94 protein-coding genes, 3 tRNA genes and 3 pseudogenes (1 of these 100 running past the window's edge) are annotated in these 115343 nt (G+C 72.3%); 61 read left to right on the forward strand and 39 right to left on the reverse strand.

Annotated features, from left to right (window positions below; translation table 11 throughout):
• Window positions 1-209 precede the first annotated feature (209 nt).
• Window positions 210-518 (reverse strand): small hydrophobic protein, encoded by a 309-nt coding sequence (locus tag QC283_RS00005; protein ID WP_279559189.1) that lies wholly within the window; start codon window positions 516-518, stop codon window positions 210-212.
• A 270-nt stretch (window positions 519-788) separates the two neighbouring features.
• Window positions 789-2413: pseudogene (locus QC283_RS00010) on the reverse strand (MFS transporter).
• 156 nt (window positions 2414-2569) lie between these two features.
• On the opposite strand from QC283_RS00010, the gene QC283_RS00015 reads away from it, so the two are divergent.
• From QC283_RS00015 to QC283_RS00025, 3 genes are all read left to right on the forward strand, one after another.
• Window positions 2570-3253, forward strand: coding sequence for a TetR family transcriptional regulator (locus tag QC283_RS00015; RefSeq protein WP_279559190.1), 684 nt, complete (start codon window positions 2570-2572; stop codon window positions 3251-3253).
• Between the two features lie 72 nt (window positions 3254-3325).
• Window positions 3326-4543, forward strand: a complete 1218-nt coding sequence (locus tag QC283_RS00020; RefSeq protein ID WP_279559191.1) for an alpha/beta hydrolase family protein — start codon at window positions 3326-3328, stop codon at window positions 4541-4543.
• A gap of 66 nt (window positions 4544-4609) precedes the next feature.
• Window positions 4610-5458 (forward strand): DUF4429 domain-containing protein, encoded by an 849-nt coding sequence (locus QC283_RS00025; protein WP_279559192.1) that lies wholly within the window; start codon window positions 4610-4612, stop codon window positions 5456-5458.
• A gap of 112 nt (window positions 5459-5570) precedes the next feature.
• Here QC283_RS00025 and QC283_RS00030 read toward each other — a convergent pair whose 3' ends face one another.
• Both QC283_RS00030 and QC283_RS00035 read right to left on the reverse strand, forming a co-directional pair.
• Window positions 5571-6587 carry an aldo/keto reductase gene (locus QC283_RS00030; protein WP_279559193.1) on the reverse strand — a complete coding sequence of 339 codons (1017 nt, stop codon included), beginning with the start codon at window positions 6585-6587 and terminating at the stop codon, window positions 5571-5573.
• Window positions 6584-7069 carry a MerR family transcriptional regulator gene (locus QC283_RS00035; RefSeq protein ID WP_279559194.1) on the reverse strand — a complete coding sequence of 162 codons (486 nt, stop codon included), beginning with the start codon at window positions 7067-7069 and terminating at the stop codon, window positions 6584-6586. Before QC283_RS00035 ends, QC283_RS00030 begins: the two co-directional genes overlap by 4 nt.
• A gap of 97 nt (window positions 7070-7166) precedes the next feature.
• Here QC283_RS00035 and QC283_RS00040 point away from each other — a divergent pair, with 97 nt between their 5' ends.
• The 4 genes and pseudogenes from QC283_RS00040 (at window position 7167) to QC283_RS00060 (ending at window position 9374) form a co-directional block, all read left to right on the forward strand.
• On the forward strand, window positions 7167-7637 hold the full coding sequence (locus QC283_RS00040) for a GNAT family N-acetyltransferase (protein WP_279559195.1): 471 nt from the start codon (window positions 7167-7169) through the stop codon (window positions 7635-7637).
• 18 nt (window positions 7638-7655) lie between these two features.
• Entirely contained in the window at window positions 7656-8477 is an 822-nt protein-coding gene (locus QC283_RS00045; protein WP_279559196.1) for a serine hydrolase domain-containing protein, read from the forward strand.
• Between the two features lie 145 nt (window positions 8478-8622).
• Window positions 8623-9205: pseudogene (locus tag QC283_RS00055) on the forward strand (DUF5753 domain-containing protein); the annotation flags it as partial.
• A complete protein-coding gene (locus QC283_RS00060; RefSeq protein WP_279559197.1) occupies window positions 9174-9374 on the forward strand; it encodes a DUF397 domain-containing protein in 201 nt (66 codons plus the stop codon). The pseudogene QC283_RS00055 and the gene QC283_RS00060, both read left to right, overlap by 32 nt.
• 153 nt (window positions 9375-9527) lie before the next feature.
• Here QC283_RS00060 and QC283_RS00065 read toward each other — a convergent pair whose 3' ends face one another.
• Window positions 9528-11003, reverse strand: coding sequence for a COG1470 family protein (locus tag QC283_RS00065; protein WP_279559198.1), 1476 nt, complete (start codon window positions 11001-11003; stop codon window positions 9528-9530).
• A 139-nt stretch (window positions 11004-11142) separates the two neighbouring features.
• Complete coding sequence (locus QC283_RS00070) at window positions 11143-11799, reverse strand: pirin family protein (RefSeq protein WP_279559746.1); 657 nt, start codon at window positions 11797-11799, stop codon at window positions 11143-11145.
• 107 nt (window positions 11800-11906) lie between these two features.
• On the opposite strand from QC283_RS00070, the gene fasR reads away from it, so the two are divergent.
• From fasR to QC283_RS00095, 5 genes are all read left to right on the forward strand, one after another.
• Window positions 11907-13112 (forward strand): fatty acid biosynthesis transcriptional regulator FasR, encoded by a 1206-nt coding sequence (gene fasR, locus QC283_RS00075; RefSeq protein WP_279559199.1) that lies wholly within the window; start codon window positions 11907-11909, stop codon window positions 13110-13112.
• An 89-nt stretch (window positions 13113-13201) separates the two neighbouring features.
• Window positions 13202-14158 carry an ACP S-malonyltransferase gene (locus QC283_RS00080; RefSeq protein ID WP_279559200.1) on the forward strand — a complete coding sequence of 319 codons (957 nt, stop codon included), beginning with the start codon at window positions 13202-13204 and terminating at the stop codon, window positions 14156-14158.
• A gap of 16 nt (window positions 14159-14174) precedes the next feature.
• Window positions 14175-15206 (forward strand): ketoacyl-ACP synthase III, encoded by a 1032-nt coding sequence (locus QC283_RS00085; RefSeq protein WP_279559201.1) that lies wholly within the window; start codon window positions 14175-14177, stop codon window positions 15204-15206.
• Between the two features lie 103 nt (window positions 15207-15309).
• Window positions 15310-15558: an acyl carrier protein gene (locus QC283_RS00090; RefSeq protein ID WP_121746777.1), complete on the forward strand. Its 249-nt coding sequence runs from the start codon at window positions 15310-15312 to the stop codon at window positions 15556-15558.
• 87 nt (window positions 15559-15645) lie between these two features.
• On the forward strand, window positions 15646-16926 hold the full coding sequence (locus QC283_RS00095) for a beta-ketoacyl-[acyl-carrier-protein] synthase family protein (RefSeq protein ID WP_279559202.1): 1281 nt from the start codon (window positions 15646-15648) through the stop codon (window positions 16924-16926).
• 102 nt (window positions 16927-17028) lie between these two features.
• On the opposite strand, the gene QC283_RS00100 is transcribed toward QC283_RS00095, so the two are convergent.
• Window positions 17029-17523, reverse strand: a complete 495-nt coding sequence (locus QC283_RS00100; protein WP_279559203.1) for a DUF3145 domain-containing protein — start codon at window positions 17521-17523, stop codon at window positions 17029-17031.
• Window positions 17524-17779: 256 nt separating this feature from the next.
• Here QC283_RS00100 and QC283_RS00105 point away from each other — a divergent pair, with 256 nt between their 5' ends.
• The 6 genes from QC283_RS00105 (at window position 17780) to QC283_RS00130 (ending at window position 23555) form a co-directional block, all read left to right on the forward strand.
• Entirely contained in the window at window positions 17780-18700 is a 921-nt protein-coding gene (locus QC283_RS00105; protein ID WP_279559204.1) for an SGNH/GDSL hydrolase family protein, read from the forward strand.
• 52 nt (window positions 18701-18752) lie between these two features.
• The gene (locus QC283_RS00110) at window positions 18753-19742 is read left to right on the forward strand and encodes an aldose epimerase family protein (protein ID WP_279559205.1); all 990 of its coding nucleotides are present in this window, start codon (window positions 18753-18755) and stop codon (window positions 19740-19742) included.
• Window positions 19743-20047: 305 nt separating this feature from the next.
• Window positions 20048-20677, forward strand: coding sequence for a hypothetical protein (locus QC283_RS00115; RefSeq protein ID WP_279559206.1), 630 nt, complete (start codon window positions 20048-20050; stop codon window positions 20675-20677).
• A gap of 100 nt (window positions 20678-20777) precedes the next feature.
• A complete protein-coding gene (locus QC283_RS00120; RefSeq protein WP_279559207.1) occupies window positions 20778-21317 on the forward strand; it encodes a SigE family RNA polymerase sigma factor in 540 nt (179 codons plus the stop codon).
• Window positions 21314-22030 (forward strand): hypothetical protein, encoded by a 717-nt coding sequence (locus tag QC283_RS00125; protein ID WP_279559208.1) that lies wholly within the window; start codon window positions 21314-21316, stop codon window positions 22028-22030. Before QC283_RS00120 ends, QC283_RS00125 begins: the two co-directional genes overlap by 4 nt.
• 115 nt (window positions 22031-22145) lie before the next feature.
• The gene (locus QC283_RS00130; protein WP_279559209.1) at window positions 22146-23555 is read left to right on the forward strand and encodes a pyroglutamyl peptidase; all 1410 of its coding nucleotides are present in this window, start codon (window positions 22146-22148) and stop codon (window positions 23553-23555) included.
• Here the strand turns inward: QC283_RS00130 and QC283_RS00135 are convergent.
• The 3 genes from QC283_RS00135 to QC283_RS00145 form a co-directional block, all read right to left on the reverse strand.
• On the reverse strand, window positions 23437-24351 hold the full coding sequence (locus tag QC283_RS00135) for an EI24 domain-containing protein (RefSeq protein WP_279559210.1): 915 nt from the start codon (window positions 24349-24351) through the stop codon (window positions 23437-23439). The two genes, QC283_RS00130 and QC283_RS00135, sit on opposite strands and share 119 nt — an antisense overlap.
• 69 nt (window positions 24352-24420) lie before the next feature.
• On the reverse strand, window positions 24421-24840 hold the full coding sequence (locus QC283_RS00140) for an organic hydroperoxide resistance protein (protein WP_279559211.1): 420 nt from the start codon (window positions 24838-24840) through the stop codon (window positions 24421-24423).
• Window positions 24841-24954: 114 nt separating this feature from the next.
• Window positions 24955-25977: an NADP-dependent oxidoreductase gene (locus QC283_RS00145; protein WP_279559212.1), complete on the reverse strand. Its 1023-nt coding sequence runs from the start codon at window positions 25975-25977 to the stop codon at window positions 24955-24957.
• Between the two features lie 117 nt (window positions 25978-26094).
• Between QC283_RS00145 and QC283_RS00150 the strand changes: the two genes are divergently transcribed.
• Window positions 26095-26535, forward strand: a complete 441-nt coding sequence (locus QC283_RS00150; protein WP_279559213.1) for a MarR family winged helix-turn-helix transcriptional regulator — start codon at window positions 26095-26097, stop codon at window positions 26533-26535.
• A 48-nt stretch (window positions 26536-26583) separates the two neighbouring features.
• On the opposite strand, the gene QC283_RS00155 is transcribed toward QC283_RS00150, so the two are convergent.
• Window positions 26584-27303, reverse strand: a complete 720-nt coding sequence (locus QC283_RS00155; RefSeq protein ID WP_279559214.1) for an SCO2400 family protein — start codon at window positions 27301-27303, stop codon at window positions 26584-26586.
• A gap of 214 nt (window positions 27304-27517) precedes the next feature.
• On the opposite strand from QC283_RS00155, the gene QC283_RS00160 reads away from it, so the two are divergent.
• The 8 genes from QC283_RS00160 to QC283_RS00195 all read left to right on the forward strand — a co-directional run bounded on the left by QC283_RS00160 (window position 27518) and on the right by QC283_RS00195 (window position 37944).
• On the forward strand, window positions 27518-28684 hold the full coding sequence (locus QC283_RS00160) for a mandelate racemase/muconate lactonizing enzyme family protein (RefSeq protein ID WP_279559215.1): 1167 nt from the start codon (window positions 27518-27520) through the stop codon (window positions 28682-28684).
• Window positions 28681-29685, forward strand: a complete 1005-nt coding sequence (locus QC283_RS00165; protein WP_279559216.1) for a zinc-dependent alcohol dehydrogenase — start codon at window positions 28681-28683, stop codon at window positions 29683-29685. Before QC283_RS00160 ends, QC283_RS00165 begins: the two co-directional genes overlap by 4 nt.
• 158 nt (window positions 29686-29843) lie before the next feature.
• Window positions 29844-30818, forward strand: a complete 975-nt coding sequence (locus tag QC283_RS00170) for a hypothetical protein (RefSeq protein WP_279559217.1) — start codon at window positions 29844-29846, stop codon at window positions 30816-30818.
• A 176-nt stretch (window positions 30819-30994) separates the two neighbouring features.
• Window positions 30995-32104, forward strand: a complete 1110-nt coding sequence (gene chvE, locus QC283_RS00175; protein ID WP_279559218.1) for a multiple monosaccharide ABC transporter substrate-binding protein — start codon at window positions 30995-30997, stop codon at window positions 32102-32104.
• 31 nt (window positions 32105-32135) lie between these two features.
• Complete coding sequence (mmsA, locus tag QC283_RS00180; protein ID WP_279559219.1) at window positions 32136-33695, forward strand: multiple monosaccharide ABC transporter ATP-binding protein; 1560 nt, start codon at window positions 32136-32138, stop codon at window positions 33693-33695.
• The gene (mmsB, locus tag QC283_RS00185; RefSeq protein ID WP_279559220.1) at window positions 33692-34936 is read left to right on the forward strand and encodes a multiple monosaccharide ABC transporter permease; all 1245 of its coding nucleotides are present in this window, start codon (window positions 33692-33694) and stop codon (window positions 34934-34936) included. Before mmsA ends, mmsB begins: the two co-directional genes overlap by 4 nt.
• 68 nt (window positions 34937-35004) lie before the next feature.
• The gene (locus QC283_RS00190; RefSeq protein ID WP_279559221.1) at window positions 35005-36153 is read left to right on the forward strand and encodes an aldose epimerase family protein; all 1149 of its coding nucleotides are present in this window, start codon (window positions 35005-35007) and stop codon (window positions 36151-36153) included.
• Between the two features lie 102 nt (window positions 36154-36255).
• Window positions 36256-37944, forward strand: coding sequence for a pyridoxal phosphate-dependent aminotransferase (locus QC283_RS00195; protein ID WP_279559222.1), 1689 nt, complete (start codon window positions 36256-36258; stop codon window positions 37942-37944).
• Between the two features lie 22 nt (window positions 37945-37966).
• On the opposite strand, the gene QC283_RS00200 is transcribed toward QC283_RS00195, so the two are convergent.
• Together QC283_RS00200 and QC283_RS00205 are read right to left on the reverse strand one after the other, a co-directional pair.
• Window positions 37967-39400, reverse strand: coding sequence for a family 43 glycosylhydrolase (locus QC283_RS00200; protein ID WP_279559223.1), 1434 nt, complete (start codon window positions 39398-39400; stop codon window positions 37967-37969).
• The gene (locus QC283_RS00205; RefSeq protein WP_279559224.1) at window positions 39382-40350 is read right to left on the reverse strand and encodes an arabinan endo-1,5-alpha-L-arabinosidase; all 969 of its coding nucleotides are present in this window, start codon (window positions 40348-40350) and stop codon (window positions 39382-39384) included. Before QC283_RS00205 ends, QC283_RS00200 begins: the two co-directional genes overlap by 19 nt.
• A gap of 242 nt (window positions 40351-40592) precedes the next feature.
• Between QC283_RS00205 and QC283_RS00210 the strand changes: the two genes are divergently transcribed.
• On the forward strand, window positions 40593-42158 hold the full coding sequence (locus QC283_RS00210; RefSeq protein ID WP_279559225.1) for a substrate-binding domain-containing protein: 1566 nt from the start codon (window positions 40593-40595) through the stop codon (window positions 42156-42158).
• Here the strand turns inward: QC283_RS00210 and QC283_RS00215 are convergent.
• A complete protein-coding gene (locus QC283_RS00215) occupies window positions 42085-42891 on the reverse strand; it encodes a hypothetical protein (RefSeq protein ID WP_279559226.1) in 807 nt (268 codons plus the stop codon). The two genes, QC283_RS00210 and QC283_RS00215, sit on opposite strands and share 74 nt — an antisense overlap.
• A 187-nt stretch (window positions 42892-43078) precedes the next feature.
• The gene (locus QC283_RS00220; protein ID WP_279559227.1) at window positions 43079-43732 is read right to left on the reverse strand and encodes a DUF4360 domain-containing protein; all 654 of its coding nucleotides are present in this window, start codon (window positions 43730-43732) and stop codon (window positions 43079-43081) included.
• Between the two features lie 160 nt (window positions 43733-43892).
• Between QC283_RS00220 and QC283_RS00225 the strand changes: the two genes are divergently transcribed.
• On the forward strand, window positions 43893-46730 hold the full coding sequence (locus tag QC283_RS00225) for a beta-galactosidase (protein ID WP_443032523.1): 2838 nt from the start codon (window positions 43893-43895) through the stop codon (window positions 46728-46730).
• A gap of 48 nt (window positions 46731-46778) precedes the next feature.
• Here QC283_RS00225 and arfA read toward each other — a convergent pair whose 3' ends face one another.
• The 5 genes from arfA to QC283_RS00250 form a co-directional block, all read right to left on the reverse strand.
• Window positions 46779-48284, reverse strand: coding sequence for an arabinosylfuranosidase ArfA (gene arfA / locus QC283_RS00230; RefSeq protein ID WP_279559229.1), 1506 nt, complete (start codon window positions 48282-48284; stop codon window positions 46779-46781).
• A 72-nt stretch (window positions 48285-48356) separates the two neighbouring features.
• Complete coding sequence (locus tag QC283_RS00235; protein WP_279559747.1) at window positions 48357-49283, reverse strand: arabinan endo-1,5-alpha-L-arabinosidase; 927 nt, start codon at window positions 49281-49283, stop codon at window positions 48357-48359.
• Window positions 49284-49333: 50 nt separating this feature from the next.
• Complete coding sequence (locus tag QC283_RS00240) at window positions 49334-50194, reverse strand: carbohydrate ABC transporter permease (RefSeq protein WP_279559230.1); 861 nt, start codon at window positions 50192-50194, stop codon at window positions 49334-49336.
• Window positions 50191-51132, reverse strand: a complete 942-nt coding sequence (locus QC283_RS00245; RefSeq protein ID WP_279559231.1) for a carbohydrate ABC transporter permease — start codon at window positions 51130-51132, stop codon at window positions 50191-50193. Before QC283_RS00245 ends, QC283_RS00240 begins: the two co-directional genes overlap by 4 nt.
• Window positions 51129-52487, reverse strand: coding sequence for an extracellular solute-binding protein (locus QC283_RS00250; RefSeq protein ID WP_279559232.1), 1359 nt, complete (start codon window positions 52485-52487; stop codon window positions 51129-51131). Before QC283_RS00250 ends, QC283_RS00245 begins: the two co-directional genes overlap by 4 nt.
• A 287-nt stretch (window positions 52488-52774) precedes the next feature.
• On the opposite strand from QC283_RS00250, the gene QC283_RS00255 reads away from it, so the two are divergent.
• Genes QC283_RS00255 through QC283_RS00265 form a run of 3 tightly spaced genes read left to right on the forward strand, consistent with a single transcriptional unit; the run spans window position 52775 to window position 56030 of the window.
• Window positions 52775-53377, forward strand: a complete 603-nt coding sequence (locus tag QC283_RS00255) for a toxin-antitoxin system, toxin component family protein (protein ID WP_279559233.1) — start codon at window positions 52775-52777, stop codon at window positions 53375-53377.
• A gap of 56 nt (window positions 53378-53433) precedes the next feature.
• A complete protein-coding gene (locus QC283_RS00260) occupies window positions 53434-54627 on the forward strand; it encodes an MAB_1171c family putative transporter (RefSeq protein ID WP_279559748.1) in 1194 nt (397 codons plus the stop codon).
• Window positions 54624-56030, forward strand: a complete 1407-nt coding sequence (locus tag QC283_RS00265) for an NAD(P)/FAD-dependent oxidoreductase (protein ID WP_279559234.1) — start codon at window positions 54624-54626, stop codon at window positions 56028-56030. The genes QC283_RS00260 and QC283_RS00265 overlap by 4 nt, the downstream gene beginning before the upstream one ends.
• Window positions 56031-56046: 16 nt before the next feature.
• On the opposite strand, the gene QC283_RS00270 is transcribed toward QC283_RS00265, so the two are convergent.
• A complete protein-coding gene (locus QC283_RS00270) occupies window positions 56047-56949 on the reverse strand; it encodes an SMP-30/gluconolactonase/LRE family protein (protein ID WP_279559235.1) in 903 nt (300 codons plus the stop codon).
• Window positions 56946-57719 (reverse strand): IclR family transcriptional regulator, encoded by a 774-nt coding sequence (locus QC283_RS00275; RefSeq protein ID WP_279559236.1) that lies wholly within the window; start codon window positions 57717-57719, stop codon window positions 56946-56948. Before QC283_RS00275 ends, QC283_RS00270 begins: the two co-directional genes overlap by 4 nt.
• Before the next feature lie 124 nt (window positions 57720-57843).
• Between QC283_RS00275 and QC283_RS00280 the strand changes: the two genes are divergently transcribed.
• Complete coding sequence (locus QC283_RS00280; protein ID WP_279559749.1) at window positions 57844-58446, forward strand: hypothetical protein; 603 nt, start codon at window positions 57844-57846, stop codon at window positions 58444-58446.
• On the opposite strand, the gene QC283_RS00285 is transcribed toward QC283_RS00280, so the two are convergent.
• Both QC283_RS00285 and QC283_RS00290 read right to left on the reverse strand, forming a co-directional pair.
• Window positions 58443-59312: an ATP-grasp domain-containing protein gene (locus tag QC283_RS00285; protein ID WP_279559750.1), complete on the reverse strand. Its 870-nt coding sequence runs from the start codon at window positions 59310-59312 to the stop codon at window positions 58443-58445. The two genes, QC283_RS00280 and QC283_RS00285, sit on opposite strands and share 4 nt — an antisense overlap.
• Before the next feature lie 20 nt (window positions 59313-59332).
• Window positions 59333-60046, reverse strand: coding sequence for a FadR/GntR family transcriptional regulator (locus QC283_RS00290; RefSeq protein WP_279559237.1), 714 nt, complete (start codon window positions 60044-60046; stop codon window positions 59333-59335).
• Between the two features lie 176 nt (window positions 60047-60222).
• On the opposite strand from QC283_RS00290, the gene QC283_RS00295 reads away from it, so the two are divergent.
• From QC283_RS00295 to QC283_RS00305, 3 genes are read left to right on the forward strand one after another with little or no spacing between them, the layout of a single operon-like run.
• On the forward strand, window positions 60223-61611 hold the full coding sequence (locus tag QC283_RS00295; protein ID WP_279559238.1) for an SLC13 family permease: 1389 nt from the start codon (window positions 60223-60225) through the stop codon (window positions 61609-61611).
• Window positions 61612-61662: 51 nt separating this feature from the next.
• On the forward strand, window positions 61663-63135 hold the full coding sequence (locus tag QC283_RS00300) for an acyl-CoA synthetase (RefSeq protein ID WP_279559239.1): 1473 nt from the start codon (window positions 61663-61665) through the stop codon (window positions 63133-63135).
• On the forward strand, window positions 63128-64498 hold the full coding sequence (locus tag QC283_RS00305; protein ID WP_279559240.1) for a carboxyl transferase domain-containing protein: 1371 nt from the start codon (window positions 63128-63130) through the stop codon (window positions 64496-64498). The genes QC283_RS00300 and QC283_RS00305 overlap by 8 nt, the downstream gene beginning before the upstream one ends.
• A 230-nt stretch (window positions 64499-64728) precedes the next feature.
• On the opposite strand, the gene QC283_RS00310 is transcribed toward QC283_RS00305, so the two are convergent.
• Window positions 64729-68409 (reverse strand): S8 family serine peptidase, encoded by a 3681-nt coding sequence (locus QC283_RS00310; RefSeq protein ID WP_279559241.1) that lies wholly within the window; start codon window positions 68407-68409, stop codon window positions 64729-64731.
• Between the two features lie 225 nt (window positions 68410-68634).
• Here QC283_RS00310 and QC283_RS00315 point away from each other — a divergent pair, with 225 nt between their 5' ends.
• The 8 genes from QC283_RS00315 to QC283_RS00350 all read left to right on the forward strand — a co-directional run bounded on the left by QC283_RS00315 (window position 68635) and on the right by QC283_RS00350 (window position 80333).
• Window positions 68635-69018 (forward strand): CU044_2847 family protein, encoded by a 384-nt coding sequence (locus tag QC283_RS00315; protein WP_279559242.1) that lies wholly within the window; start codon window positions 68635-68637, stop codon window positions 69016-69018.
• Entirely contained in the window at window positions 69015-70706 is a 1692-nt protein-coding gene (locus QC283_RS00320) for a VMAP-C domain-containing protein (protein ID WP_279559243.1), read from the forward strand. The genes QC283_RS00315 and QC283_RS00320 overlap by 4 nt, the downstream gene beginning before the upstream one ends.
• Before the next feature lie 28 nt (window positions 70707-70734).
• Entirely contained in the window at window positions 70735-71787 is a 1053-nt protein-coding gene (locus QC283_RS00325) for an AAA family ATPase (protein WP_279559244.1), read from the forward strand.
• On the forward strand, window positions 71777-76525 hold the full coding sequence (locus QC283_RS00330; RefSeq protein WP_279559245.1) for an SAV_2336 N-terminal domain-related protein: 4749 nt from the start codon (window positions 71777-71779) through the stop codon (window positions 76523-76525). Before QC283_RS00325 ends, QC283_RS00330 begins: the two co-directional genes overlap by 11 nt.
• 180 nt (window positions 76526-76705) lie before the next feature.
• A complete protein-coding gene (locus QC283_RS00335; protein WP_279559246.1) occupies window positions 76706-77755 on the forward strand; it encodes a rod shape-determining protein in 1050 nt (349 codons plus the stop codon).
• Complete coding sequence (locus tag QC283_RS00340) at window positions 77746-79176, forward strand: GAF domain-containing protein (RefSeq protein WP_443032527.1); 1431 nt, start codon at window positions 77746-77748, stop codon at window positions 79174-79176. Before QC283_RS00335 ends, QC283_RS00340 begins: the two co-directional genes overlap by 10 nt.
• A 177-nt stretch (window positions 79177-79353) precedes the next feature.
• The gene (locus QC283_RS00345; RefSeq protein ID WP_279559247.1) at window positions 79354-80091 is read left to right on the forward strand and encodes an ANTAR domain-containing protein; all 738 of its coding nucleotides are present in this window, start codon (window positions 79354-79356) and stop codon (window positions 80089-80091) included.
• Between the two features lie 95 nt (window positions 80092-80186).
• The gene (locus QC283_RS00350; RefSeq protein ID WP_279559248.1) at window positions 80187-80333 is read left to right on the forward strand and encodes a hypothetical protein; all 147 of its coding nucleotides are present in this window, start codon (window positions 80187-80189) and stop codon (window positions 80331-80333) included.
• A 22-nt stretch (window positions 80334-80355) separates the two neighbouring features.
• Here the strand turns inward: QC283_RS00350 and QC283_RS00355 are convergent, their stop codons facing one another.
• From QC283_RS00355 to QC283_RS00370, 4 genes are all read right to left on the reverse strand, one after another.
• Complete coding sequence (locus QC283_RS00355) at window positions 80356-81129, reverse strand: SDR family NAD(P)-dependent oxidoreductase (protein WP_279559249.1); 774 nt, start codon at window positions 81127-81129, stop codon at window positions 80356-80358.
• 296 nt (window positions 81130-81425) lie between these two features.
• Window positions 81426-81499, reverse strand: a tRNA-Ile gene (locus tag QC283_RS00360).
• Window positions 81500-81699: 200 nt separating this feature from the next.
• Window positions 81700-81772 (reverse strand) — tRNA-Asn (locus QC283_RS00365).
• A gap of 5 nt (window positions 81773-81777) precedes the next feature.
• Window positions 81778-81850 (reverse strand) — tRNA-Asn (locus QC283_RS00370).
• A 149-nt stretch (window positions 81851-81999) separates the two neighbouring features.
• Between QC283_RS00370 and QC283_RS00375 the strand changes: the two genes are divergently transcribed.
• The 4 genes from QC283_RS00375 (at window position 82000) to QC283_RS00390 (ending at window position 87667) form a co-directional block, all read left to right on the forward strand.
• Window positions 82000-82305: a YtxH domain-containing protein gene (locus tag QC283_RS00375; protein ID WP_279559250.1), complete on the forward strand. Its 306-nt coding sequence runs from the start codon at window positions 82000-82002 to the stop codon at window positions 82303-82305.
• 72 nt (window positions 82306-82377) lie between these two features.
• On the forward strand, window positions 82378-83832 hold the full coding sequence (locus QC283_RS00380) for a xylulokinase (protein ID WP_279559251.1): 1455 nt from the start codon (window positions 82378-82380) through the stop codon (window positions 83830-83832).
• A gap of 173 nt (window positions 83833-84005) precedes the next feature.
• Complete coding sequence (locus QC283_RS00385) at window positions 84006-85739, forward strand: ABC transporter ATP-binding protein (RefSeq protein ID WP_279559252.1); 1734 nt, start codon at window positions 84006-84008, stop codon at window positions 85737-85739.
• Window positions 85739-87667 (forward strand): ABC transporter ATP-binding protein, encoded by a 1929-nt coding sequence (locus QC283_RS00390; RefSeq protein ID WP_279559253.1) that lies wholly within the window; start codon window positions 85739-85741, stop codon window positions 87665-87667. Before QC283_RS00385 ends, QC283_RS00390 begins: the two co-directional genes overlap by 1 nt.
• Window positions 87668-87688: 21 nt before the next feature.
• On the opposite strand, the pseudogene QC283_RS00395 reads toward QC283_RS00390, so the two are convergent.
• From QC283_RS00395 to QC283_RS00415, 5 genes and pseudogenes are all read right to left on the reverse strand, one after another.
• Window positions 87689-88965, reverse strand: a pseudogene (locus QC283_RS00395) (RNA polymerase sigma factor).
• Window positions 88966-89370: 405 nt separating this feature from the next.
• Window positions 89371-91305, reverse strand: coding sequence for a DNA primase (dnaG, locus tag QC283_RS00400; protein ID WP_279559255.1), 1935 nt, complete (start codon window positions 91303-91305; stop codon window positions 89371-89373).
• A 103-nt stretch (window positions 91306-91408) separates the two neighbouring features.
• Entirely contained in the window at window positions 91409-92674 is a 1266-nt protein-coding gene (locus QC283_RS00405; protein WP_279559256.1) for an NAD(P)/FAD-dependent oxidoreductase, read from the reverse strand.
• A 143-nt stretch (window positions 92675-92817) separates the two neighbouring features.
• Entirely contained in the window at window positions 92818-94092 is a 1275-nt protein-coding gene (locus QC283_RS00410) for a deoxyguanosinetriphosphate triphosphohydrolase (RefSeq protein ID WP_279559257.1), read from the reverse strand.
• 570 nt (window positions 94093-94662) lie between these two features.
• The gene (locus tag QC283_RS00415) at window positions 94663-95562 is read right to left on the reverse strand and encodes a sirohydrochlorin chelatase (protein ID WP_443032528.1); all 900 of its coding nucleotides are present in this window, start codon (window positions 95560-95562) and stop codon (window positions 94663-94665) included.
• A gap of 173 nt (window positions 95563-95735) precedes the next feature.
• On the opposite strand from QC283_RS00415, the gene QC283_RS00420 reads away from it, so the two are divergent.
• The gene (locus QC283_RS00420; RefSeq protein ID WP_279559259.1) at window positions 95736-96422 is read left to right on the forward strand and encodes a SanA/YdcF family protein; all 687 of its coding nucleotides are present in this window, start codon (window positions 95736-95738) and stop codon (window positions 96420-96422) included.
• Between the two features lie 118 nt (window positions 96423-96540).
• The gene (locus QC283_RS00425; protein ID WP_279559752.1) at window positions 96541-98646 is read left to right on the forward strand and encodes a molybdopterin oxidoreductase family protein; all 2106 of its coding nucleotides are present in this window, start codon (window positions 96541-96543) and stop codon (window positions 98644-98646) included.
• Window positions 98647-98968: 322 nt separating this feature from the next.
• Here the strand turns inward: QC283_RS00425 and QC283_RS00430 are convergent, their stop codons facing one another.
• Window positions 98969-99556, reverse strand: a complete 588-nt coding sequence (locus QC283_RS00430) for an NADPH-dependent FMN reductase (RefSeq protein WP_279559260.1) — start codon at window positions 99554-99556, stop codon at window positions 98969-98971.
• A gap of 302 nt (window positions 99557-99858) precedes the next feature.
• Between QC283_RS00430 and QC283_RS00435 the strand changes: the two genes are divergently transcribed.
• Together QC283_RS00435 and QC283_RS00440 are read left to right on the forward strand one after the other, a co-directional pair.
• Complete coding sequence (locus tag QC283_RS00435) at window positions 99859-100407, forward strand: hypothetical protein (RefSeq protein ID WP_279559261.1); 549 nt, start codon at window positions 99859-99861, stop codon at window positions 100405-100407.
• A 121-nt stretch (window positions 100408-100528) separates the two neighbouring features.
• A complete protein-coding gene (locus QC283_RS00440) occupies window positions 100529-101149 on the forward strand; it encodes a class F sortase (protein WP_279559262.1) in 621 nt (206 codons plus the stop codon).
• On the opposite strand, the gene QC283_RS00445 is transcribed toward QC283_RS00440, so the two are convergent.
• Window positions 101087-101476: a winged helix-turn-helix transcriptional regulator gene (locus tag QC283_RS00445; protein ID WP_279559263.1), complete on the reverse strand. Its 390-nt coding sequence runs from the start codon at window positions 101474-101476 to the stop codon at window positions 101087-101089. The two genes, QC283_RS00440 and QC283_RS00445, sit on opposite strands and share 63 nt — an antisense overlap.
• Before the next feature lie 108 nt (window positions 101477-101584).
• Here QC283_RS00445 and QC283_RS00450 point away from each other — a divergent pair, with 108 nt between their 5' ends.
• Both QC283_RS00450 and QC283_RS00455 read left to right on the forward strand, forming a co-directional pair.
• Window positions 101585-102490, forward strand: a complete 906-nt coding sequence (locus QC283_RS00450; RefSeq protein WP_279559264.1) for an NAD(P)-dependent oxidoreductase — start codon at window positions 101585-101587, stop codon at window positions 102488-102490.
• A 221-nt stretch (window positions 102491-102711) separates the two neighbouring features.
• On the forward strand, window positions 102712-104538 hold the full coding sequence (locus QC283_RS00455; protein WP_279559265.1) for a glycoside hydrolase family 3 protein: 1827 nt from the start codon (window positions 102712-102714) through the stop codon (window positions 104536-104538).
• 109 nt (window positions 104539-104647) lie between these two features.
• Here the strand turns inward: QC283_RS00455 and QC283_RS00460 are convergent, their stop codons facing one another.
• Window positions 104648-105430: a sulfite exporter TauE/SafE family protein gene (locus tag QC283_RS00460; RefSeq protein WP_279559266.1), complete on the reverse strand. Its 783-nt coding sequence runs from the start codon at window positions 105428-105430 to the stop codon at window positions 104648-104650.
• A 187-nt stretch (window positions 105431-105617) separates the two neighbouring features.
• Here QC283_RS00460 and QC283_RS00465 point away from each other — a divergent pair, with 187 nt between their 5' ends.
• The 6 genes from QC283_RS00465 to QC283_RS00490 all read left to right on the forward strand — a co-directional run bounded on the left by QC283_RS00465 (window position 105618) and on the right by QC283_RS00490 (window position 112597).
• Entirely contained in the window at window positions 105618-107060 is a 1443-nt protein-coding gene (locus QC283_RS00465; RefSeq protein WP_336620613.1) for an NAD(P)/FAD-dependent oxidoreductase, read from the forward strand.
• Entirely contained in the window at window positions 107060-109687 is a 2628-nt protein-coding gene (gene nirB, locus QC283_RS00470; protein WP_279559267.1) for a nitrite reductase large subunit NirB, read from the forward strand. The genes QC283_RS00465 and nirB overlap by 1 nt, the downstream gene beginning before the upstream one ends.
• Entirely contained in the window at window positions 109684-110049 is a 366-nt protein-coding gene (gene nirD / locus QC283_RS00475; RefSeq protein ID WP_279559268.1) for a nitrite reductase small subunit NirD, read from the forward strand. Before nirB ends, nirD begins: the two co-directional genes overlap by 4 nt.
• 48 nt (window positions 110050-110097) lie before the next feature.
• Window positions 110098-110682, forward strand: coding sequence for a TetR/AcrR family transcriptional regulator (locus QC283_RS00480; RefSeq protein WP_279559269.1), 585 nt, complete (start codon window positions 110098-110100; stop codon window positions 110680-110682).
• Window positions 110683-110768: 86 nt separating this feature from the next.
• Window positions 110769-111536, forward strand: a complete 768-nt coding sequence (locus tag QC283_RS00485) for an SDR family NAD(P)-dependent oxidoreductase (protein WP_279559270.1) — start codon at window positions 110769-110771, stop codon at window positions 111534-111536.
• 110 nt (window positions 111537-111646) lie between these two features.
• A complete protein-coding gene (locus QC283_RS00490; protein WP_279559271.1) occupies window positions 111647-112597 on the forward strand; it encodes an SMP-30/gluconolactonase/LRE family protein in 951 nt (316 codons plus the stop codon).
• Between the two features lie 87 nt (window positions 112598-112684).
• On the opposite strand, the gene QC283_RS00495 is transcribed toward QC283_RS00490, so the two are convergent.
• Entirely contained in the window at window positions 112685-113617 is a 933-nt protein-coding gene (locus QC283_RS00495) for an oxidoreductase (RefSeq protein ID WP_279559272.1), read from the reverse strand.
• Window positions 113618-113799: 182 nt separating this feature from the next.
• Here QC283_RS00495 and QC283_RS00500 point away from each other — a divergent pair, with 182 nt between their 5' ends.
• Window positions 113800-114270, forward strand: coding sequence for an excalibur calcium-binding domain-containing protein (locus tag QC283_RS00500; protein ID WP_279559273.1), 471 nt, complete (start codon window positions 113800-113802; stop codon window positions 114268-114270).
• 116 nt (window positions 114271-114386) lie between these two features.
• Here QC283_RS00500 and QC283_RS00505 read toward each other — a convergent pair whose 3' ends face one another.
• Window positions 114387-115343, reverse strand: the 3' portion of a protein-coding gene (locus tag QC283_RS00505) for a tyrosine-type recombinase/integrase (protein ID WP_279559274.1). The gene runs 279 nt beyond the window's last position; 957 of the gene's 1236 nt are visible here — the last part of the coding sequence; its start codon lies off the right edge, out of view; the stop codon is at window positions 114387-114389.

Raw genomic sequence — 115343 nt, forward strand, 5'->3', positions numbered from 1 at the left:
CCTCCATGATCGAGTGCCCCTCGGCGCATTCCAGCACGATCCGCGAGCGCAAGGCCAGAGCCTGGGCCGTCGAACGACGCCGCATCCAGCCCTCCAGCACCACCCGCTGGGCATCGGTCACCGACAACGGCGGAATCTTCGGACCCGGACGACTCATGCCCAACCAACGACAAATCTCCGACTCAGGTCACTAGGGGGCACGGGAGGTCTCAGAGCATGCCGTAGCCCGCGGTCGTCGCTCCGAGGAGCCCGACGACCGCCAGGACCGTGTCGATGATGCCCAGGACCACGGCGACCACGGCCGGTACCGGGCGGGATCCCGCCCAGCTTCGGCCCATGGCGAGCCAGCCGCAGATGATCGCGACGGGGCCGAGGACGATCCCCAGCACGAAGAACCCGGCGACCGCGCAGATGACTCCGACGATTGCGAGCGTCGCGCGATCCGGCCCGGTCCGTGACCACGTCCGGCCACGTGAGCGGGGGTGCCTGCGCGATCCTTGTCCGAAGCTCGCCATCATCAACTCCCTGAACTCTTCGTGGAGTTCGGGTACCCCTCTGCGACGCCTTATGCCTGCCGCGAACGGCTGCCTGCGCGCTGCCCCCCTCCAGCAGCGCGCCGCAGCCTCTCGCCCTCCGTGCCCTGCGGAGGACTTGACCCACTGTGACCTGCGAGGTCCGTCGGAGGGGAGGGTTCTCCGGCCCTGTCACCCGGATAGGCGAACAGGGCCGGAAAAGGAAGGACGGAGTGCCGGGCCCGGCGGGTCCGGCACTCCGTATCCCTCTCTTCGTCAGATGTGCCCCACTCCCGCGCCGGCCTCCGCGTTCTCACCGCGCTTGGTGAGCAGCGCGACCAGCACGGCCACGGCCGCGACGCCGGCGGCGACGAGCGACGCCAGGCTCATGCCGGAGAGGAAGGTGTCGTGCGCGACCTCCGTGACCTTGGCGGCCAGCGGCTCCGGCATGCCCTCGGTCACCGGCGGCACGCCGACCTGGACCGCCTCGGAGGCCTGGCCCAGTTGTTCCGGCTTCAGCTCCGGAAGGCCCGCGTCCGCCCAGTTGCCCGCCAGGTCGCTGTCGACCTTGGAGGCCATCACGGCGCCCAGCACGGCCGTACCGAGGCTGCCGCCGATCTGCATCGCCGCCTGCTGGAGGCCGCCGGCGACACCGGACAGCTCCATCGGGGCGTTGCCGACGATGACCTCGGTGGCACCGACCATCACGGGTGCGAGGCCCAGGCCCAGCAGGGCGAACCAGAGCGACATGAGACCGCTGCCGGTGCCCGTCTCCAGGGTGGACATGCCGTACATGGCGAGCGCGGTGAACGCCATGCCTCCCGCGAGCGGGATGCGCGGACCGACCTTGGTGATCATCGCGCCCGCCAGCGGCGAGCCGACGATCATCATGCCGGTGAGCGGCAGCAGGTGCAGGCCGGCGTCGACCGGGCTCATGCCGTGCACGTTCTGGAGGTAGAACGTCACGAAGAAAAGGCCGCCCATGAAGGCGATGGCCATCATGACCATCAGCACCACACCCGCCGACAGCGGCACCGAACGGAACAGCGCCATCGGGATCAGCGGTTCCTCGACCCTGGTCTCCCAGAAGGCGAAGAGTCCGAAGCCCGCGACGGCGACGGCGAGGAACAGCCAGGTCATGCCGTCGCCCCAGCCCCACTCGGGAGCCTTGATGAGCGCCCAGACCAGGCAGAACATCGCGGTGGAGAGCAGCGCGATGCCCAGGATGTCGAAGGAGCGCGGGGCGTTCTCCGCGCGGTGGTCCAGCAGGATCATGACACCGAGGACGACGGCGAGGACGCCCACCGGCACGTTGATGAAGAACACGGACTGCCAGTTGACGTGCTCGACCAGCACGCCGCCGAGGATCGGGCCGCCCGCGGTGGAGGCGCCGATGACCATGCCCCAGATGCCGATGGCCATGTTGAGCTTCTCGGCCGGGAAGGTGGCCCGCAGCAGGCCGAGCGCGGCCGGCATCAGCAGCGCGCCGAACAGGCCCTGGAGCACACGGAAGACGACGACCAGCGGGATGGTGTCGGACAGGCCGATGGCACCGGAGGCGGCGGCGAAGCCGACCACGCCGATGAGGAGAAGGTCTGCCGGTGTCCGAAGCGGTCACCGAGCTTGCCCGCGGTGATCAGGGAGACCGCGAGGGCGAGGAAGTAGGCGTTGGTGATCCACTGGACGTCGGCGAAGCTGGCCTTCAGGTCGCTCTGGATGGCCGGGTTGGCGATGGCGACGATGGTGCCGTCGAGGGCCACCATCATGACCCCTACAGCGACGGTGAAGAGCGTGAGCCACGGGTGACCGCGCAGTCCGCTGGCGGGTGCCGGGCCCGACGGACCGGACGACGCTCCCCCGCCCCCCGATCCCGTCTTGTCGATGGTGGTCTGACTAGTCATACATTCGAGGCTAATGACAGTCACTGACAGTTGACAAACCATTTCACTGGTCGGTAACTGACATGACATCTACCTTTAGCCTGAACTGCGGAAACACAGCGAAAACGGCAGCGCGGCGACACGCCGTGGCCTCTCCGAGGAGCGAACCTCTTGAACATGGCGGACACGGCCGGCCCACCGGGACTGCGCGAACGCAAGAAGCAGCGCACCCGGGACACGCTGCTGCGGTCCGCCCTCGAGCTGTTCACCGAGCGGGGCTACGAGGAGACGACCGTCGACGACATCGCCGAGACGGCCGATGTCTCCCAGCGCACCTTCTTCCGCTACTTCGCCAGCAAGGAGGAGGCGGCCTTCTTCGTGTCGCGGCTCGCGGAGGCGCACTTCGTCGACGCCGTACGCCGCCGCCCGCCCGGCGAGGCGCCGCTGGACTCGATGCGCCAAGCCCTCGTGGAGAGCTGGAGCACCATCGGCGAGGCCGTCGAGCAGCTGGTCCCGCTCGATCTGCACATGCGCTTCTACCGGGTGATCGAGTCGACGCCCGCACTCCTCGCCGCCCATCTGCGGCGCGCGACGGAACTGGAGGAGGAGATCGCCCGCGTCATCGCCGACCGCGAGGACCTCGACGTGGAGACGGACCCGCGGCCCCGTGTGGTCGTGGCCGTCTTCGGAGCGGTGATGCGGGTCACCGAGCGGATCTGGTCGGCGCGGGACGACGCCGGTCTCGCGGCGCTGCGCGACCTGACCGCCGCCTATCTCGACCAGGTGGGACCCGCGCTCACCGTCGACTGGCGGAGCGGTCGGGGGGCCGAGCGGGCCGGACGAGTGGAACCAACCCCGTAGCACATGATCGAAACGTGATCCGCGTCACTGGATTCACGCGAGACCGTCCCGTTCTCCTAGTGTGTCCTCCCAGTGACTTCCTTCGACACCTCCCCGCAACTGAACGCCTGGCGCGCACTGCTCGCTCTGGCCGTGGTGTTCGTGATGCTGGCGACCACCGGGTGGACCGCCCTGCGCAACCAGCGGGGGCCCACGGCCCTCGAAGCGTCGGTCACGGCCTGGGAGCACGGCCGGATCGACGGGCGCGGGCTGCCGGACGCGCAGGCGGCTCCGACCCGGCTGGCCCGCTTCTTCGCCTCGCTCGCCCAGTGGCAGCGCGAGAGCCTGGCCCGCCGCTACCCCCTCGCCGTCGGCAACATGAACGGCGCCCCCGTCGAGCTCCGCTACCTCGCCAACCGCGCGGCGCTGCGCAAGGCACGCGCGGTGGAGCGACTACGCATGCACGACAAGCGGCTGTCCCTGTCCGGGCAGCGCGAGGCGGGCCGGCGCGCGCACCACTACGAGTCGCTGCTGAACCCCGACCGCCACGTCCTCGCCTTCGACCCGGCGGGCTCGGGCAAGGTCGCCGAGGTGTTCGGGAACCTGGACCGCGCCGAGCGCGTGTCCGTCGTCGTGCCCGGCGTGGACACCGAGCTCCTCACCTTCCAGCGCACCGACCGCAAGTACGCGGCGCCCGTCGGCATGGCCGAGTCGCTGCACGCCGCCGAGCGCAGGGTGAGCCCGGACACGCGTACGGCCGTGATCGCCTGGGCCGACTACACCTCCCCCGACGGCCTCGGCATGGAGGCGGCCACGGCGAACCGCGCCGAGCACGGGGCCGTCCGGCTGAACGCACTGCTGCGGGCGCTGCCCGGCCGGGCACCCGTCTCGCTGTTCTGCCACAGCTACGGCTCGGTGGTGTGCGGCCTCGCCGCCGACACGCTGCCCGGCCGGGTGACCGACATAGCGGTGGCCGGCAGCCCCGGCATGCGCGTCGAGAGGGCCACCCAGCTGCGCACCACCGCCCATGTGTGGGCGATGCGGGACGCCGACGACTGGATCCAGGACGTGCCGTACCTGGAGGTCGGCGGCCTCGGACACGGCGCCGACCCGGTCTCCGCGGCGTTCGGGGCGCGGGTGCTGTCCGCGCGGGGCGCCGAGGGGCACAGCGGCTACTTCGTACCGGGTACGGAGAGCCTGCGGAACTTCGCGGAGATCGGCGTTGGCGCATACCGCACGGTCGCCTGCGCCGCAGAAGATGACACATGCCGGGCGGGTTTGTCCGCGGCGGCGTCGGCCGGACGCGCGTAGAGGCGCAGAAACTCCGGTTTGCACGGGGAGGGGACGGAAGAGCTCGTGCCGCATACGATGAGCCGTATGGGTGACGTACTGGCCGGATTTCATGCCGCCTGGGAGTTCGAGTCCGACTCCGTGCTCATCCGCTACGAACGGGGGATTCGAACACCCAAGCTTTTCCAGGCCCTGGGGGAACGCCGCGTCCCCCTGGAGGCGATCGCCGGGGTGACGCTCACGCCCGGCAGGCGGGGCACCGTCGTGCTGCGCGTCGAGCCGCGTCCGGGCGCCGATCCGCTGATGGAGGCGGCGGCCGGACAGTTGAAGGAGGGGTGCGACCCGTACCGGCTGGTGCTGCCCGCCGAGCGGGAGACGCTCGCGGAGTACTACGCCGACGAGCTGCGGGCGCTGCTGACCGAGTCCGGCAAGACCGAGCGGTACCTGGTGGCGGCGCCCGAGGCGCCGCTGCACTTCAAGGCGTACGACGGAAAGGCGTCCTTCGACGGGACGTCGGTGGCGTTCCGGTGGTTCTGGACGGGCGCGTCGTCGGCGAAGTGGAAGGCCGGCGACCAGAGCTTCCCGGTCGCCGGCCTCGGTGGAGTGGAGTGGCGCTCCCCCGAGGTGTTCGACGGGTATCTGCGGCTGCTGCCACGGGACGGGACACCGACCGTTCCACAGGCCGACCAGGATCCGGCGGCGGTCGTGTTCGGGCTCGGCTACGGGCCCGTGCACGAGTCACTGCCGTTCGCCGCGGCGGTGCTGGCGGCGGTGCGGGAGCGTGGCTCCGCCGTGCCGGTGCCGGTTCCGGCGCCTCGGCGTGACCCCGCGGACATCGCCGAGCGGATCCGGCACCTCGGGGAGCTGCACCAGGCGGGGCTGGTCACGGACGAGGAGTTCTCCTCGAAGAAGGCGGAGTTGCTGGCGGAGCTGTGACGCGTCCGCGTCCGCCGCACTCGGTCCCGTCGCCGGGCGCGGGCGGGTCGTGGCCGGTCGCGCCCCTGCGGCGGGGCCGCGGTGACGCGGCCCCGCGCTGCCCTGAGCAGCCTCACTCACGTCCGGCGGAAGTGAACGCCATGTCCGCGTAGCGGTTGCCCGCGACCTTCCCCGCGATCGGCTCCAGGAGTGTCAGCTCCTGCTCCGTCAGGACGATCCTCGTCGCCGCCGTGTTCTCCTCCACCCGGCCCGGCTTCCGGGTCCCCGGGATCGGGATCACCGCGAGGTCGTGCACCCGCGCCCGCTGCTGTGCCCAGGCCAGGGCGATCTGGCCGAGGGTGGCGTCGTGGGCGTCGGCGACCGCACGGACCGGGTCGAGGAGGGCCGCGTTGGCCGCCGCGTTGTCACCGGTGAAACGGGGCTGCTGGCGGCGGAAGTCGCCGGCCGTGAGGTCCTGGTCGGCGTTGGTGAAGGCGCCCGTGAGGAAGCCCCGGCCGAGCGGGGAGTACGGGACGAGGGCCACGCCCAGTTCGCGGGCGGCCGGCACCACGCCCGTCTCGATGTCCCGGCTGAACAGCGACCACTCCGACTGCACGGCGGCGATCGGATGCACCGCCCGGGCGGCCCGCAGCTCCCCGCCCGTCACCTCGCTCAGCCCGAGGTGCTTGACCTTGCCCTCGCGGACGAGGTCGGCCATGACGGCGACGGTCTCCTCGATCGGCACGTTCACGTCGCGCCGGTGCATGTAGTAGAGGTCGATCACGTCGACGTCCAGGCGGCGCAGGCTCGCCTCGACCGCCTGGCGGATGTACGGCGGGTCGTTGCGGATGATCCGCTTCGTCGGCTCGTCCGGCGGGATGGCAAGGGCGAACTTGGTCGCGATGACGACCTCGTCGCGGTGGGCCCTGAAGAACGGCGACAGGAACCGCTCGTTCTCGCCGGCGCCGTACGCGTCGGCCGTGTCGTAGAGCGTGACGCCCAGCTCCAGCGCCCGCTCCAGCGTCGCCCGTGACGCGTCGGCGTCCGAGGGGCCGTACCCGAAGCTCATGCCCATGCAGCCCAGTCCCTGGACGCCCACCTCGGGGCCGTCGTCGCCGAGCCGTACCGTCGGGATCGTGCTGTCGGTCATCGGGTCCTCTCCCCTTCACGGGCGCGTCCGGCGTCCCCGTAGAAGCTGATCTTCCGGTCGAGTACGGCGAGGGTGTCCTGGAGCTCGCCGATCCTCGTCAGCACGTCGCGGCGTGTGGACTCCAGGAGTTCCCGCCGGTCGAGGTAGGTACCCTCGCCCTCGCGCACGAGTTCCGCGTACCGGACCATGTCGGCGACCGGCATGCCGGTCAGGCGGAGCTTGCCGACGAAGTCGAGCCAGTCCAGGTCGCGGTTGGTGTAGCGGCGCTGCCCGGTGTGCGAGCGGTCGATGTGGGACATCAGGCCGATCCGCTCGTACCAGCGCAGCGTGTGGGCCGTCAGTCCGGTGAAGGCGACGACCTCGCTGATGGTGTAGTGGTCCTGCCCGTCGGGGCGCGGGTGGCGCCGGGGCGGGGCGGAGCAGATGTCTGTTCTGGTGGCGTTCGGCGCGATGGTCTCGGCCGCGGTCTGCATCACCGTCATACGCTCCACGCTATGGCCTTGGAGTGCACTCCAGGCAAGCGCGCCCGGCGGGAAGACGACGGGATCGCGGGCGCCCCGGCTGGTTAGCATGCCCGGCATGACCCTCGTACGCCGTGCGCTGCCCGAGGACGCGGAGGAAGTACTGCGTCTGCGTCAGGTGATGATCGATTCGGTGGCCCGGTCGGACCCCTCCACGGAGTGGCACGCCGAGTCCCTGCCCGTGCTGCGCGGCAGGCTGGCCGATCCGGACGGCACCTTCGCGGCGTTCGTCGTGGACCATCCGGAGCGTCCGGGGGCTCTCGCGGCACTGGTGGCCGGCACGCTCGACTACCGCATCGGCGGTGCGCGCAATCCGCTCGGCGTCGACGGCTACGTGTTCAGCGTCGCCACCGACCCGGACGCGCGCCGTCGCGGATACGCGCGCGCCTGCGTGGAGGCTCTGCTGGAGTGGTTCCGCGACCGCGGAGCCCGGCGCGTGCGCCTCACCTCCTCCTCACAGGCCGAGCCGTTGTACGCGTCGCTGGGCTTCCACCACCGGACGGACCCTCTGCTGGAGCTGACGCTCTGAGCGCTTAGGCTCGGTGGCATGTCCTTGAAGAGCCTCGCGTTGATCGAGAACTGGCCGGTTCCCACCGCCGCCGCGGGTGTCATCCGCGCCGACGGCACGATCCTGGGAACCCACGGCCCCGTCGGGCAGCCGTTCCCCCTCGCCTCGGTCACCAAGCCGCTCGCGGCGTACGCCGCACTCGTCGCGTACGAGGAGGGCGCGGTCGAACTGGACGAGCCCGCCGGGCCGCCCGGGGCGACCGTCCGCCACCTGCTGGCGCACACCTCGGGCCTGGCCTTCGACGAGCACCGGGTGACCGCCCCTCCCGGGGAGCGCCGGCTGTACTCCAACGCCGGTTTCGAGCAGCTCGGCGACCACATCGCGAAGGCGGCGGACATCCCGTTCGCCGAGTACGCCCGGCAGGCGGTGCTGGAACCGCTGGGCATGACGAACACCACCCTCGACGGCTCCCCGGCCAAGGACGGGGTCTCGACGGTCGAGGACCTGCTGCGGTTCGCCGCCGAGGTTCAGGCGCCGCGCCTGCTGGACCCGCGCACGGTCGCCGAGGCGATGACGGTCCAGTACCCGGGCACGAAGGGCGTACTGCCGGGCTACGGGCACCAGAACCCCAACGACTGGGGCCTCGGTTTCGAGATCCGCGACTCCAAGTCCCCGCACTGGACGGGCGCCGCGTCCTCGCCGCGCACCTTCGGGCACTTCGGCCAGTCCGGTACGTTCCTGTGGATCGACCCGGATGCCCAGCTCGCCTGCGTGGCGCTCACCGACCGGGACTTCGGGCCCTGGGCGGCCGAGGTCTGGCCGGCCTTCACGGACGCGGTGGTGGCGGAGCCGCGCGGCTGAGGCGGCACTCGAACCACACCGTCTTGCCCGGTCCGTCGGGACGCGGCGTGACGCCCCACCGGTCGGTCACCGCCGCCACGATCACCAGCCCGCGCGCCCGCTGTCGCCGAGAGGATCGCCGGCGGTCCGGGCAGGCAGCCCCGCACAGCGGGTCCCGACCCGGGACTTCTCCGAGCGCGTGGACGCCGCGCTCGGCACGGACGGCCTGTTCTCCCGCCTGATCGGCCTGGTGCTGCGCAGCCAACTCCCCACCTGGTTCCAGCCGTACGCGGAGATGGAGGCGAAGGCGGCGTACATCTCGACGTACCAGGCGCAGTTGGTGTACGGGCTCTTGCAGACGGAGGATTACGCGCGGGCCGTCCTCGAAGTGGAGCACCGCGACGACGTGGACGAGATGGTGGCAGCTCGGTTGAAACGTCAACGCATCCTCCAGTGCGACCAACCACCCGCGCTGTGGGTCGTCCTGGACGAGACCGCTTGCCGCAGGCCAACACGCGGGCATGATCGGCACGTTCACTCTGCTGAGGTTCGACGGCGACCCCGATCTCTTCTACATGGACGGTTACGACCGAGGGCACATGACCGCCAGTCCGGGCGTGATCAAGGAACGTTCATTCGGCTACGCTCGACTGCAAGCCTCAGCCCTCTCCCCCGAGGACTCGGCGAGTCTGATCACCCGCGTGATGGAGGAACGCTATGCGGCCCAGCACAGCACTGAGCAACGTTGAGTGGCGTAAGTCCAGTTACAGCGGAAGCAACGGCGGCGAATGCGTCGAGGTCGCCGTCGGCCGCCCCGCCGGTGCCGCCGTCCCCGTGCGTGACAGCAAGAAGCCGGACGGTCCCGTCGTGACCGTGAGCGCGGGGGCGTGGAGCGCGTTCGTCGACGGTCTGCGGTAGTAGCCGAACCTCTGCTGAAAAGCGTGAACAGAGGCACGGAAACGTCCTTGAAGCGCTCAGATGAGCACCTCAAGGACAGTTGCAGTCAAAAGTTCACGCTTTTCAGGTAGGTAGGCCCTCCCCCGGACCGCACCTGCTGATGGACGGTTCGGATCACACCGTGAGTGTGATCGCCTCGATCCACAGGTTGTTGTCGTGGGTGCCGACATAGGTGAAGTTCAGCTGGTCCCCGGGCTTGTCGCAGGCCAGGCCGGTCCAGGTGTCGTTGTGGACGTAGGAGGTGTGGCAGATGTTGCCGCCGCCACCGTCGACGCTCACGGCGAACCCCAGCATGTGCGGGGCGTCCTCCTCGGTGCTGCCGGCGTAGGCGTCGAGGCCGTCGGTGACGTTCTGCCAGGGATCGCGGTACTGCCCCGTGCCGTCGGTCGACGCGGGGTTGTGGATGAAGGCGCCGCTGGATGTGCCCTTGGTTCCGGACGAGGCGGTGTTGACGGCCGTGATCGGCTTCCCCCCGCCTTCGGTGCCCGCTGTCTCACCGTCGCAGGCGACACCGGACCAGCCCTGGCCCGCGGTGAAGACCCGGTAGCAGATGTGCCGTCCGGTCGGGTCCTTGGCGGCCAGTTGCCGGACGGCGGTCGCCGCGGTCCTCTCCGGTGCCTCGGTCTCCTTCTCCTCGGAGCCGGCACCCCCCGCGTCGGCGTCGGCTCCCTCTCCGTCCCCGGCCGGCGCCCCGGCCTCGGCTCCGGCTCCGTCGGGCTGCTGGGTCCCGGCCGCGGCCGGGGGTGCCGGGATGTCGGCGGACGGAGCCTTCGGTGCCTCGGAGGCCGGGGAGGGAATGGGCGGCAGGTTGCTGACGCCGGCTTCCTGGAGCTGTTCGGTGGCGGCGCTGCGGACCTGGGGCTTGTAGCCGATCCACAGCATCACGCACGTGATCGCCAGCGCCATGGAGACACTGAGACAGACCGCCAGCCAGCGCGGCAGAAAGCCCCGCTGCACATAGGTGCCCTCCACGTTCAGCGGCGTCACACCCGACCGCTGCACCGCCAGGGTGTAGGGCCGCTGCTCCGCCGACCCGAACCAGATGATCTGCCGCGGCTTCAGTGTCGTCTCCACGAACGCCGCACGACCCGGTTCGATCTGCACATTGCTCGGATGGATGTCGTACGACAACTGGTCACCGTTGTCGCTGCCGCTGACCGACGCCGTCACCTTCGTGTTGCCCAGGTTGTCCACGGCCAGTCGCGGACGGCCACGGAGCCGGCCCTTCACCGTCGACGGCACCAACTCCGCCCGCACTTCCGTGAACGGGGTGATGGTGAGGTTCCCCTCCGGGACCGTCGTCGCCTCCGGGTGCGCCGTCGGTGTGATCCGCACCGCGTACGGGTTCGGCCCCGCCGTGGCGTCCGGAGTGCGCGGCGGCGCGAACGTCAGCTCCACCGACCCGGTCGTCCCCGGGTACAACCGCAGCGACTCCGGCTCCACGGCGGTCCAGGGGGCGAGAGAGCCCACCGCCTCGAAGCGGTACTCGTCCACCACGTCACCGGTGTTGCGCAGCCGCAGCCGCACAGTCGTACTACCACCCGGGTCCACGGTCGCGGAGGCGGGCTCGAGGGAAGTCCAGAGGCTCACTCCCGGACGTTAAACGCGTCGATGACACCGAGTCAGCAAGCCACGGGGCACCGGGAGTGCCCGAAGAGGCGGGATCGGCTGCCCCCGCTCCCGGCGAGGGTCGAGGCCGTATCTGGTAGAGGCCCCGTCCGGGTCAGGATCAGCTCCCGGACATCTCCCAGACCAGCAGTTCCGCCCGCGTCACCGCCACCGCGTCCGCCGCCACGGCGTCCGTGAGGCGCGCCGTGTCCCCCGCGCCCAGCGTCTGGCCGCTCAGCAGCACTTCGCCGCGCACGACGTGCACGTACACGTACGCACCGTCCGGCACCGCCGTCCGCTCCCCCGCCGCCAGACGGCGTACGTGGAGCATGGCGCCCGCCTCCGGGACGGCGTACGGGGTGGAGTCGGCGATGCCGCGGACGATCTCGTAGGCGGGCTCGCCGCCGGGGTCGCGGGGAGCCAGCCACATCTGGACGAAGGTCAGGGGGACGGGGCCGTCGTTGCGCTCGACGTGGCGGACGCCGGCCGCCGCACTCAGGCGTTGCACGTCCCCGGCGCGGACGACCGTCTCGTGACCCGCGGTGTCACGGTGGGTGAGCTCACCCTCCACCACCCACGTGACGATCTCGGTGTGACTGTGCGGGTGCTCGTCGAAGCCGGCGCCGGGGGCGAGGCGCTCCTCGTTGCAGGCGATCAGCGAACCGAAGCGAAGATTGTCGGGGTCGTAGTGGGGTCCGAAGGAGAAGGCGTGCCGCGACTCGATGCCCGCCGTCGCGTCGCCTCCCGGATAGCGCTCGTCGGCGCGCCGTACGTCCATCACACCGTCCACCGTAGTCCCGGCGGCCGGCGCTCCGGATGTGCTCCCGCCGTCGAGCTTGGCCCCGGCGACACGCCCGCCCGTCCCGATAAGGCACTCTTGTCCCCGTGCCCGAACCCGAAACCAGCAAGCCCGAGCCCGCGGCGCACGCCGTCCACCCGCATACCGCGACCCTGAAGCGGCTGGAGCAGTCCTCCGGATCGCTCGCCGCGCAGGCCATCGCGCGCATGGACGAGACACTGCCGTGGTACCGGGCCATGCCACCGGAGAACCGCTCCTGGATCGGGCTGGTCGCCCAGGCGGGCATCGCGGCCTTCACCGAGTGGTTCCGGCGCCCGGACGCGCCGCAGGCCATCTCCACCGACGTCTTCGGCACCGCACCGCGCGAGCTGACCCGGGCGATCACGCTGCGGCAGACCGTCGAGATGGTGCGGACCACGATCGAGGTCATGGAGTCCGCGATCGACGAGGTCGCCGCTCCCGGGGACGAGTCGGTGCTGCGCGAGGCGCTGCTCGTGTACGCCCGGGAGATCGCCTTCGCGACCGCCCAGGTGTACGCGCAGGCCGCCGAGGCCCGCGGCGCCTGGGACGCGCGGCTGGAGTCGCTGGTGGTGAACGCCGTGCTGAGCGGCGAGGCCGACGAGGGAGCCGTGTCCCGGGCCGCCGCTCTCGGATGGAACTCGCCCGAGCATGTGTGTGTCGTGCTCGGCACCGCCCCCGACGGTGACTCCGAGCTGACCGTGGAGGCCATCCGCCGCGCGGCCCGGCACGCCAAGCTCCAGGTGCTGACCGGGGTGCTCGGGGACCGGCTGGTAGTGATCGCCGGTGGCAGCGACAACCCGCTGGCGGTCGCCAAGTCGCTGATCGGACCGTTCGCGCAGGGCGCGGTCGTCGCCGGCCCGGTGGTGCCCGACCTCCAGGCCGCGACGAGGTCCGCGCAGGCCGCCGGTGCCGGGCTGAAGGCCTCCACGGCCTGGCAGGACGCCCCGCGCCCGGTACTGGCGGACGATCTGCTGCCGGAGCGCGCGATCGCCTCCGACCCCTCGGCCCGTGAACAGTTGGTGGAGGAGATCTACAGACCACTGCAGGAGGCCGGGGCCGCGCTGCTGGAGACGCTCAGCGTCTATCTCGAACAGGCGAGCAGTCTCGAAGGCGCCGCCCGGATGCTCTTCGTTCACCCGAACACCGTGCGCTACCGGCTCCGACGTGTGACTGACGTCACCGGATGGTCACCCTCTGATGTACGGTCTGCGTTCACACTGCGGATCGCGCTCATCCTGGGGCGTCTGGCCGATGGAGATCCGCAACTCTAGCTTTTTGTCGAGGGTCCACAAAACCCCCTCGTGTTCTTCGTCCCTGTCCTCACGGGCGGTCGCGGCCGTCCTCAAGAGAGAGTGTGAGAGTGCTCGTACTCGTCGCTCCCGGCCAGGGCGCCCAGACGCCCGGCTTCCTGACTGACTGGCTCGCCCTTCCCGGTGCCGCGGACCGCGTCGCCGGGTGGTCCGACGCCATTGGACTCGATCTCGCCCACTTCGGCACGAAGGCCGACGCGGACGAGATCCGTGACACCTCCGTGGCCCAGCCGCTGCTCGTCGCCGCCGGACTTCTCTCCGCCGCGGCGCTCGGTACGTACTCCTTCGCCGATGACACGGTGGGTACGGAGATCGTGCCGGGCGCGGTCGCGGGTCACAGCGTCGGTGAGATCACCGCCGCCGCGTTCGCGGGGGTCCTCGACGACACCGCCGCGCTGTCCCTCGTACGCCGTCGGGGCCTGGCCATGGCCGAGGCCGCCGCGGTGACCGAGACGGGCATGTCGGCGCTGCTCGGCGGCGACCCCGAGGTGAGCGTCGCTCACCTGGAGAAGCTCGGCCTGACCGCGGCCAACGTGAACGGCGCCGGTCAGATCGTGGCGGCCGGCACCATGGAGCAGCTGGCCGCGCTGAACGAGGACAAGCCCGAGGGCGTGCGCAAGGTCGTCCCGCTGAAGGTGGCCGGCGCGTTCCACACGGAGCACATGGCGCCCGCGGTGGACAGGCTCGCCGAGGCGGCGAAGGCGCTCACGCCGGCCGACCCCAAGGTGACGTACATCTCCAACCGGGACGGGCAGGCCGTCGCCGGCGGCGCCGAGGTGCTGGAGCGTCTGGTCGGCCAGGTCGCCAATCCGGTCCGCTGGGACCGGTGCATGGAGACGTTCAAGGAACTCGGCGTCACCGCGCTGATCGAGATGTGCCCGGGCGGCACGCTGACCGGTCTGGCCAAGCGGGCGCTGCCGGGTGTGAAGACCCTGGCCCTGAAGACCCCCGCCGACCTCGACGCGGCCCGCGAGCTCGTGGCCGAGCACGCCGCCGAGCAGGCCTGACAAGGAGCGCGAGAGCATGTCGAAGATCAAGCCCAGCAAGGGCGCCCCGTACGCGCGCATCCTCGGCGTCGGCGGCTACCGCCCGACCCGGGTCGTGCCGAACGAGGTGATCCTCGAGACGATCGACTCGTCCGACGAGTGGATCCGCTCGCGCTCCGGCATCGAGACGCGGCACTGGGCGGGTCCCGAGGAGACCGTCGCGGCGATGTCGATCGAGGCGTCCGGCAAGGCCATCGCGGACGCCGGCATCGACGCGTCGCAGATCGGCGCCGTGGTCGTGTCGACCGTGTCGCACTTCAGCCAGACCCCGGCCGTGGCGACGGAGATCGCGGACAAGCTGGGCACGGACAAGGCCGCCGCCTTCGACATCTCGGCGGGCTGCGCGGGCTTCGGCTACGGTCTGACGCTGGCCAAGGGCATGATCGTCGAGGGTTCGGCGGAGTACGTCCTCGTCATCGGCGTGGAGCGGCTCAGCGACCTGACCGACCTGGAGGACCGGGCCACGGCCTTCCTGTTCGGCGACGGCGCGGGCGCGGTCGTGGTCGGCCCGTCCCAGGAGCCGGCGATCGGCCCGACCGTCTGGGGTTCGGAGGGCGACAAGTCCGAGACGATCAAGCAGACGGTCCCGTGGGACCGTTTCCGGATCGGCGACGTCTCCGAGCTGCCCCTCGACTCCGAGGGCAACGTCAAGTTTCCTGCGATCACGCAGGAGGGCCAGGCGGTGTTCCGCTGGGCCGTGTTCGAGATGGCGAAGGTCGCCCAGCAGGCGCTGGACGCGGCCGGGATCAGCCCGGACGACCTGGACGTCTTCATCCCGCACCAGGCCAACGTGCGGATCATCGACTCGATGGTGAAGACGCTGAAACTGCCGGAGCACGTCATGGTCGCCCGTGACATCCGCACCACCGGCAACACCTCGGCCGCCTCGATTCCGCTCGCGATGGAGCGGCTTCTGGCGACCGGTGAGGCCAAGAGCGGCGACACCGCGCTCGTCATCGGCTTCGGGGCGGGTCTCGTGTACGCCGCGACGGTCGTTACCCTCCCCTAGGCACTCCGTGCCGGATCGCGCGGTCCGGGACGGAGACCAGCACCACCTGCCGCTGACGCGGTGGGCCGCCACACCCTCTGGACAACAAAGAAGGAGCGCCATCATGGCCGCCACTCAGGAAGAGATCGTCGCCGGTCTCGCCGAGATCGTGAACGAGATCGCCGGCATCCCGGTTGAGGACGTCCAGCTGGACAAGTCCTTCACCGACGACCTGGACGTCGACTCGCTGTCCATGGTCGAGGTCGTCGTCGCCGCCGAAGAGCGCTTCGACGTCAAGATCCCGGACGAGGACGTCAAGAACCTCAAGACGGTCGGCGACGCGACCGACTACATCCTCAAGCACCAGAGCTGATCGCCCGATCACTGCCTCTGGGCTGACTGCCCCGCCACCCGGCGGTGGCGCCGTACGAATCCGTATCCCGTTGGAGAAAGAATTCCCGTGAGCTCGACCAATCGCACCGTGGTCGTCACCGGTATCGGCGCAACCACACCGCTGGGTGGCGACGCAGCCTCTACCTGGGAAGGCCTGGTCGCCGGCAAGTCCGGCGTCAAGCCCCTGGAGCAGGAGTGGGCCGCCGACCAGGCGGTCCGCATCGCCGCACCGGTCGCCGTGGACCCCTCCGAGGTCATCCCTCGGCCCCAGGCCCGCCGACTGGACCGTTCGGCCCAGTTCGCGCTGATCGCGGCGCAGGAGGCCTGGAAGGACGCCGGCTTCACCGGCAAGGCCGGCGAGACGAGCGAAGGCGGCAGCGTCGACCCGCACCGGCTCGGCGCGGTCATCGCCTCCGGCATCGGTGGCGTGACGACCCTGCTCGACCAGTACGACGTGCTCAAGGAGAAGGGCGTCCGCCGCGTCTCCCCGCACACCGTCCCCATGCTGATGCCGAACGGCCCGTCCGCCAACGTGGGGCTGGCCGTGGGCGCCCGGGCGGGCGTGCACACGCCGGTCTCCGCCTGCGCGTCGGGCGCCGAGGCCATCGGCTACGCCATCGAGATGATCCGCACCGGCCGCGCCGACATCGTCGTCGCGGGTGGCACGGAGGCGGCGATCCACCCGCTGCCCATCGCCGCGTTCGGCAACATGATGGCGATGTCCAAGAACAACGACGACCCGCAGGGTGCCTCGCGCCCCTTCGACACGGGCCGCGACGGCTTCGTCCTCGGTGAGGGCGCCGGCGTCCTCGTCCTGGAGTCCGCCGAGCACGCCGCGGCACGCGGTGCCCGTGTGTACGCGGAGGCGGTCGGCCAGGGCATCTCCGCCGACAGCCACGACATCGTGCAGCCGGAGCCGGAGGGCCGCGGCATCTCGCACGCCCTGCAGAACCTGCTGGACAACACCGACCTGAACCCGGCCGAGATCGTGCACGTCAACGCGCACGCCACCTCGACGCCGGCCGGTGACATCGCCGAGCTGAAGGCGCTGCGCAAGGTCCTCGGCGACGACGTCGACCACATGGCGGTCTCCGGCACCAAGTCGATGACCGGTCACCTCCTCGGTGGCGCGGGCGGTGTGGAGTCCGTCGCGACCGTGCTGGCCCTGTACCACCGGGTGGCGCCGCCGACCATCAACGTCGAGAACATCGACCCCGAGGCCGAGGCCGCGGCGGACATCGTCCGCGGCGAGGCCCGCAAGCTGCCCGTCGAGGGCCGCATCGCCGCGCTGAACGACTCGTTCGGCTTCGGTGGACACAATGTCGTCCTGGCGTTCCGGACGGTCTGAGCGACGTCCGTACGCGTGTGAAGGGCCCCCACCCGGTGACTGACCGGATGGGGGCCCTTACCTATGGCAGGTGGCAGGTGGCAGGTGACGGGTGACGGCGTTTCACACCACCTGGTGCAGCCAGCGGACCGGGGCGCCCTCGCCGGCGTGCCGGAAGGTCTCCAGTTCGTCGTCCCAGGGCTTGCCGAGGAGCTTGGCGATGTCGGACTCCAGGTCGGTCTCGCCGCGCTGGGAGCGGACCAGGGCGGCGCGCAGCCTGTCCTCGGGGATCATGATGTCGCCGTGGATGCCGGTGACGGCGTGGAAGATGCCCAGCTCGGGGGTGCAGCTGTAGCGCTCGCCCTCGGCGTTCGCCGACGGCTCCGCGGTGACCTCGAAGCGCAGCAACTGCCAGCCGCGCAGCGCGGAGGCGAGCTTGGAGGCGATGCCGGCCTGGCCCTTCCAGGAGAACTCCGAGCGCCAGGTGCCGGGCGCGGCGGGTTGCCGGCTCCAGTCCAGGCTGACGCGCGTGCCGAGCACGCCGGCGATGGCCCACTCGACGTGCGGGCAGAGCGCGCGCGGCGCGGAGTGCACGTACAGAACTCCACGTGTCGTCACCGGAACCTCCGGGCTGAGCGGGACATCTCGGAACGGGCGGAACGGCCGTGACGGGCGGACCACGTTGATGGCGAGGCTACCGTGCGACAGGGCAAGGAGTGTGACGTACCGTCGGTCCCGCTGCCGACAAACCTCCGCCATTCACCCGGCAGGACGCTTGTGCGGGTGTGAGCCGTCGCATCGCCGCCCTCGGGAACCCTCGCGCGGTGTCATGGGTTGAGGACGTTGGAGGCACGAGGCGAGGGGTGGTACCGGTATGCGGCAGGGGACGGACCAGGGGACGCGGAGCGGCCGACGCCGTGCGCGTGCCGCGCTCGCCGTCCTGACCGCCGCCGTCCTGGGCCTGACCGGCTGCGATGCCGTGGGCGGCGACTCCCCCGCCCCGTCCGACGCCGCCTCCAAGCGTCCGAAGTCCGCCCCGGTCTGGGACACGAGCCCGCAGTCCGTCGCCGCAGTGGGCGATTCCATCACCCGCGGCTTCGACGCCTGCGCGGTCCTGTCGGACTGCCCCGAGGTCTCGTGGGCGACCGGCAGCAGTACCGACGTCGACAGTCTCGCCGTACGGCTGCTGGGGAAGGCGGACGCGGCCGAGCGGAGCTGGAACTACGCGGTCACCGGGGCCCGGATGGCCGATCTGACCGGGCAGGTCACCCGGGCGGCGGCGCACAGGCCCGAGCTGGTCGCGGTGATGGTGGGGGCGAACGACGCGTGCCGGGCGACGACCTCGGCGATGACGTCGGTGGCCGACTTCCGGATTCAGTTCGAGGAGGCGATGGGCACCCTGCGCAGGGAACTGCCCAAGGCGCAGGTGTACGTGGCGAGCATCCCGGACCTGAAGCGGCTGTGGTCCCAGGGGCGCACCAACCCGCTGGGCAGGCAGGTGTGGAAGCTGGGCATCTGCCCGTCGATGCTGGGGGACGCGGACTCCCTGGACTCGGCGGCGACGCTGCGGCGGAACACGGTGCGGGAGCGGGTGGAGGACTACAACGAGGTCCTGCGGGAGGTCTGCGCGAAGGACCGGCGGTGCCGCACCGACGGCGGCGCGGTGCACGAGTTCCGGTTCGGCACCGGTCAGTTGAGCCGCTGGGACTGGTTCCACCCGAGCGTGGACGGCCAGGCCCGGCTGGCCGAGATCGCGTACGCCGCCGTCACCGCGAGGCGTCCTGACGCGTCCTGACGTGGCATGACCCGGCCTGACCTGGGCGGGACGGTGTCCTAGAGTTCCGCACATGAACGAACTCTTCGGCACACTTTCCGACGGCACCCCCGTTCACCGCTGGACCCTGGAGCGGGGCGGCGTACGGGTGCGGGTGCTGTCGTACGGCGGGATCGTGCAGTCGGCCGAGGTCCCGGACCGGGACGGCGACACCGCCGACGTGGTGCTGGGGTTCGCCGACCTGGACGGCTATGTGGCGCACCCGGAGCCCTACTTCGGCGCGCTCGTCGGGCGCTACGCCAACCGGATCGCGGGCGGCCGTTTCCTGCTGGACGGGCGGACCTACTCGCTGGCGCTCAACAATGGGCCGAACTCGCTGCACGGCGGCGAGCGCGGCTTCGACAAGCGTGTGTGGGACGCGGCGCCCGTCGGGGACGCGGCGCGGCACGGTGTCCGGCTGAGCCGGGTCAGTCCGCACGGCGAGGAGGGCTTCCCGGGCCGGCTGGAGATGTCGGCGACGTACACGCTGGAGGAGTCGGGCGCGCTGCGGATCGTGTACGAGGCGGTCACGGACGCGCCGACCGTCCTGAACCCGACGAACCACAGCTACTTCAATCTGGGCGGGGCGGGCTCCGGGCACGCGGGCGGGCACGAGCTGCGGCTGGCCGCCTCCCGGATCACGCCGGTCGACGCCGACCTGATCCCGGCGGGTGGCCCGCGGGACGTGGCGGACACGCGCTTCGACTTCCGGCGGGCGCGGAAGGTCGGCGCGGGCTACGACCACAACTTCGTCCTGGACAAGGGCGTGACCGGCACCGCCGAGGAGGTCGCCGAGCTGTACGACCCGGCGTCGGGGCGCGTGCTGACGGTGGCGACGACCGAACCCGGCCTCCAGCTGTACACCGCCGACCACCTGGGCGAGCCCTTCGCGCCCGGTGACGGCATCGCGCTGGAGACGCAGCACTTCCCCGACTCCCCGAACCGGCCGGAGTTCCCGAGCACGGTGCTGCGGCCGGGCGAGGCGTTCCGCTCGGAGACGGTGTACGGCTTCTCGGTGCGGTAGTGAGCGGCGGCGGGTGCCGCGCCCACCGGCTCGGCCCCGGCCCGGCCGTCAGGTCCCGGACCGGGGCTGTTCGCGAGGGCGCACCCGCGCGGGCGTCCCGGAGTCAGACGTTAATCGTCGCGGTGATCCGGCAGCCCGCGATCGGGCGTCCGGTCATGAGTTCGTACGAACCCTTCACACACGCCCACGTCGGAGGCGGCCGTGGCACCTTCTCGGAAAATCGCCGCGTCCTGACATAGCCGCCGGGTCCTCCCGCCGTCTGAGAGGTGTAACCAGGCACCGATCGACGGATCACCGGAGGACCCATGAGAACGAAGCGGCTTGTTCTGACCGCAATCGCGGCCATCGCCGTGGCCGGCGCGGGCGGCACGGCAATCGCCGTGAACGGCGCCACCCAGCCCACAGCGGCCTCGACCACGGCCACGGCCGCAGTCGAGGCGCGCGAGGCGCTGCCCGCGCGGGCACCCGCCCGCGCCTCCTCCGCCGACACCGACGGGCCGCGCGTCGTGCGGCCCTACCAGCCGGTGGAGATCGGCCAGGGCGCGAAGATGGGCCTGCTGCCGGAGGGCCGGCAGAACTACGTGGTGGCCTGGGACGACTACGCCGAGTCCGTCGAGCAGTCCAAGGGGAACGCCGGCGACAGCATCCGTCCCAACAGCCTCAGCGGCGGGCTGCACACCGAAGGGGACGACGCCCTCTACACGGGCGCCTTCCGCACGGACACGGTGCCGTCGCGCATCACCCTGCGCGTCGACGGAGCCGCCGAGGTGGAGGCGGGCATGCTGCGCCTGCCCGGTGAACCGGGCTGGGGCACGTACTACCACGACGCCGCGGGCGACGGCGCACCGCGGGAGTCCGTCGTCGTCACCGCGTACGGGCCGGGCGGCTCGGTACTCGCCGACCTGACCTTCCGGCCCTTCCCCGCGGGCCGCTGACGAACCGGCCGCCCGCACAGGGGTGAGGCCCGCCGACGTGCCGGTCGGGGGACAGCACGGCGGCGGGCCCGTAACCGCCGACGGCGACACGAGGACTCGATTGAAGACGAGCACGGAGGCGGACTTCCAGGCGTTCGCGGTCAGCCGCTGGCCCAGAATGCTGCGGTCCGCCCGCCTCCTGACAGGACACCACCACGACGCGGAGGACCTGGTACAGGCCGCCCTGGCGAAGGCGTACGTGAAGTGGGAGCGCATCCAGCGCACCGACGACCCCGACTCCTATGTGTGGCGCATCATGATCAACGCGAATGTGGACCGGCTCCGCCGTGCCAAGGTCGGCGAGTGGCTGACCAACCGCTTCCCGGAACGGACCGCCCCCGGCCACGACGACGCCGTCGCCGAACGCAGCGCGGTGCTCGACGCGCTCGCCCGGCTGTCGGCGAAGCAGCGCACCGTCGTCGTGCTGCGCTACCTGGAGGACCGCAGCGAGACGGAGGTGGCCCAGCTGCTCGGCACCGGCGTCGGGACGGTGCGCAGCCATACCGCTCGCGCACTGCGCAGACTACGGGAGCAGTCGGTCGTGCCCGGACCGGACGCACTCGCCACGCATCGCAGGACGAAGGGGGACCGGCAGCCGTGAACGACGACCAGGAACGGCTCGGTGAGCTGCTCCGCGAGGAGGCGGACAGGTTCCCCCTCGGCCCGGCCCCCATCGACGACGTACTGCGCAGGGGCCGTCGCAGCGCGCGCCACCGCCGCAGGGCCGCCGCGGCCGCCGTGGCCGCCGGGTCCGCCTCGGTCGCCGTGGTCGCCGCGCTGCTGGCACTGGGCCCGATCACCCCGACCGAACCGGACCCGGCCACCCCCGCCCCACCGGCTACGGCGCCACCCCGCCCCACGCCGTCTCAGGAGCAGCGGGCCCCGCGGACCGTGCGGCCCTACCAGTCCGTGGACATCGGGCACGGACTCAGCATGGCCCTGCTGCCCGACGGCCGACAGAACTACGTCGTGGGCCCCGGCGACATCAGCGGGTCGGTCGAACAGGCGAAGAACGACGTCGGTGCCAACATCCGGCCCGGCACCCTCAGTTCCGGCAAGAACGTCGACGACGCGTACGTCCTCTACCACGGAGCGTTCCGCATGGCCGCCCCGCCGGCCAGGATCACCGTCGGCCCCGGCTCCGGGCCGCGCCGCACCGCCGCCGTGCTGCGCCTGCCGGACGGTCCGGGCTGGGGGGCGTACTACGCGTTCGGGGAGGTCGCGACGGCGGACGCGGGCTTCACGGTCACGGCGTACGACGAGAACGGCGACGTGCTGTTCGAGCAGCACCACCAGTCCGTCACCGCACCATGAGGCCCGCCCGCCGGGAACAGTCCCGGATCCCCGCCGTAGCGCGCGTCCCTCCCGGCACGGGATACTGCCGCCGTCCAACAGCGCACCCCACTGCGACGGAAGGACCTGGACTCCCTTGACACACACACGCGTTCGGATCGGCGTACTCGGGCTGGCCCTGGTGGCGGGGCTCGCGGTCCCGGTGACGGCCACCGCGGCCCCACCGGCCACCGCACCCACCCCCGCCCCCGCACCGGCACCGGCACCCGTATCCGCGCCGACCGTCGAGGAGCGGCGGCTCGACGGGGACGTGCCCCAGGAGATCCTGCGGCGCTCCGGATTCGCCACGGTGGCGCCGGTGTTCGCCCGCGGGCTCGGACGGGCGGACTCCTACCGCGAGGCTCGCCGCGTCGTCGCGCGGGAGGGCTCCGCGCTGTGGCGGCGGGCCGTGGACCGGGTGCAGGGGCGCGGGCCGGCCCGCGGAGACCTCAGCCGGGACGACGACCGGCCGCTGTACTGGGCGCGGCTCGGGATGACCCGTGAACTGCGCACCTGGGAGCCGGGCTTCCGGCTGACGGAGCGGCAGCGCGCCGCGCTGCTGGGGGAACTGGAGCGCACCTCACGCGGCCAGAGCGACATCCGTCTCCCCCACGGCGGGGACGGCCGGCGCGGCAAGGGCGTGAAGCGGGTCCTGCTCACCGGCTTCGACCCCTTCACCCTGGACCGGGACATCCGGATCTCCAACCCGTCCGGCGCCGCCGCGCTCGCCCTGGACGGCACGGTGATCGACACACCGGAGGGGCCCGCCCGGGTGGAGACGGCCGTGTTCCCAGTGCGCTGGCGGGACTTCGGGGAAGGCGCGGTCGAGCGGGCGCTGCGGGCGCATCTGCCGAGGGTGGACCTGTTCACGACCGTGAGCCAGGGCCGGGTCGGGCGGTTCGACGTGGAGCGGACCAACGGGGCCTGGCGGGGCGGCTTCCCCGACAACGAGAACGCCTCCCGTACGGAGACGGTCCCGGTCGCCGACCCGGCCTCGCAGCCGCAGTGGACGACGACCACACTGCCGTACGAGGCGATGACGGCCGCGGACACCGGGCGCTTCCCCGTGTACGACAACACGAGCGTGACCGAGATCCCGGCGGGAGGCACCGAGGCGGTCGTTCGGCCGGACGGGCCCACGCCCGGTTCGACGGCTCGCGCGGGCGGCGGCGGGGACTACCTGTCCAACGAGATCGCCTACCGGGCGACCCTGCTGCGCGACCGGCTCGGGCTGCACGGCTCGCTGCCGGGCGGGCACGTCCACACGCCGGTGCTGCGGTTCGGGGACGGGAACACCGCTCCGGCGGCCGGGGCGGTCACCGATCCCGCGTTCGTGCGGAACCGGCTGGACATCGTGGCGCAGGTGCGGGCGATCGTGGCCGTGGCGGTCAGTGCCTCGGGGCCGGACCGGTCGGACCGGTCGGATGGGTCGGACCGGTCGGATGGGTCGGACCGGTCGGATGGGTCGGATGGGTCGGATCGAACGGGCCGGGCGGACGGGAGCTGAACGCCGGGTCGGCGGGACCGCCGGCCGAGCGGTCGTCGTCGCCGTCGCGGGTCTCCTCGCCCAGCAGTTCCCGGGCGAGGAGGGTGGCGCCGGCGACCGCGCCCGGCATCAGGAACACGGCGACGAACGGCACCAGGAAGGAGACGCCCAGGGGGGTACCGAAGCCCCAGACCAGCATCTTGCGGGAGCGCAGGAGCGCGAGGCGGTCGCGCAGTTCGACCCCGCGGCGCTGGAGGGCGACGGAGGCCAGTTCCTCGGTGAGGAAGAAGCCGGTGACGAAGAAGCCGACCACCGGGACGACCGTCTGGCCGACGACCGGGATGAAACCGAGGGCGAAGAGCAGTACGCCCCAGACGGCGGCGCGGACGAGGATCCGGAGGCTGTCGCGGCCGGAGATCCACAGCTCGCGCATGAGCGGCAGGTCCGACTCGGGAGCGGTGCCGTCCGGGGAGACGTCGCGGTCCACCCGCTCGGAGAGGCTCTCGTAGAAGGGCTGGCCGACCAGCAGCGTGACCGCGGTGAAGGTGAGGACGGCCAGGAGCAGGGCGAGGGCGAACAGGACCGCGGTGAGCAAGCCCCGGAAGAGCCCGAGCCAGGGGCTCGACCAGTCGTCGGCGAAGGGGGTCGCCCAAGCGACGAAGTCCGTCCCCCACAGTGCCAGCGCGACCAGCGCGGCCGCGTACAGGACCAGTGTGATCAGACCCGGGACGAGCCCGAAGCCGTAGCTCTTGCCGTGCCGGGCCACCCAGCGCTGGCCCTTCAGGAGATGGCCGAATCCCGCCCCAAGATCACGCATGGGCGGAACTCTACCGGGCGGGGCGGCGCCCGGTGCTCGAGCGCCGCCCCGTACGCGTCCGAGCGCCGGTCAGGCGAGCGTCACGGTGATGTTGCCGCGGGTCGCCTTCGAGTACGGGCAGACCTGGTGGGCCTTCTCCACCAGCGACCGCGCGGTGTCCGCGTCCACCGACGGGATCTCGGCGGAGATCTCGACGATGATGCCGAACCCGTCGTCGTTCTTGCCGATGCCGACCTTCGCGGTGACGGTCGAACCGGTGATGTCGGCGCCCTCCTGGCGGGCCACGACGCCGAGGGCGCCCTGGAAGCAGGCGCTGTACCCGGCGGCGAACAGCTGCTCCGGGTTGGTGCCGGCGCCGTTGCCGCCCATCTCCTTGGGCGGGTTCACGACCACGTCGATCTTGCCGTCATCGGTGGCGACCCGTCCGTCGCGGCCGTTCTCGGCGGTGGCGACGGCGGTGTAGAGGACCTCGGACTGCTGAATGGGCATGCGGTTGTCTTCCTCCTCGGTCCGCCGTGACTCGCGCCCACGACCACGACGGATTTCGGAAAGACGCTACCGCATGCCGGAAATCGAGTGAAGGGCGCTCTTTCCGCGCGGGGGTCAGAGCTTGACGATCATCTTTCCGGTGTTGTCGCCGCGCAGGACGCCGAGGAAGGCCTCCAGGTTGTTGTCGATGCCCTCGACGACCGTCTCGCGGTACTTCAGCTTGCCGGAGGCGACCCAGGGGCCGACCTCCTGGACGAACTGGGGCTGGAGGTCGTAGTGGTCGCCGACCAGGAAGCCCTCGATGCGGCCGCGGGTCTGGATCAGGCGGGCGAGGTTCTTCGGGCCCGGGGCGGGCTCGGTGTTGTTGTAGACGGAGATCGCGCCGCAGATGGCGATGCGGCCGTCCCGGTTGAGGGACCCGATGGCGGCCTCCAGGTGGTCGCCGCCCACGTTGTCGAAGTAGACGTCGACGCCGTCCGGGGCGGCGGCGCGCAGCTGCTCGCTCACCGGGCCTTCCTTGTAGTTGAAGGCGGCGTCGAAGCCGTACTCGTCGACGAGCAGCTTGACCTTCTCGTCCGAGCCGGCGGAGCCGATGACCCGGGAGGCGCCCTTGAGCTTCGCAATCTGGCCGACCTGGCTGCCGACGGCACCGGCCGCGCCGGAGACGAACACCGCGTCGCCCTCCTTGAAGGCGGCGGTGCGCAGCAGACCGGCGTAGGCGGTCAGCCCGGTCATGCCGAGCACGCCCAGGTACGTCGAGAGCGGCGCCGCGTCCGGGTCCACCTTGACGGCGTTCTTCGCGTCCACCGCGGCGTACTCGCGCCAGCCGAAGAAGTGCAGGACGTGGTCGCCGACGGCGATGCCCTCGGCGTTGGAGGCGACGACCTCGCCGACCGCGCCGCCCTGCATGGGCTTGCCCAGCTCGTAGGGGGCGACGTAGGACTTGGCGGCGCTCATGCGGCCGCGCATGTAGGGGTCGACGGAGACGTACAGGTTGCGCACCAGCACCTGGTCCTCGCCCGGGGTGGGCAGCTCCGCCTCGACGAGGGCGAAGTCCTCGGGCTTGGGCCAGCCGACCGGACGGCTGACCAGGTGCCATTCGCGGTTCACGTCGGGGAGGGCGGGGGAGTCGGTCATGGGGCACCTTTCCTGGGGCTTTCGAAGGCGTTTCGGACGCCGAAGATGTTTCAGGCTCTGAAACAACCATGCGACTGAACATTTCAGGTTGTCAAACAAATGGGTACCCTGGATTCCATGGCCACACCACACGACACCCCACGCCGACCCGACGCTCTCACCCTGGAAGTCGTCGAGCTGATCGGCGAGGTCGTGGCCCGCTTCCACGCCGACTACGAGGAGGCCGCCGCGGAACGCGCCCTGACCGGGGCGCAGGCCAAGCTGCTCAGCCTGCTCTCGCTGGAGCCGCTGCCGATGCGGAAGCTAGCCCGGAAGCTGCGGTGCGAGCCGTCGAACGTCACCGGGATCGTGGACCGGCTGGAGGCGCGCGGACTGGTCGAACGGCGCCCGGACCCCGGCGACCGCCGGGTGAAGGTGGCGGCGGCGACGGAGGAGGGGCGGCGGGTGGCGCGGGGACTGCGGGAGTCGCTGCGGTTCGCGCGGGAGCCGCTCGCGGGGTTGTCGGAGGGGGAGCGGGTGGCTCTGCGGGACGCGTTGCGGACGATGCTCGGGGACTGAGCCGGAGGCGTCGCGGCGGCCGCGTCGGCTACGCGCACCACCAGTCGGCTACGCGCACCACCACAGGAAGCGGTCGCACGTCTCGGTCGGGGTCGGATCCGGTGAGGTCGGCGGGGCCGGAGTCGTCGTCGGGGAAGGGTCGTCCGGGGCCGTGGACGGCGGGTCCGGTGCGGGGGCCGTCTCCGGTGCCGGCGGGGGCGTCGAGGGGGCCTCGGCCCGGTCCGACGTCCTCGGCTTCTCCGCGTCCGGTGACATCGACGCCGACACCGTTGTCGAGGCGGAGGCGGAGGCGGAGGCGGAGGCCGAGGCGCCGGAGGTCGGCGTGCCCGAGGTCGCGTCCGTGTTCGCACCCGACGCGGCCTCGGCCGGGACCGCCGACGACTGCCCCACCTCCCGGCTCGCCCCGCCGTCCGTCGTCTCGCCGTCCGCCGCGGCCGGTCTCGCCGGGGAGTTCGGGGCGTCGGCGCCGAGTTCGGCGAGGCTCAGTCCGCCGGCCGCCAGGACGAAACCCGCGGTGGCGAAGAGGGCCCGGCGGCGACGCCTGCGGTGTGCGGCGGCCTTGCGGTCGCGACGGCCGGTCCGCCCGCCCGGTGAGGGGTCGCCGGTGGCCTCGTCGGGCGCGTCCGCCTCGTCGGCCGCCCGTGGCGCCCGTTCCTCACCCTCCGTCAAGTCGGGTACCGGCAGACGGAGTTGTTCGACCGGCGTACCGCACCCCGGGCAGGCGAGGGCGCCGTTGAGGTGCCGTCGGCACGGGTTGCAGTAGTCCATGACGCGGGAAGGTTAAGTTCCGCGACGGGCGCGTTCCTAGAGGCGGCTGTGAAGGTTGTGTGGGAAAGCGGCCGGGGCCCCTCCGCCCGCACTTTCGAAACTGCCGAAACCGTTATGTGTCCGACCCATTGACACTCCGACCGCCCCCTCCTTACTGTCACGCCAGCATTTCGAACGAGTGACGAAATCTCGAACATAGCGAAGGGCAGCCGCCGTGCGCATCACCGGAATCAGCACACACGTGGTCGGGACGCCGTGGCGCAACCTGACATACGTCCAGGTGCACACCGACGAGGGAATCACCGGAGTCGGCGAGACCCGGATGCTGGGGCACACCGACGCCCTCCTCGGCTATCTGAAGGAGGCCGAGGCCAACCACATTCTCGGCTCCGACCCGTTCGCTGTCGAGGACCTGGTCCGCCGCATGAAGTACGGCGACTACGGCCGCGCCGGCGAGATCGTGATGTCCGGTATCGCCGTCGTCGAGATGGCCTGCTGGGACATCAAGGGCAAGGCCCTCGGCGTCCCCGTCTGGCAGCTGCTGGGCGGCAAGGTCACCGACAAGGTGAAGGCGTACGCCAACGGGTGGTACACCACCGAGCGGACGCCGGAGGCGTACCACAAGGCCGCGCAGGGCGTCATGGAGCGCGGGTACCGGGCGCTGAAGATCGACCCGTTCGGCACCGGGCACTTCGAGCTGGACCAGCGGCAGACGAACTACGCCGTGTCGCTGATCGAGGCCGTGCGGGACGCGATCGGGCCGGACGCCGAGCTGATGCTGGAGATGCACGGCCGGTTCTCGCCCTCCACCGCCGTCCGGCTCGCGCGGGAACTCGCGCCCTTCAAGCCGGCCTGGCTGGAGGAGCCGGTGCCGCCGGAGAACCTCAAGGCGCTGCGGAAGGTCGCCGAGAAGGTCGACATCCCGGTCGCCACCGGCGAGCGCATCCACGACCGGATCGAGTTCCGGGAGCTGTTCGAGGACCAGTCGGTGGACATCATCCAGCCCGACGTCGGCCACATCGGAGGCATCTGGGAGACCCGCAAGCTCGCCGCCACCGCCGAGACCCACTACACGCTCGTGGCCCCGCACAACGTGGGCGGCCCGGTCCTGACCGCCGCCAGCCTCCAGGTCGGCTTCACCTCCCCGAACTTCAAGATCCTGGAGCACTTCAACGACTTCGCGGACGCGGAGATCAAGAAGGTAGTGAAGGGGGCGCCGCAGGTGAACCCGGAGGACGGCTGCTTCCACCTCTCCGACGCGCCCGGCCTCGGGGTCGAGCTGGACACCGACGCGGCGGCCGAGTTCCCGCAGCAGCAGGCGCGGTTCGACCTGTGGGCCGAGGGCTGGGAGCAGCGCAAGCCCAAGGGTGCCGGGGCATGAGCGGCGCCGTCGTCATCGAGGCGCCGGGCGAGCACCGGCTCGTGCCGCACGAGCCGCGTGAGCCCGGCCCCGGCGAGGCGCTGGTGACGGTGCACGCGGCCGGGATCTGCGGCAGCGACCGCGAGGTGTACCAGGGCAACCGGCCCGAGGGCTACGTCCGTTACCCGCTCACTCCCGGACACGAATGGTCCGGGACGGTGGAGCGGGTCGGCGCCGGGGTGCCCGCGTCGCTCGTCGGGCGCGGGGTCGTCGGCGAGGGATTCCGCAACTGCCAGGTCTGCGACCGCTGTCACGCGGGCGACACGACGCTGTGCACGGCGGGGTACGAGGAGACGGGGTTCACCCAGCCGGGGGCCATGGCGCCCACGCTGACGCTGCCCGCCCGCCTCCTGCACGTCCTGCCCGACGGCGCCGACCTCACCGCCGCCGCCCTGCTGGAGCCGGCCGCCTGCATCGCCGCCGCCGCGCTCAAGGCCAACGCCCGCCCCGGTGAGCGGGTCGCCGTCGTCGGCACCGGGACGCTCGGCATGTTCGCCGTGCAGTTCCTGCGCGCCGCGTCCCCGGGCGAACTGCTGGTCGTCGGCACGCGCGGGGACCGGGAGGCGCTCTCGCGGCAGTACGGCGCGAGCGACTTCCGGACGAAGGACCAGCTCCTTGCGGACGACTTCGACGTCGTGATCGAGACCGCCGGGTCCGCCGACGCCGCCCGCACCGCCGCCGGGCTGCTGCGCAGAGGCGGACGGCTGGTGCTGACCGGTATCCCGGCGCCGGGGGCCGACGGGCTGGACCCGACCGACCTGGTCGTACGGCAGCTCGAGGTGCACACCGTCTTCGGGGCGCCGCCGGACGCGTGGGCGCACACCGTGCGGGTCTTCGCGGCCGGTCTGCTCGACCCACGGCCGCTGGTGACGCACGAGCTGCCCCTCACGGAGTTCCAGCAGGCCATCGAGCTGGTGGGATCCGGAGACCCGAAGGTCGGCAAGGTGCTGCTGCGTCCCTGACGCCCACCCCTGAGCCGTACGCCGGTACGGGGGCGACCTGACGGCCTCCGTACCGGCGTACACCCATCCGCACGGGCTCCTCCCCCGCCCGCGACCGCGAACTTCGTCCGCCTGTAGCCGCGAACTTCGTCCGAAATACCGAACACTAAGGACAGCTTGTGACCGACGCTTCCGCCGCCAAGGCCGCCGCACGCAGGCCCGGTGAGCAGGCGCTCACCGCCCTCGGCCTGGCCGCGCCCGCCCTCGACCCCGCCGACGCCTCGCCGCACTCCTTCCCGGGCGGCGGCCGCTGGCGCACCGAGATCCCCTCCTGCGAGGGGCCGGAGGCGCTGGGGGTGGTCCTGAAGGAGTCCTCACGGCTCGACGTGCCGATCCACCGGATCAGCCAGGGCAGCGGTGTCTGGATGCTGACCGACGCCGAGATCACCGAGATGGTCGAGGCCACCGCCGAACGCGACATCGAGCTCTGCCTGTTCACCGGCCCGCGCGGCACCTGGGACATCGGCGGCTCCACCCGGACCGACTCGGGCGGCGCGGGCCTGAGGGCACGCGGCCACGACGCGGTCGCCGGGTGCGTCGAAGACGCCGTCCGGGCCACGGAGCTGGGCGTCAAGTGCCTGCTCGTCGCCGACGAGGGCGTGCTGTGGACGCTGCACCGGGCGCGCACGGCCGGCATCCTCCCCACCGACACCACGCTCAAGCTGTCGGCGCTCGTGGGACCGGTCAACCCGGCCTCGTACGCGGTGTACGAGCGACTCGGCGCCGACTCCATCAACGTGCCCAGCGACCTGACGCCGGACCACCTGACCGAGATCAGACGGGTTTCGGCCGCGCCGATGGACATGTACATCGAGGCCCCCGACGACCTCGGCGGCTATGTGCGGATGTACGAGGTCGCCGAGCTGGTCCGGCGCGGCGCCCCGCTGTACCTGAAGTTCGGTCTCTCCAAGGCGCCCGGGATCTATCCGTACGGCCACCACCTGCGGGAACTGACGCTGACCACCGCCAAGGAGCGGGTGCGGCGCGGCCGGCTCGCCCTCGATCTGCTCGCGCGGCACGGGGCGGACGGGGACATGGCTCCGCTCGGCACCCGGCTGCCGGGCTCGCTCAACCGGTTCGAGATCTCGTCATAACGTTCCGGAAACTCCCTTCACAAAAGAAGACACAGCCGCGCACAATCCCACACACCTGCTCTCGGTCGTTCCACCCTCGGCTCCACCCTCGATTCCCACTCGGCTCCACCCTCAGCTTCTTGCGTGCCGGCACCACCACCCGACCGAGCCCTGCACCCACATCAAGGATGATGACCATGCGCAACCGCAGAGCCGCACTCGCCGCCGTAGCCTCCGCCGCCTCCCTCGCCCTCACCCTGACCGCCTGTGGCCAGAACAGCGAGGGCGGCAGCGAGGAGAACAAGGGCGGCGACGACGGCGCCACCATCGGCATCGCGATGCCCACCAAGTCCTCCGAGCGCTGGATCTCCGACGGCGCCAATGTAGAGAAGGAACTGAAGGCCAAGGGCTATGAGACCAAGCTCGTCTACGGCGAGGACGACCCGGACCAGCAGGTCTCCCAGATCGAGAACATGATCACGCAGGGCGTGGACGCCCTGGTCATCGCCGCGATCGACAACAAGTCCCTGGGCAACGTGCTCCAGCAGGCCAAGGACGCCGACATCCCGGTCATCTCCTACGACCGGCTGATCCTCGGCACGGAGAACGTCGACTACTACGCCTCGTTCGACAACGAGAAGGTCGGCGAGCTGCAGGGCACCTACATCGTGGACAAGCTCGGTCTGAAGGACGGCAAGAAGGGCCCCTTCAACATCGAGCTGTTCGCCGGCTCCAACGACGACAACAACACCGGGTACTTCTTCCGGGGCGCGATGAACGTCCTGAAGCCGTACATGGACAAGGGCGACCTGGTCGTCCGGTCCAAGCAGACCGACCTCAACCAGGTCACCACCCTGCGCTGGGACGGCGGCACCGCGCAGAAGCGCATGGACGACCTGCTCACCTCCAGCTACCGCAGCGCCCGGGTCGACGCGGTGCTCTCGCCCTACGACGGCATCTCCATCGGCATCCTGTCCGCCCTGAAGTCGGACGGCTACGGCTCGGGCAGCAAGCCCATGCCGGTCGTCACGGGCCAGGACGCGGAGGTCGCCTCGGTGAAGTCGATCATCGCGGGCCAGCAGACGCAGACCGTCTTCAAGGACCTCCGCGAACTCGCCAAGGTCGCCTCGAACATGGTCGAAGCCTCCCTCAACGACAAGAAGCCCGAGGTCAACGACACCAAGTCGTACGACAACGGTGCCAAGGTCGTCCCCGCCTACCTGCTGCAGCCGGTCAGCGTCGACAAGAGCAACTACGAGAAGGTCCTCATCGACGGCGGCACCTACTCCGCGGACGACCTCAAGTAACCGGGCCCCACAAGGATTGGAAGGCACGACCATGGCGGGACCCGTCCTGGAAATGCGCTCGATCGTCAAGACCTTTCCCGGTGTCAAAGCGCTGTCGGACGTCACGCTGACCGTCCGCCAGGGCGAGGTCCACGCCATCTGCGGCGAGAACGGCGCCGGCAAGTCGACCCTGATGAAGGTGCTCTCCGGCGTCCATCCGCACGGCAGCTACGAGGGGGACATCCTCTTTGAAGGCGAGACCTGCCGGTTCAAGGACATCCGGGCGAGCGAGCGGCACGGCATCGTGATCATCCACCAGGAGCTGGCGCTGGTGCCGTATCTGTCCATCGCGGAGAACATCTTCCTCGGCAACGAGCACGCCAAGCGCGGACTGATCAACTGGCACGACACCCTCAAGCACGCCACCGAACTGCTGCGCCAGGTCGGCCTCGACGAGCACCCGGAGACCCGGGTCGCCGACATCGGCGTGGGCAAGCAGCAGCTGGTGGAGATCGCCAAGGCGCTGTCGAAGAAGGTGAAGCTGCTCATCCTCGACGAGCCGACGGCGGCGCTCAACGACGAGGACAGCGGCAAGCTCCTCGACCTGATCCTCTCGCTGAAGGAACAGGGCATGACCTCGATCATCATCTCGCACAAGCTGAATGAGATCCGCCGGGTCGCCGACTCGGTCACGATCATCCGCGACGGGCATTCCATCGAGACGCTCGACGTGAAGGCGAAGGAGACGACCGAGGACCGGATCATCAGCGGGATGGTCGGCCGCGACCTGGAGAACCGCTTCCCGGAGCGGACCCCGCACCACCCCGAGGAGGGCTCCGCACCGGCCCTGGAGATCCGCAACTGGACCGTGCACCACCCCATCGACCAGCAGCGCAAGGTCGTCGACGACGTCTCGATCGAGGTGCGGCGCGGCGAGATCGTCGGCATCGCCGGGCTGATGGGCGCCGGCCGCACCGAACTGGCGATGAGCGTCTTCGGCCGCACCTACGGCCGGCACGCGGGCGGCACGGTCCTCAGGGACGGCAAGGAGATCCGTACGAAGACCGTCCCGGAGGCGGTGGGGCACGGCATCGCGTACGTCACCGAGGACCGCAAGCACTACGGCCTCAACCTCATCGACACCATCAACCGGAACATCTCGCTGACCGCGCTGGGCAAGGTCTCCAAACGGGGTGTGGTCGACGAGCACGGGGAACGCCAGGTCGCCGAGGACTTCCGCAAGTCCATGAACATCAAGGCGCCGACCGTCTTCGAGCCGGTGGGCAAGCTGTCCGGCGGCAACCAGCAGAAGGTCGTCCTCAGCAAGTGGATCTTCGCGGGTCCCGACGTGCTGATCCTGGACGAGCCCACGCGCGGCATCGACGTGGGTGCCAAGTACGAGATCTACACGGTCATCGACCAGCTGGCGGCCCAGGGCAAGGCGGTCGTCTTCATCTCCTCCGAACTGCCGGAGCTGCTCGGCATGTGCGACCGGATCTACACGATGGCCGCCGGGCGGCTCACGGGTGAGTTCTCGCGGGCCGAGGCCTCGCAGGAAGCGCTGATGCGTCGTATGACGAAGGACAAGAAGGACAACGAGGTAACCCGATGAGCACGGACGTGACCGCCAAGACCCCGGCCCCCGCGCCGTCCGGCAGAGGCGGGTCGGCCTCCGGCGACGGCCTGCTGCGGCTGATGCTCGACGGCATGCGCCGCAACATGCGCCAGTACGGCATGCTGATGGCCCTCGGCCTGATCGTGGTGCTGTTCGCGGTGTGGTCCGACGGCGACCTGCTGCTGCCGCGCAACGTCTCCAACCTGGTGCTGCAGAACAGCTACATCCTGATCCTCGCGATCGGCATGATGCTCGTCATCATCGCGGGCCACATCGACCTGTCGGTGGGCTCACTGACCGCGTTCATCGGCTCGATGGCCGCCGTCCTGATGGTCAAGAACGATCTGCCCTGGCCGGTCGCGGTCATCCTGTGTCTGGCCATCGGCGCCCTCGCGGGATCCGTACAAGGGTTCTTCATCGCCTATCTGGGCATACCGTCGTTCATCGTGACCTTGGCGGGCATGCTGCTCTTCCGCGGTCTGACGGAGATCTTCCTGAAGGGCCAGACCCTCGGCCCGTTCCCCAAGGACCTGCAGAAGATCGCCAACGGCTTCCTGCCCGAGGTCGGCCCGAACACCAACTACCACAACCTCACGCTGTTGCTGGGCTTCGCCCTGATCGCCTTCGTGGTGTTCCAGGAGGTCCGCGACCGCAAGCGGCAGCTGGAGTTCGCCCTCGAGGTGCCCCCGGTCAAGCTGTTCGTGCTCAAGCTGGTCGCACTGGTCTCCGCCGTCCTCGTCGTCACGCTGCTGCTCGCCAGCTACAAGGGCGCCCCGGTCGTGCTGCTCATCCTGGGCGTGCTGGTCGTCGGGTTCGGCTACCTGATGCGCAACGCGATCATCGGCCGCCACATCTACGCCATCGGCGGCAACCTGCCCGCGGCCAAGCTGTCGGGCGTGAAGGACAAGAAGGTCACCTTCCTGGTCTTCCTGAACATGGGCATGCTCGCGGCCCTGGCGGGTCTGGTCTTCGCCGCCCGCTTCAACGCGGCCTCTCCCAAGGCCGGCCTCAACTTCGAGCTGGAGGCCATCGCCGCCTCGTTCATCGGCGGCGCGTCGATGAGCGGCGGCGTCGGCACGGTCCTCGGCGCGATCATCGGCGGTCTGGTCCTGGGCGTGCTGAACAACGGCATGAACCTCGTCGGCATCGGCACCGACTGGCAGCAGGTCATCAAGGGCGCGGTACTGCTGGCGGCGGTCGGGTTCGACGTGTGGAACAAGCGCAAGGTCGGTTCGTAACGGATCTCGGGCCCCGCCCCTGACGGCGGGGCCCGCTTCTTTCCACGGAAAGTACAGGAGCCGCACTCATGGAACTGAGCAGACGAACGGTCATCGCGTCGGCGGCCGCGGCCGGCCTCGCCGCCACCGCGGTCGGCGGCACGGCGCACGCGTCGGGAGGCAGGAAACCGGTGAAGGAACTCTTCGGCGAACTCGCCGACGGCACGAAGGTGTACCGCTGGTCGCTGGAGAACGGCGGCACGCGGATGAAGGTGCTGTCGTACGGCGGAGTCGTCCAGTCCCTGGAGATCCCCGACCGCCGGGGCCGCTACGAGAACGTCTCCCTGGGCTTCGACAACCTCGACGACTACGTGGCCCGCAGCCCGCACTTCGGCGCCCTGATCGGCCGGTACGGCAACCGCATCGCGAAGGGCCGCTTCACCCTGGACGGCAAGGAGTACCAGCTCTCCGTCAACGACGGCGAGAACTCCCTGCACGGCGGCGCCCTGGGCTTCGACTACCGGGTGTGGGACGTCGAGCCGTTCACCGAGGGCTCCGACGTCGGCCTGGTCCTGCACTACACCAGCGTCGACGGCGAGATGGGCTACCCGGGCACGCTCAGGGCGAAGGTGACGTACACGCTCACCCGGCGCGGCGACTGGCGCATCGACTACGAGGCCACCACCGACAAGGCCACCGTCGTCAACCTCACCAGCCACGTCTACTGGAACCTGGCCGGCGAGGGCAGCGGCACCATCGAGGACCACGAGCTGTCGATCGCCGCGTCCCGCTACACACCCACCGACGCGGGCCTGATCCCGACGGGCGAGCTGGCGAAGGTGTCCGGCACGCCCTTCGACTTCCGCCGGGCCAAGCCGATCGGCCGGGACATCAGGGACGCCCACCCGCAGCTGATCACCGCCAAGGGCTTCGACCACAACTGGGTGCTCGACAAGGGCATCACCGACCGCCCCGAGCACATCGCCACCCTGCGCGACCGCGCCTCGGACCGCACCCTGCGCATCGCCACCGACCAGCCCGGCCTGCAGTTCTACTCGGGCAACTTCCTCGACGGCACCCTGACCGGCACCGGCGGCTCCCTCTACCGGCAGGGCGACGCCCTGTGCCTGGAGACGCAGCACTTCCCCGACTCGCCGAACCAGCCGTCCTTCCCGTCGACCGTGCTGCGGCCGGGACAGACGTACCGGACGACGACGGTGCACTCGTTCGACGCGTGAGGACACACTTTCTTCACACGTGTTGAACGCCGCCGGATCCTCCGCCGTATGTAGGGGCGGCCCGCGCTCCCCCGCGCGGGCCGCCCACAGACGGAGGTCCCCTTGTCCGGCAACGTCACCTCGTTGTTCCGCAGCACCGCGGCGCACAGCCCGTCGATGGCGGCGCTGACGCGGGAGAGCGGCGAGACGGCGGGCGCCGGGCCGGTGGACTTCTGCATCCCCTGCAACCCGTACTTCCCCACCCCGGCGATGTTCGACGAGATGGCCGGCCGGCTGCGCGACATCATCACGTACTACCCGAGCAGCGCCGACACCATCACCGCCGAACTGTGCGGCCTGCTCCAACTGCCGCCGCAGTGTGTGGCGATGGGCAACGGCTCCACGGAGCTGATCACCTGGATCGACCACCTGCTCGTCCGGGAGTCCCTCGCCGTCCCCGTCCCCACCTTCGGCCGCTGGACCGACCAGCCCGTGGAGACCGGCAAACGGGTCGACATGTTCCCGCTCCAGGAGGCCGGCGGCTTCGCCCTCGACCTCGCGCGGTACGCCGAGTTCGTCCGGGCCCGGGGATCGCGGACGGTGGTGGTCTGCAACCCCAACAATCCCGACGGCGGCTATCTGCACAAGCAGGCGCTGGTGCGGTTCATGGACGCGATGGCCGACCGGGACCTGGTCGTCATCGACGAGTCCTTCCTGGAGTTCGCCGACGCGGAGGCCGAGCCCAGCGTGGTCCAGGAGGCGATGCTGCGCCCCAACGTCGTCGTGCTGCGCAGCCTGGGCAAGAACTTCGGCCTGCACGGCATCCGCTTCGGCTACCTGGTCGCGGGCCCCGCGCTCGCGAGCCGGGTGCGCTCCATGCTCCCCAAGTGGAACCTCAACTCCTTGGCGGAACACGTGGTGTTCATGCTGCGCGACCACGGCGCCGAGTACGCGCGGAGCCTGCACCAGGTCCGCCGCGACCGCCTGGAGATGGCCGGCCGGCTCTCCGCGCTGCCCGGTCTGACCGTCTATCCCTCCCAGGGCAACTTCCTCTTCGTGCGCCTGCCCGTGGGCGCCGAGGGCACCGTCGTCCGGGACCGCATGCTCACCGAGCACCGGGTCCTGGTCCGTGAATGCGGCAACAAGATCGGTTCGTCCAGCCGCTTCCTGCGTCTCGTGGTGCGCCCCCGGGCCGACGTCCGTCGCCTGGTGTCCGGCCTGGAACAGGTGCTCTACGGGTCCAGGAGGGGAGCCGCCGTGCCCGAGCCCGCTACCGGGACCGGCTACAGCTCGGGCACGGCGGCGGTGGACCGCCTGATGAGCGAGACCAACGGGGCCGGTTTGCGGGGGCTCGCCGCTCAGGGGGCCGGTGCCGGTGTCCCGGGGCTCGCCGCCGCTCCGGCCGCCGACGGCGGCGTGCCGCTCCCCGCCGCGGTGCCCGTCGCCCCGGCGGCGGCCGCCGTCGGCCCGATGTCCGGGCCGGTGCCGACGGCACCGCCACAGGTCCCGCAACCGGCTCCGGTCCCCCACCCGACGCCGTATCCCGGACCGGTGCCGGTCCCCCACCCGGCACCGGTCCAGCAGCCCATGCCCGCTCCGGCCCCTGTTCCCACTCCGGCCCCGGTTCCGGATGCCGCGGTGGCTCACTACCCGGTGGTGACCACCGACCCCACCCCGCCCGGCGTCCCGGCCCGCGGTGGCCTCACGGCCGCGCAGGTCCGGGGCACCAACGGCCTGGAGGCGGTCCCTGCGACGGGCCGGCCGGGAGCGCAGAGCTGGCCGAACGCGGCGGGCATGGGCCGGACGGGCTGAAGGTGAGGGTGCGGACGCTGCTTCAGGCCGGGTTCAGCCGCCACTGCTGACACGCGTTGTTCAGCCACGTCCACTGCCGTACATCGGCGGAGTCGGCCGTGGAGCAGTCGGCGACGTCGGCGACCTTGCCGGTCGCCTGGTTGACGATCCGGACGTGACCGCTGTCCGTGGCGAGGAACCGGAACCGCTGACAGGTGTTGTCCAGCCAGGACCACTGCCGCAGATCGGCCCCGTCGGCGGCCGAGCAGTCGGCGGTGTCCAGCACCTTCCCGGTGGCCACGTTGACCAGCCGGTGGGTGTCGTCCCCGAGATCCTCCAGACGCCAGCGCTGGTTGGCGCCGCCGTTGCAGGAATACTGCGCCACGTCGGCCCCGTCCGTCGGAGAGCTCCCGGCCACGTCCAGACACTTGCCGCTGTTGCGGTTGGTGACCGTGTACGTCGTCGAGACGACCGACGGCTCGCCCGAGGGTCCGGACATGCCCGCCCCGAGCCGGACCGGGGTGCCGAGGTTCGGGGTGCCGTCGCCGTTCCAGGTGAACTTCTGGGCCCGCGCCGTACGCCCGTTGTCGCAGCCGTCCGAGGCGGCGTCGTTGGCGTGGTAGACGATCCAGCTCTCGGAGCCGTCCGGCGAGGTGAAGAAACCGTTGTGACCGGGCCCGTAGACGCCGTTGCCGTCACTGCGCTGGAACAGTGCCGTCGGCTTCTTCGTCCAGGAGGACGCGGACGCCGGATCGGATCCGGTCAGTTCCAGCTGCCCCAGCTTGTAGTCGGGGGTCCAGCAGCCGCTGGCGGAGTAGACGAGGAACGTCCTGCCACCCCGTTGGAGGATCTCCGGCCCCTCGTTGACCGGTGCGCCCGAGCGTTCCCAGTCGTACGTCGGTGTGGAGACCGTGCTGAAGGAGGAGGCCACCGTGTACGGGTTCGACATCCGGGCGGCGACGATGTTCTGGGTCCCGCTGTGCGTGCTGCCGAAGAGGTACAGCCGGCCGTTGATCGTCGCAACCGTGGGGTCGAGCATCCAGGCGGGATTGAGCTGTCCCCGGTAGGTGTACGGCCCCATGGGGTCGGACCCGGCGCTCTCCAGGACGTGGCTGCGCTGGGTCGGGTTGTAGTCGGAGACGTCCTGCCCGGCGACGTAGTACAGGTACCAGCGACCGTTCAGGTAGTGCAGCTCGGGCGCCCAGATGTTGCAGCACCGGGACGCCGCGTCGCCCTGCCACACCTGCACGCTGGGCGCGGTGGCGAGCCCACCGAGGGTGGGCGACCTGCGGACGGTGATGACGTCGGTCCAGCTCGTCGACACCATGTAGTAGTTGCCGCTGTGGTAGGTGATCCAGGGGTCGGCGCCCTTCTGGGTCTTGACCGGGTTGGTGAAGGTGGCCGCGCTCGCGGAGGACTGCCCGAGCGAGAGGGCGAGCAGCAGGGCGGCCAGCAGGGTCAGTAGGCGACGGGCCATCCGCTGCTCCAGTTCAGGAGGTTGATGCCCAGTTTGGGTGTGCCGTTGTCGTTGCCGTCGTAGTAGTGGTAGACGATCAGGTCGCCGTCGACGTCGTTCATGATCGACTGGCCGCCGGGGCCGATGACGCTGCCGTGCGACTCGAGCACGGGCGTGCCGCCGTTGTTCATCATCGAGACGCCGTCGCGGTCGCGGTAGGGCCCGGTCACGCTGGTCGCCCGGCCGACCTTGACCTTGTAGGTGGAGCTGGTGCCGGCGCAGCAGGTGTCGTACGAGGCGAAGAGGTAGTAGTACCCGTTCCGCTTGACGATGTACGGGGCCTCGACGGCCTTGGTGCCGGACGGCCGGGAGGCGAGGGAGCGGCGGGCGGTGTCGGAGGCGAGCTGCTTGCCGGTGGACGGGTCGATCCGGATCATCTTGATGCCTGTCCACCAGCTGCCGAAGGACAGCCACCACTTGCCGTCGTCGTCGACGAAGAGGTTGGGGTCGATGGCGTTGTAGTCGCTGGAGGAGGTGGAGGTGTAGACGATGCCGTAGTCGCTCCAGCTGCCCGGCTGTCCGGTGGCGGAGCCGGCGAGCCCGATGGCGGAGGTGTTGGAGCCGAACTTGGAGACGGAGTAGTACATCAGGTACTTGCCGCCGTGGTACGAGATGTCGGGCGCCCAGGCCTCCGGGACGGAGGAGTAGCGCGACCACCAGCCCGGCCGGGAGCCGAAGGCGTCCGCGCCCGCGGAGAAGGCGGTGCGGTCGGAGGACGACTTGCTGCTGATGCCGCCGCCGGTGGCGTAGAGCTGGTACTGCCCGGACGAGGTGCGGATCATCGTCGGGTCGTGGGTGACGACGGAGCCGGTGACCCGGCCGGGGTTGGGGTAGGCCGACGCCGTGGTGGGGAGGAGGGCGAGCAGGGCAGCGGTGGGGAGAGCGAGGAGTGCGGTTCTCTTGCGACTCACGGGGGACGCTCCTGTTCTGTATCTCGAACAACGATCGCCTTGTCGGACGGGAACGTAGGATCGAACCGCACGCGCGTCAATGGCCCGCGCGACAACGGCAACCAACGTCCGGAAAACACCACGTTCCGCAGGTGACGCACCGGTGAACTCCTGACGGCCGGTCAGCGCACTCCCGATTGGCCACTCCGCGCCCCGGACAACATGGCCTCCCCATCCACTGAGCCGGAAGTCGGGAGTCGGTTGTGAACGGTTTTCCGTGGGAGTCGGTGATCGCCGTTCTCGGCCTCGCCGTGCCCGTGATCGCCGCCCTGTGGGAGTTCTTCCTCGCGGGCCGCAAACGGCTCGGTTACCGGGTCCAGATGGACACCAGCGCCCGGGACTCGGCCACTTCCTCCGGACCGGAGGCCGGGGTGCTCCAGCGCATGCAGTGGGACGGCGCCCACCTGCGCGACCCGTCCGTCGCCCTGCTGCGCATCGAGAACGTGGGCTGGACCCCGATAGTCGAGGAGGACTACGTGGCCCCCGCCAACGACGCGGTGGGCATCCGCGTGAAGTTCCCGGGCCGCCGCGTGGTCGGTATGGTCGTGACGGAGTGCAGCCACACCGTGCTGCGTGACTTCTTCACACCGGGAACGTCGGGCTTCGGGGCCTCGGACGGCGTCATCAGACTGCCCAAGGTGAAGCTCAACCGCCGGTCCCACTACAAGGTGCTGGCGGTCCTGGACCGCGTCCCGGACTTCACCGAGACCGACTTCCCCGACCCGGAGGTCACCGCGGGCATCGTCGGCGGGGTGCGCGGCGGGACCATCAAGAGGACCGAGTACTACCCCTTCGCGTCCCGGCCGGTCCGCTGGCTGCTCGCCGTGCTCGTCCTGGTGAGCGTCGCCCAGTCCGTGTCCACGTTCGCCCGGGGCGAGGACGCCGTGGCCGCGCCGCTGGACTGCGCCGAGGGGACGCTGCATCTGTCGGGTTCCACGGCGTTCCGCGAGATTCTGAAGCAGGCCGCCGAGCAGTACACGAAGACCTGCCCGAACGCGCGGATCCCGCTGTCCGAGAACTCCTTCAAGGGCAGCGTCCCGGGCCTGGACACCCTCGCCGCGGCCGGGGACAAGGCCGGACCGAAGGGCGACGAGGGGCTGGGCAACCGGCTGTCGTTCAGCGACGGCCCCAAGTCCGACGGCCGTCCGCAACTGCTGCCCAGACCCGTCGCCCTGTCCCTGTTCACCCTGGTCGTGAGCGAGGACACCGGCGTCCAGGACCTGTCCCTGAAGCAGGTCCGGGACATCTACGCCGGAAGGATCACCAACTGGCGACAGGTGAACGGCAACGACCTGCCCGTACAGCTCGTCAGCCGCAACCCGGGCTCCGGCACCCGCACCGCCCTCCAGCGACGAGTGCTGGACGACCGCCCCCTGCTGGCGGTCACGACGAGCGACTGCCGGAGCCTGGACACGACCGGGCCCGGCCGCTGCGAGGTCGTCGACACCCCGGTCCTGCTGGACACCGTCGCCTCCACGCCGGGCGCCCTCGGGCACAGCGAGGTCGGCCACGCCACCGCCCACAAGGGCGTGCGGCAGGTCCGCATCGACGGCTACCCCGCGACGCTGGAGGGCGCCGACCAGGGCGCGTATCCCTACTGGGAGACGGAGATCGCCTACACCTACGGCAACCCCCCGGCGGACTCGATCGCCGCGGGCTTCCTGCGCTACCTCGCCAACGAGGTCGGCAAGGACATCATCCGCTCCAAGGGTCACCGCCCCTGCTCCGAGCTGGACAAGCCCCTGCTGTGCCGGCCCGGCGGGGCGTGACCCGCATCAGGTCCAGGTCCTCGCCCCACGCGTCCAGCACCGCCCCGTGCCCGGCCGCGCGGGCCACCGCCTCGACCCGTGTGAAGAGACGGCGCTGTGCGGACACGTCGCCCGTCGCCGAGATGCCGTCCACGGCGTCGAGCAGCGGGCCCGTGTCCCAGCCGGGCAGCGGGAACCGGGCGAGTTCCCATGCCAGGTACTTGTTGTAGGGGCGGGGCCGGCGGTCGAGGGCGAAGAGCAGCTCCAGCAGGAAGCGAACGCTGTCGGCGGCGTCGAGCCGGGCCGCGAGCGCGTGTCCGTCGCGGTCGTTCTTGACGGAGCGGTAGAGGGAGTTGGCGTAGGCGTCGAGCCACTCGCCCGCGTCCCGGGACGCCTCGTCGGCGTCCAGACGTGCCTTGGCCGCCAGCATCCGGGCGATGCCGCCGTCCAGCCGGTCCAGCACGACGCGGGCGCGGGCGAGAGCGTACCGCTCGAAGCCGGGCAGGCCGGCGGCGCGGAACTCGTCGAGGGAGAGGACGACCAGGTCGAGTTCCGGGGTGCGGTGGCCCGTGAACCGGGTGAGGGGCGTGGTCGCGCCGTCGGCGAGGACGACGTACAGGTCGTGGTCGGAGTGGTCGGTGGTCATGCCCTCGTGGGCCCGGGAGCCCTTGAGGACGAGTCCGACGACGGCCGGGTCGGCGGAGGCGATCTCGACGAAGGCGTCGTAGGTGAGGGGCGGGCGGGTCGCGGTCATGTGCGTGGTCTCCGGTGAGTGACGGGCGGTGCGCCCGTGCGACGGGTATGCCGACCGGGCGGTCCCGTGCCGACGGGGCCGCCCGTACCGTCCGCGGCGGCACTCGGCCGCCGCCCGGAGGATCAACGCACGTCCCGACCCTACCCGCCCGCCGCCCTGGCGCTCGGGTCGTTCTCGTGCGGACGGGTCAGGACTCGGGGCACTCCTTCCACGCCAGGTGGTACACCGTGCTGATGTCCCCGTCCGTCGAGTCCATGGTCATGAAGCTCACCTCGGCGGGGTCGGACGTGCCCGCGCTCACCCGCAGCTCCGTGTTGATGTTGAAGTTGCGCTGGACTCCGCAGGGCGCCCAGACCATCTGGGCCCAGTCGGTGGTGTCGGTGGCCTGCCAGTTGTCGTTGAGCGGGCCGCTGAAGGGGTGGGTGCGGTACTGCGTGTCCGGGGAGCCCTGGAAGTAGTACGAGGCCCGCTGGGTGGCGCTCGCGCCGGGCTGGAGGGCGGCGAAGCCTCGGTAGTCCGCGCCTGCGACGGCGTAGGTGAAGCCCTGCGGGACGTGGACGAGCAGGTTGAGCTGGCAGTTCTTGCGGAAGTCCGTGGGGGCGGAGTCGCCGCCCGCCTGGGCGAGGTAGTCGCTGTAGGTGACGGTGAAGGCGGTGTTGTCCTCGGAGACGGCGACCGCCGCCGTGCCCTGCGGGCAGCCGGAGCCGTTCACCGTGGCGACCTTGATGACGATCTTGTCCGGCGGCGGGTCCTCGAACCCGCCGGAGGGCTGGTGCTGCGCGGGCAGCGCGGAGGTGAGGAGCGCGGCGATCGTGCCGCTCAGGAGCAGGCCGGTGGCCATGGGTCTCCCATTCCGGTCGGTGGGGGGTGGAAGTTGTTGAATGCCCTGCACATCTGATGTGCACATGTCACACACAGGGCGGTCGCATCGTATGCACACCCACGGGACGCGAACAGGTCGGACTCCGGCCATTTAACGCATCGCCGCGTCCTTGTGGAGAATGGCCCGGCAGCGCAGCACGAGAAGCACGGCAACAGGAGAGGCTCCCTTGGAGCTCAGCAGGCTCAGCAGACGAGCGTTCAGCGCCCTCGCGGGCACCACCGTCCTCGGTCTCGCGCTGGGCGGCAGCGTGAGCAGCCAGGCGCTGCCCCGCTCCGGCGCCCGCGGCCCCGTGCCCACCGGGCCGCCGCCCGGGCCGCCCGGCGCCGACGGCGTGCGCCACCGCGTCGCCCTGGACCGGTACTCCCTGCTGGTCGACGGCAGACGCCTCGCCCTGTGGTCCGGCGAGATGCACCCCTTCCGGCTGCCGAGCCCGTCGCTGTGGCGGGACGTGCTGCAGAAGATGCGGGCGTACGGGTACAACTCGGTCAGCGTCCGACTCGCCTGGAACCAGCACTCCCCCGCCCCCGGCGAGTACGACTTCACCGGCGTCCGCGACCTGGACCTCTTCCTGCGTACGGCTGCCGAGGCCCGTATGTACGTCGTCCTGCGGCCCGGCCCGTACATCGGCGCCGACGTGGACGCGGGCGGCCTGCCCGGCTGGCTGACGGCCGCCGAGGGCCGGGCCAGGACCCCCGACCCGGCCTATCTGCGCCACGCCGACGAGTGGCTGAGCCGCGTCAACGCCGTCGCCGCCCGGCACCAGTACACCCGGGGCACGGGCACGGTCCTGCTCTACCAGGTCGACGCCCCGCGGCGCGCCCGCCTGACCCGCCTGCACGACAAGCTCCGCGCCGAAGGCATCGACGTACCGCTCCTGCACGCCGACACCCCGGTCGCCTGGGGCGAGGTGGAGCGCACCCGGGACGCCGCCGAGGCACGCCGTGTCCATCTCGCCCACCTCGCGCACGGGGTCACGCTGCACAACGTCCACACCGCGTTCGGCGGCACCTCGTGGGGCTGGCTGTCCGCGCCGTCCGCTCCCACGCCCACGTACGACCCCACGGCGGCCATCGACGAGGCACGCCGGCCGACGGACAAGATGGCCCCGCTCCACCAGCTGGGGCAGCTGCTGCGCCACGTCCCCGACTTCACCCGGATGGAGGAGGCGCGGCGGGTCGGGGCCGCGGACGCCCGGATCAAGGTGCGGCACCTGGCCAACCCGGACACCGGCACCCACGCCTACGTCGTGCGCAACGACTCGGAGACCGACGTCACGTCGAAGGTGCCGATGGGCGGGACCGACGTGGAGGTCACCGTCCCCGCCCGGGACGCCAAGCTGTTCGCCACCGGGCTCCACCTGGGCGCGGGGCGGAAACTGGCGTACGCCACCGTGCAGCCCATGCTGACCATGAGCGTCGGGCGGCTGGACATCGCCGCCTTCGTGGGCCGGGCCGGCGAGATGGCGCACCTGGTGCTGGACTGCCCGCACGAGCCGTGGCCGACCCGGCTGGACGAGGAGGCCGCCTGGGTGTACGACCACGGAGAACTGCACGTCACGGTGCCCCTCGAAGAGAACAGGCTGACCCGGGTGCGGGTGCGCAGCGGCAAGTCCGACCGCACCCTGATCCTGCTCGTCGCCGACGACGCCGCCTCGCTGCGGCTGTGGCCGTACGAGACCCCGTCGGGCCGCGTCCTGGTGCACGGCCCGGCGCTGCTGCGCGACGTCGCCCTGGACGGTGCCACGATCCGGCTGACCGGTGACACCGTCGAACAGTGCCCTCTCGAGGTGTGGGCGCCACGCGGCATCACCGACGTGACCTGGAACGGCGGCGCGGTGACTACGTCGGGCAGCCGTGCCCACAGCCTGCTGGCCGCCTGGCCGCCGCTGCCCGGCGTGCCCGAGCTGGTGCTGCCCGCGCTGGACGGCTGGCGGCGCCGCGCCGAGAACCCGGAGTCCGCCCCCGGCTACGACGACTCGGGGTGGGCCCTCGCCGACCGGCGGACGTCGTACAGCACGACCCCCGTGCCCGACGGGCAGCCCGTGCTCTTCGCCGACGACTACGGCTTCCACTACGGCGACGTCTGGTACCGGGGCCGGCTCAGCGGCGGCGCGGGCCTGGAGGCGGTGTCCCTCGCCTACAGCACCGGCGCGCGGGGGATGCTGATGGCCTGGCTGGACGGGGAGCCGCTGGGCGTCCACCACGTGGGCCGCGAGGACGACGACGGCAAGGGCACGTGGACCGCCACGGCCGGTTTCCGGCTGCCGGAGGAAACACGGGAGGCGCTCGGGAAGGAGCCCGGTGCCTCGCCCGTCCTGTCCGTCCTCGTCCGGCGCACTCAGCACGACCAGGACGCGTACAAGGCGGCCCGCGGGCTGACGTCCGTCGCCTTCGAGGGGGCGTCGCCGAAGGTGGCGTGGCGGATCCAGGGCGCCGCCGCGCCCGATCCGGTGCGCGGGCCGCTCAACCACGGCGGACTGTTCGGGGAGCGGCACGGCTGGTATCTGCCCGGGTACGACGACGGTGGCTGGGAGCCCGTGTCCCTTCCCCGGGCGGACCGGCGCCAGGGCGTGACCTGGTACCGGACCACCTTCCGGCTGGACGTCCCGCCGGACGTCGACGCCTCGGTCGGGCTCGTCCTCGACGACGACCGGGACTACGACGGTCAGGACCCCGACCACGACCGCGATCGCCCGGACCGCGACTACCGCGCCCAGGTCTTCCTCAACGGCTGGAACATGGGCGAGTACGTGGGCGGCCCGGCGGGCGAGCCGCACACCTTCGTCCTGCCGAACGGCATCCTGCGCACCCGCGCCGCCGCCAACACCCTGGCGATCGCGGTCCTGGCCGGCGGCGAGGCGGCGTCCGGGCCGGGGACGGTACGGCTGAAGCTGCTGGGCGGCGCGGCCGGAGGGGTGCCGGTGGAACCGGTCGCCTCCCCCGGCCCGCGCCGCTGACCCGGCCGGACGCGCCGCGTCCGGCCGGGCCCACCGGACCCGCCGGTGTCAGCGCAGCCGGATCACGTTCCAGGACAGCGGCTCCAGTACGGCCCTCAGCCCGCCGTCCCGCAGCCGGGTGCCCTCGACCGGGTGCGGGGCGACCCGCTCGGGCTCGGCGAGCGTGTTGCGGGCGTCGGGGTCGGCGTCCGCGAGGGCGCTGTGCTCGACGACCTCGGTCAGCTCCAGTCCGCTCAGCGCGACGTCCAGCGGCAGCGACTCGGTGCGGGAGCGGTTGACGGCGAAGACGGTGACCGAGCCGTCCTCGGCGCGCACGGCGGTGGCGTGCAGCAGGTCGGCCTCGCCGTACTTCTTCGTCTCGTACGTCGGTGAGTCCACCCGGACGTCGAGGACCTCGCCGCGGCCGTACTTCGAGGCCTGCGCGAACGGGAAGAAGGTCGTCTGGCGCCAGGCCGGGCCGCCCGGCTCGGTCATGATCGGGGCGATGACGTTGACGAGCTGGGCGAGGCAGGCGACGGTGACGCGGTCGGCGTGCCGCAGCAGGGCGATGAGGAGCGAGCCGAAGACGACGGCGTCGGTGACGCTGTAGTTGTCCTCCAGCAGGCGGGGCGCCTCGGGCCAGTCCAGGGCGCTGACCTCGGCCTGGGTTTTGGCCATGTACCAGACGTTCCACTCGTCGAAGGAGAGGTTGATCCTCTTCTTGGACTTGAGGCGGGCGCCGATGTGGTCGCAGGTGGCGACGACGTTCTCGATGAACGACTCCATGTCCACGGCCGAGGCGAGGAAGGAGTCGACGTCGCCGTCGAACGGCTCGTAGTAGGCGTGCAGGGAGATGTGGTCGACCAGGTCGTACGTCTCCTTGAGGACCGTCGCCTCCCACTCGGCGAAGGTCTCCATGGACTGGCCGGAGGAGCCGCAGGCGACGAGTTCGAGGCCGGGGTCGATCTGGCGCATGGCGCGGGCGGTCTCGGCGGCGAGGCGGCCGTACTCCTCGGCGGTCTTGTGGCCGGTCTGCCAGGGGCCGTCCATCTCGTTGCCCAGGCACCAGAGTTTGATGCCGAAGGGGTCCTTGTCGCCGTGCTCGGCGCGCAGGTCGGAGAGCGCGGTGCCGGAGGGGTGGTTGGCGTACTCCTGGAGTTCGAGGGCCTCGGCGACGCCGCGGGTGCCGAGGTTGACCGCCATCATCGGCTCGGCCTGGGGGCCGATCTTCTTGAGGAAGGCGATGTACTCGGCCAGGCCGAAGCGGTTGGTCTCCGTGGAGCGCCAGGCCAGGTCGAGGCGGCGGGGGCGGTCCTCCACCGGGCCGACGGAGTCCTCCCACTTGTAGCCGGAGACGAAGTTGCCGCCGGGGTAGCGGATGGCGGTGACGCCGAGTTCCCGGACCAGGTCCAGCACGTCCTGGCGCAGGCCGGCCTCGTCGGCGGTGGGGTGGTCCGGTTCGAAGATGCCGGTGTACACGCAGCGGCCGAGGTGTTCCACGAAGGAGCCGAAGAGGCGGGGGTTGACCTCGCCGACGGTGAAGGCGGGGTCGAGGGTGAAGCGGGCGGTTCGCATGTCTGCCTTTCCAGAGGTTCGCGTGTGTCCGGTTCGCGTGTGTCCGCGGGTTCGTCGTGGCCGGCCGTGCTCCTAGGAGACCTTCGGCCAGCCGTCCTTGGTCCAGGTCAAGGCGTTCAGCCCGAGCTTGGGCGTGCCTTCGTCCTCGGCGTCGTAGTAGTGGTACGCCAGCCAGTCCCGGCCCCGGTCGCGGAAGACGGACTGGCCGCCCGTGCCGATGTGGCGGCCGTGGCCCTCCAGGAGGAGGTCGCCGCCGCCCTGGAGCATCGGGGTGCCGGTGCTGTCGACGTAGGGGCCCTTGATGTCCGTCGCCCTGCCGACCTTGATCTTGTACGTGCTGTCCACACCGGAGCAGCACGCGTCGTACGACGCGAAGAGGTAGTAGTGGCGGCCGTGCTTGACGATCTCCGGGCCTTCGACGGCGTACGGCTCGTCGGGGCGGGTGGCGAGGTGGTGGACCTCCGTGTCCCGGGCGGCCTTGCCGGTGTGCCGGTCCAGCTCGACCATGCGGATGCCGCTCCAGTAGGAGCCGAAGGACATCCACAGGCGGCCGTCGGCCTGGATGACCGCGGGGTCGATGGCGTTCCAGGTGTCGGTGGTCTCGGAGGAGAAGACCTTGCCGTGGTCCGTCCAGGTGCCGGGCAGGCCCATGCGGGAGGTGGCGACGCCGATCGCGGAGTGGTTGGTGCCCCAGGAGGAGACCGCGTAGTACAGCCAGTAGCGGCCGGCGCGGTAGGAGACGTCGGGTGCCCACGGGTCGCCGGTGTCGTTGTACTCGTACCACCAGGACGGGGGCTTCGTGAAGGCGTTGCCCGCGTCGTCCCAGTGCCTGCCGTCCTCGGAGAGGCGGGCGCCGATGACGCCGCCGGTGGAGTAGGCGACGTAGCCGCCGCCCTTCAGGCGCGTGACGGTGGGGTCGTGGATGATCCGCTGGCCCGTGATGGGGCGCGGGTCGGGGTAGCTCTCCGCCGCCTGGGCCGCGTTCGGCAGCAGGGCCATCAGGGCCGCCGCCGCCACGGCGGTGAGGGTTCTGCGCACAGTGCGCACGGTCACTGTCCCGCCAATCCCGTGTGGGCCACGCCCGCCACGATCTGCCGTTGGAAGAAGACGAAGACGATGATCAGCGGCAGGCCGGCCATGAGGCCGCCGGCCATGAGCTGGGCCCACTGGATGCCGTAGGAGTTCATGACGGTCGCGATGCCGTTCGGCATGGTCATCAGGTCGGGGTTGTTGGTCACCATGTACGGCCACAGGAAGTTGTTCCACGAGCTGATGAAGGTGAAGATGCCGACCGCGGCGAGGGAGGGGCGGGAGAGCGGCACGATGATGGTGAAGAAGACGCGCCAGCGGCCGGCGCCGTCGATGAAGGCGGCCTCCTCCAGTTCGCGCGGGATGCCCTGGAAGAACTTGTAGAGGATGTAGACCATCGCGGCGGGCGCGCACTGCGGCAGGATCATGCCCCAGTAGGTGTCGACCATCCCCATCTGCTGAACGGTGGTGAACAGGGGGACGCCGAGCACGGCCGGGGAGACCATGAGGCCGGCCATGACGACGCCCATCAGGAGGCCCTTGCCCCGGAACTCGGTGCGGGCGAAGCCGTATCCGGCCAGTGCGCTGACCAGCAGCACGATCGTCGTCACGCAGACCGACACGACCAGGGAGTTGACGAACCAGTTGGTGATGTTGCCGGTCTCGAAGAGGGCCGTCCACGCCTGCCCGGTCCAGTCCTCGGGCAGCCAGTGCGTCGGCACCTCGACGGCCTCGGTCTCCGACTTGAGCGAGGTGAACAGCCCCCAGGCCAGGGGCGCCAGGAACAGCAGGGCGACGGCCGTGCCGAGGAGGGTGAGCACGATCTGGCTCGGCGTCCAGGGCCGGCGAGGCCCCTTGCGTACCTGAACGGCGGTGGTCATCGGCCGCCCTCCTCACGGTTGCGCAGCAGCCACATCCGGGCGAGGGCGACGGCCGCGATGAGCACGAAGAAGATGATGGAGATGGCGGAGGCGTAGCCCACGCGGTAGCTGGTGAAGCCCTGTTCGAGGGTGTACTGCACGAAGGTGCGGGTCGATTCCTCCGGGCCGGGCCCGAAGTCCTGCATCACGACGGCCTGGTCGAAGACCTGGAGCGAGGCGAGGATCTGCAGGGCGATGACGAGGCCGGTGATGTTGCGCAGCATCGGCAGCGTGATGTGGAGCATGCGGTGCCAGGCGTTCGCGCCGTCCAGCTTGGCGGCCTCGTAGAGGTGAAGGGGGATGCCCTGGAGTGCGGCGAGGTAGAGCAGGAAGCTGAAGCCGACCGTCCACCACAGGGTGGTGATGACGACCGCGAGCAGCGCGTACGACTTGTCGGTCAGCCACGGCGTCTCGAGTCCGAAGACGTGGTTGACCATGCCGCTGCCGGGGTTGAACAGCCACTGCCACAGGTTGGCGGCGACGGTGGACGGCAGCAGGAAGGGCATGAAGAAGCAGAGCCGCCACAGCCACTTGCCGCGCTCGATGTGGTGGGCCAGCATCGCGAGGAGGAAGGCGAGGACCGTGATGCAGGGCACGACGAGCAGCGTGAAGTACGCGCTGTGGCCGAGCGCGTCCCACATCAGGGGGTCCTGGAGCGCCTCGCTGTAGTTGTCCAGGCCGATGAAGCTCGCGCTGTCGCCGGAGATGTTGGCGTCCGTGAAGCTGAGGTAGAGGCCGCGCAGCAGGGGCCAGACGACGAAGAGCGCGAACAGGGCGAGGAACGGGGCGACGAACCAGCCGCCGTGCTGGAAGCCCTGCCTGCGGCGGACGGTGGCGCTGTCGGCGGCGGTCCTCGCACGCGACGGGCGGATGATCGTTTCAGCGCTGGTCGTCGTCATGCGACCGCACCTCCCTGCGCGGCCGTCTTGCCGTCCATGGGGTTCTTCGTGCCGAGCAGGTCGGTGAGCGCGCCCTTCATACGGCGGGCGGCGGCCTCCGGCTTGGCCGAGCCCATCGTCGAGGAGACGACGATCGGGCCGACGCGCTGGGCGAGGATGCCGGTGGACCCGGCGAACCACACCTTGGGCTCGGTGGCCTGGTGGTCCATGGCGCCGGCGTACTCGCTCTGCGGGTTCAGCTCCTTGTAGGCGGCCGTGGACAGGGTCGGCGTGTAGGCGGGGATGTGTCCGCCGGCCGCCCACTGCTGGGCGTGCTTGACGACGTAGGCGGCCAGTCGGTGCGCGGCCTCGTTGGTGGCGCCGCCGCGGCCGGCCTGGTGCGGGAGCACGAAGGAGTGCGACTCGGCGTGGGTGGCCTGCTTGCCGAAGACGGGCGGCAGCGGGGTCGCGCCGTAGTCGAGCTTCGCGCCGGAGAAGACCGGCACCGACCAGTTGCCCTCCCAGGCGAAGGGGGCGCCGTTGACGAACTGTTCGGCGCCCGCACCGCCTCCGAAGCTCGGGTCGGCGTAGCCGTCGGCGACGTGCCGGCGCAGGAACTCCAGGACCTGGACGGCCTTGTCGGTGTCGAAGGTGACCTCGGACTTGTCGTCGTTGAACCAGGTGCCGCCGAGCTGGGTGTAGAAGGCGACGAAGTCCCACCACTGGAAGTTCTGGTCGTTGTGCCAGAAGCCGATGGTCTGCAGGCCCTTCTTGGTGGCCTTCTTGGCCTCCTTGAGCACGTCGAACCACTCCTCGGTCGACGTCACGGGCACCATCCGCCCGTCGGCGCCGAGCAGGCCCGCCTTCTTCAGCACGTCCTTGCGGTAGAAGCAGAGCTGGACGTGGATGTCGAGCGGGAGGGCGTAGAGCTTGCCGTCGATGACGGCGCGCTTCCACAGCTCGGGGTTGAAGTCCGCCTCCTTCACGCCGTACTTGGCGAGCAGGCCGACGTCCCAGGGGTCCAGGAGGCGACCGGGCGAGAAGCCGGTGACGCGGCCCAGGTGCATGACGCCGAGGTCCGGAGCGCGGTTGCCGGCGGCCGCCATGGCGAGCTTGGTGTAGAAGGGGCTGCCCCACTGGAGGGTGGAGTCCTTCACGTCGATGCCCGGGTTGTCCTTACGGAAGGAGTCCAGCATCGCGATCATGTTGTAGCCGTCGCCGCCGCTGAAGAGGTTCCAGTAGCTCACGCGGGTGTCCGCTCCGGAGGCGAGCGCGTCGGCGCCCGTGCCCAGGGCCGCGAAGCCGAAGCTCCCCGCGACCGTCAGGCCGCCCGCCGCGGCCAGAAAGTGCCTGCGATCCAGGCCAGGTCGTCCCATGCCCTGCCCTATCTGTCATGAACGTAAGATGTGCGTTCAGCGTGTTCGAGATATCGAATAGCGCTCGTAACTTCGAACGGGACCGTAAGGTCGCACGAACAGCGCGTCAATGGGTCGCGCAGGACTTTCCGGGAACGGGGGCCGTTCCGTTCCGTTCCCGGCGGTCGTTCCCGGTCCGTCCGGGCCGGTCGTTCCCCGTTGAACAATGGCCCCCGGATCGCATGACGCGGGCGGACGTGGACGCGTAACCTCTGAGGACTCCAGGCCGGCGTTGAGGAGGGGGAAGGATGAACCTCGCGGGGGTACGCGGGCGGGCCGCCCGGGCCGCCGCCGCGCTCAGGCGCGCGCGGGACGGCTCCGCCGGCGGCTTGGCGGCCGACCTCGCCGCCGCGGTCCGCACGGCCCACCGATCGCCGCGGGACGTGCGGGAACTGTGCCACGCGTTGTGCGCGGAGATGGCCGCGCGCCGCGCCGGACGCCCCATCGAGCTGCGCTTCGAACGGTTCCCGGACGAACTGATGGTCACCGGCCTGTGGGTCGAGTTCCACGACCGCGACCTGGTCATCGTCGAGGAACGGGCCGAGGCGGTGCAGCAACTGGTCATCCTCGGTCACGAGTTGTGGCACATCCACGCCGGACACCGCCACCACCACGGCGTCGGCACGGCCGCCGCCCGCGCCCTGGCCGACCGGCCCGGCTGGACGGACGTGGCACTGGTCGCGGCCGCCCGCGACGGCTCCCGGCAGGACGACGAGGCCGCCGCCGACGACTTCGGGCACCGCCTCGCCGCCGCGTGCCGGCCCCTGCTGCGCGGGCGGCCGGACGACACCTCCCCCCACCCCGTCCAGAGGTCGCTCGGCTACCGCGGACGGGGAGGCACACCACGGTGACGACGGACTTCGCGGCGAGCCGCGCCGCCGCCGGACGGGCGCTCGAACCCGCCGACCTGCTCGGCGAGTTCTACATCTCCTTCTGGATCCCGGCCGCGGTCCTGACCGCCGCGCTGGCGATCAAACTGCCCACCGTGATCCGGCTCTGGCGTGACCCGCTGCTGCGCGCGGTCGGCGGTCTGCTGATCCTCGCCTGCACGGTGTTCGTCTTCGCGGCCCCCTCGACCATCGCCTGGACCAACCGGGTCACCGGCGTGCCCAACATCTCGGCGCCCTGGGTGTACTCCCTGCTGACCGCCTTCTGCGGCTCCTGTCTGCTGCTGATCATCACCTGGCGCAACGGCCTGTCCGACCGCGCGGCGGCCACGCGCCGCGCCATGCGCTGGGTGGTCTGCGTCTACTCGGGAGTGATCGTCGCCCTGTGGACGCTGTTCGCCCTCGCGGACGCACCCGTGGAACGTCTGCGGGACCTGGACACGTACTACGCCACGACCCCCTTCATGCGCGAGCAGATCCTGCTCTACCTGCTCGCCCACACCGTGGCCGTCCTGATCACGTCCTGGCTGATCTGGAACTGGGTGCGCACCGACGGCCTCGACGCCTGGCTGCGCTGGGGGCTGATGTTCCTCGGCGTGGGCTACGCGCTGAACCTGGTCTTCGACGCCGCCAAGCTCACCGCCGTCGCGGCCCGCTGGACCGGACACGACGCCGACTGGCTCAGCACCGACCTGGCGCCGCCCGTCGCCTGCCTGTCCGCCATCGTGATCGCGCTGGGCTTCATCCTTCCGCACGCCGGCCAGTACCTGCGTGAACGCCGTCTGGTCCGGCTCGCCCACCGCGAACTGCGGCCGCTGTACCACCTGATGCGGTCGGTCGACAGCTCCGGCGTGCCCTTCGTCCCGCGCTCCACGCCGGAGCTGCGCCTCATCCGCCGAGAGACGTTCATCCGGGACGCGCTGCTGCCCCTGTCCCGGCACATCGACGAGGGCCGGCGGCGGCGGTCGTACGAGGCGGCCCTCTCCCTCGGTTTCCCGCCGGAGCGGGCCAAGGCCCTGGCCGCGGCGGTGGTGATCCTGGACGCCGTGGCGGACGGGCGGCAACCGCCACCACGCGAGGACGGCACCGGCGAGGTGGACAGCACGAACCTGCTCCACGAGATCGGCGCCACCTCCCGGGCACTGCGCCGTCCCGACGAGATCGAGGCGGTACGCGCCCGTGCGTCCGCCCCCACAGAGAGCGCCCGCACATGAGCCAACGCCCCACCGGCGCCGTCGTCCTCGGCGGCTCGCTCGCCGGCATGCTCGCCGCCCGCGCCCTGGCGCCGTACGCCGGCCGGGTCACCGTGCTCGAGCGCGACGCGCTGCCCACCGGGCCCCACCCGCGCCGGGGACTGCCCCAGGCACGCCACGCCCACCAGCTGTGGTCGGGCGGAGCCCGCGCGCTGGAGGAGCTCCTGCCGGGCGTCACCGGCCGGCTCCGACAGGCGGGGGCCCACCGGCTGCCGGTCACCACGGACATGGTGGTGCTCTCCCCGCAGGGCTGGTACCGGCGGTGGGACGAGTCGCACGGAATGCTGCTGTGCACCCGCGACCTGCTGGACGCCACCGTCCGGGCGCTGGTGTGCGCCGACGAGCGGATCGAGGTCGTCGAGCACGCCGAGGCGCTCGGGCTCGACTGCCCGGACGGCACCGTGACGGGAGTACGCGCGCGGGTGCGCGGCACAGCCGAGCGCACACTCCGCGCCGGTCTGGTCGTCGACGCCACCGGACGCGCCTCGCACACCCCGCGGTGGCTGGCGGAACTGGGGCTGCCCGCGCCCAGGACGCGGCGGGTGGACGCGGGTGTGGTGTACGCGAGCCGCCTGTACCGGGCTCCGGAGGGCGCCCGCGACGGCTTCCCCGTGGTCAACGTGCAGCTGGACCCGCGGTCCTGGGGTCCGGGGCGGGGCGGGGTCCTGCTCCCCGTCGAGGACGGACGGTGGCTCGTCACGCTGTACGGCTCCCGCGGCGGCGAACCGAGCGCCGACGCCGGGGACTTCGAACGGTACGCCCGCAAGGAGCTGCGGCACCCGGTGATAGGCGAGCTGCTGGCGCGGGCGGAGCCGCTGGGCGACGTGTCGCTCACCCGGACCACCGCGAACCGGCGCCACTTCTACGAGCGGATGCCCGGGTGGCCGGAGAACCTCGTCGTGCTCGGGGACGCGCTGGCCGCCTTCAACCCGGTCTACGGGCACGGGATGTCGGTGGCGGCGCAGAGCGCGCTGGCGCTCCGCTCGGTGCTCGGCCGGTCCGGCTGGCAGGCACCGGAGCTGGCCCGGTCGGCCCAGCGGGCCGTCGCACGGCCGGTGGGCGCCGCGTGGGAACTCGCCGTCGGGCAGGACGTGTTCTTCCCCGGGGCCGCGCGGGGCGGACCGTCGCTGCGGGAGCGGCTGTCCGCGGCCTACGTCGGGCGGCTCGCGTACACCGCCACGGGCAACGGGCGCGTCGCCCGCCGGGTGACGGACGTGATGGCACTGGAGCGCGGCGCGCACGTACTGCTGGCACCGAGCGTGCTGACGGCCGCGGCGGCCGGTCCGCTCAAGCCGGAACTGAGCGGACCACCGCTGACGAAGCGCGAGCGCGAGGCCGCCGGGATGCTCCAGGGAGCGCCCTGACGGCCCCGCGCCGCCCTCAGCCCGCGAACGCCGGCTGGGCCGTCCCCTGGCCCGCGCCCGGCACCACCAGTACCGAGCCCGCCAGCGGGTGCGGGGCCGTCAGGCCCACCCGGGCCGTGGTGATGTACAGGTCGGTCAGGTCCGGGCCGCCGAAGGCGCAGGCCGTGACCCGGGGGGTCGGGAGCGGGATCACCCGGTCCAGGTCACCGGACGGGGTGTAGCGGCGTACCGCGCCGCCGTCCCACAGGGCGACCCACACACAGCCCTCGGCGTCGACACACAGACCGTCGGGGAAACCGGCGCCGTCCTCGATCGTGGCCAGGGGGCGGCGGCCGGTGATCCGGCCGCCCCCCGTGCCGGCGTCGACGACGTCGAAGACGTCGATACGGCGGGTCGGCGTGTCGACGTAGTACATCAGCCGGCCGTCCGGGCTCCAGCCGGTGCCGTTGCTCACCGTCACGTCGTCGAGGACGCCCTCGACCGTTCCGTCCCCGCCGACCCGGGACAGCGTGCCGCCGCCGGGTGCCTCGTCGTAGCGCATGGTGCCGGTCCACAGCGTGCCGTCGGGGGCGACGGCGGCGTCGTTGCCGCGGCGGCCGGGGACGGCCTCCCGGTGCAGCCAGCGGAAGGTGTCGTCGGGGTCGAGGAGAGCGATCCCGTCCCGCAGGTTGAGGACGAGGCCGCCGCCCGCGCGGGGCTTGACGGCGCCCACGTGCTGGTCGGTGCGGCGGACCGTGCGCCGGCCGGTCGCCGGATCGTGGGTGTGGACGCGGGAGTTCAGGATGTCGATCCACAGGAGGCGGCCCGTCGCCGGGTCCCAGGTGGGTCCCTCGCCGAGGGACGCCTCCTCGTGGACGGCCACTTCGAAGGCCGTGCCGGTCGCGGTACCGCGCCGCGTCGTCGTACCGCGCCGCGTCATGCCGCGCTCCGGTGACCGAGGCGCTCGGAGAGGTCGGCGGCACCCTTGACGGCGAGCTGCTCCAGCTCGCCGAGGCGCTCCTCGCTCCAGCGGATCATGGGCACGGAGATCGACAGCGCGGCGACGACCCGGCCGGTGCGGTCGCGGACCGGGGTGGCCACGCAGGAGACGTCCGGGTTGGACTCGCGGTTCTCCACCGCGACGCCGCGCTCGCGGATCCGGGCCAGGGCCTCGCGCAGGGCGGCCGGGTCGGTGATGCTGTTCGGGGTCATGGCGGTCAGTTCCGCGCCGTCGGGGAAGCGGGCGGCGACCTCCGGCTCGGGGAGGGAGGCCAGCAGCATCTTGCCGACGGACGTGCAGTGGGCGGGCAGCCTGCGCCCGGCCGCCGACACCATGCGCACCGCGTGCGTGGAGTCCACCTTGGCGATGTAGATGACGTCCGTGTCCTCCAGGATCGCCACGTGCACGGTCTCGTCGCAGGTCTCGGCGACGGTCCGGGCGACCTGCTGTCCCTCGGCGGCGAGGTCGAGGTGCTCGGCGTAGCGGGCGCCGAGCTGGTACGGACGCACACCGAGCCGGTACCGTCCGGGCTGCCCGGCCACGGGGACGATGTACTTCCGGGCGGAGAGCGTGGTGACCAGCTCGTGCACGGTGGTGCGCGGCAGCTGGAGCCGCCGCACGATGTCGGGGGCGGAGAGCGTGCCGTCCCCGTCGAGGAAGAGCTCCAGTATGTCGAGAGCCCGGGTCACGGCTGGTACGAGGCGTCCCATGTCCCGCCCCCTCCCTAAGTTGTTCGAGATTTCAACAGGCGATCGGAATAACGAACACAGGCTACTCACATCGCGTTTGCCGGGGCAATGGGCTTGCGTCCCGTCCATGGTCCACGATGGTGCGATGGTCCCCATGCCCACCGGAAAGCGGCCCGCCGCCCCGTTCACCCCGCTCGACTTCCAGCTGGTGCTGCTGCGGCGCATGGCCGACCACAACCCCGGCCTCGTCGAGGACGCCCGCCGTGAGCTGGGCGCCTCGATCGCCGGCATGCGGGAGGCCAACAGGCGCTGGCAGGCGATGCTCCGCGCCCCGCGCTCCCGCTCGGCCGCCTCCCGGTACCGCTCCGTGCTCGGCGAACCCGAGTCGTCGGCTCCCCGCCGGATCGGCGACCTGGAGTGCGAGGCCCGGCAGTGGCGGCTCCCCCTCTGGCCGGACCTGCGCTTCGAGGTGCTCGTCGCCGACAAGGGCGTCGTGTGGAACGAGTGGCTGGTCCGCGCCCCCGGCGCCGAGGGCCCGGAACCGCGCACCCTGGACGACCTCACCCCCTGGTCCTGCACCGTCGACGAGGCGGCCCGCGCCTTCGCCCCCGCCCGGCCGCTCCAGGGCTCGGCCCCCACCCGGTGGGGGCTGGCCTTCACCGCCCCGGACGCGCGGGGCCGACGGCACGAGGTCGTCGCCGAGTTCACCTGGGGTCTGCTCCAGCGGACGGCGGTCGGCGACCGCTAACGGGCCGCTTCGAGCACCGCCTCCGCCATCCGCCGCAGCGACCCCTCGTGCAGCCACAGGAACAGGTTGGGCTCGACCAGCTCCAGCTCCATCACCTGCGGCTGCCCGTCCTCCCCGTCCACCAGGTCGACGCGGGCGTACAGCAGCTCGGGGGCGTCCGGTACGGCGGCCAGGGCGCGTTCGGCGACGGCGAGTTCGGCCGGGGTCGGGGTCCAGGGCTCGAGGCCCGGGTGCGCGACCTTGCGCTCGTCGTACGGCGTCCCGGGCGTGAGGACGGCGCCCTTGCGGCTGGCGTGCAGCGGGCGCCCGCCGACGAACTGCAGCGCCCGTTCGCCGGCGGTGTCGATGCCGCGCACGTACGGCTGCACCATCGCCGTGAGCCCCTCCGCGTGCATCCGCTCGACCTGCCGTACGGCGGTGGCGTGCTCGTCGGGTGTGTAGCGGGCGGCGAAACGCGCTCCGGCACCGGAGGCGGGCTTGACGACGTACTCGTGGTCCCCGGGCAGGTCGGGCACCTCACCGGGGGCCGTGTAGCGGGTGGGAACGGTGGGCACACCGGCCGCCGCGAGGTCGCCTAGGTAGCGCTTGTCGGTGTTCCAGCGCACGACCGCCGCCGGGTTCGCCAGCCGCGTCAGCTTGCCGCACTCCTCGGCCCACGCCGTGAACTCGCCCGCCCGCCAGCTGTAGTCCCAGGTGGAACGGATCACGGCGAGGTCGAAGGACCCCCAGTCGACGCCGTCGTCGTCCCACACCTCGGCGGACGCCCGCGCCCCCGCCTCCTCCAGCGCCCGCACGAGCGCCGGGAGGTCGCGGTCCACGCTGACGTGCGGTCCGGTACGGCAGGTGACGAGCGCTATGCGGGGCACGGCGGATATGGCGGACATGCCTATCGTTCCTCTTCCGGTTCCGGGTCCCAGTCCAGCAGCCGGACCTTGGCGACGGTGCGGACATGGCGGCGCATCGCGGTGGCGGCCTGCCGGGGCTGCCGGGCGGCGACGGCGTCCAGGATGGCCCGGTGCTGGGCCAGGGAGCGGCCGGGGCGGCCCGGCTGGCGCAGGGACTCGGTGCGGCTCTCGGCGATCTGGTGGGCGATGGAACGCATGAACTCCGCGAGGAGGCTGCTGTGCGCCGCCGCCGTCACCGCCGCGTGGAACAGCCGGTCGCCCTCGACCCCGTGAGCGCCGCGCTCGATCTCCTCGGCCATCACGTCCAGCGCGGACCGCATCGCGGCCAGGTCGTCCTCCGTGCGGCGCTCGGCGGCCAGTTCGGCGAGCTTCGTCTCCAGCGCCTCGCGGGCCTCCAGGACGTCCGGGAGCCGCCGTCGGCGTTCGACCATCTCCTCGACGGGCTCGACGTCGAGGCTGTCCCGCACCAGGTACGTCCCGCCGCCGTGCCGTGCCTCCACCAGGCCCTGGACCTCCAGGACCACGATGGCCTGCTTCACCGAGGCCCGGCTGACACCGAGGCGCTGGGCGAGGTCGCGTTCGGGCGGAAGCCGGTCGCCGGCGCGCAGGCCGCCGTCGGTGACGTACTGGCGCAGCCGCTCCAGCACCTGTTCGTACAGGCGCTGTCTGGTCATGGGGCGCAGGGCGTCGGTCACGAGATCCCCCCTCTCGCCGGGAGCGTAGCACCGGGCGATCGGTGGCCGAGTGGCTGAACCAATTCGTGCGCGACCCCTTGACGGCGGACCGGGCGGGGCCCACTCTGACCGACCAGCCGCACCGTTCAAGTGGATCAGCCACTCAGCCAATAAGGTCAGCCGTCGGGAGCCCCCGCATGTCCCCCGAACTCATCTCGATCCTTGTCCTCGTCGTGGTGTTCGTCATCGCGACCACGCGTTCCGTCAACATGGGCGCCCTCGCCTTCGCCGCCGCCTTCGGGGTGGGCACGCTGGTCGCGGACCTCGACGCGGACGGCATCTTCGCCGGTTTCCCCGGCGACCTGTTCGTCGTCCTCGTCGGCGTCACCTATCTGTTCGCGATCGCCCGCGCCAACGGCACCACCGACTGGCTGGTGCACGCGGCCGTCCGGCTCGTGCGAGGGCGGGTGGCGCTGATCCCGTGGGTGATGTTCGCGCTGACCGGCGCGCTCACGGCGATCGGCGCGGTCAGCCCGGCCGCCGTCGCGATCGTCGCGCCGATCGCGCTGAGCTTCGCCACCCGGTACGCGATCAGCCCGCTGCTGATGGGCACGATGGTGGTGCACGGCGCACAGGCCGGCGGCTTCTCGCCGATCAGCATCTACGGCTCGATCGTCAACGGCATCGTCGAGCGCGAGGGGCTGCCGGGCAGCGAGGTGACCCTCTTCCTGACCTCGCTGGTCGCCAACCTCGTCATCGCGGGTGCGCTGTTCGTGCTGTTCGGCGGGCGCAAGCTGTGGGCGCGGGGATCGGTGACGCCGGAGGACGCCGGTGAGGCGGGCTCGGGCACGAAGGCCCCCGGCGCCGGCGCGGACCCAGGGATCGGCAAGGGCAGCGGCACCAGCAAGGGCACCAGCACCGGCGCCGCCCCCACCGCGGTCGCCGTCCGACCCGGTCAGGACACCGACGGCACCGGCGCCGGCCCGCACCTCACGCCGGCCCGGATCGCCACCCTGCTCGCCCTGGTCGCCCTGGTCGTGGCCGTCCTCGGCTTCGACCTGGACGCGGGCCTGACCGCGGTCTCCCTCGCCGTCGTGCTGAGCACGGCCTGGCCGGACGACAGCCGCCGCGCGGTCGGTGAGATCGCCTGGTCCACGGTCCTGCTGATCTGCGGTGTCCTCACGTACGTCGGTGTGCTGGAGGAGATCGGCACCATCACCTGGGCCGGCGAGGGCGTAGGCGGCATCGGCGTTCCGCTGCTGGCGGCGGTGCTGCTCTGCTACATCGGCGCGATCGTGTCGGCCTTCGCCTCCTCCGTGGGGATCATGGGCGCGCTGATCCCGCTGGCGGTGCCGTTCCTCGCGCAGGGCGAGATCGGGGCGGTCGGCATGGTGGCCGCGCTCGCGGTCTCGGCGACGGTCGTGGACGTCAGCCCGTTCTCGACGAACGGCGCGCTGGTGCTGGCCGCGGCGCCGGAGGCCGAACGCGAGCGATTCTTCAGGCAGCTGATGGTCTACGGAGGGATCGTGGTGGCGGCCGTGCCCGCGCTGGCGTGGCTGGTGCTGGTCGTGCCCGGCTTCGGGTAGGCCGACGTCGCAGAATCGGTAACCGCGAGCAACTGCTAAGGAGTACGACGCGTGTCCTCTCTCTTCCCCGCCCTCTCCCCCGCTCCCTCCCCCGCCGGGACCGGCGCCCCGGCCGGCCGGCCCGCCCTGCGCTTCGGTGAGCGCTCCCTCACGTACGCCGAACTGGCCGCCGCGGCGGGCGGCACGGCCGGACGGATCCGGGGGGCCGGGCGGGTCGCCGTCTGGGCGACCCCCGCGATGGAGACCGCCGTCGCCGTGGTGGCGGCGCTGCTGGCCGGGATCCCCGCCGTACCGCTCAACCCGAAGTCCGGCGACAAGGAACTCGCGCACATCCTCGCCGACAGCGAGCCGTCGCTCGTCCTGGCGCCCCCCGGGAGCGAACTCCCGCCCGCCCTGGCCGCCCTGGAGCGCGTCGACGTCGACGTGCGCGCCACCGGCCCCGTCCCCGAGGACGGCCGCACCGACGACGGCGCCCCCGCCCTCGTCGTCTACACCTCCGGCACCACCGGCCCGCCCAAGGGCGCCGTCATTCCCCGCCGCGCGCTCGCGACGACCCTGGACGCGCTCGCCGACGCGTGGCAGTGGACCGGCGACGACGTGCTGGTGCAGGGGCTGCCGCTGTTCCACGTGCACGGCCTCGTGCTCGGCATCCTCGGGCCGCTGCGGCGCGGCGGGTCCGTGCGGCACCTGGGCAGGTTCTCCGCCGAGGGCGCGGCGCGGGAGCTGAACGACGGCGCGACGATGCTGTTCGGGGTGCCGACGATGTACCACCGGATCGCCGAGGCCCTGCCGGACGACCCGGAGCTGGCCAAGGCGCTCGCCGGGGCCCGGCTGCTGGTGTCCGGGTCGGCCGCGCTGCCGGTGCACGACCACGAGCGGATCGCCGCCGCGACCGGCCGGCGGGTGATCGAGCGGTACGGCATGACGGAGACGCTGATGAACACCAGCGTGCGGGCGGACGGTGAACCGCGCGCCGGGACCGTGGGGGTGCCGCTGCCCGGGGTGGAGCTGCGGCTGGTGGAGGAGGACGGCACGCCGATCGCGGCGCTGGACGGGGAGAGCGTCGGCGAGATCCAGGTGCGCGGCCCGAACCTGTTCACCGAGTACCTCAACCGGCCCGACGCCACCGCCGCCGCCTTCACCGAGGACGGCTTCTTCCGCACCGGCGACATGGCGGTGCGCGACCCCGACGGCTATGTCCGCATCGTCGGCCGCAAGGCCACCGACCTGATCAAGAGCGGCGGGTACAAGATCGGGGCCGGTGAGATCGAGAACGCGCTCCTCGAACACCCCGGGGTGCGGGAGGCGGCCGTCACCGGGGAGCCCGACCCGGACCTGGGTGAGCGGATCGTGGCGTGGATCGTGCCGGCCGACCCCCAGTCGCCGCCGGCCCTCGACGCGCTGGCCGACCACGTCGCGGCCCGGCTGGCCCCGCACAAGCGGCCCCGCGTCCTGCGGCATCTCGACTCGCTCCCCCGCAACGACATGGGGAAGATCATGAAGCGGGCCCTGGCGCATGACTGAGCGGCTGTCCGCGCGCGAGTTCCTCGCCCTCGTCACCGACGACTTCACCGAACTCCCCCACCCGGCGCGGGAGTCACCGCCCGACGGCCCCCTCGGCTGGCACGGCTACGACGCCTCCCGCGCCCGCGCCGCCGAGCGCACCGGCGAGGAGGAGTCCGTCGTCTGCGGGACCGGGCACGTGCGGGGCGTCCGGGCGGTGCTCCTCGCCTTCGAGTTCGGCTTCCTCGGCGGTTCGCTGGGCCGCGCCACCGGTGACCGGCTGGAGGCGGCGTACGTCTACGCCCGTGAACACCGGCTGCCGGTGGTGCCGTTGGTCGCCACGGGTGGCAGCCGGATGCAGGAGGGGATGCTCGCGCTGACCCAGCTCCAGCGGGTGGCACGGCAGTCGGCGCTCGTCCGGGAGGCCGGGCTGCCGCAGATCGCCGTGTTGCGGGACCCGGTCACCGGGGGCGGCTGGGCGACGCTGGGCGCGGGCGCCGACGTGACCCTCGCGCTGCCCGGCGCCCAGGTGGGTTTCGCCGGGTCCCGGGTGCGGCCGCCGGACGCCGACCCGGCGGCGTACACGGCCGAGGCGCAGTTGGCGGCGGGCAGTGTGGACGCCGTCGTACCGCCCGGGGAGCTGCGCGCGACGCTGGGCGGGTGGCTGCGGCTGCTGACGGCACCGTCGAACGACCCGGCGCCCGTGCCCGAGCCTTTGGGCAGCACCCGCCTGCCGGACACCGGCTGGGACGCGGTCCGGCGGGCGCGCGCTCCCGGACGGCCGCGCGCACGGGCGTATCTGGACGCCTACTTCACCCACCGCGCGGCCCTGTCGGGGGACCGCTGCGGCGGCACCGACCCGGACGGCGTGCTCTGCGGTTTCGGCGAGCACGCGGGGCGGACGGTCGCGTACGCCGCCCAGACCGGGACGGCGACCAGGCCCGCCGGGTACCGCACCGCCGCCCGGCTGATCCGGCTCGCGGACCGGCTCGGCATTCCGGTGCTGACCCTGGTGGACACGCCGGGTGCTGCGGGCGACGCGGAGGCGGAGCGGCAGGGCGTGGGCGCGGCGATCGCCGACCTGTTCGTCGCGGTGGCGTCGGCGCGTACGCCGGTCACCACGCTGGTGATCGGCGAGGGCGGCTCGGGCGGGGCGCTGGCGCTGGCCGCGCCGGGGAACACCTGGGCCACGCCGGACAGCTACTTCTCCGTCATCGCGCCGGAGCTCGCGGCGGCGATCCTGAAGCGCCCGCCGCAGGAGGTGGAGGCGACGGCCGGGCAACTGCGGCTGCGACCGCAGGACTTGGCAGAGCTTGGCGTGATCCGAACAAGCGATCAGTTGTTCCCTGGAACAGGTGATCGTCGCTCTGAAGAGCGTATGTGAATGCCGGGACCAACGATACTTACGTTGTGCGAGCGACGGGCTGCAGACCGTAGTCGACGCACGAGTCCCAGTAGGTCCCACACATGCACAGCGCAAGGAGCTGCACGATCATGAACCTTCTCACCGACATCCTCGCCGGCATCGTCCACTTCGTCGGCTGGCTGGTCTGACGGTCCGAGAACCCAGACGGCGCCGCCTCCCCGTCCCAGGGAGGCGGCGCCGTCCGCGTGTCACCGCACGGCCACGGCCCGCACGATCTCCTGCGTGACCGAGCCGCCCCGGTCGTCGCGCGCCGAGGCACGGAGCGAGACGTGCCCGGCGTCACGGGGCACGTTCAGCGTCCCGTTCCAGGACGCCTGCCCGTCGCCCTTCCCGTCGCCGCCCCGCAGCCGGACCTGCTGCCAGGTCTCGCCCTCGTCGTACGACACCTCCAGCTTTCCGCCGCCGAGCGTCCCGGTGTCCGGGGCGCCCGCCACGTACTCGGCGCCGAGCCCGACCCGCAGCTTCTTCCCGCCGCGCACCTCGCCCGCGAGGTCGGTGCCGACGTCGAAGGAGAGGTTGATCAGGGGCAGATAGGTCCAGCGGTCATCGGGTGTGGCGGCCGAGCGGAAGGTCCACTCCGCGTGCCCCCTGGTCCCGAGCTTCCAGCGCCCGGCGTCGAGCGCGGTGTCGGTGACGAGCTTGTACGTGTGCTCGTCGGCCGGCGCGTCCCAGACGTAGGCGGCGGAACTCGGCCGCTGGTCGACCAGTTCGCCGTCGAGGTACACGGACGTGGTCTGCGACAGCTTGCTCGTCTCGCTCCACACGTCGCCGAAGCCGGTGTGGTCGGGGCCGGAGTCGCCCCAGCCGGGGGCGTTGAACTGGAGCCGGTTGCCGGCCCGCTGCTGTCCCCAGCCCAGGCCGGTGCCGAGGTAGGGGTGCCACACGGGCTTGAACCAGTTCAGCTCCGTACGCTTGCCTCCCTCGTACCGGACCGTCCCGGACCGCTGCTCCAGCGCGCCGTCGGCGGTCGTCACGGACTCGTGCCACAGCTGACCGGGCTCCGTGGACACGTACTCGGTGCGTTCGACGGGGAAGTCGATCCGCTCCCGGAAGCCGAGGCCGATCGGGAAGGTGTCGGTGATCGAGTACCGGAACTCACCGCCGGCGGTGGGCTCGGCCGCGTGGTACCTGGTCGGCAGCACGGCGAGGTCGCGGCGTCCGGGCTCGTAGGTGAGGTCCCGGTCGGGTACGGCGCCGCGGTGCCCCTGGGACAGGTCGTACGTGTAGGGCGTGTCGCGGGTCCCGGTCATGTGGACCTTCCCCGCGTCCCGCAGCCGCTCGGCGTCGGCCGCGTCGACCGTGGCGATCTGCAGCGGCCGGTCGGCGTTGTCGGCGGTGCCCCACCAGGCCGTCAGCCGCCCGGGGGCGTCGTCCGTCACGAACAGCGCCTTCACGCCCGCGTCCTGGGCGGCCTGGGCGAGGGCGGCCGGTTCGGTGCCCGCGGTGAGCTCGGCGAGGACCGCCTTGCCCCGGACGCCGTCCGGGAAGGGCCCGTCCCCGACGTCGACCAGCGGCAGCCGGCCGCGCCCCTCGATCAGGGTGCCGCCCGACTGGACGACGGCCTCACCGATGCCCTTGACCTCCAGCAGCGGCTTGCCCAGCCGCCACACGGTCCGGTACTCGAAGTCGCCCTCGGTGACCTTCCTCCCGGTGGGCGCGGCGAAGACGCTGTCGTACTTCAACGGCACCTGGACCGCGCCGAACAGGTCCGAGCCGTTCGCGCTGCGGTCGTACTCCATGAGCAGCTGCCGGGTCTCGGTGCGCTGGTCGACGTCGGCGCTGATCTCGCGCAGCTCGCGTCCGTCGAGGGTGATCTCGCGGTCCCGGTCGACGACGACCTCGGGCGCCGCGAGGAAGCCGAGCCCGAGCGAGTCGGCGCCGCCTGCGCCGCGCACGTCGAGGAAGGAGGTCAGGCTGTACGTCCCCGGCACGAGGCGCAGCTGGAGGGTGCCGGACTCGCCGACGTGCGCGGGAACCGGGTCGACGCCCTCGGCGAGGCGCTGGACGACCAGGTCGGCCGGGGTGGCGTCGCCCGCCCGGTCCTTGACGCGCACGGTGAGCGTGTACCGCTCCTCCTCCTTGACCAGCCCGAGCGCGGTGTGCGCGACGGGCGTGCCGTCGGCGCCGGACGCCACGATCCGGCCGCTCGTCGCCCCGACCGGGGCCTTGGCGCCGTCCCCGGTGACGGTGGTGGAGGCGGTGCCGTGCGCGGGCACGGTGAGGGCGGTGTCGGCGAGGGTGGCGACGCCCTCGGGGGCGCCCTGCACGGCGAGCTTCAACTCGACGGCCGTGTCGGAGGCGTTGGTGTAGGTGACGGTACGGGTGACCGGCTCGTTGGCCTCGTACGGCCAGGAGTGGAAGCCGAGGTCCGCGCTGCCGGTGGCGGTGACCTCGGCGCCGATCGCGTCCGGCACACTGACCCGGCCCGCGCCCAACCGGTAGGCGGAGGCGTCGAGTCGCTTCGAGGTGGACATCAGCGCGTCCTTGAGTCGCGCGCCACTCCAGTCGGGGTGTTCCTCGGCGAGCAGCGCGGCCACCCCGGCGACGTGCGGCGTCGCCATCGACGTACCGTCCATGGAGGTGTAGTCGCCGCTGCCCTCGCTGAGCCGGGAGCGGGCGGCGAGGATGCCCACGCCCGGGGCCGACAGGTCGGGCTTGAGGGCGTTGTCCCCGTACCGGGGTCCGGCGCTGGTGAACCAGGCCGCCTCGTCGGCCGCGTCGACGGCACCGATCGTCAGGGCGGCGTCGGCGGCGCCGGGCGAGCCGATGGAGGACGGGGAGCCGGTGTTCCCGGCGGCGATGACGAACAGGGCGCCCGTCTCGCGGGACAGGGTGTTGACGGCCTGCGCCATCGGGTCGGAACCGTCGCTGGGCTCGGTGGAGCCGAGGCTCATGGACACGATGTCCGCGTCCACGTCCCGGGCGGCCCACTCCATGCCGGCGATGATCTCGGACTCGCTGCCCGTGCCCTGGTCGGACAGGACCTTGCCGACCGCGAGAGTCGCGCCGGGCGCGACGCCCTTCTCCTTGCCGTCGGAGGCCGCGCCGCTGCCGCCGACGGTGGAGGCCACGTGGGTGCCGTGGCCGTTCCGGTCGGCGACCTCCTCGCCCGGTATGAAGCTGCGGCTGTGCGCGACGCGGCCGTCCAGGTCGGGATGGCCGGCGTCCACGCCGCTGTCCAGCACGGCCACGGTGACGCCCTTGCCGGTCAGCCCGGCCTCCCAGGCCTCGGGCGTACCGATCTGCGCGTTGGACTCGGCCATGGCGGCGGTGACCCGTCCGTCGAGCCACACACCGTCGATGCCGGCGCCCCGGCGGGTGAATTCCCGCCAGAATCCACGCCCCTTGTCGGCCTCGACGGCGGCCCCGCGCACGCTGGGCAGCGCCCGGGTGCGCTCGGTCCCCTTCGGGGTGGCGGCCCGGGTGCCCTTCTCGTAGGTCACGATCAGCGGCAGTTCGCCGGTCTCGGTGTCGGCGAGCCCCTGCTCCAGCAACTCACCGACGTCGAAGAGCCGTTCGTCGAGGCTGCCGTCGCGCAGATACGGCAGGGCCTCGTCCGGTACGACGGTGGTCCGGCCGTCGGCGCTGCGGGTGTGCACGGCGCCGGTGGCGCCCTCGGGCCGCTCGACCGCGACGGTCTTCCTGCCGCCGCCGAGGTCGGTGACGGTCACCCGGTCGCCGGTGACGAGGGTGACGGTACGGGCGGCGGCCGCGGCGGACTTACCGCCCGCGGTGGTGGTGGCTGCGGCCGGGGTGCGTGCCGTGTCCGGGGGCGGCTCCTGCGCCGCCGCCGTCCCGGCCGGCAGCAGCGCGATCACGAGCCCCGCCGACAGGAGGGTCGCTCCGCGTCTGACTGGTCCTCTGCTCATCCACGCCTCTCTTCATATCGTCGTAGAGTGCTGCGACGAGTGCTGCGAGCAGTCTCAGGGGGCGTGTGGGGTAGGAGAGTTGACCGAGCGTGGCGGATTGGCGCCCTGGCGGGTTTCCGCCAGGGGCGGGAGGGACCGGCATCGCGACACGGGACCGGCCGAGTACCGTCCGTCACAATGGTGTGTCACTGAGGTACGTACGGCTTAGGGGGAGCGGGTGGCGCCATGAACGGGTTGACCGAGTTCACGACCGAGGACGGCGTGCGCGTGGTCGTCGAGGACATCCAGGACCCCCTGGACGGGGCGCGGCTGGTCTCGCGCGGCGACGGGTCGCGGCGGCCGGTCTCGCGCGGCGACGGACCGGCCCAGGCGGCACGCACCTTCGAGGGCTCCCTGGAGGGCGTACGGGCGGCGGCCGAGTCCGCGCTGCGGGTCTTCAGGGACGGCTCGCTCAGACCCGACTCGGTGGAGCTGGAGTTCGGGGTCAAGCTGAGCGCGGAGGCCGGCGCGATCATCGCGAAGGGGTCGGCGGAGGGCCACCTGGTCGTGCGGCTGAGCTGGTCACCGGAACCGGAGCCGGCCGACCCGGGAGCCGCCGGCCGGTCATGAGCAGCGCTACCTGGCACGCCCGGATCGAGTGCGGGGGCCGGATCGCCGGAGCGGGCTTCCTGGTCACCCCCGACAAGGTGCTGACCTGTGCCCACGTCGTACAGGACGGCGACCGGGACCCGCTGACGGTGACGTTCACCGAGCGCCCGGAGCTGCCCGCCGTGCCCGCGCGGATCATCGCCCACGGCGGCTGGGGCGGCGGCGCCACCGACCTGGGCGACCTGGCCGTACTGGAACTGGACCGCGAGGTCGCCATCACCCCCGCGGCACTGGCGCCCGCGGAGGCCGCCCACGGCGAACCACCCCGCAGGCTGGTCGTGTACGGCTTCCCGGTCGGGTTCGACGAGGGCACGCTGGCCGAGTACCGCACCACCGGGCCGCAGCTGATCAAAGGCGAGTGGAACCAGCTGGAGGCCTGGCAGACCGACGGCCAGCCGCTGGCCTGCGGCTACAGCGGCGCGGCGGTCGCCCTGGCCGACACCGGTGAGGTGGTCGGCATGGTCACGGCGGCGGCCGGCGCCAAGGGAGTGCGCAACGGACGGATGATGCCGACCCAGGTCATGGCCCGCTACTGGCCCGACCTGGAGAGTCTGGTACCCGCCTCCCCACATGCGGCGGCCCAGCGCGCGCGGTTGCGCGAGCTGGTGGAGAAGGCGGTCCGCGCGGGCGTGGACTGCGACCCGGTGCGGCTGTACACCGCCGCCGCCGACCCGTTCGACCCGCTGCCGCCGCCGGACGGTTTCGCCTCACTGTGGTCGGCCGCCCTGTTCGTGCTCTGCGAACTCGACAGTGCGCGCGCGACGGCCACCGTGACCCGGTTCGCCGACCGGCTGGAGGCGCTGCTGCGCCTTCCCGACGACCGCGTCCGGCCGGACTGGTCACCGATCCTGGTGGAGCTGGCTCCCAGTGGTGCGGGTCAGGGGCTGGTGCGGGTGGAGGTGTCGGCGTACAGCGGCGGACGGCGTCACCCGGTCGGTTCGGACACGGTGCCGGAGGCACGGCTGCGCGCCCACGTCCAGGACCGGATCGAGGAGGCCTTCCGTCATCTGACACCCGGCGCGGAGGAGTTGATCGCCTTCGCGCTGCCCCGTGACTGGCTCGACTGGCCCGTCGACCGCTGGGCGAGGGCCGCCGACGACGAGACGCCGCTCGGCTGCGTCCACCCGGTGGTGGTGACCGACCACACCCGGCGCAAGGCCGCCACCCGGCATGTGCTGACCCGAGCCTGGAACCGTCTCGACGCCCGCGGCGGCGCCCGGCTGCACCGCGTGGAGTGCGGATGCCCGGAGGAACCCCGCAAGTTGCGGTACGCGCTGCGGAGGGACGGAACCTGCCTGGCCGGCTTCGCCGCGGCCCCGAACGCCGCCCCCACCCGCGCGCACTTCGAGGTATCGCTCACCGCTCCCGCCCCCGCCATCGTCTGGCCGCGCGGCGGCTGCGCCGACGGTCACCGGTCCGGCTCCCCGGGCACCGACGGCTGCCCGGGCTCCGCCTTCCTCGACGCGCTCGACACACACGTGAGCCGGGTGCCCCTGACCGAACTGCCGCGCACCGTGCTCGCCCTGCGGGAGGAGGCCGACGCGCAGGACGGTCACTGGGCCAGGGACATCCAGCTGCTCTGGGACGACCCGCGCTGCTTCACCGACCCGCACGCCGCGGCCGTCCACCTCCAGTGCCCCGTAGCGTGACCACCTCTACAGACACGGAGATCCGCAGATGCCGCACTGGTCCGTCTACACCGGCGACAGCGAGCCGCACGACGGCATCGACCGGTTGCCCGCGCCGCCGCCGTGGCGGGCGTTCGACGGCGGACCACCGCTGGGCATCCCCGGCGAGCCCGAGGACGGGTCGGCCGTCTCCCCCGACCGTGTACACCGCGCCCAGACGTACGTGGCCACTTCGGAGAGCGTCCAGCTCGTCAACGCCGCCCTGTGTCTGCGCCGCCCGCTGCTGGTCACCGGTCCGCCCGGCACCGGCAAGTCCTCCCTGGCGTACGCGGTCGCCCACGAGCTGCGGCTCGGACCTGTGCTGCGCTGGAACATCACCAGCCGCAGCAGCCTCGCCGACGGTCTCTACCAGTACGACCCGCTGTCCCGGCTCTACGCCGCCAAGCAGGCGGCGCGGCACCCGGACCGGCCCACGCCCGAGCCGGGTGCGGGCGGACCGGGCCACGGCGGCGACGTCGCGGACCACCTGCGGCTCGGTCCCCTCGGCACCGCACTGCTGCCGTACTCCCGTCCCCGGGTGCTGCTCGTCGACGAGATCGACAAGAGCGACCTGGACCTGCCCAACGACCTGCTGAACGTCCTGGAGGAGGGCCAGTACGAGATCCCGGAACTGATCCGCGCGGCCCGGCACTCGGCCGAGGACGCGGCAGTGGTCCTGACGGACGGCGGTGACCGGCCGGTCACCGTCCGGCGCGGGCGGGTGCGCTGCCGCGCCTTCCCGTTCGTCGTGCTGACCAGTAACGGCGAGCGCGAGTTCCCGCCCGCCTTTCTGCGCCGCTGCGTCCGGCTGCGGCTGCGCCGGCCCGACCGCGCCCAGCTCACCGACATCGTCCGCGCCCACCTCGGCGAGCCGGATGCCGCGGCCACCTCCCTGATCGACGGCTTCCTGGACCGGGCGACCAGCGGGGAACTCGCCACCGACCAGTTGCTGAACGCCATCTACCTCACCGGCATCGCCGGCCTGGACACCGATTCGCGCGACGCCCTGGCCGAGCAGCTGATGCCCTACCTGAGCGCGGCGGCGGACGGTGATGGCTTCTGACCCGGACGGCGCGCCCCAGGCCGGCACGCCACCCGACGACGCGCCCCAGGTCGGCAGATTGCGCGCCGCGCTCGCCGCGGCCGCGGGCCCGGACGCCGGTGGTGACGTCACCCCGCGTGAGCTGGCGGAGCTGCTGTGGCTCGCGGCACGGCTGGCGCCCGGGGCCGGAGTGCCGACCGGCCAGGAGGGCGCCGGGCTCCGCTCCGGTCACCGGCCAGGAGGGGAGCCCGGCGACCTCCCCCCCGGGGCCGGCGCCTGCGACGAACCGCCTCCGGCCACGGATCCGGATCCGCCTCCTCACGACCCACCGCCCACCCTGCCTGTGAAAGCCAGGGTCCCGCTGCATCTGCCGGAGCCGTCCCCTGTCCCGGCCGCCGCCGACGGCACACCGCTGCTCGCACCCGCGCCCCCGATGCTGCACCACACGCTCGCCCTGCAACGCGCGCTGCGCCCCCTCCAACGGAAGGTGCCCGACTCCCGAGCCCGTGTGCTGGACGAGCGGGCCACCGCCGACCGCATCGCACGGCTCGGCGCGCACCCCGACGTCTGGCTGCCCGTGCTGCGCCCGGCCCCCGACCGCTGGCTCCGCCTCAACCTGGTCCACGACGTGGGCCCCACCATGCCCGTCTGGCGGCCCCTGGCACGCGAACTGCACGTCGTTCTGTCCCAGTCGGGCATCTTCCGAGCGGTCACCGCACGGCGGGCCACCCCCGACGGCCACGCTCGGGGCGTCCCCGTACTCGCCGACGGCCGCACCGTCACACTGATCGTCAGCGACTGCATGGGCCCGCAGTGGCGGCCCGGCCCGGCGGGCGACCGCTGGTACCGCACGCTGCGCCGCTGGGCCGGCCGGATGCCCGTGGCCGTCGTCCAGCCACTGCCCGAGCACCTGTGGGACACCACGGCTCTGCCCGCCTTCGCCGGCCTGCTCACGCCCCCGGCCGCGGCGGCCCCCTCGGCCACCCTCACGTTCACGCCGTACGTCCCGGACACCATGGAGCGGCCCCTGTCCGCCGTCCCCCTTCCCGTGCTGGAACCGGGTCCGGCCTGGCTCGCCAACTGGGCCGAGCTGATCGCCGACCCGGGCGCGGGGCGCGTCCCCGGCGCGGTGGCCTGGCTGCCGCCCGCGCCGGTCCCTTCGGCCCAGCCGCCCCGGAACGTCGCCGCTCTCTCCCCCGAGGAGCTGGTACTGAGGTTCCGGTCGACGGCGTCCCCGGAGGCCTACCGCCTGGCCGGCCATCTGTCGCTGGCCGTGCCGTCGCTGCCGGTGATGCGCCTGGTACAGCGCGCGCTGGAACGCGCGCCGCGTCCGCAGCACCTGGCCGAGATCGTCCTCAGCGGCCTGCTCACCACGGTCCTCGGCCCACCCGGTTCGTACGCCTTCCGCCCGGGCGTACGCGACCTGCTGCTGCGCTCCCTGCCGCGTACCGAGCGCGGACGCACCCGCGAACTGCTGGACCGGGTCGGCGCCCTGATCGACGAACGGGCGGGGCTCGCGGCCGGGGAGTTCCAGGCCGAGGCGCGCCGGGGCGCGGACGACACCTCGGGAACGGCGTTCGCGACCGTCGCCGAGGAGACGGTACGGCGGCTCGGCGGGGACCGGGCCGCGGGGCGGCTGGTCGGCGGGCGATACCGGCTGCTGGGACAGCGGAACTCCGGACGCCGGGTGTGGGAGGCCGTGGACGAGCGCACCGACCGGCCCGTGGCCGTCCACCTGTACCCGGAGCAGACGTCACCGGAACGGTTCACGCGTGAGGCGCGGACGCTCGCCGAACTCGACGACCCGCATGTCACACGCGTGCTGGACCACGGCCTGGAGGGTGAACGGCCCTACCTGGTCACCGAGTTCCTGGACGGTGTCACCTTGCGGGAGTTGGAGGACGGCAGCGGGCCCGGCGTGTCCTTCGGAGTGTTCGCCCGCCTGGCCACGCAGACCACGGCGGGGCTCCAGGCCCTGCACGCGCGCGGTCTGGTGCGGGGCCGGCGGGACGCCGACGGGCTCCTGCTGCTGCGGGACGGCACCGTGGTGATCAGCCGGTTCGCGCTGGGCTGGGAGGCCGCAGGCAAGGACGCCGCCCAGGACCTCGTCGAACTCGGCCGCCTGGTGCAGCGGCTGGCCCGGAACGTGCCGACCCCGGCCAAGTACGAGGAGCTGGTCCGGGAGATAGAGCACAGCCCGGCGTCCGGGGTCTCGAGGTCGGCGGTGGCGGAACTCGCCCGGGTCTCCTGGCCCCGTCGCATGCGTATCCAGCTGCTCGGCCGGCCGGCGGTCCGCCGCGACGACGGGACCACGGTCCCGATCCCCCCCGAGGTGGAGGCCCTCTTCTGCATGCTCGTGCTGCGACACGGGCAGCGGGTGCCGTTCGAGGAGCTGGTGGAGGGCCTGTGGGAGACCCGCCCCCCGGGCTTCCCTGCCGACCGGATCCGCGTGCTGGCCACCGAGCTCCGGGCCCTCCTCGGCCCCGGTACCCTCGCCGCCCTCCCCGACGGCTACGCCCTGCACACGCCGGACGACTACATCGACGTGTCGTTCTGCGAGGACGTGCTCCGCCGCCCGCGGTACGACCCCGGGCGCCGGGCGCGACGCCGGGCGATCCGGAACGCGCTGGACCTCTGGTACGGCGAGCCCCTGGAGCGCGTCCCCGGCCCCGCCGCCCGAGCCGCCCGCGCCCGGCTGGAGGACCTGCGCCTCACCCTGTACGCCGCCCATGCCGAGCTCGACCTCGAACTGGGCGACGCCGACCGTACCCTGGACGACCTCGGACGCCTCGTACGAGAACATCCGGACCGGGAGGACCTGCGCCGCCTGCACATCATGGCGTTGAGGGACTCGGGCCGGACCGCGGAGGCCGTCGAGTCGTACGAGATCCACGCCGAACACCGTCGGCGGCAGGGCGAACCGGTCGGTCCCGCGCTCCAGGAGCTGTACCGCGCGCTGCTCACCGCGCCGGAGCGGCAGCGTCCGACGATCGTGTTCGAGGCGGCCTCCCCGCTGGACGAGGAGGCCCGCCGGGTGCTCGGCCTGGCGGTGACGCGGCTGCTGGAGCGCAGTGCCCTGGCCGGCCACGAGTACGAGGTGCTGACCCGGGGGAACGGCCACATCGTCCTCACCGAACCGGACACCGACGTCCAGCCCGTCCTGGCCGACGTCCTGCGTGCGCTGCCCGACGCGCTCGCCGGGCTGAGGCATCCGCCGCGACTGCGGGTGACGTTCTGGCACGCCTCCTGGTTCGCCGACGCGCGCCGTCCCGTCGAGCCGCCGGGTGTGCGGGCCGCCCTGGACGGGACCGCCGGCGAGGTGGTGGTCGTCGTCTCACCCGTCCTGTACGAGGAGTTCGCGGGCGGCCCCGCCGCGGCGCAGGCGGCCCGCTTCCTGCCGTTGCGCTCGCACGCGGCGGACGAACCGCCACTCGCCTGGTACTGCCCCCTGCGCCTGCCGGCGGCCCCCTCCCCGCGGGCGGCCGCGGTCGTCGAGAGGGACTTGGTGCGCGGCCCCTTCACCGCCTCGGCCCCGTCCCTCGTCCCTGCCCCGGTCCCGCATCGCACGGCCGTCGTCCTGCTGCCGTCGGACGGCCCGACGACCCTGCTCACACCTGAGGAGCGACGCCTGCTGCCGGCCGACCGGCCGGCGACGTACTACGAGGTCGACCTGACCACGTACCGGTTCACGCGCCAGGCCTCGCTGCCCAGTTCCGGGGGCGGGGTGTTCGCGGCCTCGGTCGAGCTGTCCTGGCACGTCGACGACCCGGTCGCCTTCGTCGACGGCGAGACCGTCCACGTGCTGGACCGGCTGCTCGGCCACCTCCTGGAGAAGGCGCCCCGGCTGACCCGCCGGCACCCACTGCCCAAGGCCCGTGCCGCCCAGCGGGAGGTCGGGGAAGGGCTCGCTCCATGGCCGGTGCCGGGACTGTCGGTCTGGTGCTCGGTACGGCTGGCCCCGTCGGCCACCGAGACCGGGCCGCGGCGGCCGGAGCCGGGAGAGGACCGGGCCCGGCTGTGGAGCGGCGCCGACAAGACCCTGCTCGGAGTGCTGCGTACCGCCGACGCGGTGCTGCTCGGTTTCGAGGGACCGCTGGCCACGCTCTTCTCCGGTGCCGCCGCCCGCAGGGCGACCCGCGAACTGCTCTCGCTGGTGGCCGAGGAACGTACGCCGGAGGACTCGCTCGCCGGTCGCCCCCTCACCGCTTCCGGCGGTCCGATCGACCCGGCACAGGCCCGTGCCCGGCCCCTCGACGTGCTGCGCGCGTTCGCCCACGACACCCGGCTCGGTCCGCTCCTGCGCGAGCGCCTCGACCGGCTGGAGCTGGAGGCGGCGGCGAATGCGGGCCAGACCACCTACGCCACATCGCTCGTGGCCACCCTGCAGGCCTCCCGCTTCAACTTCGCCTACCGCGTGTTCACCGACGTCTCCGAGCAGGCCGTACGCCGCCACCTGGAACGGCACGCGCTGTCCGGCGCGGTCGGCCACGTCCACGGGCGCGGCCCGGACCTCGCGACGCTGATGCCCGACCCCGACTGCCTCCGGCGGGCCCTGGACTCGCTGTACACACCGGCTCGGGCAGCCGTGGTCATCGGCTCCTCGGCCACCGAACTGGGCGCGGCCCGGGAACTGGGCCTGCCGTTCATCGGCTACGCCGGCACACTCGCCGACGCCGACCACCTGCGCGCCGCGGGCTGCGACGTGCTCGTCCGTTCGCTGATGTCTCTGGTCGACGCCGTGAACGCCCTCACGGGCTGACGGCGCCCCGGCCGGGGCGAGCGCCGGGCGACCGGGGTCCGCCATTCTCCGGGTCCCCCCATTCAGCGGCCCCCCGCCCGGCCCCCTCCGAAAGGCGCCCGCCCCGGCCCCCGCGCACGATGCCTAGGAGGCCGGCCACCGGGCGGCCCCGCACGGTCCGCGCTCTCGGGAGGATCTGCCATGACCGCCAGTACCGCCAGTCTGGAGCAGCTGCGTCGCTGCCATTTCGCCGTAGATCTGGGCGCGGCGCGGACCCGTGTGTACGTCAAGGGCGCCGGGCTGGTGGTCGACCAGCCGTCCGCCGCCGCGGTCAACACCCGGACCGGCGCGCTCATCGCGGTCGGTGAGCTCGCGGAGCAGATGACCGGCCGCACCCCCTCGTTCATCCGCGTCGTGCGGCCCATCTCCGGTGGCACGGTCGTCGACATCGAGATGGCCCAGCGCATGCTGCGGCACCTGCTCGGCGACAAGATCCGCCGCGCCCTGCGCCGCAAACCCCGGCTGCGTGCCGCCGTCTGCACCCCGCACGGCGCCGATCCGCTGGCCCAGCGGGCGGCGATCGAGACACTCGTCGGGCTCGGCGCGCGGCGCGTGGAACTCGTCGACACGCTGATCGCCGCGGCGGTCGGCTGCGAACTGCCCGTGGAACAGCCCGAGGCCACCATGATCATGGTGTGCGGCGCGCACGCCACGCAGGTGGCGGTGCTCTCCCTCGGCTCGATCGTGACCGCCGAACGCATCCCGGTCGGCGGCGAGGCCGTCGACCACGCGATCGTGCAGCTCCTGCGCCACCAGCACGAGCTGATGCTGCCGAGCCAGTCCGTACGCCCCCTGCAACTCGCCCTGTCCGGCAACGGGCTGACCACCCAGGGGCCGACGTCCACCGAGATCCACGGGCGGGACGTGGCGACCGGCCTCGCCCGCTCCGTACGGGTCGACACCGCCGCCGTGCGCGACGCCATCCAGACACCGCTGACGGCCGTCCTCGACGGCATCGGCAAGGTGCTGCGGGACTGCCCGCCGGACCTGGTCGCGGACCTCGCGGACCGCGGGATCATGATGGTCGGCGGAAGCGCGCTGCTGCCCGGCTTCGACCAGATGCTGCGTCAGGCCACCGGCATGCCGGTGCACATCGCCGAACGGCCCGGCGAGTGCGCGGTCCAGGGCCTCGGCACCATGCTCGAGGGCCGGATCGAGCCGATGTCGCTCCACTCGACGTCATCCGACTGACCCGCCTGCTCGAAGCGGTCCTGGACGTCGGCACCGACCTCGGTCCGCGCGGCACCCTGCGGCGCCTCGTGGACCACGCCGCCGAGCTGACCGGCGCCGCTTCCGCGGCCCTGGTCACCGCCGACCCCGGCCAGGGCGACCTCGCCGGGATCCGCACCGCGGACCGGGACGGCGTACCGGAGTCGGCCGGGACGGCGCCCCGGCTGGAGGTGCCGATCCACGTGGGAGAAGAGAGGTTCGGTGAGCTGCGGCTGACCGGACGGCCCGGCGGCGGCCCGTTCACGGCCGAGGACGAGCAGCTGGTACGTGTCCTGGCCACGCACGCCGGCATCGTGATCGGCACCGCCCGGCTGTACGGGACGGCCCGGCAGCGCGAGCGCTGGATCGAGGGCGCCGCGGCCGTGACCACCGCGCTGCTCACGGAGGAGAGCGCCGACGACGCGCTCACGACGGTCGCCGAACGGGCCCGGCTGCTCGCCGACGCCAATGCGGGCGTCATCCTCCAGCCGACCGCCGAGGGCGGCATGGAGATCGTGACCGCCTCGACGCCCGAGGACCCGGACGGCATCGTCGGCGCGGCCATCGCACCGGGCAGTCCGGTCCTGGAGCAGCTCCTGGGCGGCGAACCGGTGTTCGTCACGGACTCGGCGACCGACCCGCGCATGACGACACACGTACGGCACCGGTTCGGACCGAGCATGATGCTGCCCCTGCGGGCGAACGGCCGGCTGATCGGCACCCTCGCCCTGCCCCGCCGCCGCGGTGACCGCCCCTATACGGACGTCGAACGGCTGCTCGCGACCCAGTTCGCCTCGCAGGCCGCGCTCGCCCTCGTCCTGGCCGACGCCCGGCGCGGCCGGGAGCGCCTCGCGGTCTACGAGGACCGCGACCGCATCGCCCGGGACCTGCACGACCTGGTGGTGCAGCGGCTGTTCGCCACCGGCATGATGCTCGAGTCGACGCGGCGCCGCCCCGGTGCCGAGGACGTCCGCGACGTCCTCGACCGGGCGTTGGACGAGCTGCGGTCCACGGTCCAGGAGGTCCGTACGGCGATCTTCGCGCTCCAGCAGTCCCCCGCCGGCCCTCCGACGGGCCTGCGCGGCCGGGTACTGCGCGAGACGGCGGCCGCGGCCGCGCTGCTCGGTTTCCCGCCGTCCACGCACTTCACGGGCGCCGTCGACATCCGCGTACCGGACCGGGTCGCGGACCGCCTGCTCACCGCCCTGCGCCAGGCTTTGACCGACGCGGCCGGCCGCCCGGGCGTGTCCCGCGTCGAGGTCACCGTGGACGCGACCACCACCCTGCCGGACGGCCGGGCCCCGGACGGCCGGGACGGAGTACGGCTGACGGTCTTCGACGACGGCGTGACGGGCCCGGGCGACGGTGAGGGGACGACGGTCACGTGGCGGTCGGCGCTCTGAACGTGCGGGAGAAGGAGCCCGGCCGAAGGAGCCGGGCAGCACCTTTACCCACCCATGGGCCGGTCATTCCCCGGCGCCGGGTGTAGTCGGCGGCCCGGCGGGCAGGTGCACCCTCACGGGGGCTGTGTGACGTTGCGACGTCTGTCAGGCATCGACAAGGACGGACAAGGCGGTGACATGACCCCAGCGGCACCACCACGTCTGGCGGGGACGCCGGCCACCCTGGTCATAGACGGCCGGGTGGACGCCGGCCGGGCGGTGCTCGTCGCGCGGGGACAGCTCGTCCACGGGTGCGCGGACATCCTTGCCGAGGCCCTGGCCGCGCTGCCGGCCGACGTCGAGCGGGTCGACCTGGACATGGGCGACGTGGAGTTCATGGACACGGCCGGGCTGCGGTTCCTGGACCTGCTGGGCGGCTTCAGCCACCGGCAGGCGGTGCCGGTGACGGCGACGAACTGGCACGGCGGGCCGCTGCGGATCCTGGAACTGGCGGGCCTGGACACCACCGACCCACTGCGCGCCACGGCCCACCGCCCGGAGCCTCGGCCCGCGCCCGATTCCACCGCCGACCCGGCGGACCCGGCGGACCCGGCGGACCCGGCGGGCCCGGCCGCCCCGCAGGCCTCCGCGGCCCCCGCCGAGCGGCTGCACGTCCTCCAGGAAGAGGTGGAACAGCTTCGCCAGGCGATCGCCTCGCGCCCGGTCATCGACCAGGCGCGAGGCGTGCTCATGGCCCTGCACGCCTGTACGTCGGACGAGGCGTGGCACATCCTGCGGGAGGCGTCCCAGTTGTCCAACACCAAGCTGCGCACCGTCGCCGCGGCGGTCACCGCCAGCGCCGGGAGCGACGGCCCGCCCCCGCCCGCCGAGGTGCGTACGGCCCTGCGGACGGCCCTGGGCCGAATCGGCCGCTGAGGCGGTGAGGCGGGGCCCGGTGCCGGTGGTGCGGTGCCGACGGCCCGGGCGGGGTACCCGGCCCGAAACGCCGTCCGTCAGGAGGAGGCAGGACGATGAGCGAGCAGACCACGTCCCAGGCAGAGGGCGAACGCGACGACGAGCCGGATCTCCCGGACCCGCCGCACACCACTCCCTCCCAGGCGGAGGGCGAACGCGACGACGAGGACGCGAACGCGGCGGACGACACGGCCGGTCCCTAGCGCGGCGACCTCACCGCCGGCCTCAGAAGGCGGTCCACCCACCGTCCACGGCCAGTGCCGACCCCGTGGCGAAGGAGGCGCGGTCGCTGCACAGCCACAGCGCCGCCTGGGCGATCTCGGCGGGGTCCGCCATGCGCTTCTGCATCTGACGGGCGATGAAAGCCGTCTCCAGCTCCGGATAGGCCTCCACCGCCTGGCCGATCATCTCCGTACGGGTCGTACCGACGACGAGCGTGTTGACGCGGATGCCGTGTGCCGCGTACTCGGCCGCCGCGGCCCTGGTCATACCGAGCACCGCGTGCTTCGCGGCGACGTAGGGCACGGGGGCCCCGGTGGCGCCCATGGCCGCGGTGCTGGACGTGTTGACGATCGCGCCCTTCCCCGCTGCGAGCATCACCGGTATCTGGGACCGCAGGCAGTTCCAGGTGCCGCTGACGTTGACGGCCATCGTGCGCTCGAAGACGGCCTGGTCGAGCTCGTGCATCGGGGACAGGTCGGCACCGGCGAAGCCCGCGTTGTTGAAGGCCGCGTCCAGGGTGCCGAAGTGCTCGAGGGCCGCGTCCACGGCGCGCTGTACGTCCTCGGCGTCACAGACGTCGCCCGCGCTGATCGCCGCACGTCCCCCCGAGTCGTTGACTTCCTGGGCCAGTTGCTTGAGCACGCCCTCCCGGCGGGCCATCAGCACAACCGCCGCCCCCTCGGCGGCGAACAGACGAGCGGCCGCTTCTCCGATACCGCTCGACGCACCAGTGATCATGACGGTCTTACCGGCGAGTAGTCCATTCCTGTCACTCATGCGCCGAGTAAACCCTCTGACCCCACCGAAGTGCCATGGGGCACGGCTCAGGCTGGTGCCGAGCGAGCGGCCCCGGGTGTCCCTGCTCCGCCCTCAACCAGCGCGTGCACGAGCTGATGGTCGAGGCCAGCGGTCAGGAGGTGGCCAGGCGCCGGCTCGAACGGCCGAACGGGCCGATGGTGCGTTTCCGGTTCCGGCTGGCCCTGCGCCCCGGCCGCCCAGCCCAGTCCGGTGACCGAGTCCGGCGCCGAACGCTCCGGCACAGGTCAGAACGATTTTGCCCGACAGGGCGAGAGTGGGGCGGGTGGGACTCGAACCCACGGCCGGCGGATTATGAGTCCGCTGCTCTAACCGGCTGAGCTACCGCCCCATAGCGGCGTGTCGCGTACACGTGTGCGCGCCGTCTGCCGCAGCATAGCCGCTCATACGATCTCCTGCCTCGGATGGTCGGCTACCGCGCTGCCTTCATGACCTTGAGGACTCCGCAGCGCGCCGGGTGGTTCCCGGACAGGGGCACGGACACCGTTCCCGGACATGAAAAAGGACCCCGAAGGGTCCTCGTTCACCGTGCTCCCCCGACTGGACTCGAACCAGTAACCTGCCGGTTAACAGCCGGCTGCTCTGCCAATTGAGCTACAGGGGACCGAGCTCCTCGGACTGGACTCGAACCAGTAACCTGCCGGTTAACAGCCGGCTGCTCTGCCAATTGAGCTACCGAGGATTGACTCGTTGCATCGAACGTATCCCACTGGGTATTCGCCAGAGGGCGCGCGCTCGCTGCGACACATACATTAGCGCAAGCAGGGGGGTGCTCCGCCAATCGGTACTCCCCGGCACCTCAGGAGCCAGAGCAAGGGAAGGGTGGCCGCCATGCGTTACCGGCTCACGTTCGTCGTCGGACTCGCGGTGGGTTACGTGCTGGGCACGAAGGCCGGACGGGAGCGTTACGAGCAGTTGCGCAAGTCCGCCCGTCAGGTCGCGCAGAACCCCGCCGTGCGCAACACCGCCGAGTCGGCGGCCCAGCAGGGCAGGCACTTCGCCGACAAGGCGTACAGCGCGGTGAGCGACAAGGTCGGGGACCGGATGCCCGACTCGGTGGCCCAGCGGGTCCGCTCCCTGCGCGAACGCGGCACGAACGGCAGCGGGGCGGACGACTGGGGCACCAGCAACACGTGAGGCCCGTGCTCCGGGCGGGTCCCGTGCCCCCACCGGATACGGACGCCTCTCCGGTACGGCAGAATTTCGGGCATGGGGATAGTCGCCGGGTTGGACAGTGCGCCCGATTTCACTCGTATCGTCGTCTGCGACTCGGAGACGGGTGCCGTGCTGAGGCAGGGCTACGCGCCTCATCCGGTGGAGAGTCCCGAAGGCGGGGGCCGGCCCTCGGACGTCGATCCGCAGGCCTGGCTGCTGTCCCTCGGGGAGGCCGCCGGCGGCGGGCTGCTGGAGGGCGTGCAGGCCATCGGCGTCTCCGCGCAGGCGAACTCCGTCGTGCCGCTGGACTCGCAGGGCAACACCGTGCGCCCCGCCATGGTCGGCGGCGACAAGCGCTCCCAGGTGGCCGCGGCCGACCTGATCGACGCGCTCGGCGGGCGTGAGGCGTGGGCACAGGCCGTGGGCTCGGTGCCGCAGGCCGCGCAGCCGGTGACCAAGCTCCGCTGGCTGGCGAGGACCGAGCCCGAGGCCGCCGCGCGGACCGCGGTGCTGCTCCAGGCCCACGACTGGCTGGTGTGGCAGCTGCTCGGGCGGCCCGCGCGCAGGACCACCGACCGGGGCGGGGCGTCCGGGACCGGCTACTGGTCGGCGGCGAGCGGCGGTTACCGGCCCGACCTGGTCGAGCTGGCGCTCGGGCACCAGGTGATGCTGCCGGAGGTGATCGGCCCGTCCGAGGCCGCCGGTACGACGCCGGAGGGGTTGCTGATCTCCGCCGGAACCGGCGAGACGATGGCCGCCGCCTTCGGGCTGGGGATCGGGCTGGGCGACGCGGTGGTGTCGCTGGGCGCGTCCGGGTCGGTGATGGCCGTGCACCCCGAGGCGCTCGTCGACCAGTCCGGGATGATCACCTCGCTGGCGGACGCGACCGGCATGCACCTGCCGGTCGTCACCACCCTGAACGCCGTACGAACCCTGCGGGGCGCCGCCGAACTGCTCGGCGTACCGGATCTGGAGGGCCTGTCCGAGCTGGCGATGAAGTCGACGCCGGGCGCGCACGGGCTGGTGCTGCTCCCCTACCTGGAGGGCGAGCGCACGCCGAACCTGCCGCACACCGCCGGCACGCTGGCCGGGCTGCGGCGCGAGTCGATGCGGCCGGAGCACCTGGCGCGGGCCGCGTTCGAGGGCATGCTGTGCGGTCTCGCCGACGCCCTCGACGTGCTGCGCGGCCGGGGCGTGGACGTGCGGCGGGTCTTCCTGCTGGGCGCGGCGGCAGAGCTGCCGGCCGTGCAGGCGGCGGCGCCCGCGCTGTTCGGGACGCAGGTCGTCGTACCGCAGCCGGCGGACTACGCGGCGATCGGCTCGGCCCGGCAGGCGGCCTGGGCGCTGGGCGCGTCCCAGGGCACGCTGGACCCGCGCAATCCCCCCGTCTGGCAGGGCGCGGTCGCGCAGGTGCTGGAGCCGGGCGAGGAGCTGGCGGTGGGGCAGGCGGTGCGCCAGCAGTTCGTGTCGGTGCGGGAGCAGACCCATCCGGGGGCGCTGCACGGGTAGGGCCGCACGCCTGGGCGCCCGTGAAGCAGCCCGCAAGCCGCCCGTAATGCCGCCCGTACGGCCGGAAGTCGCGCGCTGTTGGGTTAATCGGTTGAGGTAACGCGGGTGGAGTGTTCGACGATAGGGGCCAGGGGCAACCACCCGCCCCCGTCGCCGACTCCGAGAGACCCAGCGTGCTCATACGACTCCTGCGGACCTGTCTCAGGCCCTACAGAAAACCCATCGCCCTGCTGGTGGCGCTGCAGTTTCTGCAGACCTGCGCCTCCCTCTACCTGCCGACCCTGAACGCGGACATCATCGACAACGGTGTCGTGAAGGGCGACTCGGGCTACATCCTGGCCTTCGGCGCCCTGATGATCGGCATCTCGCTGGTCCAGGTGGTGTGCAACATCGGGGCCGTCTACTACGGCGCGCGGACCGCCGCCGCGCTCGGCCGGGACCTGCGCGGTGCCGTCTTCGACCGGGTGCAGTCCTTCTCGGCGCGCGAGGTCGGCGGCTTCGGCGCGCCCTCGCTGATCACCCGGACCACGAACGACGTCCAGCAGGTCCAGATGCTGGCCCTGATGACGTTCACGCTGATGGTGTCGGCGCCCATCATGTGTGTCGGCGGCATCGTGATGGCGCTGGGCCTGGACGTGCCGCTGTCCGGAGTGCTGGTCGGGGTCGTGCCGGTGCTGGCGATCTGCGTGACGCTGATCGTGCGGCGGCTGCGGCCGCTGTTCCGGGCCATGCAGGAGCGGCTGGACACGGTGAACCGGGTGCTGCGCGAGCAGATCACCGGCAACCGCGTCATCCGCGCCTTCGTGCGGGACGAGTACGAGCAGCAGCGCTTCCGGAAGGCCAACGCGGATCTGACCGAGGTGGCGCTGGGCAGCGGCAACCTGCTCGCGCTGATGTTCCCCGTGGTCATGACGGTGGTGAACGTGTCGTCGGTCGCGGTGGTGTGGTTCGGGGCCCACCGGATCGAGAGCGGCGGGATGCAGATCGGCGATCTGACCGCGTTCCTCGCCTACCTGATGCAGATCGTGATGTCCGTGATGATGGCCACCTTCATGTTCATGATGGTGCCGCGCGCGGAGGTGTGCGCCGAGCGCATCCAGGAGGTACTGGGCACCGAGAGCAGTGTCGTGCCGCCGGTGGCGCCGGTCACCGAGCTGCGCCGGCACGGGCATCTGGAGGTGCGGGGGGCCGGTTTCCGCTACCCCGGTGCCGAGGAGCCGGTGCTCCGGCACATCGACCTGGTGGCCCGGCCGGGCGAGACGACCGCCGTCATCGGCTCGACCGGCAGCGGCAAGTCCACGCTGCTCGGGCTGGTCCCCCGGCTGTTCGACGCCACGGAAGGCGAGGTGCTCGTCGACGGGGTGGACGTGCGGACCGTCGACCCGGAGGTGCTGGCCAAGGTCGTGGGACTGGTGCCGCAGAAGCCGTACCTCTTCGCGGGCACGGTCGCGACCAACCTGCGCTACGGCAATCCGGACGCCACGGACGAGGAACTGTGGCACGCGCTCGGCGTGGCGCAGGCCGGGGAGTTCGTCTCCGGGCTGGAGGGCGGGCTCGACGCGCCCGTCTCGCAGGGCGGCACCAACGTTTCGGGAGGTCAGCGGCAGCGGCTCGCCATCGCCCGGACGCTCGTCCAGCGCCCGGAGATCTACCTCTTCGACGACTCCTTCTCCGCCCTCGACTACGCCACCGACGCGGCGCTCCGTGCCGAGCTGGGCCGGGAGACGGCCGAGGCGACCGTGGTGATCGTGGCGCAGCGCGTGTCGACCATCCGGGACGCGGACCGGATCATCGTGCTGGACGAGGGGCGGGTGGTCGGGGTGGGCAGGCACCACGAGTTGATGGCGGACAACGAGACCTACCGGGAGATCGTGCTCTCCCAGCTCACGGAAGCGGAGGCTGCCTGATGGCCGGGCCCGCGGGGCGCATGATGGCCGGGGGCGGCCCCGACCAGCGTTCGATGGACTTCAAGGGGTCGACCAAGCGGCTCCTCGCCCAGTTCCGGCCGGAGCGGGCGACCCTCTTCACACTGCTGGCGTGTCTGGTCGTCAGCGTCGCACTCAGCGTGGTCGGGCCGAAGATCCTCGGCCGGGCCACCGACCTGGTCTTCGCGGGGATCGTCGGGCGGGACATGCCGTCCGGGGCCTCGAAGGAACAGGTCCTGGACTCCATGCGGGAGCGCGGCGACGGCGATGTCGCCGACATGCTCCGCAGCACGGACTTCGTCCCGGGCCAGGGCATCGACTTCGGTGCCGTGGGCGAGGTGCTGCTGCTCGCGCTGGCGACCTTCGCCGGCGCCGGGCTGCTGATGGCGGTGGCGACCCGGCTGGTGAACCGCGCGGTCAACCGGACGATGTTCCGGATGCGGGAGGACGTGCAGACGAAGCTGTCCCGGCTGCCGCTGTCGTACTTCGACAAACGGCAGCGCGGTGAGGTGCTGAGCCGGGCGACGAACGACATCGACAACATCCAGCAGACGCTCCAGCAGTCGATGGGCCAGCTGATCAACTCGCTGCTGACCATCATCGGCGTGCTGGCGATGATGTTCTACGTCTCCTGGATCCTGGCGCTGGTCGCGCTGGTGACCGTGCCGCTGTCGTTCGTGGTGGCCACGCGCGTGGGCAAGCGGTCGCAGCCGCAGTTCGTGCAGCAGTGGCGCTCCACGGGGCAGTTGAACGCGCACATCGAGGAGATGTACACCGGGCACACGCTGGTGAAGGTGTTCGGGCGGCAGGAGGAGTCCGCGAAGCAGTTCGCCGAGCAGAACGACGCGCTGTACGAGGCCGGGTTCAAGGCACAGTTCAACAGCGGGATCATGCAGCCGCTGATGATGTGCGTGTCCAACCTGAACTACGTGCTCGTCGCGGTGGTCGGCGGGCTGCGGGTGGCCTCCGGGACGCTGTCCATCGGTGACGTGCAGGCATTCATCCAGTACTCGCGGCAGTTCTCGATGCCGCTGACGCAGGTCGCGTCGATGGCGAACCTGGTGCAGTCGGGTGTGGCGTCGGCGGAGCGGGTCTTCGAGCTGCTGGACGCCGAGGAGCAGTCGGCGGACCCGATCCCGGGCGCCCGGCCCGAGGACCTGCGCGGACGGGTGGAGCTGGAGCACGTCTCCTTCCGCTACGACCCCGAGAAGCCGCTGATCGAGGACCTGTCGCTGAAGGTCGAGCCGGGGCACACGGTCGCCATCGTCGGGCCCACGGGGGCCGGGAAGACGACCCTCGTCAATCTGCTGATGCGGTTCTACGAGGTCTCCGGCGGGCGGATCACCCTGGACGGGGTGGACGTGGCGAAGATGTCCCGGGACGAGCTGCGGGCCGGCATCGGCATGGTGCTCCAGGACACCTGGCTGTTCGGCGGCACCATCGCGGAGAACATCGCGTACGGAGCGTCGCGGGAGGTGACCCGCGGGGAGATCGAGGAGGCGGCGCGGGCCGCCCACGCCGACCGGTTCGTGCGGACGCTGCCCGACGGCTACGACACCGTGATCGACGACGAGGGCACGGGGGTGAGCGCCGGTGAGAAGCAGCTCATCACCATCGCGCGGGCCTTCCTGTCCGACCCGGTGATCCTGGTCCTGGACGAGGCGACGTCGTCCGTGGACACCCGTACCGAGGTGCTGATCCAGAAGGCGATGGCCAAGCTGGCGCACGGGCGGACGTCGTTCGTGATCGCGCACCGGCTGTCGACGATCCGGGACGCGGACACGATCCTGGTGATGGAGAACGGGTCGATCGTCGAGCAGGGCGCCCACGCCGGGCTGCTGGCGGCCGACGGGGCCTACGCGCGGCTGTACCAGGCCCAGTTCGCCCAGGCCGTGGCGGAGGTGGAGTAGGGCCCGGTCGGAGTCGGGGTCTCAGTCCAGGTAGCCCCTCAGCTGGTCCGCGAAGGTGTGGTCGCGGAGTTTGTTGAGGGTCTTGGACTCGATCTGGCGGATCCGCTCGCGGGTCACGCCGAAGATGCGGCCTATCTCCTCCAGCGTGCGGGGGCGGCCGTCGACCAGGCCGTAGCGGAGCTGGACGACCTTGCGCTCGCGTTCGCCGAGGGTGGAGAGCACCGCCTCCAGGTGCTGGCGCAGCAGCAGGAACGCGGCCGACTCGACGGGGCTGGCGGCGTCGCCGTCCTCGATCAGGTCACCGAGGGCGACGTCGTCCTCCTCGCCGACCGGTGCGTGCAGGGAGACCGGCTCCTGGGCGAGGCGCAGCACCTCGCCGACCCGCTCGGGGGCCAGCTCCAGGTGGGCGGCGACCTCCTGCGAGGTCGGCTCGTAGCCGCGTTCCTGGAGCATGCGGCGCTGGACGCGGACGACCCGGTTGATCAGCTCGACGACGTGGACGGGGACGCGGATGGTGCGTGCCTGGTCGGCCAGCGCCCGGGACATGGCCTGGCGGATCCACCAGGTGGCGTAGGTGGAGAACTTGTAGCCGCGGGCGTAGTCGAACTTCTCCACGGCCCGGATCAGGCCCAGGTTCCCCTCCTGGACCAGGTCGAGCATGGTCAGTCCGCGTCCGACGTAGCGCTTGGCCACGGACACGACGAGCCGCAGGTTCGCCTCGATCAGGCGGCGCTTGGCCAGGCGGCCCAGGACGACGAGCCGGTCGAGGTCCAGGGCGAGCCGGCTGTCCAGGTCGACGGCGAGCCGCAGCTTCTCCTCGGCGAACAGCCCGGCCTCCACGCGCCGGGCGAGGTCGACCTCCTCGGCCGCGGTGAGCAGCGGGATCCGGCCGATCTCCCGCAGGTACTGGCGGAACAGGTCGGAGGAGGGCCCGCCGGTCTCCGTGCGGGTGGGCCGCGGCGGCTCGGGGACCTCGGCCTCGGGGGCGTCGGCCGGTTCCTCGGGGTGGCCGGCCGCCTCGGGGGTGTCCGCCTCGGTGTCCGCTTCGAGGACGGCGGTTTCGGTGTCCGCTTCGGGGGCGTCCGCCGCGGGCGGCTCGTCCGGCCGGTTCTCGGGGTGGTGCACGGCACGGTGCTGGGCGGGCATCGCGACGAGGACGCCGCTCTCCGCGCTCGGCTCCGCGCCGTCGGTACTGGTGTCGGTCTGGGTGAGGGTCCGGGTCTGCACGGGGGCGACCTCCAGGATGGACGCGGCCGGCGGGGGCCGGCGGCGGTACTTCGGGGGCGGAGCCGGCTCACTCGCCGCTGTCCGCCCCCTACGCGTGGAACGCGACCGGGGGGACCGGCAACCCGCCGGGACGGGCCGGCCGCGCTCCGAGGACTCAGGCACCGGACCCCAGTGTGGGGTACGACACATCGCCGCCACGAGGGGCGTGCGGTGACTTTTTGCGTCCGGCCGTGACCACGCGGTTACCCGCGGTCGGTTCCAGGGGGTGGCGTTCGGATCAGGCCGGCTCCGGGCAACGGTGCCTTGCGACTGACCCGAGCGGGGTCTGGTGCGTGCAGCTGCAAGGCGGAGGAGGACGACAGGGCGGAGCCCTGGCAACCGACGACAACGCGGCTGGGGGCACCGCCCACGCCCTTCAGGCAGTGGGGGAGTGCGTGTCAGACCCCGCGACCCCGGCAAGATCCGAACGGCACCCCCTAGAGCGCGGCGGCGCCCTGTACGCGCAGGGTCTGGTCGTACTGCTGGAGGACCCACAGCTCGTTCTGTACGGCGGCCAGTTCGGCGGGGTCGCCGTGGCCGGTCAGGCGGGTGAGGCGGCCGGTGATGTCGCGGATGCGGCGCTCTACGGCCCGGCGCCGGACGGTGACCAGCTGGGCGCCCGCGTAGACGTCGTCGACGCCCTTCACGCCCCGGTGCAGCATGATCGCCTCGACCGCGAGCTCGGTGACCGTGGCGCGGACGGCGTCGTCCGGGGCGGCCTCGCGGACGCGGACCAGGTAGCCCTGCGGGTCCTCGACGCCGGACTCGGCGCCGCCCGCTTCCAGGATCGCCTCGCGGACGGCGGCGTAGGGCGGGGCGGTGAACTCGTCGACGCCGTACGCGTCGAAGGCCGGGGAGACCAGCTCGGGGCGCTGGAGGGCGAGCTTGAGCAGCTCGCGTTCGGTGGCGAAGACGGGGTTGCGGAGATTCAGCGCGGGGCCGCCGCGCGGACCCTGCCCGGCGGGGCCGGCGTACTGCTGCGGGGCGCCGCCGCTGCCGCGCTGGGGCCGGTCGGGGGCGGGGCCCTTGCCGCCGCGGTCGCGGGCCCAGCGGGCCAGCTGGGCGATCCGCTTGACCACGAACTGCGTGTCGAGGATGCCGAGCATGCCGGCGAGCTGCACGGCGACCTCGTGCTGGGCGCCGCTGTTCTTGATGCGGGCGACGACGGGGGCGGCCTCGTCCAGCGCGGAGGCGCGGCCGGCCGGGGTGTCCAGGTCGTAGCGGGAAACGATCTGGCGGAGCGCGAACTCGAAGAGCGGGGTGCGCGGCTCGACCAGGTCGGCGACCGCGTCGTCGCCCTTGGCCAGACGCAGGTCGCAGGGGTCCATGCCGTCGGGGGCGATGGCGATGTAGGTCTCGGCGGCGAACTTCTGGTCGTCCTCGAAGGCGCGCAGGGCCGCCTTCTGGCCGGCAGCGTCGCCGTCGAAGGTGAAGATGACGCGGGCCGAGCCGTTGTCCATCAGCAGGCGGCGGAGGATCTTGATGTGGTCGCCGCCGAAGGCGGTGCCGCAGGTCGCGATGGCGGTGGTGACGCCGGCGAGGTGGCAGGCCATGACGTCGGTGTAGCCCTCGACGACCACGGCCCGGGACGCCTTCGCGATGTCCTTCTTGGCGAGGTCGATGCCGTACAGGACCTGGGACTTCTTGTAGATCGCGGTGTCGGGGGTGTTCAGGTACTTCGGGCCGTTGTCCGCCTCGTAGAGCTTGCGGGCGCCGAAGCCGACGACGTCGCCGCCGATGTCGCGGATGGGCCACATCAGCCGGCCGCGGAAGCGGTCGATGGGGCCGCGGCGGCCCTCCTGGGCCAGGCCGGACAGGAGCAGCTCCTTGTCGCTGAAGCCCTTGCCGCGCAGGAAGCGGGTGAGGTGGTCCCAGCCCTGGGGGCTGTAGCCGACGGAGAAGTGCTCGGCGGCGGCCTGGTCGAAGCCGCGGTCGGCGAGGAAGGCGCGGCCGGTGTCGGCCTCGGGGCCGGTCGCGAGCTGCTCCGCGTACCACTGGGCGGCGATCTTGTGGGCCTCGACCAGGCGGATGCGTTCGCCGCGCTGGTGGGAGGGGTTGTACCCGCCCTCCTCGTAGCGCAGGGTGATGCCGGCCTGGCCGGCCAGGCGCTCGACCGCCTCCGAGAAGGTGAGGTGGTCGATCTTCATCACGAACGTGAGGGTGTCGCCGCCCTCCTGGCAGCCGAAGCAGTGGAAGAACCCCTTGCTCGGGCTGACCTGGAAGGACGGGGACTTCTCGTCGTGGAAGGGGCACAGGCCCTTCAGGTTGCCGCCGCCCGCGTTCCTCAGCTGGAGGTACTCGGACACCACGGCGTCGATCGGGACCGCGTCCCGTACCGCCTTCACGTCCTCGTCGTTGATCCGTCCAGCCACCCCTGAAGTCTACGGGGCGGCGGTGACATGCTCGGGCGCGGTGACCTGCCCCCGGACGGGTGCCGGACCGCCCCCGGCAGCGGCGGCCCGGAGCGGCCGGCGGCTATGCGACGAGGCTTTCCAGGGATACGTGCGGGTTCGCCAGGGCCTCGGTGTCCACCGGGGCCTTCGAGCGGATCAGCTGCTGGATCGGCTCCGTGACGTCCCACACGTTCACGTTCATCCCGGCCAGCACCCGGCCCTCCTGCACCCAGAAGGCGATGAACTCCCGCTTCGCGGCGTCCCCGCGGATCACCACCTGGTCGTACGACCCCTGCGGCGCCCAGCCGGAGTACTCCATGCCCAGGTCGTACTGGTCGGTGAAGAAGTAGGGCACGCGGTCGTGGGCGGAGCCCTTGCCGAGCATCGCGCGGGCGGCCGCCGGCCCGCCGTTCAGCGCGCCCGCCCAGTGCTCGACGCGCAGGCGGGTGTCGAAGAGGGCGTGGTGGAAGGAGGCCACGTCGCCGGCCGCGTAGATGTCGGGGTCGGAGGTGCGCAGGTTCGCGTCGACCACGATGCCGCCGCCGTCGGCGCGGTCGGCGATCTCCAGGCCCGCGGCCTGGGCGAGCGCGGTGCGCGGGGCGGCGCCGATCGCGGCGAGCACGTCGTGGGCGGGGTGCTCCTCGCCGTCGTCGGTGCGGGCGGCCAGCACCATGCCGTCCTGGCCGATGATCTCGGTCAGCCGCACGCCGAAGCGGAAGCGGACGCCGTGCGCCTCGTGCAGCTCGGCGAAGACGGCGCCCAGCTCGGGGCCGAGGGCGCTGTGCAGCGGGGTCGGGCCGGGCTCGACGACGGTGACCTCGGCGCCGTACTCGCGGGCCGCCGCCGCGACCTCCAGGCCGATCCAGCCGGCCCCGGCGATCAGGAGGTGGCCGTTGTCCCGGCCGAGGGAGGTGAGGACGTTCTTGAGGCGTTCGGCGTGGGCGAGGCGGCGCAGGTGGTGGACGCCCGCGAGGCCGGTGCCGGGGACGTCGAGACGGCGGGGCTCGGCACCGGTCGCGATGAGCAGCTTGTCGTACCCGGCGCGGGTGCCGTCGTCGCCGTAGTGGACGGTCTTGGCGGCGGGGTCGATCGCGACGACGGTCTGGCCGAGGTGCAGTTCGATGTCGTGCCGCGCGTACCAGCCGGGTTCGTGCACGAAGACGCTGTCGCGTTCCTCCTTGCCGAGGAGGTAGCCCTTGGACAGCGGCGGGCGCTCGTAGGGGTGGTCGCGTTCGTCGCAGATGAGGATCACCCGGCCGGTGAAGCCCTCCGTGCGGAGCGTCTCGGCCGCCTTCGCGCCGGCCAGGCCGCCTCCGACGATGACGAATGTCTGATCCGCGTCGACCACTTGTCTGCCTCCTCGTCAGGGTGCCGCCACATGCGAGCGTCCCGCACGTGACGCGGTGCGGGAAGAGGGAGTGGCCCGATCAGGCCACGGCGGGCCGTGCTCCGGGCCTTGGTGCCTGGCGGGTCACGCCTGCCCCGACACTCTCATGGATGCCCCGTCAGCCGGGCGTGAAGCGAGCGGGCCGAGGCGTCGGTGAGGGAGGCGATCTGGTCGACGATCACCCGTTTGCGGGCGCGGTCGTCGGCGGCCGAGTCGAACAGGGCGCGGAACTGGGGGTCGAGGCCGTCGGGGGCGCGGGCGGTGAGCGCCTCGGCCAGTTCGGCGACGACGATCCGCTGGTCGGCGCGGAGCCGCTCCTGCTCGGTGCGCTGCATGACGTACCGGACGGCGACCGCCTTGAGGACGGCGCACTCCAGGCGGGTCGCGCGCGGTACGACCAGTTCGGCGGTGTACCGGGTGCGCCGGCCGTCCCCGTACGCGGCCCGGGTGGCGGTCTCGGCGGCGAGGCAGAAGCGGCCGATGAGCTGGCTGGTGGCGTCCTTCAGCCGGGCCTGGGCGACGGCCGAGCCGTCGTAGCCGTGCGGCCACCAGTCCTGGGCGAGGAGGCGGTCGAGGGCGGCGGCGAGTTCGGCGTGGTCGGTGCCGGCCGGGACGTAGCGGCCGACGGCGACCTCGAAGACGGCGTCGCGCTCGGGGTCGGCGAGCAGGCAGTTCGGGTCGATGTGGCCGGCGTGCAGGCCGTCCTCGACGTCGTGCACGGAGTACGCCACGTCGTCGGCCCAGTCCATGACCTGGGCCTCGAAGCAGGTGCGGGCGCCGGGCGCGTCCTTGCGGAGCCATTCGAAGACGGGCCGGTCGTCGTCGTACACGCCGAACTTGGGCGAGGCCGGGTCGGTGGGGTGGGCGCCGCGGGGCCACGGGTACTTGGTGGCGGCGTCGAGGGTGGCGCGGGTGAGGTTGAGGCCGACGGAGCCGTCCTCGGTGAACCGCTTGGGCTCGATGCGGGTGAGGAGTCTCAGTGACTGGGCGTTTCCCTCGAAGCCGCCGCAGTCCTCGGCGAACTCGTTCAGCGCCTGTTCGCCGTTGTGGCCGAAGGGCGGATGCCCCAGGTCGTGGGCGAGGCAGGCGGCCTCGACGAGGTCGGGGTCGCAGCCGAGGGCGGCGCCGAGTTCGCGGCCGACCTGGGCGCATTCCAGGGAGTGCGTGAGGCGGGTGCGGGGGCTGGCGTCCCAGACCGGGCTGCGCTCCCCCGGCGTGACGACCTGGGTCTTGCCGGCGAGGCGGCGCAGGGCCGAGGAGTGCAGGATGCGGGCGCGGTCGCGCTGGAAGGCGGTACGGCCCGGGCGTTTGTCCGGCTCCGGGGCGTAGCGGGCGACCGACGTCGGGTCGTACGGGGGCGGGGGTTCGGTGCCTTCCATGATCCCGTGCCGTGCCTCGCCTTCCCTGTCATGAACCTCGACGTGGTCCCCCGTACAGCAGCGGGTCCGGTGGTTCCGCGTGTCGCGTATCGGCCCGTCCACTCTCTCACGGGCGCGGGGGCCCGCCGTGGCAGACTGCGCGGCATGGAAGACATACGTCTGCCCCACTCCGGCCGGGGGAACGGCACCGTTCCCGTCAGCCACGCTCCGGACGGCGCGGCGACCGTCGTGGAGATCAAGGGCGGGCTCCTGTCCTCCTTCCACGTCTACGGGCTGATCGACACGCCCGGCCGGCTGGAGCAGGGCCGCATGCTCCTGAGTCCGACCCACGCCTTCGGTGTCCACCGGGTACGGGCCGTCGTCCCCAGGGAGTACACCCACCTCGCGGTGAAGAGGGGGTCCACCGGTTCGGCGTTCCCCAGCTGGAGGATCGGGTTCCGCGACTCCGGCTCACTGCCGGGGCTGGTGACGGGTGCCGAGGGCGGCCACCCGGACGTCCTGCGGTACACCGGCGGGCGCACGACGCTGACGCTGGAGGTGGACAAGGGGGTCGCGGTCCTCACCCACCGTTCACCCGAAGGCGGGGACGGGACGGTGCTGCGGCGGTGCGACGGGCCCTTCCGCGGCGCTGTGGAAGTGCCGGGTCCCGGTCTGATCGAGGTGGACTGCCTGGCCCGCTGGTCGGTCGCTCTGGGCTAGGGGCCCGTCGTCGGGCAGCGTGCCCGGTCTCTCCGTCCGGGCCCCCACCGCCTCGTCGTAGCGGCGCAGGAGCAGGCGGGCCATCGCCGGGTGGACGCCCAGGGGGGCCGACGCGATCCACGGGGCCGCCGCCGCGCACTGGGTCGCGAAGCGGCCCGGGGCCGTGAAGTACGAGGCGACGGCCACCCGCCGGTGGCCGCGGGCCGTCAGCGCGCGTACCGCCTCCGGGACCGTGGGAGCCGCCGCCGAGGCGTACGCGGGCACGACCGGGACGCCGAGACGGCCGGCCAGAAGGGCCGCGGCGCGGGCGGTGTCCGTCCTGGACTCGGGGTCGCGGGAGCCCGCGGAGGCGAGGACGACGGCGCCGCCCCGGGGGGCGCGGGCGGGCCAGCCGGCTTCGAGGAGACGGTCGTGCAGGGCGTCGGCGAGCAGCGGGTGCGGGCCGAGCGGGGCGGCCACGCGGGTGCGGGCCGGTGCCGCCGCTGCCATCTCGGGGATGTCCTGCTTGACGTGGTAGCCGCGGCTCAGCAGGAGCGGGACCAGGACGGCGTCCCCGTCTTCGAGGGCGGCGAGCGTGCCCGGCAGCCGGGGCTCGTTCAGCTCGATGTGTCCGAGGCGCACGGGCAGGGCGGGGCGCAGGGCGCGGACCCGGGCCAGGAGGGCGCCCACGGTGATCGGCGCGCGCGAGTCGCGGCTGCCGTGGGCGACGACGACCAGGGCGGGGGTACCGCCCGGGTGGTTCGCCGTGCTCGTCCTGCCCGTCACTGTCATCGCCGTCATGCACCGATGGTGGGGGCGGGACGTTGCCTTTCCGTTGCGTCGGTGTCACAGGGATTTTCCGTCGGTCCGCGGGCCGCCGGGTCCCTCCGTGTGAGCGGGCGGCGAACCGGACGGCGCCCGGGTACGTCCCTGAGAGCAGAACCGACCGGGGAGGGGACCGTCCGATGCGCCGCCCGAGACTTCGCAGACCGCGCCTGCCGCGCACCCGTGACGGGCGGCGGCGGCTGGTCCAGGCGGTGATGGCCGGGTGCGTGCTCGCGCTGTTGCCGAGCACGTGGATGTACGTGGTGACGGGTGACCGGCTGCGCACCACGGCCGACGTACCCCGTACCGAGGTCGCGGTCGTCTTCGGCGCCGGACTGTGGGAGGGCGAGCCGTCGCCGTACCTCGCGCACCGCCTGGACGCGGCGGCAGAGCTCTATCGCGCGGGCAGGATCGAGGTGGTCCTCGTCACCGGCGACAACAGCCGTGAGGAGTACGACGAGCCGGACGCCATGCGGGCCTACCTGGTCCGGCACGGGGTGCCCGACGGGCGGATCGTCAGCGACTACGCGGGTTTCGACACCTGGGACTCCTGCGTCCGCGCGAAGAAGATCTTCGGCGTGGACCGGGCGGTTCTGATCAGTCAGGGCTTCCACATCCGGCGGGCGGTGGCGCTGTGCCAGGAGGCGGGGGTGGCGTCGTACGGCGTCGGGGTCGACGACGTACACGATGTGACCTGGTACTACGGGGGTGCTCGGGAGATCCTCGCGGCGGGGAAGGCGGCGCTGGACGCGGTGTTCGAGCCGGACCCGCACTTCCTCGGACCGAAGGAGCCGGGGGTGGCGCGGGCGCTCGCCGACGCGGGGTGACGCGTCCCTCACCGTGGCCGCGGGCCGGCGGGGAGGTCACCGTCCCGGCGGCGTAACAAAGCGCCGCCCGGTCGCGTAACACGGGCGGCGCACGCTGGGCGGCATGCAGAACACCGGCATGCGGACCGCCGCCACGCCCACGCCCACCCACTGCCCGTACTGCGCCCTGCAGTGCGGGATGAACCTGACGCCCGCCGCCGACGGGACCGTCGAGGTGTCCGAGCGCGCCGACTTCCCGGTGAACCGGGGCGCGCTGTGCGGCAAGGGGCGTACGGCGCCGGCGGTGCTCGCGTCGAGCGCCCGGCTGACCACGCCGCTGGTGCGTTCCGCCGAGGGCCCGCTGGTGCCGGCCTCGTGGGACGATGCGCTGGACCGGATCGCCGGGAACCTGGCCCGCACCCGGGCGGAGCACGGCGCGGACGCGCTCGGGGTGTTCGGCGGGGGCGGACTGACCAACGAGAAGGCGTACACGCTGGGCAAGTTCGCCCGGGTGGTGCTGGGCACCTCGCAGATCGACTACAACGGGCGGTTCTGCATGTCGTCGGCGGCGGCGGCCGGCGTCAGGGCGTTCGGCCTCGACCGGGGGCTGCCGTTCCCGCTGGAGGACATCCCGAGGACCGGGTGCGTGATCCTCGTCGGGTCGAACCCGGCGGAGACGATGCCGCCGTCCCTGCGCTACTTCACCGAGCTGCGCGAGAACGGCGGCACCCTGATCGTCGTCGACCCGCGTCGCACGAAGACCGCCGAACAGGCCGACCTGCACCTGGCGCCGAGGCCGGGCACCGACCTCGCCCTCGCCCTGGGCATGCTGCACCTGGTCGTCGCCGAGGGGCGGGTGGACGAGCGGTACGTCGAGGAGCGCACGGCCGGCTGGGAGGACGCGCGGGCGGCGGCGATGGGGCACTGGCCGGAGTACGTGGAGCGGATCACCGGGGTGTCCGTTCCCGAACTGCGGGAGGCGGTGCGGATGTTCTGCGCGCCCGAGGCCGCGATGGTACTGACCGCGCGCGGGCCCGAGCAGCAGGCCAAGGGCACGGACACGGTGGGCGCGTGGATCAACCTGTGCCTGGCGACCGGGCGGGCCGGCCGCCCCCGGTCGGGGTACGGCTGTCTGACCGGGCAGGGCAACGGGCAGGGCGGACGCGAACACGGGCAGAAGGCCGACCAGTTGCCCGGCTACCGCAAGCTGACCGACCCGGCGGCGCGGCGGCACGTCGCCGAGGTGTGGGGCGTGGACCCTGACTCGCTGCCGGGGCCGGGGCGCAGCGCCTACGAGCTGCTGGACGCGCTGGGCACGGACATCAGGTCGCTGCTGCTGATGGGCTCCAACCCGGTGGTGTCGGCGCCCCGCGCGGCCCACGTCGAGGAACGGCTGCGGTCGCTGGACTTCCTCGCCGTGTGCGACGTGGTGCTCTCCGAGACGGCGGCGCTGGCGGACGTGGTGCTGCCGGTGACGCAGTGGGCCGAGGAGTCGGGCACCACGACCAGCCTGGAGGGGCGGGTGCTGCTGCGGCGGCGCGCGATCACCCCGCCGGACGGGGTCCGCAGCGACCTGGAGGTGCTGCACGGGCTGGCCGGCCGGCTGGGCGTGGAGAAGGGCTTCCCCACCGAACCGGAGCAGGTCTTCGAGGAGCTGCGCCGGGCGAGCGCGGGAGGCCCGGCGGACTACTCGGGGATCGACTACCGGCGGCTGGCCGAGGAGGGCGGGGTGTTCTGGCCGTGTCCGGCGCCGGAGGAGGCCGCCGGGACGCGAGGGGACCGGCATCCGGGCACTCCTCGCCTCTTCCTCGACCGTTTCGCCACCGACGACGGCCGGGCCAGGTTCGCGCCCGTCTCGCACCGGCCGAGCGCCGAGGAGCCGGACGACGAGTATCCGGTGCTGTTGACCACCGGGCGGGTGGTGGCGCAGTACCAGTCGGGCGCGCAGACCCGGCGGGTGGACGAGCTGAACGCCGCCGCGCCCGGCCCCTTCGTGGAGCTCCACCCTCGGCTGGCGGCGCGGCTGGGGGTGGCCGAGGGCGATCGGGTGACCGTCGTCTCCCGGCGCGGCCGGGCCGCGGCACCGGCCCGCGTCACCGCCGGCATCCGCCCCGACACCGTGTTCATGCCCTTCCACTGGCCGGGCGAGGGCCGCGCCAACACCCTGACCAACCCGGCCCTCGACCCGACGTCGCGGATGCCGGAGTTCAAGGTGTGCGCGGTGCGGGTGGAGAGGGCGGTCTGACGCCCGGCCGGGCGTCGCGGTGTCCTGGCCGACTGCCGGGCGCCGGCGTCGCGTCGGCCGGGTTGGCCGCCGGGCGCGGGCGTCGCGGTGTCCTGGCCGACTGCCGGGCGTCGGCGTCGCGTCGGCCGGGTTGGCCGCCGGGCGCGGGCGTCGCGTCGACCGGGCCGGCCGCCGGGCGCGGGCGTCGCGTCGACCGGGCCGGCCGCCGGGCGCGGGCGTCGCGTCGGCCGGGCCGGCCGCCGGGCGCGGGCGTCGTAGCGGCCGGGGCCCCACTGCCGGACGCGGGCGTCGCGGCCTCCGCGCCGCCCGCCCGGCGTGGGCGTCACGCGCCGTCGTACGGCCGCCGCTCCTTCGCCTCCCGCAGGGCCCGCCCCCACCACACCAGCTGGTCGAGCATCGTCTTCGCCGCCGCGTCCGGTCCCGACGGGTCCCTGAGCCCGCCCTCGTCGTCGAACGAGGCGCCCGCGTTGTGGAAGGAGACGGTGTCGCGGACGGTGACGGCGTGCAGTTCGGCGAAGACCTGGCGCAGGTGCTCCGAGGCGCGCAGGCCGCCGGCCAGACCGCCGTAGGAGACGAGACCGACGGGCTTGGCCCGCCACTCGGTGAAGTGCCAGTCGATGACGTTCTTCAGGCCAGCCGGGAAGGAGTGGTTGTACTCGGGGGTGAGTACGACGAACGCGTCCGCGCCCGCCAGTTTCGGGGTGATCTCCGCCAGCGCGGCCGTCGCCTCCGGGGTCGGGGCGAAGGTCGTGGGCAGGTCGGTCCCGGCGACGTCCAGCACCTCCGGGTCGAGGTCGGGGTGGGCCCGGAGATGGTCCAGGAGCCAGTCGGCGACGACGGGGCCGAAGCGGCCGTGGCGGTTGCTGCCGACGATCAGGGTCACACGCAGTGGAGCGGTCGTTGTGTTCATGCGGCACAGCCTGGTACCTCAAGTTTGGTTGAGGTCAAGCGCGACGCCGGCGGGCCCGTTCGGAGGCACCGCCTCACCCGTTCACCCCCGCGCCCCGCGGTCTTCGGGATCTTTTCCAAGGACGTCCGCCGCACGCCGGTGACCTGCCGAAACGCTGTCCCGCGTGGACCCGCCGAGCGCGCTCCCGACACCCGTTCATCCCAGTCGCGGCGCGTTCTCGGGGAGCGGGCCGCGTCCGGTGCGACTTACCTCGGTAGGGCAAGGGGCCACCGAAGAGGTCAGAAGAGGTCAAAGGAGCACCGATGCGACGTACCGCCCGTCTGCTGACCGGTACCGCGCTCGCCGTCGCGGCCGTCGGCCTCGCCGCCCAGGCGCCCGCGCACGCCGGGCCCGTGTACGCCGGGGAGGGTGAGGTGAGCGGCGGTCTGACGGTGCGCCCGTCCTCCGTCGTGCCGGGCGAGCGGGCCGTGGTGAACACGACGGCGTGCGGCCAGGGCGGCTCGGCGGCGGGCGACGCCAGCGCGGTGGGCGCCGGTACGTTCCCGCTGGCCCCGGGCACCGAGGAGGGCGAGGCGGTCGGCCGCTTCGAGGTGCCGCCGAGCGCGCAGCCGGGGACGTACGAGATCGTCGCGACCTGTGGTGGGAGCGGCCTGCGGGTGACGGGCGACCTGGTGGTCACGCTGACCTCCGCCCGTGAGCAGGTGTACCCCAAGGGAAGCGTGAAGACGGGGGTCGGCGGCGCTCTTGGCCCCGATCCCGTGCAGACCGCGGCGGGTGTGGCGGCTCTGGCCGTCGCCGCCGCGGGCGGTACCTGGCTCCTGCATCGCCGGGCGAGAGGCGACGGGATCTGACGGGCACCCTCCGCTGCCCGTTCGCCGGTACCGCACTTCCCCACCCCCTCCGGGTCCGACGCCCCTCGCGGCCCGGAGGGGGCAGGGGGCCTTTCAGAGGGACGGAGAGAAGGGGGACATCATGCGCAGGGTCGGCAACACCGCGATAGCCGCCGTCACCGCGGTCGCCCTCTGCTCCGGGACCTGGCTGCTCGTCGGCGGCGCCCGCACCGAGGCCCCGCCGCAGCCCTCCGCCGCGCAGGCCCGCACGGGGCGGGCCGGCGAGGCCGCCGCCGCACCGGCGCTGCCGCCCTCCCCGCCCGACCGTGTCCGCATCCCGGCGATCGGCGTGGACGCCCCGATGACGGGCCTCGGCCTGACGCCGTCCGGCAGCCTCGACGTGCCGCCCGCCGAGCGGGAGAACCTCGCCGGCTGGTACGAGGCCGGCACCACCCCCGGTGAGACGGGCACCGCGATCGTCGCCGGGCACGTGGACAACGCCGAGGGCCCCGCCGTCTTCTACCGGCTCGGCGCCCTGGAGAAGGGCGCCACGATCGAGGTCGACCGGCGCGACGGCGGCGTCGCGGTGTTCACCGTGGACGCGGTGGAGGTGTACGCCGCGAAGGACTTCCCGGACGAGCGGGTGTACGGCGCGGCGAACCGGCCCGAGCTGCGCGTCATCACCTGCGGCGGCGACTACTCACGCGGTACCGGATACCAGGGGAACGTGGTCGTCTTCGCGCACCTCACCGGCAGCCGGTGAGCCGTTCGGCACGTTCGCCCTGCCCCACGCGCCGAGCGGCGCCAGCGCCTCGTTGAGGGCGACGCCCCGCGCGGTCAGCGAGTACTCCACGCGCGGTGGCACCTCGCGGTACTCCTCGCGGTGCACGATGCCGTCGGCCTCCAGCTCCCGCAGCTGCGCGGCGAGCACCTTCTCCGTCACCCCGGGCAACTCCCGGCGCAGGGCGCCGAACCGGTGCACCCCTTCGCCGAGCGCCCACAGGATCAGCACCTTCCACTTGCCGCCGATCACGTCCATCGCCGCGTCGACCCCGCAGACGTACGCCCCCGGCCGCCGTACCGTACCCATGCCCGTCACCCCGTCCCCCACCCGCTGCCTGCTCCCTTTCCCCAGGGTAACCACCCACTCTCAAGTACGTACTTGAGCGGCCGTCGTTCCCGGCGGAGCCTGATCTCCATGACTGACAAGACTTCCACCGCCCGTATTCCGCTCACCGTCCTCGGCGCCGGCGCCATGGGCACCGCCCTGGTCCGTGCCTGGCTCGCCGCCGGACATCCCGTGACCGTCTGGAACCGCACCCCGGCCCGCGCCGAGGCCCTCGCCGCCGAGGGTGCGACGGTCGCCGCGAGCGCCGCCGAGGCGGTGGCCGCGAACCGACTGGTGATCGTCTGCCTGCTCGACGACGCCTCGGTCGGCGTGGCCCTCGGCGGGGCCGACCTGACCGGGCGGGACCTGGTGAACCTCACCACCGGCACGCCCGCCGAGGGCCGCGCCCGTGCCGGCTGGGCGACGGAGCGCGGGGCCCGTTTCCTGGACGGCGGGATCATGGCCGTACCGCCGATGATCGGAGACGCCGGCTCCGGCGGGTACGTCTTCTACAGCGGTTCCCCCGCCCTCTTCGAGGAGCACCGGGACACCCTCGCCGTCCCGGCCGGCACCCGATACGTGGGCGAGGACGCCGGCTTCGCGGCGCTGCACGACGTGGCGCTGCTGAGCGCGATGAGCGGCATGTTCGCGGGCATCACACACGCCTTCGCGCTGATCGGCCCGGAGGATATCGCCCCGAAGGACTTCGCGCCGCTGCTGGTGTCCTGGCTCGGCGCGATGACCGGCTCCGCCCACCTGGCCGCCGACCAGATCGAGAGCGGCGACTACGGCAAGGGCGTCGTCTCCAACCTCGCGATGCAAGTGGCGGGCAACGCGACGCTGCTGCGCACGGCCGAGGAGCAGGGAGTGAGCCCGGAGCTGCTGACGCCGTACACGGCGTTGATGGAGCGGTGGCTCGCCGAGGGGCACGGGGAGGAGGACACGACCGGGATGGTGGAGCTGCTGGATCTGCGGCGGGGGCCGACGACGGCCTAGGACAGGCGCCCGCGGGATCGCGGGAAGCGGCGTACTCCACGTATCAGCCCAGCTCAGGGCACCCACACGGGCGGCAGGAGAGCCCCTTCACTTTGTCTAGACCTATTTTGTCTAGACCTCTTGCCCCGCCCGTGATCCGCGGGCTACGTTTCCCGCTGTTCGGAGTACTGCACATTTCCTTCAATTCCCTTGATGGGCAAGGCTGGAAGGAGCATGTCCGCATGCAGGACCGGAGTCTGTCCAGACGAACGGTGCTCGCCTCCGCGACCGTGGTCGCCGCGAGCGCGACGGGCGTCGTGGGTGTGGCGGCCACCCCCGCGGTCGCGCACAGGCGCGACGACCGCCTCAAGAGGATCATCTCCAGGATGAGCGTCGAGGCGAAGATCGGCCAGCTCTTCGTGCCGTACTTCTACGGTACGTCGGCGACTTCTCCCAGCCAGTTCGACCAGGACCGCAACCTCAGGGAACTCGGCGTCCGCACCGTGGCCGAGCTCATCGCCAAGTACCACATCGGCGGTGTCATCTACTTCTCCGGCTGGACGAACAACATCCAGGACCCCCGCCAGATCGCGGACCTGACGAACGGTGTGCAGCGGGCCTCGCTCGCGCTGCCCACCCCCGTCCCGTCCCTGATCTCCATCGACCAGGAGCACGGGGCCAACGTCCGCATCGGCAGCGGCGCCACCCAGCTGCCGGGCGCGATGGCGCTCGGCGCGGGCCGCTCGCTCTCCGACGCGCGCGCCGCCGGACGGATATCGGGCACCGAACTCGCCGCCCTGGGCATCCACCAGAACTTCGCCCCGGTCGCCGACGTCAACGTCAATCCGGCCAACCCCATCATCAACGTCCGCTCCTTCGGCGCCGACGCCCGAGCGGTCGGCCGCATGGTGGCGGCCCAGGTGACCGGCTACCAGCAGGCCGGCGTCGTGGCCTGCGCCAAGCACTTCCCGGGCCACGGGGACACCGCGCAGGACAGCCACACCGGACTGCCCGTGATCACCCACACCCGCGAGGAGTGGGACCGTATCGACGCCCCGCCCTTCAAGGCCGCGATCGCCGCCGGCGTCGACTCGATCATGACCGCGCACCTCCAGGTCCCCGCGCTCGACCCCAGCAACGAACCGGCCACCCTGTCGCCCACGATCCTCCAGGGCGTGCTGCGCGACGAACTCGGCTTCGACGGCGTGATCGTCACCGACGCCCTCAACATGGCCGGCGTGCGCACCAAGTACGGCGACGACCGCGTGCCCGTCCTCGCCCTCAAGGCCGGCGCCGACCAACTGCTCTTCCCGCCGGACATCGGCGTCGCCTACAACGGCGTCCTGGCCGCCGTCCGCAGCGGGGAGATCACCGAGGACCGACTCGACGCATCGGTTCTGCGCATCCTGCGGATCAAGGACAAGGCCGGCCTGCTCGACGGCAGCCCCTACGTCTCCCCGAAGGTGGTCGACCGGATCGTCGGCGCCCGCCGGCACCGGCTCGCCGCCGCCCGGATCGCCGAGCGCACCACCACCCTGCTGGTCAACGAGGACGAGGCGCTCCCGCTGGGCCGCCGGCAGAGGAACCTGCTGGTCGTCGGCGCGAGCCCGGCCTTCCCGACCGACGACACCCGCGGCACGGTGCCCGAGCTGGCCAAGGCGTTCGACGACCTGGGCTACCGGACCACCCACCTCGCCACCGGCCGGGCGCCCGACGCGGCGAAGATCGACGAGGCCGTGGCCGCCGCGCGGGGACGGGACGCGGTGGTGGTCACCACCGACAACGTCGGCGCCACCAGCGCCCAGCGCACCCTGGTGTCCCGGCTGCTCGCGACGGGCGTCCCCGTCGTCCACCTCGCGGTGCGCAACCCCTACGACATCGCCCACCTCGACGGCGTCCCGGCCTCACTGGTCTCCTACTGCTGGACCGAGGTCGAACTGCGCGCCGCGGCCCGGGTGATCGCCGGCCGGGTCGAGCCGCGCGGCAAGCTGCCCGTGCCCATCCAGCGGGCCGACGACCCGGCCGAGGTCCTCTTCCCCTCCGGTCACGGCCTGTCGTACGACGACTGACGCACGCCTCCCCGCGCGGCCTTCGGCCCCGGTGCCCCCCGGAAAGGGGGACACCGGGGCCGGACGCTTCAACCCGGCAGCCGGGGGCCACGTGCCGTCATCCCCCTGGCTAGGCCACCCACTGCTCCCACGCCAGGTTCGCCACCAGCGCGAAGACCACCGTCAGCAGGACGACGCGGACGAAGCCGCTGCCCTTCTTCAGGGCCGTGTGGGCGCCGAACATGCCGCCCGCGAGGTTGAAGACGGCCATCAGTGCGGCCAGCTGCCACAGGACGGCGCCCTGCCAGGCGAAGGTGGCGAGGGCGCCCGCGTTGGTGCAGCAGTTGACGATCTTGGCGGTGGCGGAGGCGGTCACCAGGTCGAGGTGGAGCACGGCGGTGAGCGCCAGGACGAGGAAGGTGCCGGTGCCGGGGCCGACGAGACCGTCGTAGAAGCCGATGCCGAGGCCCGCGAGGCCGATCGCGGCGAGGATGCGGCGGGGGCCGGCCGGGCCGGTGGCGGGGGCGGTACCGAAGGCGGGGCGCAGGATGACGAAGGCCGCCACCGCGAGCAGCACCACCATGATCACCGGCTTGAGCACCTCGGTGCTCATCCCGGCGGCGAAGAAGGCCCCGCCGGACGATCCGGCCAGCGCCGCGAGGCCGATGCGTACGGCGGTGCGGACGTCCACCGGCGCTTTGCGGGCGTAGGTCACCGCCGCGCCCGTGGTGCCGACGATGGCGACCGCCTTGTTGGTGCCCAGCGCGTGCGCGGCCGGGGTGCCGGCGGGCAGCCCGATCAGCAGCGCCGGCAGCAGCAGGAGCCCGCCACCGCCGACCACGGCGTCGATCCAGCCGGCCGCGAGGGCCGCGAGGCACAGCAGAACGACCGTGGTCAGCGATATGTCGGGCATGATCGCGAGCTTATGGACGGGATGGATGTGCCGTCCATCAAGATGAGCGTCTTCTGAGGTTGCCCGCCTGGTCCGAGGGGCCCGCCCCCGCCCTCACACCCACCCCCCGCCCCCGCTGAGGGCAGCGTTCCCCGGGGGAAACAGACGCGATGCCACCGGGTAACACCCGCACCGCACGCTCGATGCCATGACCTCGAATACGCGTGTGGTGGTGATCGGCGCCGGACTCGCGGGCGTGACGCTCGCCCGGCGGCTCGGTGAGCTCGGCACGCCCGCGCTGGTCGTCGGCGACGAGGAGCACCGGCCGTACAACCGGGTGCTGCTCGCCGAGGTACTGGCCGGACGGTACGGCCCCGAGGTGACCGCCCTGCCGGCGCCCGCCGGGCTGCTGCGCGGCCGGGTCACCGGAATCGACCGGGCCGGGCGGACCGTCCGGTGCGCCGACGGCTCGGTGATCGCGTACGACACGCTGGTCCTGGCCACCGGCTCCAACGCCGTACTGCCGCCCCTGCGCGGTCTGTTCACGCCGGACCGGGAGCTGCCCGAGGGCGTGCACGCGTTCCGGACGATGGACGACTGCCTGGCGCTGTCCAAGGCGGTACGGCCCGGGGTGCGGGCCGTCGTCGTCGGGGGCGGGCTGCTCGGGGTGTCCGCCGCTCGCGCGCTGGCCGTGCGCGGCGCGCAGGTCGTGCTCGCCCAGCAGTCCGAGCGGCTCATGGAACGCCAGCTCGACCCGGCCGCCTCCGCGCTCGTACGGCGGCACCTGGAGGACCTCGGCGTCGAGGTGCACGCCGAGTGCCGGGTGCGTGACGTGCGCAGCGTCGGCGGGGCGGTGCGGTCGGTGGAGCTGGCCGACGGGTACGCCCTCGGCACCGACCTGGTCGTCCTCTCCTGCGGGGTCCGGCCGCGCGTCGGTCTCGCGCGGGCGGCGGGGGTGGAGGTCGTGAAGGGCGTGGTCGTCGACGACGAGCTGCGTACCTCCGACCCGCACATCCGCGCCGTCGGCGACTGCGCCCAGCACGCGGGACGCGTGTACGGGCTGGCCGCGCCCGCCCTCGAACAGGCAGGTGCGCTGGCCGAGCTGCTCGCCGGGGACGGCACCGCCGCCCGCTACACGGGCACCCGGTCGCTGACCCGGCTCACGCTCAGCGGGGCCGGCGGTCCTCTCGGTCTCACCGGGTCCGGCAGCTCGCTCGGCGTCACCGGCCCCACCGGTCCCGACAGCCCCCTCGGTCCCACCAGCCCCAACAGCCCCACCAGCCCCACCGGACCCACCGAGCCCGAGAGCACTTTCGACCCCACTGGTCCCGACAGCCCCCTCGGCCCCACCGGTCCCGACAGCCCCCTCGGCCCCACCGGCCCCGGCCCCACCGGCCCCGGCAGCACTCTCGACCTCGCCGCGTTCGGCGAGACCGACCCCCGCCCCGGCGACGACGTCGTGCAGCTCGCCGACGCCACCCGGGGCACCTACCGCAAGGTCGTCGTCCGTGACGACCGGCTGGTCGGCGGGGTCCTGGTCGGCGAACTCGGCACCGTCGGCGCGCTCGCGCGCGCCTGGGAGGGAGCAGAGCCGCTCCCGTCCGACGGCGGCCCCCTGCTCCACCTGCTCACCGATGACGGAGGCTCCTGATGTCCACGGACGACACCCCCACGATCGTGCTCGTCGGCCACGGCATGGTCGGCCAGCGCTTCCTCGAAGCGCTCGCCGAGCGCGGCCTGACCGGCACGCACCGCGTGGTCGTGCTGTGCGAGGAGCCGCGCCCCGCCTACGACCGGGTCCAGCTCACCTCGTACTTCTCGGGGAAGACCCCCGAGGACCTGTCGATGACCGACATGGCCTTCATCGCGGAGCACGGCATCGAGCTGCGCGTCGGTGACCCGGCCGAGAGCGTCGACCGCGATACGCGCAGGGTGACCGCCCGCTCCGGGCTGGTCGTCGACTACGACGTGCTGGTGCTCGCCACCGGCTCCTACCCGTTCGTCCCGCCGGTCCCCGGCAAGGACGCCGAGGGCTGTTTCGTCTACCGGACGATCGAGGACCTGCTCGCCATCGAGGAGTACGCCGAGAACGCGACGACCGGCGCGGTGGTCGGCGGCGGGCTCCTCGGCCTGGAGGCGGCGGGCGCCCTCAAGGGCCTCGGACTCACCTCGCACATCGTGGAGTTCGCGCCCCGGCTGATGCCGGTCCAGGTCGACGAGGGCGGCGGCGCGGCGCTGCTGCGCACCATCGAGGACATGGGCCTGTCCGTGCACACGGGGGTGGGCACGCAGGAGATCCTTACCGGCGAGGACGGCGCCGTCACCGGCATGAAGCTGTCCGACGGTTCCGAACTCGCCACCGACCTGGTGGTGTTCAGCGCCGGCGTCCGCCCCCGCGACCAGCTGGCCCGCGACTGCGGACTGGCGGTCGGCGAGCGCGGCGGCATCAGCGTCGACGAGCGGTGCCGTACGGTCACCGACGAGCGCGTCTTCGCGATCGGCGAGTGCGCGCTGGCGGTCGACGGGCGCGTGTACGGGCTGGTGGCACCGGGGTACGAGCAGGCCGAGACGGCCGCCGCGACCATCGCCGCCCAGGAGGCCTCCTTCACCGGCGCCGACCTGTCCACCAAGCTGAAGCTGCTCGGCGTGGACGTCGCGTCCTTCGGCGACGCGCACGGCGCCACCGCCGACTGCCTGGACGTCGTCTACTCGGACTCCCGCGCCGGCCTGTACAAGAAGCTGGTCGTCGGCCGCGACGGCACCCTGCTCGGCGGCATCCTGGTCGGTGACGCGGAGGCCTACGGCACCCTGCGCGCCTTCACCGGCTCCGTCCCGCCGGTCTCCCCCGAGTCGCTGGTGCTGCCCGCCGGTGCCGGGGCGCCGGCCCAGCTGGGCCCGTCCGCCCTCCCCGACGACGCGGTGATCTGCTCCTGCCACAACGTCACCAAGGGCACGATCCGCGGCGCGGTGACGGAGCACTCCTGCACGACCGTGCCCGAGGTGAAGAAGTGCACCAGGGCCGGCACCGGCTGCGGCTCCTGCGTCAAGGTGCTCGGCCAGCTGGTCACCGCCGAGCTGGAGGCGAGCGGCGTCGAGGTCGACAAGGGCCTGTGCGGCTGCTTCGCGCAGACCCGCGAGGAGCTGTACGAGATCGTCGGCGCCCTGCGGATCACCTCCTACCGGGAGCTGCTCGACCGGCACGGCCGCGAGGGCGCCCGGGGCGGTGAGGGCTGCGAGGTCTGCAAGCCGGCGGTCGGCTCGATCATCGCCTCCCTCGCCCCGGCGATCGGTGCGAGCGGCTATGTCCTGGACGGTGAGCAGGCGGCCCTCCAGGACACCAACGACCACTTCCTGGCCAACCTCCAGCGGAACGGCTCGTACTCCGTCGTCCCCCGCATCCCCGGCGGCGAGATCGCCCCGGAGAAACTGATCGTCATCGGCGAGATCGCCCGCGACTTCGGGCTCTACACGAAGATCACCGGCGGTCAGCGCATCGACATGTTCGGCGCCCGCGTCGAACAGCTCCCGGTGATCTGGGCCCGGCTGGTGGACGCCGGTTTCGAGTCCGGGCACGCGTACGGGAAGTCGCTGCGCACGGTGAAGTCATGCGTGGGGCAGACCTGGTGCCGCTACGGCGTGCAGGACTCGGTCCGGATGGCGATCGACCTGGAGCTGCGCTACCGGGGGCTCAGGTCCCCGCACAAGCTGAAGTCGGCGGTCTCCGGGTGCGCCCGCGAGTGCGCCGAGGCCCAGTCGAAGGACTTCGGCGTGATCGCCACCGTAGGCGGCTGGAACCTCTACGTCGGCGGCAACGGCGGCGCCACCCCGCGCCACGCGGACCTCCTCGCGCAGGACCTCTCGGACGCCGAACTGGTCCGGCTCATCGACCGGTTCCTGATGTTCTACATCCGCACCGCCGACAAGCTGGAGCGCACCTCCACCTGGCTGGAGCGGATCCCCGGCGGCCTGGACCACGTACGGGACGTCGTCGTGCACGACTCGCTCGGCATCTGCGACGAGCTGGAGTCCCTGATGTCCGCCCATGTCTCGCACTACCGCGACGAGTGGGCCCAGACCATCAACGACCCCGAGAAGCTGGCCCGGTTCGTGTCCTTCGTGAACGCGCCTGACGCTCCCGACCCGGTCGTGGGCTTCGTGCCCGAACGCGACCAGATGAAGCCCGACCTGCCGCTGCTGAGCATCGGCCTGCGGCGCACCGAGGAAGACCTCGCAGCAGACCTCGAAGAAGACCTCCTGGAAGGAAGCACCCGGCGATGACCCTGGCACCCGAGTCCCTGGCACCCGAGACGACCGACCTCAAGGTCCGGCTGCGGCTGACGGACGACTGGTTCACGGCCTGCGACCTGGGCGCCCTGCTCCCGGGCCGGGGCGTCGCGGCCCTGCTGCCGGACGGCGGCCAGGTGGCCCTCTTCCGCGACCGGAACGGCGAGCTGTACGCCATCGGCAACCGGGACCCGTTCACCGGGGCGGCGGTCCTCTCCCGCGGTCTGACCGGGACCCACCGGGGCCGCCCGTTCGTCGCCTCCCCGCTGCTCAAGCAGCGCTTCGACCTGGCGACCGGGCGGTGCCTGGACGACGAGGCGGTCCGGGTGGAGACGTACGAGGTGAAGGCCGCCTGAGCCCACCTTTGTTGACCGTTCGTTCTGCAAAGGTCTACGCTGCGACACGTGGCCAGGACCAAGGAGTTCGATCCGGACGCCGCGCTGCGGGCAGCCATCGAGCTGTTCTGGCGGCGCGGTTACGAGGCGACGTCGATGTCCGACCTCGTGGAGCATCTCGGCATCGGGCGCGCCAGTATCTACGCGACCTTCGGCAACAAGCACGAGCTGTACCTGAAGGCACTGGCGCGCTACGAGGAGGGAAATCTCCCGGACCTGCTGGAGGAGCTGTCCCGGCCGGGTCCGGCCCTGCCGGGCGTACGCTCCCTGGTGCGGCGCTACGCCGCCGAGGCGACCGCCGACGACCTGCGAGGACGCGGCTGCTTCGTCACCAACACCGCGGCCGAGCTGGCGCCGCGCGACCCGGCCGCCGCGCGGCGGGTCGAACGCAACTGGGACCAGCTCGAGACCGTGCTGCACTCGGCGCTGGTCCGGGCCCGGGCCCAGGGCGAACTGCCCGCCGGCCGTGACCCGCTGACCCTCGCCCGCATGCTGCTGGTGCTGCTCCAGGGGCTGCGGGTGGTCGGGAAGGCGTCGCCGGACCCGGCGCGGGTGCGGGACGCGGCGGAACAGGCACTGACCCTGCTCGACTGAGACACCGCGAGCCCCTCTCCGGACTCCGGAGGGGTGCTTCTCACGACCTCATACTGAACCGATCGGTCAAGAAAAAAGGGAGATTCATGACCACCCAGCGCTTCACCGACAGGACCGCCCTCGTCACCGGCGCGGGCTCCGGCATCGGACGGGCCGTCGCCCTCGGCCTCGCCGCCGAGGGCGCGCACGTCGTCGTCGCCGGGCGCAGGAGTGAGCCGCTCGACGAGACAGTCGCCCTGATCGAGGCGGCGGGCGGCAAGGCGCTGGCCGTCACCGCCGACGTCACGCGGTCCGCCGACGTACGGGCCGTCGTGGACGCCGCCGTACAGCACTTCGGCTCCCTCGACGTGGCCGTCAACAACGCGGGCGTCTTCCACGGCGGTTCCCCCGTGGCCGATCTGTCCGAGGAGGACTGGCACGCACAGCTCGACATCAACGTCAGCGGTGTGTTCCTCGCCCTGCGGGCGGAGGTCCGTCAGATGCGGGCCCAGCCGGGCGGCGGCACGATCGTGAACATCGCCTCCACCTTCGGCGTGCACAAGCGCAGCCCGGGCGCCACCGCCTACGCGGCCACCAAGGCGGCCGTCTCCGTGCTCACGCGGGGCGCCGCCCTGGACCACATCGCGGACGGCGTCCGCATCAACGCCGTCAGCCCGGGCGCCACCGCGACCTCCATGTCCCTGCTGCCCGGCGAGACGGAGGCGGGGCGGGCCGAGCGCATGCGGAGCGAGACACCGCTCGGCCGGGTCTCGTCGGTGGCGGAGGTCGCGGCCGCCGTGCTGTACCTGGCGTCGGACGACGCGGCGTCGGTGGTGGGCATCGACCTGGTGGTGGACGGCGGGCAGACGGCCTGATCGTCCGGGACGGCTGTCGGTTTCCCGCCAAATCCGGCCGGCGCCTCGAATTCGCCCCGGCCGTCGGGTTTCATCGAGGCCCACGTCCTTCTCGCCCGGAGGCCCGCACCATGACTCGGAACCACCACTCCCGACCGTCCCGGCGCGCGCTGCTCGGCGGTGCCGCCGGCGCCGCGTTGGCGGTGGCCGCCGGTAGCGGCTCGGCCGGGGCCGCCGCCCCCACAGCCGTGTGGCCGACCCGGTTCCCGCTGCCCGACGGCTGGCTGCCCGAGGGCATCACCATCGGGCGCGGGCCCTACGCCTACATGGGCTCGCGCGCCGACGGCGCCGTCTACCGCACCGACCTGCGCACCGGCGAGGGCCGGGTCGTCCACGAGGGCGGCCCGGGCCTCGCGGCCATCGGCCTGAAACTGGACCACGACGGCCTGCTGTACGTCGCCGGGGGCGGCGGCGGAACCGCGCGGATCGTCGACGCCCGCACCGGCGGACTGCTGCGCACCCACCGACTCACCGAGTCGGCCGGCCATTTCATCAACGACGCGGTCCTGCTCGGCGACCGCGCCTGGTTCACCGACTCGTACGGACCCGTCCTGTACGGCGTCCCGCGCGGCCGGCGCGGCGACGTGCGCACGCTGCCGCTGACCGGCGACTGGGAGCAGACGCCGGACGTCATCAACGCCAACGGTCTCGTCTCCACCCCCGACGGGCGCGGACTGATCGTCGTCAGGATGGCGGCGGGCGAGCTGTACCGCGTCAGCCTCAGGACCGGCCGCGCCTCCCGGATCAGGCTGGTCGGCGCGGACGACGTGGTCAACGGCGACGGCCTGGTCCGGGTCGGCCGCACGCTGTACGTCGTCCAGAACCGGAACAACCTGGTCAGCGTCTGGGACCTGGACGCGAGGGCCGGCCGGGCGACCCTGCGCCGCACGATCACCGACCCGCGCTTCGACGTCCCCGCCACCGCCGCCCGCTTCGGCGACCGCCTCTATCTCGTCAACGCGCGCTTCACCAGTCCGCAGACGCCCGAGACGACGTTCACGGCGGTGGCGGTACGACGCTGAGCCGCCCGAGGTGTCAGGGCGCCGTACCGAGCGGCCCGGGGCGACCGGGCGCCGTGCTGAGCCGCCCGACGCGTCACGGCGCCGGTCTCAGGCCTCCAGTGCCTCGTAGGTGACACCCGTCAGCCGCTCGGAGGCGGCCCACAGCCGCTCCCCCATCGCGTCGTCGGTGGTCCAGGGCGCCCGCCAGGACGGGGCGGGCGCCCCGCGCCACATCGCGAAGGACGGGCCGGTGAAGGAGTCGGCGGGTACGCCGGGCGCGGTCGCCGCGTACAGGACGGGCAGCGCGCCCGACTCGGCGGGCTGGGCGACGACCCGGGTCGCGAGCCGCATCATCCGCTCGGCGACCCGGCGGCCCTCGGCGCGGGGCCCGGCGGTCTGCAGATTCGTCTCCGCGTACCCCGGATGGGCGGCGACCGCGCGCACGTCCGAGGCGCCGTCCCGGGCCGCGAGCCGGCGGGCCAGCTCGTGGGTGAAGAGCAGGTTGGCGGACTTGGAGCGGGCGTAGGCGGTCCAGCGCCCGTACCGCCGTACGTTGTTGAGGTCGCGCGGATCGACGTTGGCCAGCGCGTGCAGGAAGCTGGAGACGGTCACGACGCGGGCGCCCGGCGTGGCGAGCAGGGTGGGCAGCAGCAGCCCGGTGAGGGCGAAGTGGCCCAGGTGGTTGACGCCGAACTGCGTCTCGAAACCGTCCGACGTCGTCCCGTGGGGCAGCGCCATGACCCCGGCGTTGTTGACGAGGAGGTCGACCCGCTCGTAGGGCAGTCCGTACGCGAACTCACGGACGGAGGCCAGCTCCCCGAGGTCCAGCCGCGCCACCTCCACGGCGGCGTCCGGCACCTCGCCGAGGAGACGCTCGACGGCGTCGCGCCCCCGCGCCTCGCTGCGGCAGGCGAGCACCACGCACGCGCCCTTGCGGGCCAGCTCGCGGGCCACCACGTAACCGAGGCCGCTGTTGGCGCCGGTGACGACGGCGACGCGCCCGTCCAGGCCGGGCATGTCGCCCACGTTCCAGCCGGTCATCAACGGCTCCTTCCCTGGTCCGGACCCCTCTCACCGTACGCGCCGACGCTCCGGAGCGGAGAGTTACCGTCCGGTCACGTCACGTTCGCGTCACGAGTCCTCCATATCGCCACCACATCTCCGGTACCTCAATAGCTTCGTCACCTCATATCCGCTCATCCACACCATCTCCGGGACTCTCGATGAACCTGCTCCGCAAGCCCGTCGCCGTGACCGTCGCCGCACTGGCCCTGGCCGCCCTGCCGACCGCCGCCCAAGCCCACGACGGCACCCACCCGTTCGAGAACTGCGCCGAGGCGTACGAGAACGGGTACTCCAACATCGCCAAGGGCGACAAGCACTACGGGGAGCACCTGGACCGCGACGACGACGGCGTCGGCTGCGACAAGCCGCCCGCCGGCTTCGTGCCCGCCGGCGACAAGGACGCGGGCGACAAGGACGACGACTCGGCCGGCTCCGGGAACGCGGAGAACTCCGGCAGCGGCGAGGCCGGCGGCGCGAAGGAGGCCGCCGGGCAGCAGGGCGCCGACCTGGCCGAGACCGGCGGCGACGACACCACCCCGTACATCGCGGCGGGCGGCGCGGCCGTCGTGCTCGCCGGCGGCGGACTGCTGCTGGCCGTGAACAGGCGGCGCGGCGCCGCCTCCCGCTGACGCCACGCGCGACGAGGCCGGGGAAGGAAGACCGCGAAGGCGGCACCCCCGCACAGGGTGTACGGCTGACCTCTCTACCTGGGAGATCAGCCGTACCTCATGTCCCGAGGGCACTCTCAGGGCACATCGCCCAGAACGGCTTCCATCATGTCGGCCGTCCGATCCGCCTCCGCCTCCCACAGATGCGTGTAGACGTTCAGCGTGATCGAGGGCTTGGCGTGCCCCAGGCGCATCTGAACCTGCTTCGGCGTCGCCCCGTTCCTGATCAGCACGGAGGCGTAGAAATGGCGCAGGTCATGAAGCGTGGTGCCCTCGGGGACGCGTACCTTGCTGCCGGACTTCGCCAGGTGCGCATTCGCCCGCTTGACGTTGCGGGCCCACAGCTTCGCCCAGCTGCCACGCCGGATCGCCCCGCCGGTCTCACTCGTGTACAGCAGCCGGGCGTGTCGCCACACGGGCTTACGTGGGTTCGTCCGGTCCTCGATGTGTACGACATTGGGTGGGAAAGCCTTCCGGTGTAGCTCGATCTCGTCGACTACGGATTGCCCTTGGGGCACTGCTCTATAGCTCTGTTTGGTCTTCGGCTCGCCCAGGTACGGCACGCCCTTGTCGGGGCCGATCAGTTGCTGCTTGACCTCGACGGTCTTGGCCGGCTCCTCGTCTTCCAAGCCGAACAACTCGCCTTGGCGGAGTCCGGTGGAAGCCGCCTGCCGCACCAGCGCCCGATACCGGGGAGTCGCAGTGGCAATCAGCGCCCTTACAGCCTCCGGGTCGAGCGGATGAATCTCCGGATAGAACACCTCGGGCGGCTTGAGACCCTCCCACGGATACTTAGGGATGAGGCCCTCTTGATGAGCCATCTTCAGGACGCTGGTGCAGACGTTCCAAGGTGTCGCGAACGTCGACGGGGCGATGACTGCGGACCGCTCTTTGATCCACTTCTGGCCGTCTGCCCGCTGGATGCTGCCGATCTGCCGGTTGCCGAAGGTCGGATAGATGTGCAGCCGTAGGGCCCGCTCGACATTCGTCTCGGTCCGATCGCGATGAACGGCCGTCTCCTGCCAGCGCTCAGC

Source organism: Streptomyces sp. DH41, from assembly GCF_029813785.1.
In the GTDB taxonomy this organism is placed as follows: domain Bacteria; phylum Actinomycetota; class Actinomycetes; order Streptomycetales; family Streptomycetaceae; genus Streptomyces.

Excerpts from the sequence above, each read along its gene's own strand:
- QC283_RS00235 (WP_279559747.1), bottom strand. The coding sequence starts at position 49,283 with ATGGCCCTGCTGCCGAACGCGGCCCAGGCGGCGGAGAGCTACCCCGAC.
- arfA (WP_279559229.1), bottom strand. The coding sequence starts at position 48,284 with ATGCGAACCGCCCGCTTCACCCTCGACCCCGCCTTCACCGTCGGCGAG.
- QC283_RS00500 (WP_279559273.1), top strand. The coding sequence starts at position 113,800 with ATGAACCTGCTCCGCAAGCCCGTCGCCGTGACCGTCGCCGCACTGGCC.
- nirD (WP_279559268.1), top strand. The coding sequence starts at position 109,684 with ATGACCCTGGCACCCGAGTCCCTGGCACCCGAGACGACCGACCTCAAG.
- QC283_RS00190 (WP_279559221.1), top strand. The coding sequence starts at position 35,005 with ATGGAACTGAGCAGACGAACGGTCATCGCGTCGGCGGCCGCGGCCGGC.
- QC283_RS00035 (WP_279559194.1), bottom strand. The coding sequence starts at position 7,069 with ATGACGGTGATGCAGACCGCGGCCGAGACCATCGCGCCGAACGCCACC.
- QC283_RS00255 (WP_279559233.1), top strand. The coding sequence starts at position 52,775 with ATGAACCTCGCGGGGGTACGCGGGCGGGCCGCCCGGGCCGCCGCCGCG.
- QC283_RS00250 (WP_279559232.1), bottom strand. The coding sequence starts at position 52,487 with ATGGGACGACCTGGCCTGGATCGCAGGCACTTTCTGGCCGCGGCGGGC.
- QC283_RS00495 (WP_279559272.1), bottom strand. The coding sequence starts at position 113,617 with ATGACCGGCTGGAACGTGGGCGACATGCCCGGCCTGGACGGGCGCGTC.
- QC283_RS00420 (WP_279559259.1), top strand. The coding sequence starts at position 95,736 with ATGCGCCGCCCGAGACTTCGCAGACCGCGCCTGCCGCGCACCCGTGAC.
- QC283_RS00090 (WP_121746777.1), top strand. The coding sequence starts at position 15,310 with ATGGCCGCCACTCAGGAAGAGATCGTCGCCGGTCTCGCCGAGATCGTG.
- QC283_RS00200 (WP_279559223.1), bottom strand. The coding sequence starts at position 39,400 with ATGGCCCGTCGCCTACTGACCCTGCTGGCCGCCCTGCTGCTCGCCCTC.
- QC283_RS00025 (WP_279559192.1), top strand. The coding sequence starts at position 4,610 with ATGGGTGACGTACTGGCCGGATTTCATGCCGCCTGGGAGTTCGAGTCC.
- QC283_RS00110 (WP_279559205.1), top strand. The coding sequence starts at position 18,753 with ATGAACGAACTCTTCGGCACACTTTCCGACGGCACCCCCGTTCACCGC.
- QC283_RS00060 (WP_279559197.1), top strand. The coding sequence starts at position 9,174 with ATGCGGCCCAGCACAGCACTGAGCAACGTTGAGTGGCGTAAGTCCAGT.
- QC283_RS00380 (WP_279559251.1), top strand. The coding sequence starts at position 82,378 with ATGGGGATAGTCGCCGGGTTGGACAGTGCGCCCGATTTCACTCGTATC.
- QC283_RS00275 (WP_279559236.1), bottom strand. The coding sequence starts at position 57,719 with ATGGGACGCCTCGTACCAGCCGTGACCCGGGCTCTCGACATACTGGAG.
- QC283_RS00265 (WP_279559234.1), top strand. The coding sequence starts at position 54,624 with ATGAGCCAACGCCCCACCGGCGCCGTCGTCCTCGGCGGCTCGCTCGCC.
- QC283_RS00330 (WP_279559245.1), top strand. The coding sequence starts at position 71,777 with ATGGCTTCTGACCCGGACGGCGCGCCCCAGGCCGGCACGCCACCCGAC.
- QC283_RS00220 (WP_279559227.1), bottom strand. The coding sequence starts at position 43,732 with ATGGCCACCGGCCTGCTCCTGAGCGGCACGATCGCCGCGCTCCTCACC.
- QC283_RS00215 (WP_279559226.1), bottom strand. The coding sequence starts at position 42,891 with ATGACCGCGACCCGCCCGCCCCTCACCTACGACGCCTTCGTCGAGATC.
- QC283_RS00440 (WP_279559262.1), top strand. The coding sequence starts at position 100,529 with ATGCGCAGGGTCGGCAACACCGCGATAGCCGCCGTCACCGCGGTCGCC.
- QC283_RS00245 (WP_279559231.1), bottom strand. The coding sequence starts at position 51,132 with ATGACGACGACCAGCGCTGAAACGATCATCCGCCCGTCGCGTGCGAGG.
- QC283_RS00350 (WP_279559248.1), top strand. The coding sequence starts at position 80,187 with ATGAGCGAGCAGACCACGTCCCAGGCAGAGGGCGAACGCGACGACGAG.
- QC283_RS00390 (WP_279559253.1), top strand. The coding sequence starts at position 85,739 with ATGGCCGGGCCCGCGGGGCGCATGATGGCCGGGGGCGGCCCCGACCAG.
- QC283_RS00450 (WP_279559264.1), top strand. The coding sequence starts at position 101,585 with ATGACTGACAAGACTTCCACCGCCCGTATTCCGCTCACCGTCCTCGGC.
- chvE (WP_279559218.1), top strand. The coding sequence starts at position 30,995 with ATGCGCAACCGCAGAGCCGCACTCGCCGCCGTAGCCTCCGCCGCCTCC.
- mmsA (WP_279559219.1), top strand. The coding sequence starts at position 32,136 with ATGGCGGGACCCGTCCTGGAAATGCGCTCGATCGTCAAGACCTTTCCC.
- QC283_RS00355 (WP_279559249.1), bottom strand. The coding sequence starts at position 81,129 with ATGAGTGACAGGAATGGACTACTCGCCGGTAAGACCGTCATGATCACT.
- QC283_RS00335 (WP_279559246.1), top strand. The coding sequence starts at position 76,706 with ATGACCGCCAGTACCGCCAGTCTGGAGCAGCTGCGTCGCTGCCATTTC.
- QC283_RS00270 (WP_279559235.1), bottom strand. The coding sequence starts at position 56,949 with ATGACGCGGCGCGGTACGACGACGCGGCGCGGTACCGCGACCGGCACG.
- QC283_RS00150 (WP_279559213.1), top strand. The coding sequence starts at position 26,095 with ATGGCCACACCACACGACACCCCACGCCGACCCGACGCTCTCACCCTG.
- QC283_RS00430 (WP_279559260.1), bottom strand. The coding sequence starts at position 99,556 with ATGAACACAACGACCGCTCCACTGCGTGTGACCCTGATCGTCGGCAGC.
- QC283_RS00415 (WP_443032528.1), bottom strand. The coding sequence starts at position 95,562 with ATGACAGTGACGGGCAGGACGAGCACGGCGAACCACCCGGGCGGTACC.
- QC283_RS00030 (WP_279559193.1), bottom strand. The coding sequence starts at position 6,587 with ATGACCGACAGCACGATCCCGACGGTACGGCTCGGCGACGACGGCCCC.
- nirB (WP_279559267.1), top strand. The coding sequence starts at position 107,060 with ATGTCCACGGACGACACCCCCACGATCGTGCTCGTCGGCCACGGCATG.
- QC283_RS00425 (WP_279559752.1), top strand. The coding sequence starts at position 96,541 with ATGCGGACCGCCGCCACGCCCACGCCCACCCACTGCCCGTACTGCGCC.
- QC283_RS00465 (WP_336620613.1), top strand. The coding sequence starts at position 105,618 with ATGACCTCGAATACGCGTGTGGTGGTGATCGGCGCCGGACTCGCGGGC.
- QC283_RS00040 (WP_279559195.1), top strand. The coding sequence starts at position 7,167 with ATGACCCTCGTACGCCGTGCGCTGCCCGAGGACGCGGAGGAAGTACTG.
- QC283_RS00455 (WP_279559265.1), top strand. The coding sequence starts at position 102,712 with ATGCAGGACCGGAGTCTGTCCAGACGAACGGTGCTCGCCTCCGCGACC.
- QC283_RS00325 (WP_279559244.1), top strand. The coding sequence starts at position 70,735 with ATGCCGCACTGGTCCGTCTACACCGGCGACAGCGAGCCGCACGACGGC.
- QC283_RS00295 (WP_279559238.1), top strand. The coding sequence starts at position 60,223 with ATGTCCCCCGAACTCATCTCGATCCTTGTCCTCGTCGTGGTGTTCGTC.
- QC283_RS00310 (WP_279559241.1), bottom strand. The coding sequence starts at position 68,409 with ATGAGCAGAGGACCAGTCAGACGCGGAGCGACCCTCCTGTCGGCGGGG.
- QC283_RS00315 (WP_279559242.1), top strand. The coding sequence starts at position 68,635 with ATGAACGGGTTGACCGAGTTCACGACCGAGGACGGCGTGCGCGTGGTC.
- QC283_RS00005 (WP_279559189.1), bottom strand. The coding sequence starts at position 518 with ATGATGGCGAGCTTCGGACAAGGATCGCGCAGGCACCCCCGCTCACGT.
- QC283_RS00115 (WP_279559206.1), top strand. The coding sequence starts at position 20,048 with ATGAGAACGAAGCGGCTTGTTCTGACCGCAATCGCGGCCATCGCCGTG.
- QC283_RS00155 (WP_279559214.1), bottom strand. The coding sequence starts at position 27,303 with ATGGACTACTGCAACCCGTGCCGACGGCACCTCAACGGCGCCCTCGCC.
- QC283_RS00135 (WP_279559210.1), bottom strand. The coding sequence starts at position 24,351 with ATGCGTGATCTTGGGGCGGGATTCGGCCATCTCCTGAAGGGCCAGCGC.
- QC283_RS00305 (WP_279559240.1), top strand. The coding sequence starts at position 63,128 with ATGACTGAGCGGCTGTCCGCGCGCGAGTTCCTCGCCCTCGTCACCGAC.
- QC283_RS00225 (WP_443032523.1), top strand. The coding sequence starts at position 43,893 with ATGGCCCGGCAGCGCAGCACGAGAAGCACGGCAACAGGAGAGGCTCCC.
- QC283_RS00105 (WP_279559204.1), top strand. The coding sequence starts at position 17,780 with ATGCGGCAGGGGACGGACCAGGGGACGCGGAGCGGCCGACGCCGTGCG.
- QC283_RS00485 (WP_279559270.1), top strand. The coding sequence starts at position 110,769 with ATGACCACCCAGCGCTTCACCGACAGGACCGCCCTCGTCACCGGCGCG.
- QC283_RS00165 (WP_279559216.1), top strand. The coding sequence starts at position 28,681 with ATGAGCGGCGCCGTCGTCATCGAGGCGCCGGGCGAGCACCGGCTCGTG.
- QC283_RS00045 (WP_279559196.1), top strand. The coding sequence starts at position 7,656 with ATGTCCTTGAAGAGCCTCGCGTTGATCGAGAACTGGCCGGTTCCCACC.
- QC283_RS00435 (WP_279559261.1), top strand. The coding sequence starts at position 99,859 with ATGCGACGTACCGCCCGTCTGCTGACCGGTACCGCGCTCGCCGTCGCG.
- QC283_RS00490 (WP_279559271.1), top strand. The coding sequence starts at position 111,647 with ATGACTCGGAACCACCACTCCCGACCGTCCCGGCGCGCGCTGCTCGGC.
- QC283_RS00015 (WP_279559190.1), top strand. The coding sequence starts at position 2,570 with ATGGCGGACACGGCCGGCCCACCGGGACTGCGCGAACGCAAGAAGCAG.
- QC283_RS00070 (WP_279559746.1), bottom strand. The coding sequence starts at position 11,799 with ATGGACGTACGGCGCGCCGACGAGCGCTATCCGGGAGGCGACGCGACG.
- QC283_RS00145 (WP_279559212.1), bottom strand. The coding sequence starts at position 25,977 with ATGACCGACTCCCCCGCCCTCCCCGACGTGAACCGCGAATGGCACCTG.
- QC283_RS00280 (WP_279559749.1), top strand. The coding sequence starts at position 57,844 with ATGGTCCCCATGCCCACCGGAAAGCGGCCCGCCGCCCCGTTCACCCCG.
- QC283_RS00375 (WP_279559250.1), top strand. The coding sequence starts at position 82,000 with ATGCGTTACCGGCTCACGTTCGTCGTCGGACTCGCGGTGGGTTACGTG.
- mmsB (WP_279559220.1), top strand. The coding sequence starts at position 33,692 with ATGAGCACGGACGTGACCGCCAAGACCCCGGCCCCCGCGCCGTCCGGC.
- QC283_RS00460 (WP_279559266.1), bottom strand. The coding sequence starts at position 105,430 with ATGCCCGACATATCGCTGACCACGGTCGTTCTGCTGTGCCTCGCGGCC.
- QC283_RS00345 (WP_279559247.1), top strand. The coding sequence starts at position 79,354 with ATGACCCCAGCGGCACCACCACGTCTGGCGGGGACGCCGGCCACCCTG.
- QC283_RS00085 (WP_279559201.1), top strand. The coding sequence starts at position 14,175 with ATGTCGAAGATCAAGCCCAGCAAGGGCGCCCCGTACGCGCGCATCCTC.
- QC283_RS00140 (WP_279559211.1), bottom strand. The coding sequence starts at position 24,840 with ATGCCCATTCAGCAGTCCGAGGTCCTCTACACCGCCGTCGCCACCGCC.
- QC283_RS00240 (WP_279559230.1), bottom strand. The coding sequence starts at position 50,194 with ATGACCACCGCCGTTCAGGTACGCAAGGGGCCTCGCCGGCCCTGGACG.
- QC283_RS00445 (WP_279559263.1), bottom strand. The coding sequence starts at position 101,476 with ATGGGTACGGTACGGCGGCCGGGGGCGTACGTCTGCGGGGTCGACGCG.
- QC283_RS00320 (WP_279559243.1), top strand. The coding sequence starts at position 69,015 with ATGAGCAGCGCTACCTGGCACGCCCGGATCGAGTGCGGGGGCCGGATC.
- QC283_RS00410 (WP_279559257.1), bottom strand. The coding sequence starts at position 94,092 with ATGGAAGGCACCGAACCCCCGCCCCCGTACGACCCGACGTCGGTCGCC.